This is a genomic window from Mycobacterium sp., assembly GCF_019247635.1.
Taxonomy (GTDB): Bacteria; Actinomycetota; Actinomycetes; order Mycobacteriales; family Mycobacteriaceae; genus Mycobacterium.
This window is the reverse complement of sequence record NZ_JAFBAR010000104.1, coordinates 1-114,192: the sequence shown is the minus strand read 5'-3', so window position 1 is coordinate 114,192 and position 114,192 is coordinate 1. Positions and strand designations below refer to the sequence as shown.

111 protein-coding genes and 3 pseudogenes are annotated in these 114,192 nt (G+C 67.4%); 40 read left to right on the top strand and 74 right to left on the bottom strand.

Features of this window, described 5'->3' with window-relative positions; genetic code table 11:
* Positions 1–28: 28 nt before the first annotated feature.
* Complete coding sequence (locus JO236_RS17405) at positions 29–604, top strand: DUF3558 domain-containing protein (RefSeq protein ID WP_293333030.1); 576 nt, start codon at positions 29–31, stop codon at positions 602–604.
* Positions 605–621: 17 nt separating this feature from the next.
* Positions 622–2,277: a CocE/NonD family hydrolase gene (locus JO236_RS17400; protein ID WP_293333027.1), complete on the top strand. Its 1,656-nt coding sequence runs from the start codon at positions 622–624 to the stop codon at positions 2,275–2,277.
* Here JO236_RS17400 and JO236_RS17395 read toward each other — a convergent pair.
* Together JO236_RS17395 and JO236_RS17390 are read right to left on the bottom strand one after the other, a co-directional pair.
* Positions 2,274–2,822, bottom strand: coding sequence for a DUF1802 family protein (locus tag JO236_RS17395; RefSeq protein ID WP_293333024.1), 549 nt, complete (start codon positions 2,820–2,822; stop codon positions 2,274–2,276). The two genes, JO236_RS17400 and JO236_RS17395, sit on opposite strands and share 4 nt — an antisense overlap.
* Positions 2,819–3,094, bottom strand: coding sequence for a DUF2277 domain-containing protein (locus JO236_RS17390; protein ID WP_293333021.1), 276 nt, complete (start codon positions 3,092–3,094; stop codon positions 2,819–2,821). Before JO236_RS17390 ends, JO236_RS17395 begins: the two co-directional genes overlap by 4 nt.
* 124 nt (positions 3,095–3,218) lie before the next feature.
* Between JO236_RS17390 and JO236_RS17385 the strand changes: the two genes are divergently transcribed.
* Together JO236_RS17385 and JO236_RS17380 are read left to right on the top strand one after the other, a co-directional pair.
* Positions 3,219–3,968 (top strand): enoyl-CoA hydratase, encoded by a 750-nt coding sequence (locus tag JO236_RS17385; protein ID WP_293333018.1) that lies wholly within the window; start codon positions 3,219–3,221, stop codon positions 3,966–3,968.
* Between the two features lie 94 nt (positions 3,969–4,062).
* A complete protein-coding gene (locus JO236_RS17380) occupies positions 4,063–4,392 on the top strand; it encodes a hypothetical protein (protein ID WP_293333016.1) in 330 nt (109 codons plus the stop codon).
* A gap of 65 nt (positions 4,393–4,457) precedes the next feature.
* On the opposite strand, the gene JO236_RS17375 is transcribed toward JO236_RS17380, so the two are convergent.
* The 10 genes from JO236_RS17375 to rimP form a co-directional block, all read right to left on the bottom strand.
* Entirely contained in the window at positions 4,458–5,546 is a 1,089-nt protein-coding gene (locus JO236_RS17375) for an ABC transporter ATP-binding protein (RefSeq protein WP_293333013.1), read from the bottom strand.
* A gap of 4 nt (positions 5,547–5,550) precedes the next feature.
* Positions 5,551–6,852: an ABC transporter substrate-binding protein gene (locus JO236_RS17370; protein ID WP_293333010.1), complete on the bottom strand. Its 1,302-nt coding sequence runs from the start codon at positions 6,850–6,852 to the stop codon at positions 5,551–5,553.
* Between the two features lie 6 nt (positions 6,853–6,858).
* Complete coding sequence (locus JO236_RS17365) at positions 6,859–7,644, bottom strand: carbohydrate ABC transporter permease (protein WP_293333215.1); 786 nt, start codon at positions 7,642–7,644, stop codon at positions 6,859–6,861.
* Between the two features lie 47 nt (positions 7,645–7,691).
* On the bottom strand, positions 7,692–8,588 hold the full coding sequence (locus JO236_RS17360; RefSeq protein ID WP_293333007.1) for a carbohydrate ABC transporter permease: 897 nt from the start codon (positions 8,586–8,588) through the stop codon (positions 7,692–7,694).
* A gap of 141 nt (positions 8,589–8,729) precedes the next feature.
* Positions 8,730–9,755 carry a DHH family phosphoesterase gene (locus tag JO236_RS17355; protein WP_293333004.1) on the bottom strand — a complete coding sequence of 342 codons (1,026 nt, stop codon included), beginning with the start codon at positions 9,753–9,755 and terminating at the stop codon, positions 8,730–8,732.
* Positions 9,730–10,218, bottom strand: a complete 489-nt coding sequence (gene rbfA, locus JO236_RS17350; RefSeq protein ID WP_293333001.1) for a 30S ribosome-binding factor RbfA — start codon at positions 10,216–10,218, stop codon at positions 9,730–9,732. The genes JO236_RS17355 and rbfA overlap by 26 nt, the downstream gene beginning before the upstream one ends.
* Positions 10,211–13,039, bottom strand: coding sequence for a translation initiation factor IF-2 (gene infB, locus JO236_RS17345; RefSeq protein ID WP_293332998.1), 2,829 nt, complete (start codon positions 13,037–13,039; stop codon positions 10,211–10,213). The genes rbfA and infB overlap by 8 nt, the downstream gene beginning before the upstream one ends.
* 72 nt (positions 13,040–13,111) lie before the next feature.
* Positions 13,112–13,375 (bottom strand): YlxR family protein, encoded by a 264-nt coding sequence (locus JO236_RS17340; protein ID WP_323802171.1) that lies wholly within the window; start codon positions 13,373–13,375, stop codon positions 13,112–13,114.
* 212 nt (positions 13,376–13,587) lie between these two features.
* Positions 13,588–14,631, bottom strand: a complete 1,044-nt coding sequence (nusA, locus tag JO236_RS17335; RefSeq protein WP_293332992.1) for a transcription termination factor NusA — start codon at positions 14,629–14,631, stop codon at positions 13,588–13,590.
* Complete coding sequence (gene rimP / locus JO236_RS17330; RefSeq protein ID WP_293332989.1) at positions 14,628–15,179, bottom strand: ribosome maturation factor RimP; 552 nt, start codon at positions 15,177–15,179, stop codon at positions 14,628–14,630. Before rimP ends, nusA begins: the two co-directional genes overlap by 4 nt.
* Before the next feature lie 187 nt (positions 15,180–15,366).
* Between rimP and JO236_RS17325 the strand changes: the two genes are divergently transcribed.
* The gene (locus JO236_RS17325; protein WP_293332986.1) at positions 15,367–15,918 is read left to right on the top strand and encodes a hypothetical protein; all 552 of its coding nucleotides are present in this window, start codon (positions 15,367–15,369) and stop codon (positions 15,916–15,918) included.
* A complete protein-coding gene (locus tag JO236_RS17320) occupies positions 15,915–16,406 on the top strand; it encodes a ferritin-like domain-containing protein (RefSeq protein ID WP_293332983.1) in 492 nt (163 codons plus the stop codon). The genes JO236_RS17325 and JO236_RS17320 overlap by 4 nt, the downstream gene beginning before the upstream one ends.
* 21 nt (positions 16,407–16,427) lie before the next feature.
* Here JO236_RS17320 and JO236_RS17315 read toward each other — a convergent pair whose 3' ends face one another.
* The 8 genes and pseudogenes from JO236_RS17315 to mqo all read right to left on the bottom strand — a co-directional run bounded on the left by JO236_RS17315 (position 16,428) and on the right by mqo (position 26,997).
* Positions 16,428–18,176 carry a proline--tRNA ligase gene (locus tag JO236_RS17315; protein WP_293332980.1) on the bottom strand — a complete coding sequence of 583 codons (1,749 nt, stop codon included), beginning with the start codon at positions 18,174–18,176 and terminating at the stop codon, positions 16,428–16,430.
* A gap of 39 nt (positions 18,177–18,215) precedes the next feature.
* Complete coding sequence (locus JO236_RS17310) at positions 18,216–19,811, bottom strand: MFS transporter (protein WP_293332977.1); 1,596 nt, start codon at positions 19,809–19,811, stop codon at positions 18,216–18,218.
* Positions 19,812–19,871: 60 nt separating this feature from the next.
* Positions 19,872–21,065: a uroporphyrinogen-III C-methyltransferase gene (gene cobA / locus JO236_RS17305; RefSeq protein ID WP_293332974.1), complete on the bottom strand. Its 1,194-nt coding sequence runs from the start codon at positions 21,063–21,065 to the stop codon at positions 19,872–19,874.
* Positions 21,062–22,447, bottom strand: coding sequence for a cobyrinate a,c-diamide synthase (locus JO236_RS17300; protein ID WP_293333212.1), 1,386 nt, complete (start codon positions 22,445–22,447; stop codon positions 21,062–21,064). Before JO236_RS17300 ends, cobA begins: the two co-directional genes overlap by 4 nt.
* Before the next feature lie 112 nt (positions 22,448–22,559).
* Complete coding sequence (gene cobO / locus JO236_RS17295; protein WP_293332970.1) at positions 22,560–23,183, bottom strand: cob(I)yrinic acid a,c-diamide adenosyltransferase; 624 nt, start codon at positions 23,181–23,183, stop codon at positions 22,560–22,562.
* Positions 23,184–23,204: 21 nt separating this feature from the next.
* Positions 23,205–25,049 (bottom strand): annotated as a pseudogene (locus JO236_RS17290) (VWA domain-containing protein).
* Positions 25,046–25,516, bottom strand: a complete 471-nt coding sequence (locus JO236_RS17285; RefSeq protein ID WP_293332967.1) for a GNAT family N-acetyltransferase — start codon at positions 25,514–25,516, stop codon at positions 25,046–25,048. Before JO236_RS17285 ends, JO236_RS17290 begins: the two are co-directional and overlap by 4 nt.
* Positions 25,513–26,997 carry a malate dehydrogenase (quinone) gene (mqo, locus tag JO236_RS17280; protein WP_293332964.1) on the bottom strand — a complete coding sequence of 495 codons (1,485 nt, stop codon included), beginning with the start codon at positions 26,995–26,997 and terminating at the stop codon, positions 25,513–25,515. The genes JO236_RS17285 and mqo overlap by 4 nt, the downstream gene beginning before the upstream one ends.
* 180 nt (positions 26,998–27,177) lie before the next feature.
* Here mqo and JO236_RS17275 point away from each other — a divergent pair, with 180 nt between their 5' ends.
* The gene (locus tag JO236_RS17275; protein ID WP_293333209.1) at positions 27,178–28,200 is read left to right on the top strand and encodes an alpha/beta hydrolase; all 1,023 of its coding nucleotides are present in this window, start codon (positions 27,178–27,180) and stop codon (positions 28,198–28,200) included.
* Between the two features lie 4 nt (positions 28,201–28,204).
* Positions 28,205–29,584, top strand: coding sequence for a mycothione reductase (gene mtr, locus JO236_RS17270; RefSeq protein WP_293332961.1), 1,380 nt, complete (start codon positions 28,205–28,207; stop codon positions 29,582–29,584).
* Here mtr and JO236_RS17265 read toward each other — a convergent pair.
* Positions 29,581–30,072: a Fur family transcriptional regulator gene (locus tag JO236_RS17265; RefSeq protein ID WP_293332958.1), complete on the bottom strand. Its 492-nt coding sequence runs from the start codon at positions 30,070–30,072 to the stop codon at positions 29,581–29,583. The genes mtr and JO236_RS17265 overlap by 4 nt on opposite strands.
* Before the next feature lie 142 nt (positions 30,073–30,214).
* Between JO236_RS17265 and JO236_RS17260 the strand changes: the two genes are divergently transcribed.
* The 20 genes from JO236_RS17260 to JO236_RS17170 all read left to right on the top strand — a co-directional run bounded on the left by JO236_RS17260 (position 30,215) and on the right by JO236_RS17170 (position 48,582).
* Entirely contained in the window at positions 30,215–31,327 is a 1,113-nt protein-coding gene (locus JO236_RS17260; protein ID WP_293332955.1) for a HoxN/HupN/NixA family nickel/cobalt transporter, read from the top strand.
* A 55-nt stretch (positions 31,328–31,382) separates the two neighbouring features.
* Positions 31,383–31,718: a hydrogenase maturation nickel metallochaperone HypA gene (locus JO236_RS17255; RefSeq protein WP_293332952.1), complete on the top strand. Its 336-nt coding sequence runs from the start codon at positions 31,383–31,385 to the stop codon at positions 31,716–31,718.
* 65 nt (positions 31,719–31,783) lie between these two features.
* The gene (gene hypB, locus JO236_RS17250) at positions 31,784–32,575 is read left to right on the top strand and encodes a hydrogenase nickel incorporation protein HypB (protein ID WP_293332949.1); all 792 of its coding nucleotides are present in this window, start codon (positions 31,784–31,786) and stop codon (positions 32,573–32,575) included.
* 312 nt (positions 32,576–32,887) lie between these two features.
* Positions 32,888–33,943 carry a hydrogenase expression protein HypE gene (locus tag JO236_RS17245; RefSeq protein ID WP_293332946.1) on the top strand — a complete coding sequence of 352 codons (1,056 nt, stop codon included), beginning with the start codon at positions 32,888–32,890 and terminating at the stop codon, positions 33,941–33,943.
* 64 nt (positions 33,944–34,007) lie between these two features.
* Positions 34,008–35,807, top strand: a complete 1,800-nt coding sequence (locus JO236_RS17240; RefSeq protein WP_293332943.1) for a nickel-dependent hydrogenase large subunit — start codon at positions 34,008–34,010, stop codon at positions 35,805–35,807.
* 3 nt (positions 35,808–35,810) lie between these two features.
* On the top strand, positions 35,811–36,737 hold the full coding sequence (locus tag JO236_RS17235) for a NifU family protein (protein WP_293332940.1): 927 nt from the start codon (positions 35,811–35,813) through the stop codon (positions 36,735–36,737).
* Complete coding sequence (locus JO236_RS17230) at positions 36,734–37,360, top strand: DUF5947 family protein (RefSeq protein WP_293332937.1); 627 nt, start codon at positions 36,734–36,736, stop codon at positions 37,358–37,360. The genes JO236_RS17235 and JO236_RS17230 overlap by 4 nt, the downstream gene beginning before the upstream one ends.
* The gene (locus tag JO236_RS17225; protein WP_293332934.1) at positions 37,357–38,016 is read left to right on the top strand and encodes a DUF6084 family protein; all 660 of its coding nucleotides are present in this window, start codon (positions 37,357–37,359) and stop codon (positions 38,014–38,016) included. Before JO236_RS17230 ends, JO236_RS17225 begins: the two co-directional genes overlap by 4 nt.
* The gene (locus JO236_RS17220) at positions 38,013–39,350 is read left to right on the top strand and encodes a hypothetical protein (RefSeq protein ID WP_293332931.1); all 1,338 of its coding nucleotides are present in this window, start codon (positions 38,013–38,015) and stop codon (positions 39,348–39,350) included. Before JO236_RS17225 ends, JO236_RS17220 begins: the two co-directional genes overlap by 4 nt.
* The gene (locus JO236_RS22545) at positions 39,338–39,457 is read left to right on the top strand and encodes a DUF6893 family small protein (protein WP_416362273.1); all 120 of its coding nucleotides are present in this window, start codon (positions 39,338–39,340) and stop codon (positions 39,455–39,457) included. Before JO236_RS17220 ends, JO236_RS22545 begins: the two co-directional genes overlap by 13 nt.
* A gap of 16 nt (positions 39,458–39,473) precedes the next feature.
* Positions 39,474–39,959, top strand: a complete 486-nt coding sequence (locus tag JO236_RS17215) for a hydrogenase maturation protease (protein ID WP_293332928.1) — start codon at positions 39,474–39,476, stop codon at positions 39,957–39,959.
* A 3-nt stretch (positions 39,960–39,962) separates the two neighbouring features.
* Positions 39,963–40,217, top strand: coding sequence for a HypC/HybG/HupF family hydrogenase formation chaperone (locus JO236_RS17210; protein WP_293332925.1), 255 nt, complete (start codon positions 39,963–39,965; stop codon positions 40,215–40,217).
* A gap of 1 nt (position 40,218) precedes the next feature.
* Positions 40,219–42,708, top strand: a complete 2,490-nt coding sequence (locus JO236_RS17205; protein ID WP_293332922.1) for a carbamoyltransferase HypF — start codon at positions 40,219–40,221, stop codon at positions 42,706–42,708.
* Positions 42,705–43,481 carry a hydrogenase assembly protein HupF gene (locus JO236_RS17200; protein ID WP_293332919.1) on the top strand — a complete coding sequence of 259 codons (777 nt, stop codon included), beginning with the start codon at positions 42,705–42,707 and terminating at the stop codon, positions 43,479–43,481. The genes JO236_RS17205 and JO236_RS17200 overlap by 4 nt, the downstream gene beginning before the upstream one ends.
* On the top strand, positions 43,478–44,146 hold the full coding sequence (locus JO236_RS17195) for a D-sedoheptulose-7-phosphate isomerase (RefSeq protein ID WP_293332916.1): 669 nt from the start codon (positions 43,478–43,480) through the stop codon (positions 44,144–44,146). Before JO236_RS17200 ends, JO236_RS17195 begins: the two co-directional genes overlap by 4 nt.
* Positions 44,143–45,255, top strand: a complete 1,113-nt coding sequence (gene hypE, locus JO236_RS17190; RefSeq protein ID WP_293332913.1) for a hydrogenase expression/formation protein HypE — start codon at positions 44,143–44,145, stop codon at positions 45,253–45,255. The genes JO236_RS17195 and hypE overlap by 4 nt, the downstream gene beginning before the upstream one ends.
* A gap of 13 nt (positions 45,256–45,268) precedes the next feature.
* Positions 45,269–45,541, top strand: coding sequence for a HypC/HybG/HupF family hydrogenase formation chaperone (locus tag JO236_RS17185; RefSeq protein ID WP_293332910.1), 273 nt, complete (start codon positions 45,269–45,271; stop codon positions 45,539–45,541).
* Positions 45,542–45,550: 9 nt separating this feature from the next.
* Positions 45,551–46,687: a hydrogenase formation protein HypD gene (gene hypD, locus JO236_RS17180; protein ID WP_293332907.1), complete on the top strand. Its 1,137-nt coding sequence runs from the start codon at positions 45,551–45,553 to the stop codon at positions 46,685–46,687.
* Between the two features lie 40 nt (positions 46,688–46,727).
* Positions 46,728–47,456 (top strand): DUF6390 family protein, encoded by a 729-nt coding sequence (locus JO236_RS17175; RefSeq protein ID WP_293333206.1) that lies wholly within the window; start codon positions 46,728–46,730, stop codon positions 47,454–47,456.
* A 4-nt stretch (positions 47,457–47,460) separates the two neighbouring features.
* Positions 47,461–48,582, top strand: a complete 1,122-nt coding sequence (locus tag JO236_RS17170) for an alkaline phosphatase family protein (RefSeq protein WP_293332904.1) — start codon at positions 47,461–47,463, stop codon at positions 48,580–48,582.
* 56 nt (positions 48,583–48,638) lie between these two features.
* Here JO236_RS17170 and JO236_RS17165 read toward each other — a convergent pair whose 3' ends face one another.
* From JO236_RS17165 to dxr, 13 genes are all read right to left on the bottom strand, one after another.
* Entirely contained in the window at positions 48,639–49,412 is a 774-nt protein-coding gene (locus JO236_RS17165; protein WP_293332902.1) for a 3-oxoacyl-ACP reductase, read from the bottom strand.
* Positions 49,412–50,776 carry an aldehyde dehydrogenase family protein gene (locus JO236_RS17160; RefSeq protein ID WP_293332900.1) on the bottom strand — a complete coding sequence of 455 codons (1,365 nt, stop codon included), beginning with the start codon at positions 50,774–50,776 and terminating at the stop codon, positions 49,412–49,414. The genes JO236_RS17165 and JO236_RS17160 overlap by 1 nt, the downstream gene beginning before the upstream one ends.
* Positions 50,773–51,519 carry a gamma-glutamyl-gamma-aminobutyrate hydrolase family protein gene (locus JO236_RS17155; protein ID WP_293332897.1) on the bottom strand — a complete coding sequence of 249 codons (747 nt, stop codon included), beginning with the start codon at positions 51,517–51,519 and terminating at the stop codon, positions 50,773–50,775. Before JO236_RS17155 ends, JO236_RS17160 begins: the two co-directional genes overlap by 4 nt.
* Positions 51,506–52,879, bottom strand: coding sequence for a glutamine synthetase family protein (locus JO236_RS17150; protein WP_293333203.1), 1,374 nt, complete (start codon positions 52,877–52,879; stop codon positions 51,506–51,508). Before JO236_RS17150 ends, JO236_RS17155 begins: the two co-directional genes overlap by 14 nt.
* Positions 52,880–52,920: 41 nt before the next feature.
* On the bottom strand, positions 52,921–53,472 hold the full coding sequence (locus JO236_RS17145; protein ID WP_293333200.1) for an alpha/beta hydrolase: 552 nt from the start codon (positions 53,470–53,472) through the stop codon (positions 52,921–52,923).
* Positions 53,473–53,563: 91 nt separating this feature from the next.
* A complete protein-coding gene (locus JO236_RS17140; RefSeq protein WP_293332895.1) occupies positions 53,564–55,075 on the bottom strand; it encodes a cobyric acid synthase in 1,512 nt (503 codons plus the stop codon).
* 142 nt (positions 55,076–55,217) lie between these two features.
* Complete coding sequence (gene map, locus JO236_RS17135) at positions 55,218–56,075, bottom strand: type I methionyl aminopeptidase (RefSeq protein WP_293332893.1); 858 nt, start codon at positions 56,073–56,075, stop codon at positions 55,218–55,220.
* A gap of 103 nt (positions 56,076–56,178) precedes the next feature.
* On the bottom strand, positions 56,179–56,781 hold the full coding sequence (locus JO236_RS17130; RefSeq protein ID WP_293332891.1) for a DUF1707 SHOCT-like domain-containing protein: 603 nt from the start codon (positions 56,779–56,781) through the stop codon (positions 56,179–56,181).
* A 57-nt stretch (positions 56,782–56,838) separates the two neighbouring features.
* Positions 56,839–58,662 carry a penicillin-binding transpeptidase domain-containing protein gene (locus tag JO236_RS17125; protein WP_293332889.1) on the bottom strand — a complete coding sequence of 608 codons (1,824 nt, stop codon included), beginning with the start codon at positions 58,660–58,662 and terminating at the stop codon, positions 56,839–56,841.
* 85 nt (positions 58,663–58,747) lie between these two features.
* Positions 58,748–59,602, bottom strand: a complete 855-nt coding sequence (locus JO236_RS17120) for a GNAT family N-acetyltransferase (RefSeq protein ID WP_293332887.1) — start codon at positions 59,600–59,602, stop codon at positions 58,748–58,750.
* A gap of 58 nt (positions 59,603–59,660) precedes the next feature.
* On the bottom strand, positions 59,661–60,830 hold the full coding sequence (gene ispG, locus JO236_RS17115; protein ID WP_293332885.1) for a flavodoxin-dependent (E)-4-hydroxy-3-methylbut-2-enyl-diphosphate synthase: 1,170 nt from the start codon (positions 60,828–60,830) through the stop codon (positions 59,661–59,663).
* A 22-nt stretch (positions 60,831–60,852) separates the two neighbouring features.
* The gene (locus JO236_RS17110; protein WP_293333197.1) at positions 60,853–62,067 is read right to left on the bottom strand and encodes a M50 family metallopeptidase; all 1,215 of its coding nucleotides are present in this window, start codon (positions 62,065–62,067) and stop codon (positions 60,853–60,855) included.
* A gap of 7 nt (positions 62,068–62,074) precedes the next feature.
* Positions 62,075–63,244, bottom strand: a complete 1,170-nt coding sequence (gene dxr / locus JO236_RS17105) for a 1-deoxy-D-xylulose-5-phosphate reductoisomerase (RefSeq protein ID WP_293332883.1) — start codon at positions 63,242–63,244, stop codon at positions 62,075–62,077.
* Positions 63,245–63,317: 73 nt separating this feature from the next.
* Here dxr and JO236_RS17100 point away from each other — a divergent pair, with 73 nt between their 5' ends.
* Positions 63,318–63,572, top strand: a complete 255-nt coding sequence (locus JO236_RS17100) for a DUF2631 domain-containing protein (RefSeq protein ID WP_293332881.1) — start codon at positions 63,318–63,320, stop codon at positions 63,570–63,572.
* Here JO236_RS17100 and JO236_RS17095 read toward each other — a convergent pair.
* From JO236_RS17095 to pyrH, 8 genes are all read right to left on the bottom strand, one after another.
* Positions 63,565–64,371, bottom strand: coding sequence for a DUF4097 family beta strand repeat-containing protein (locus tag JO236_RS17095; protein WP_293332879.1), 807 nt, complete (start codon positions 64,369–64,371; stop codon positions 63,565–63,567). The two genes, JO236_RS17100 and JO236_RS17095, sit on opposite strands and share 8 nt — an antisense overlap.
* 17 nt (positions 64,372–64,388) lie before the next feature.
* Positions 64,389–64,880, bottom strand: coding sequence for a histidine kinase (locus tag JO236_RS17090; RefSeq protein ID WP_293332877.1), 492 nt, complete (start codon positions 64,878–64,880; stop codon positions 64,389–64,391).
* A 48-nt stretch (positions 64,881–64,928) separates the two neighbouring features.
* On the bottom strand, positions 64,929–65,780 hold the full coding sequence (locus tag JO236_RS17085) for a cytochrome c biogenesis CcdA family protein (RefSeq protein ID WP_293332875.1): 852 nt from the start codon (positions 65,778–65,780) through the stop codon (positions 64,929–64,931).
* Positions 65,777–66,262 (bottom strand): protein disulfide oxidoreductase, encoded by a 486-nt coding sequence (locus JO236_RS17080; RefSeq protein WP_416362271.1) that lies wholly within the window; start codon positions 66,260–66,262, stop codon positions 65,777–65,779. Before JO236_RS17080 ends, JO236_RS17085 begins: the two co-directional genes overlap by 4 nt.
* Before the next feature lie 105 nt (positions 66,263–66,367).
* Positions 66,368–67,456, bottom strand: a complete 1,089-nt coding sequence (gene rlmN / locus JO236_RS17075; protein WP_293332871.1) for a 23S rRNA (adenine(2503)-C(2))-methyltransferase RlmN — start codon at positions 67,454–67,456, stop codon at positions 66,368–66,370.
* 13 nt (positions 67,457–67,469) lie between these two features.
* Positions 67,470–68,378 carry a phosphatidate cytidylyltransferase gene (locus tag JO236_RS17070; RefSeq protein ID WP_293332868.1) on the bottom strand — a complete coding sequence of 303 codons (909 nt, stop codon included), beginning with the start codon at positions 68,376–68,378 and terminating at the stop codon, positions 67,470–67,472.
* 31 nt (positions 68,379–68,409) lie between these two features.
* Complete coding sequence (gene frr, locus JO236_RS17065) at positions 68,410–68,967, bottom strand: ribosome recycling factor (RefSeq protein WP_293332865.1); 558 nt, start codon at positions 68,965–68,967, stop codon at positions 68,410–68,412.
* 131 nt (positions 68,968–69,098) lie between these two features.
* Positions 69,099–69,857, bottom strand: coding sequence for a UMP kinase (pyrH, locus tag JO236_RS17060; protein WP_293332862.1), 759 nt, complete (start codon positions 69,855–69,857; stop codon positions 69,099–69,101).
* Positions 69,858–70,181: 324 nt separating this feature from the next.
* On the opposite strand from pyrH, the gene JO236_RS17055 reads away from it, so the two are divergent.
* Positions 70,182–70,421, top strand: a complete 240-nt coding sequence (locus tag JO236_RS17055; protein WP_293332859.1) for a CsbD family protein — start codon at positions 70,182–70,184, stop codon at positions 70,419–70,421.
* Positions 70,422–70,669: 248 nt separating this feature from the next.
* Positions 70,670–71,413 carry a winged helix-turn-helix domain-containing protein gene (locus JO236_RS17050; protein WP_293332856.1) on the top strand — a complete coding sequence of 248 codons (744 nt, stop codon included), beginning with the start codon at positions 70,670–70,672 and terminating at the stop codon, positions 71,411–71,413.
* 1 nt (position 71,414) lies between these two features.
* On the opposite strand, the gene JO236_RS17045 is transcribed toward JO236_RS17050, so the two are convergent.
* Together JO236_RS17045 and JO236_RS17040 are read right to left on the bottom strand one after the other, a co-directional pair.
* Positions 71,415–72,350: a lysophospholipid acyltransferase family protein gene (locus JO236_RS17045; RefSeq protein WP_293332853.1), complete on the bottom strand. Its 936-nt coding sequence runs from the start codon at positions 72,348–72,350 to the stop codon at positions 71,415–71,417.
* 88 nt (positions 72,351–72,438) lie between these two features.
* On the bottom strand, positions 72,439–72,990 hold the full coding sequence (locus tag JO236_RS17040) for an MPT63 family protein (protein ID WP_293332850.1): 552 nt from the start codon (positions 72,988–72,990) through the stop codon (positions 72,439–72,441).
* A gap of 307 nt (positions 72,991–73,297) precedes the next feature.
* On the opposite strand from JO236_RS17040, the gene JO236_RS17035 reads away from it, so the two are divergent.
* Positions 73,298–73,717: a MarR family winged helix-turn-helix transcriptional regulator gene (locus JO236_RS17035; RefSeq protein ID WP_293332847.1), complete on the top strand. Its 420-nt coding sequence runs from the start codon at positions 73,298–73,300 to the stop codon at positions 73,715–73,717.
* A 38-nt stretch (positions 73,718–73,755) separates the two neighbouring features.
* Here JO236_RS17035 and tsf read toward each other — a convergent pair whose 3' ends face one another.
* Together tsf and rpsB are read right to left on the bottom strand one after the other, a co-directional pair.
* On the bottom strand, positions 73,756–74,583 hold the full coding sequence (gene tsf, locus JO236_RS17030; RefSeq protein ID WP_293332844.1) for a translation elongation factor Ts: 828 nt from the start codon (positions 74,581–74,583) through the stop codon (positions 73,756–73,758).
* 13 nt (positions 74,584–74,596) lie between these two features.
* A complete protein-coding gene (gene rpsB / locus JO236_RS17025; protein WP_293332841.1) occupies positions 74,597–75,436 on the bottom strand; it encodes a 30S ribosomal protein S2 in 840 nt (279 codons plus the stop codon).
* A 256-nt stretch (positions 75,437–75,692) separates the two neighbouring features.
* Here rpsB and JO236_RS17020 point away from each other — a divergent pair.
* Positions 75,693–76,192 (top strand): annotated as a pseudogene (locus JO236_RS17020) (M23 family metallopeptidase); the annotation flags it as partial.
* A gap of 83 nt (positions 76,193–76,275) precedes the next feature.
* Here the strand turns inward: JO236_RS17020 and JO236_RS17015 are convergent.
* The 6 genes from JO236_RS17015 to JO236_RS16990 are packed head-to-tail and all read right to left on the bottom strand — an operon-like array spanning position 76,276 to position 82,344.
* A complete protein-coding gene (locus tag JO236_RS17015) occupies positions 76,276–77,196 on the bottom strand; it encodes a tyrosine recombinase XerC (protein ID WP_293332838.1) in 921 nt (306 codons plus the stop codon).
* 33 nt (positions 77,197–77,229) lie between these two features.
* Positions 77,230–78,390 carry a lactate 2-monooxygenase gene (locus tag JO236_RS17010; protein WP_293332835.1) on the bottom strand — a complete coding sequence of 387 codons (1,161 nt, stop codon included), beginning with the start codon at positions 78,388–78,390 and terminating at the stop codon, positions 77,230–77,232.
* Positions 78,391–78,402: 12 nt separating this feature from the next.
* Positions 78,403–79,251, bottom strand: coding sequence for a siderophore-interacting protein (locus JO236_RS17005; protein ID WP_293332832.1), 849 nt, complete (start codon positions 79,249–79,251; stop codon positions 78,403–78,405).
* Positions 79,252–79,283: 32 nt separating this feature from the next.
* Entirely contained in the window at positions 79,284–80,459 is a 1,176-nt protein-coding gene (dprA, locus tag JO236_RS17000) for a DNA-processing protein DprA (protein ID WP_293332829.1), read from the bottom strand.
* Positions 80,456–81,967 (bottom strand): YifB family Mg chelatase-like AAA ATPase, encoded by a 1,512-nt coding sequence (locus tag JO236_RS16995; protein WP_293332826.1) that lies wholly within the window; start codon positions 81,965–81,967, stop codon positions 80,456–80,458. The genes dprA and JO236_RS16995 overlap by 4 nt, the downstream gene beginning before the upstream one ends.
* Positions 81,967–82,344: a YraN family protein gene (locus tag JO236_RS16990; RefSeq protein WP_293332823.1), complete on the bottom strand. Its 378-nt coding sequence runs from the start codon at positions 82,342–82,344 to the stop codon at positions 81,967–81,969. Before JO236_RS16990 ends, JO236_RS16995 begins: the two co-directional genes overlap by 1 nt.
* A 173-nt stretch (positions 82,345–82,517) precedes the next feature.
* Between JO236_RS16990 and JO236_RS16985 the strand changes: the two genes are divergently transcribed.
* Entirely contained in the window at positions 82,518–82,844 is a 327-nt protein-coding gene (locus JO236_RS16985) for a hypothetical protein (protein ID WP_293332820.1), read from the top strand.
* A 26-nt stretch (positions 82,845–82,870) separates the two neighbouring features.
* Here JO236_RS16985 and fdhD read toward each other — a convergent pair whose 3' ends face one another.
* Positions 82,871–83,692: a formate dehydrogenase accessory sulfurtransferase FdhD gene (gene fdhD / locus JO236_RS16980; RefSeq protein WP_293332817.1), complete on the bottom strand. Its 822-nt coding sequence runs from the start codon at positions 83,690–83,692 to the stop codon at positions 82,871–82,873.
* Positions 83,693–84,028: 336 nt separating this feature from the next.
* Between fdhD and JO236_RS16975 the strand changes: the two genes are divergently transcribed.
* Entirely contained in the window at positions 84,029–84,778 is a 750-nt protein-coding gene (locus tag JO236_RS16975; RefSeq protein ID WP_293333194.1) for a GAF and ANTAR domain-containing protein, read from the top strand.
* Here the strand turns inward: JO236_RS16975 and JO236_RS16970 are convergent, their stop codons facing one another.
* The 4 genes from JO236_RS16970 to rplS all read right to left on the bottom strand — a co-directional run bounded on the left by JO236_RS16970 (position 84,779) and on the right by rplS (position 87,210).
* The gene (locus JO236_RS16970) at positions 84,779–85,084 is read right to left on the bottom strand and encodes a DUF2469 domain-containing protein (RefSeq protein ID WP_012393608.1); all 306 of its coding nucleotides are present in this window, start codon (positions 85,082–85,084) and stop codon (positions 84,779–84,781) included.
* 61 nt (positions 85,085–85,145) lie between these two features.
* Positions 85,146–85,865 (bottom strand): ribonuclease HII, encoded by a 720-nt coding sequence (locus tag JO236_RS16965; protein ID WP_293332733.1) that lies wholly within the window; start codon positions 85,863–85,865, stop codon positions 85,146–85,148.
* A gap of 13 nt (positions 85,866–85,878) precedes the next feature.
* Positions 85,879–86,802, bottom strand: a complete 924-nt coding sequence (gene lepB, locus JO236_RS16960; RefSeq protein WP_293332730.1) for a signal peptidase I — start codon at positions 86,800–86,802, stop codon at positions 85,879–85,881.
* Positions 86,803–86,868: 66 nt separating this feature from the next.
* Positions 86,869–87,210 (bottom strand): 50S ribosomal protein L19, encoded by a 342-nt coding sequence (gene rplS / locus JO236_RS16955; protein WP_012393605.1) that lies wholly within the window; start codon positions 87,208–87,210, stop codon positions 86,869–86,871.
* 339 nt (positions 87,211–87,549) lie between these two features.
* Here rplS and JO236_RS16950 point away from each other — a divergent pair, with 339 nt between their 5' ends.
* Positions 87,550–88,533 carry a hypothetical protein gene (locus JO236_RS16950; protein WP_293332710.1) on the top strand — a complete coding sequence of 328 codons (984 nt, stop codon included), beginning with the start codon at positions 87,550–87,552 and terminating at the stop codon, positions 88,531–88,533.
* Here the strand turns inward: JO236_RS16950 and trmD are convergent.
* The 5 genes from trmD to JO236_RS16925 all read right to left on the bottom strand — a co-directional run bounded on the left by trmD (position 88,530) and on the right by JO236_RS16925 (position 91,208).
* Complete coding sequence (gene trmD, locus JO236_RS16945; protein WP_293332707.1) at positions 88,530–89,228, bottom strand: tRNA (guanosine(37)-N1)-methyltransferase TrmD; 699 nt, start codon at positions 89,226–89,228, stop codon at positions 88,530–88,532. The genes JO236_RS16950 and trmD overlap by 4 nt on opposite strands.
* Before the next feature lie 2 nt (positions 89,229–89,230).
* Positions 89,231–89,752 (bottom strand): ribosome maturation factor RimM, encoded by a 522-nt coding sequence (rimM, locus tag JO236_RS16940; protein WP_293332704.1) that lies wholly within the window; start codon positions 89,750–89,752, stop codon positions 89,231–89,233.
* Between the two features lie 15 nt (positions 89,753–89,767).
* Positions 89,768–90,010, bottom strand: coding sequence for an RNA-binding protein (locus JO236_RS16935; protein WP_003878715.1), 243 nt, complete (start codon positions 90,008–90,010; stop codon positions 89,768–89,770).
* Entirely contained in the window at positions 90,010–90,549 is a 540-nt protein-coding gene (gene rpsP, locus JO236_RS16930; RefSeq protein WP_293332701.1) for a 30S ribosomal protein S16, read from the bottom strand. The genes JO236_RS16935 and rpsP overlap by 1 nt, the downstream gene beginning before the upstream one ends.
* Positions 90,550–90,788: 239 nt before the next feature.
* The gene (locus tag JO236_RS16925; RefSeq protein ID WP_293333191.1) at positions 90,789–91,208 is read right to left on the bottom strand and encodes a nuclear transport factor 2 family protein; all 420 of its coding nucleotides are present in this window, start codon (positions 91,206–91,208) and stop codon (positions 90,789–90,791) included.
* Between the two features lie 73 nt (positions 91,209–91,281).
* Between JO236_RS16925 and JO236_RS16920 the strand changes: the two genes are divergently transcribed.
* Positions 91,282–92,166, top strand: a complete 885-nt coding sequence (locus JO236_RS16920; protein ID WP_293332698.1) for a D-alanyl-D-alanine carboxypeptidase family protein — start codon at positions 91,282–91,284, stop codon at positions 92,164–92,166.
* A gap of 12 nt (positions 92,167–92,178) precedes the next feature.
* Here the strand turns inward: JO236_RS16920 and JO236_RS16915 are convergent, their stop codons facing one another.
* The 5 genes and pseudogenes from JO236_RS16915 to ffh all read right to left on the bottom strand — a co-directional run bounded on the left by JO236_RS16915 (position 92,179) and on the right by ffh (position 99,130).
* Positions 92,179–92,772, bottom strand: coding sequence for a TetR/AcrR family transcriptional regulator (locus JO236_RS16915; protein WP_293332695.1), 594 nt, complete (start codon positions 92,770–92,772; stop codon positions 92,179–92,181).
* 1 nt (position 92,773) lies between these two features.
* Positions 92,774–94,601: pseudogene (locus tag JO236_RS16910) on the bottom strand (N-acyl-D-amino-acid deacylase family protein).
* 63 nt (positions 94,602–94,664) lie between these two features.
* On the bottom strand, positions 94,665–96,419 hold the full coding sequence (locus JO236_RS16905) for a serine/threonine-protein kinase (RefSeq protein ID WP_293332692.1): 1,755 nt from the start codon (positions 96,417–96,419) through the stop codon (positions 94,665–94,667).
* 55 nt (positions 96,420–96,474) lie between these two features.
* Positions 96,475–97,545, bottom strand: a complete 1,071-nt coding sequence (locus JO236_RS16900; protein ID WP_293333188.1) for a metal-dependent hydrolase family protein — start codon at positions 97,543–97,545, stop codon at positions 96,475–96,477.
* A 13-nt stretch (positions 97,546–97,558) separates the two neighbouring features.
* Complete coding sequence (gene ffh / locus JO236_RS16895) at positions 97,559–99,130, bottom strand: signal recognition particle protein (protein ID WP_293332690.1); 1,572 nt, start codon at positions 99,128–99,130, stop codon at positions 97,559–97,561.
* A gap of 233 nt (positions 99,131–99,363) precedes the next feature.
* On the opposite strand from ffh, the gene htpG reads away from it, so the two are divergent.
* Together htpG and JO236_RS16885 are read left to right on the top strand one after the other, a co-directional pair.
* Positions 99,364–101,322: a molecular chaperone HtpG gene (gene htpG, locus JO236_RS16890; RefSeq protein WP_293332688.1), complete on the top strand. Its 1,959-nt coding sequence runs from the start codon at positions 99,364–99,366 to the stop codon at positions 101,320–101,322.
* Positions 101,323–101,429: 107 nt separating this feature from the next.
* On the top strand, positions 101,430–103,127 hold the full coding sequence (locus JO236_RS16885; protein ID WP_293332685.1) for a DEAD/DEAH box helicase: 1,698 nt from the start codon (positions 101,430–101,432) through the stop codon (positions 103,125–103,127).
* 81 nt (positions 103,128–103,208) lie between these two features.
* Here JO236_RS16885 and JO236_RS16880 read toward each other — a convergent pair whose 3' ends face one another.
* The 7 genes from JO236_RS16880 to JO236_RS16850 all read right to left on the bottom strand — a co-directional run bounded on the left by JO236_RS16880 (position 103,209) and on the right by JO236_RS16850 (position 113,529).
* Complete coding sequence (locus JO236_RS16880) at positions 103,209–105,698, bottom strand: [protein-PII] uridylyltransferase (protein ID WP_293332682.1); 2,490 nt, start codon at positions 105,696–105,698, stop codon at positions 103,209–103,211.
* Positions 105,699–105,755: 57 nt separating this feature from the next.
* The gene (glnB, locus tag JO236_RS16875) at positions 105,756–106,094 is read right to left on the bottom strand and encodes a nitrogen regulatory protein P-II (protein WP_293332679.1); all 339 of its coding nucleotides are present in this window, start codon (positions 106,092–106,094) and stop codon (positions 105,756–105,758) included.
* Positions 106,091–107,494: an ammonium transporter gene (locus JO236_RS16870; protein WP_293333185.1), complete on the bottom strand. Its 1,404-nt coding sequence runs from the start codon at positions 107,492–107,494 to the stop codon at positions 106,091–106,093. Before JO236_RS16870 ends, glnB begins: the two co-directional genes overlap by 4 nt.
* A 156-nt stretch (positions 107,495–107,650) precedes the next feature.
* Positions 107,651–108,958: a signal recognition particle-docking protein FtsY gene (gene ftsY / locus JO236_RS16865; protein WP_293332676.1), complete on the bottom strand. Its 1,308-nt coding sequence runs from the start codon at positions 108,956–108,958 to the stop codon at positions 107,651–107,653.
* Between the two features lie 120 nt (positions 108,959–109,078).
* Positions 109,079–112,678: a chromosome segregation protein SMC gene (smc, locus tag JO236_RS16860; protein WP_293332673.1), complete on the bottom strand. Its 3,600-nt coding sequence runs from the start codon at positions 112,676–112,678 to the stop codon at positions 109,079–109,081.
* Positions 112,679–112,847: 169 nt separating this feature from the next.
* Positions 112,848–113,129 carry an acylphosphatase gene (locus JO236_RS16855; protein WP_293332670.1) on the bottom strand — a complete coding sequence of 94 codons (282 nt, stop codon included), beginning with the start codon at positions 113,127–113,129 and terminating at the stop codon, positions 112,848–112,850.
* On the bottom strand, positions 113,116–113,529 hold the full coding sequence (locus JO236_RS16850) for an OsmC family protein (RefSeq protein ID WP_293332667.1): 414 nt from the start codon (positions 113,527–113,529) through the stop codon (positions 113,116–113,118). The genes JO236_RS16855 and JO236_RS16850 overlap by 14 nt, the downstream gene beginning before the upstream one ends.
* Before the next feature lie 53 nt (positions 113,530–113,582).
* On the opposite strand from JO236_RS16850, the gene JO236_RS16845 reads away from it, so the two are divergent.
* On the top strand, positions 113,583–114,192 hold a 610-nt coding region (locus tag JO236_RS16845; RefSeq protein ID WP_293332664.1), incomplete at its 3' end, for a PIG-L deacetylase family protein.

The following is a 114,192-nucleotide window of genomic DNA, read 5'->3' as shown; positions in this document are numbered from 1 at the left end:
CAAAGGACCGCCGAGGCCAGGGGGTGGCATGTTCACCAAGGTGCGCCTGATCGGAGCGCTCGGTGCGCTGATCACGGCGATTGTGGTTGGCTGGCAGAGTGCCCCGCCGGCGCCCGTGCCGGGCAAGGCCGTCGAGCTGCGATCGACGGCGCAGCCGATGGAAACGACGATGAAGAGCCCGATCGTGGCCACCACAGACCCGAGCCCCTTCGACCCCTGCCAGGACATGCCGCTGGACGCGCTGCAACAGCTGGGACTGGCGTTCACCCCGCCGGACCACGAGGACGGGCTGCGCTGCCACCTCGACGCCGGTAACTATCAGATGGCCATCGAGCCCATCATCTGGCGCACGTACGCCCAGAGCCTGCCCGCCGACGCCGTCGAAACCACGATCGCCGGTCACCGCGCCGCGCAGTTCTGGGTGCTGAAGCCCACCTACCACAACAGCTACTGGTATTACTCCTGCATGGTCACGTTCAAGACCAGCTACGGCGTAATCCAGCAGTCGCTGTTCTTCTCGACGATCTACTCCAACCCCGAAGTCGACTGCATGCCCACCAACCTGCAGCGGGCCAACGACCTGGTCCCGTACTACAAGTTCTAGCTACTCAACCTGGGCTCGTGGGCACCGTCGGCACGACTTCCACGCGTGCGGGCCGGCCCCGGCTGCGCAACGTGACCAGGGTGGGCGGCAACGTTGTCGGCGCGGCGTTGGGCTTGCCGCCGGCCACCACCCGCTACACCGTGAGCCACGTGCGGGTGCCGATGCGCGACGGCGTCGGCTTGGTAGCCGACCACTACGCGCCGATCACCTCAGAGCCGCGCGGAACTTTGCTGGTCCGTGGACCCTACGGACGCGCGTTTCCGTTTTCGCTGGTGTTCGGCAGGATCTATGCTGCCCGCGGCTACCACGTGGTGTTGCAGAGCGTTCGCGGCACTTTCGGGTCCGGCGGCCAATTCGAGCCGATGGTCAACGAGGCCGCGGACGGCGCCGACACGGTGGTGTGGCTGCGCGAGCAGCCCTGGTTCACCGGCCGGTTCGGCACGGTGGGGCTGTCCTACCTGGGGTTCACCCAGTGGGCGTTGCTGGCCGACCCGCCGCCGGAGCTGGCCGCGGCCGTCATCGCCGTGGGGCCGCACGACTTCCGCGACTCCGTGTGGGGCACCGGAACGTTCGCAGTCAACGACTTCCTGGGCTGGAGCCATATGGTGGCCCACCAGGAAGATCCCGGACGCCTCCTGACCGGCATTCGCCAACTGACGGGCCCGCGCAAGGTGGCGCGCGCGCTCGCCAAGGTACCGCTGGGCGAGTCGGCCCGGGCTCTGCTCGGCGCAGGCGCGCCATGGTTCGAGTCGTGGGTGGAAAACGTCGACGACGACGCCGCGTTCTGGGACCGGCTGCGATTTCCCGCCGCGCTGGATCGCGTGCAGGTTCCGGTGCTGTTGCTGGGCGGCTGGCAGGACATCTTCGTGGGCCAGACGCTGCGGCAATACCAGCATCTGCACGACCGGGGCGTGAACGTCGCGCTGACGGTCGGTCCGTGGACCCACACCCAGATGCTCACCAAGGGCCTGTCCACCGTCGCCCAGGAATCACTGGACTGGCTGGATGCGCACCTGGGCGGCGCGCCGGCGCTCAACCGGCCGAGCACGGTCCGCGTGTTCGTCAATAACCAGGGTTGGCGCAACCTGCCCGACTGGCCGCCCGCCACGACCGACCACCCGTTGTATCTGCATCCGCGCGGCCATCTGGGCGAGACCGCTCCCGCCGCCGCGCCACCCGCGAGCTTTCGCTACGACCCGGCACACCCGACGCCGATGGTCGGCGGCCCGCTGCTCGCCCCCAGCGGGGGATACCGCGATGACAGCAAGCTCGCATCGCGCGACGACGTGCTCGCCTTCACCGGCGCCACCCTCGCCCACGATCTGTCCGTTTACGGAAACCCGGTCATCGAGCTGCAGCACACCTCGGACAATCCCAACGTCGACTTGTTCGTCCGGGTGAGCGAGGTCGACGTCAAGGGCCGCTCCCACAATGTCAGCGACGGCTACCGCCGGTTGGGCCCGGCTGCCGAGACCGTCGAGATCGAACTCGACGCCACCGCCCACCGGTTCAAGGCCGGCTCCCGCATCCGCGTCCTGATCACCGGCAGCTGGTTCCCCCGCTATGCGCGCAACCTCGGCACCGACGAACCGGCGCTGACGGGTCGTCAGCTGAAAGCGGCCACGCACTCGGTGCACTTCGGGCGCTCCCGGCTGGTGCTGCCGGTCGGTTAGCCGACGGCCTCGCGGACCCGGGCGGCAACCTCGGTCAACGCCGAGTTATCGTGTACCGGCGTCCCCAGGGCCGGCCGCACGGGCAGCTGCACCCAACTGGTGCAGCCCGCGTACTCCGGGGTTCGGGTCAACCGAACCGGCTCCGCCAGCGGCATGGCCTGGACCACCAACACGGCCAGTTTGTGTTTGGGCCGGAAGTCGAGCCGGTCGCAGCGCACCGAGTCGGCGGTCCAAATGTGCAGTTCTTCGATCTCTTCGAGCGCTTCTGGCCGGTTAACGGGCAGTGCCGCAACAACTTTCGCAGCGGCGCGCACCAGCACGTGCTCGTCGGTGCTATCGCCGGCCGCCGCCGTCAGCAGGTCGCGGTGTTCGGGTCGGACCCGCTCGGCGTGGCTGTGCGCGACCGTCGGGAACAACAGGAACTCGTGAGCGGCCACCTCGAAGCGTTTTTCTCCGATGCCGCCCTTGCGCAGCAATACGGTTTGGCGACCGTCCAGCAGGCCGTGCACGGCCGCGCCCCACTCCTTGAGCGCGGGTTGCGTCATTGCGAACCTGCCGAGCCCAGCCGGGCGAGCACTTCCGGCCGGCGCAGCGGCGGGATGCTCTTCGGCGGCTGTCGGCGTGGTGGCAAAGCCTCCAACAGCCGCCTGGTCGTGGCAGTGACCTCCGCGACCGCGGCTTCGAACGCCTCGGCATTGGCGGCTGACGGGTGGACGACGCCGCTGACCTTGCGCACATACTGGCGCGACGCCGCCGCGATCTCCTCAGCCGTGGCCGGCGGCTCCAACCCGCGCAGTTCGGTGATGTTGCGACACATGCCGTCAACGATAACCGCGGCGTCGCCTCCCGCGCCCGGCGCGAGCAGACGCAAACACCCCTCGTGACCGGCGTGTCGCGGGGCATTTGCGTCTGCTCGCGCGGCCGTAACTACGGTGAAACCCATGACCGACGACGTCCTGCTGATCGACACCACCGAGCGGGTCCGCACCCTGACTCTCAACCGGCCGCAGTCACGCAACGCGCTGTCCGCGGCGCTGCGGGATCAGTTCTTCGGTGCGCTGGCCGACGCCGAGACCGACTCCAGCGTCGACGTCGTCATCGTCACCGGCACCGATCCCGTGTTCTGTGCGGGACTGGACCTCAAGGAGTTGGGCGGGCAGACCGCGCTGCCGGACATCTCGCCCCGTTGGCCGGCGATGACCAAACCGGTGATCGGCGCGGTCAACGGCGCGGCGGTCACCGGTGGGCTGGAGCTGGTCCTGTACTGCGACATCGTGATCGCCTCCGAGCAGGCGCGGTTCGCCGACACCCACGCCCGCGTGGGCCTGCTGCCCACCTGGGGGCTCAGCGTGCGGCTGCCGCAGAAGGTCGGCGTGGGCCTGGCCCGGCGGATGAGCATGACCGGGGACTACCTGTCCGCTGCCGACGCGCTACGCGGGGGCCTCGTCACCGAGGTGGTGCCGCACGATCAGCTGCTCACTACGGCGCGCGGCGTGGCGGCGTCCATCGTCGGCAACAACCAGAGCGCGGTGCGGGCACTGCTGGCGTCCTACCACCGGATCGACGACACGCAGACCAGCGCGGGACTGTGGTTAGAAGCCATGGCGGCCAGGCAATTTGGCACCAGCGGCGACGACATCGCCGCCAACCGCGAGGCCGTGCTGCAGCGCGGACGGTCCCAGGTGCGCTGACCAGGTGTACCCGCACCACCCCGCTTCCTGGCAACCCGGCCCCTGGCAGCCGCAACCACCACCAGCGCGGAATAGAAAAGATGTCAGGGCTACTGTGGCGCTGTTCGTCGCCCAGTTGGTGATGAGCGCGGCGGCGGTCGTGTTCGCGGCGGTGATGGTGGTGCGGGCGGGCCTGAACTGCACCGAGGCCGCAGACTGCGACACTGAAAGGGTTCACCGGTTCGACCACCAGACCCATACCGAGGTCGCCATTCTGGGGGGCGGCATCGTCGTCGCTCTGCTAGTGGCCGGTATCGGGACCCTCGTGGCGGCTAAGCGGCGGTCATCGCGGTGGATATGGCCGGCGCTGGGCCTGGGAGTTGTCATCGTGACTTATGGCATATCAGCAAGCATGTGGTTGGACACCCTATCGAGCGGGCGGTGATCAGTCGCTGCGCAGGGAGGGGGTCTGCGTAATCGACGAGACCGCAGCGTGAACGCTCAGGTGTGTTAAACGATCCTCGCCTCGCTGCGGCTGTCGAAGAAACACACCTCGCGCCAGTGCGGCACGATCGCCAACGATTCGCCCATACGCACCGCGGTGCGGCGATCCGTCCGGAATACGAGGCGTTGTGCGCGCGAGGACCAACCCTGATGCTCGACGGGGCTTGCGTAGACAAAGGATTCGAAGCCGAGCTCCTCCACCAATTCGACCCGCACCCTCAAGGCTCCCGGGGTGCCCGCCGAGGCGACGTCCCACGACTCCGGCCGGACGCCGACGACTATCCGGTTGTGGTCGACGGCGGCACGCGGAACCGGTATCGCGAGATCGGGCGATTTCACCACCCCGTTGGCGACAGTGGCATCGATGAGGTTCATCGCCGGCGCCCCGATGAAGGTCGCCACAAACGTGTTCACCGGGTCGTCATAAAGCACTCTTGGCGTGTCAACCTGTTGCAGCACACCATCTTTGAGCACAGCGACTCGGTCACCCATTGTCATCGCCTCGACCTGGTCGTGGGTCACGTAGACGGTGGTGGTGCCCAGTTGACGCTGTAGTCCAGAGATCTGCGACCGGGTGCTCACCCGCAGCTTGGCGTCCAGATTCGACAGCGGCTCGTCCATGCAGAACACCTGGGGCCGGCGCACGATCGCACGTCCCATCGCCACGCGCTGCCGCTGGCCACCGGACAGCTTCGAAGGCCTACGATCAAGCAGCTCAGTCAGTTCCAGCATGTCGGCGACCTCGAGCACGCGTTGCCTGGTGTCCGCGCGTGGCATGCCGGCGTTGCGCAACGCAAACCCCATGTTCTGCGCCACAGTCATATTCGGGTAGAGCGCATAGTTCTGGAACACCATCGCGACGTCGCGCGCCCGTGGCGGCAGCCTGGTCACATCCACGTCATCTATCGTGATATGGCCGCTGGCAACGGATTCCAGTCCGGCCAGCATGCGTAGCGTGGTGGACTTGCCACAACCGGACGGCCCGACGAGCACCAGGAATTCGCCGTCGTCGATGTCGAGGTCCAAGTTGTGCACGGACGGCGTCTCAGCGCCAGGATAGCGGTGGGTGACCGTGGAATAACGCACTGTGGCCATGGCGTTAACTCGGCAGCTTCCGCTTGATTTGCCGGTCGAGGATGACCCGCAGCTGATCGTTGATATCGGTAAACGTTGCGCTCACGTCGGATCCCTTCAGTCCGATGGATTCCAGGCCCGCGGAAATGATGCGGTCACCGCCGGGCAAGAAGGCGCGCGCGTAATCCTGCGGTCGGGTGTGCGGAAGTTGGTCGAGGGCCACTCGGGCGCGCGGATTGTCGGCGAGGTACAGCTGTTCGCTCGGATCGTCGACGGCCGACTTTCGCACCGCCAGATAGCCGGTGCGCTGGCTGAAATACGCCGTGTTGGCCGGGTTGGTGACGAAGCTGATGAACTTGAGCGCGTTGAGCTTTCGCTCTTCTGAGAGATTGGCGGGAATCGCCAGGCCAGCCCCACCGGTCGGGCAGCCGGGGACTCCGTCCGCGCCCATGGGCAGCGGTGCGGCCCCGAAGTCGAATCTGGCGGTCGCGGTGATGCCAACCAGGGCGCCGGTGGATGCGACCGTGGACGCCAAGATGCCGGTGGCGAACTCGTTGGCGACATCGTGCGCAACCGCGGCATACCGCTGGCGATGGATGGAATCCCGCAGAAAGTTGCCGGCCGTGACGGTGGCCGGGTCGGTGAACTTCAACGTCCATTTGTCGGAGTAGGCGCCGCCGAATGCCCAGTTCGGTCCCTCGAACGTCCAGGAGATCAGTTCGGCATTGCCCCAGCCGTGTGCCCATCTCCCACTGCCGACGACGCGCTGCAGCGCAGGTCCCCATTCGTCGAACTCCTGCCACGACTTCGGTCCGCGGTCCGGCAGGCCGGCCCGCGCCCACGCCTCTTTGTTGTAGTAGAACAGCGGCGTGGAGCGGGCGTAGGGCAGCGCGAAATGCCGGCCGTTGAACTCATAGTCGGCCAGCAGCGAGTCAACGTAATCCGTTGTGTCCACCCCGACTTCGGCGAAGAGGTCATCCAGCGGCGCGATGACACCCGACAGGGCGAAGTGGAACCACCAAATGTCGTCCAGCACAACGACGTCGGGCACATCGGCTCCGATCAGCGCCGCATTGAACTTCTGCGCCACCTCGTCGTAGTCCTTGCCGGCGTCGATCAGCTTGACCGGCAAATCGGGAAACTGGCTCTGGAATCGAGCGATGAGGTCCTTTTCCACCGAACTGGATTGGCCGGGATGATTGGACCAAAACGCGATCGGCCCGGATCCCGACTTCACCGGGACACTGCCGCCCATCCCCGCGCAGCCGGCGCTCACCCCGGCGGTTGCGGCCAGGGCCAGGAACTCTCTCCGGGTCACGGCGTTCATGGCGGGCTAACCCTTGACCGCACCGGAGGTGAGACCCTTGATCATCTGTCGTTGCAAGACAATGAAGATGAGCAGAATCGGCAGCATCGCGAGCAGCGTCACGGCCATAACCGGGCCCCAGTTCGTCACGCCCTCGGCTTGTTGCAGGAAGGTCAGTCCCACCGGTAACGGCGCCACCGATTCGTCGTCGGACATCAGGAACGGCCAGAGGTACTCGTTCCATTCGTTGACCACCGTGATGATGCCGAAGGCCACCATGGTGGGACCCGACATCGGCAACACCACCCGCACCAACAACTGCCACCACCGCGCGCCGTCCATCTCGGCGGCTTCGATGACCTCGGCGGGCAGCGACAGAAAGTGGTTGCGCATCAAGAACGTTCCGAACGCGACACCAGCTAGGGGCAGGATGATGCCCGGAAATGTATTGCGCAGGCCCACTTGCGAAATCAGCGCGTAGTTGGAGATCACGGTGATCTGGTTGGGCACCATCAGCGCGGCGATGATCAGTAGGAACACCGCGTTCTTACCCGGAAACTCCAAGAAAACCAAGCCGAACGCACTGAGCACACCGAGGATGAACTTCACGGATGCCAGCAGCGACGTGATGATCACCGAGTTGCGCAAGAACGTCCAGAACGGAATCTGCTCGGTGGCCGTTCGGTAGTTCTGCGGGTGCCAGCGTGGCGGCCACCAGGTGGTCGGCTGCGAATAGATGTCGGGCTGAGCCTTGAAGGACGTGAAGAAGACGAATATCAGCGGCCCGGCGATCAGCGCGACGACCAACGCCATCGCCGCATAGCCGAGCAGCCGGGCGGTCTTGCGCCGCAGATCCGCGGTCACTCGTGCTGCCCTCGATCCATCACCCGGACCTGGTAGTACGTGACGGCGAGCAGGACCAGGAACATGACCGTGGCAACGGTGGCGCCGTAGCCGGCCCGAAAATTCCTGAAGGTCTCCAGATAAACCTGGTACACCATGGTGGTGGTGCCGGTGCCCAGCGGGCCGCCCCGGGTCATCACGTTGATGACGTCGAACACCTGCAACGAGTTGATCAGCACCGTGATGGACAGGAAGAAGGTGGTCGGACGCAGCTGGGGGAACAGCACACGACGGAACGTGACCCAGCGGCCGGCACCGTCGATTTCGGCCGCCTCCAACAGATCTCGCCGGACACCTTGCAGCGCGGCCAGGTAGATAACGAAGGTGTAGCCGAGGTTTTTCCAGATGTAGGTGACGGTCACCATGAACATCGCCCAGTGCGGGTCCTGGTAGAAGTCAGGCACGCCAACTCCAATGCGCCCCAACACGTCATGCACCAGACCGAAATGGGGGTCGAAGACGAACTGGGCGGCCAGCCCCACGGCGGCGCCGGAGACGACAAATGGCGCGAACACGGTCGAGCGCACCAGGTTCCGGCCGCGCAGCGGCTGATCGAGCAGCAAAGCCAGAATCAACCCCAACACCATCGAGCCGATTACCGCCGCCGCGGTGAACACCACCGTGTTGAGCACGATCTGGCGAGTGTCCGAACGGGTCAACCACTCTGCGTAGTTGGACAATCCGACGAATTGGGCCGTGCGGTCGGAGATATTCCAGTCGAAGAACGACAGGCGTATGTTGTCGGCCAGCGGGCGGTAGATGAACACCAGCAGCAGCGCCGCGTTGGGTCCCACTAGGACGACGAACAGCGCGCGGTCCCGCCACGAGCGATGCCGCGTGCGCTGCGTCGTCATCGGCGAAGTGTAACGGCGCTACCTCGGCGGCACCCGGTGCGCCGGGTCACACCGCTGCGGGACCGCCCAGCAACGCGGCGAGCACCGACCGATCCGAGGTGAACAACTTCGGCAGCACCGGCGTCCCCGATCTGCCCGGCGTCAGCCAAGCGCGGCGCGCAAAGAGGAAACGGCATCCTCGATCGTGCCGGTGGTCGAATAGCCGGCGGCCAGCAGGTGGCCGCCGCCGCCGAAGGTTGCTGCGACCACCGCCAGATCCACTTCGGACTTGGCCCGCATCGAAACCGACCACCGTTGCGGCTCAACCTCTTTGAACACCGCCGCCACCTCAGCCTGCTGGGTGGTGCGCACGATGTCGACGATGCTCTCGACTTCTTCCGGCCGGGAACGCACGTAGTTCTGGTGGTCGACGACCGCATAGACCAGACCGCGCCCGCCGGCGGCGTCGGGCACCAATTGCGCAGAGCCCAGCACGCGCGAGAGCATCGGCAACCACACGAACGGATGGGTATCCATCAGCGCTCTGCTGACCGCGGCGTTGTCCACACCCGCCTCAACCAGCCGGGCGGCCAACCGAAAGGCGTCCGCGCTGGCCCACCGGAAGGAGCCGGTGTCCGTCGTCAACCCCGCATAAATGCAGTGCGCGACGTCGCTGTCGATGGGTTTGCCCCACGCGTCCAGAATTTGGGCGACCATCATCGTGGTGGAATCGGCCGATGAGTCGATGAAGTTGGCGGTGCCGAACGCATCGTTGGAGGCGTGGTGGTCGATGACCAGCAACCGTTGGCTGCCGTCGGCCAGTGCGCTCAGCGCACCCAGTCGGTTGATGCTTGGAACGTCAACGGTCACAACCAAATCCACGTCACGGCTGATAGCGCCGGGATCGACCAGCAGATGACAGCCGGGCAGCGAGCGCAGTGATTCGGGCAGTGTCGCCGGCGTGGCGAAGCTGACCTCGACCTGTTTGTCGCACTTTTCTAACACCAGGGCCAGCGCGAGTCCCGCCCCGATGGTGTCGGCGTCGGGGTGCACGTGACAGATCACCGCGACCGTGGCTGCGGCCGAGAGCAACTCAGCGGCTCCCGCGGCGTCGACTAGCTCCCCCGCCGCCAGGGGGTCACGCCGACGCACACCGGCCAGCTCAGTCTTCGGATCGATCGCCGTCACCGAAACCCTCGGGTTCAGCTGATGATTGTCCCGCGACCGCAAGCCGGTACGGGTCGGCCTCGCCTGCCGGCGTTGCTCCCTGGCGGACCCGCGCCACGTCCGCATCGGCGGCACGCGCGCGCGCCAGCAACTCGTCCATCCGGTGCACGCTGTCCGACGTGGTGTCCCGGGCGAAAGTCAACGTCGGAGTGAAACGCACGCCCGTGCCCGCGCCAACCTTGGTGCGCAACACGCCTTTTGCCCGATCCAGCGCGGCGGCGGCGCCCTCGAGATCGGGCTCGTCTTCCAGCGTCGGTCCCATCACCGTGTAATACACCGTCGCGTCGTGTAAGTCGGCGGTGACCTTCGCATCAACGATGGTCACCCCGGCCAGCCCCGGGTCCTTGATCTCGCGTTCGATCGCCGAGGCGACGATCGCCGAGATCCGCTTCTCCAACCGACGTGCCCTGGCCTGATCAACCACGCTGCTTCTCGACCAGCTCGTAGGACTCGATGACGTCGCCCTCCTTGATGTCCGAGTAGCCCAGCGTGAGACCGCATTCGTAGCCGTCGCGCACCTCGGTCACGTCGTCCTTCTCCCGTCGCAGCGACGCGATGCTGAGGTTCTCGGTGACCACGATGTTGTCGCGGAGCAGCCGGGCCTTGGCGTTGCGGCGGATCACGCCGGAAGTGACCAGGCACCCGGCGATCAGGCCGACCTTCGAGGAGCGGAACAACGCCCGGATCTCGGCGCGGCCCAGCTGGTTCTCCTCGTAAATCGGCTTGAGCATGCCGCGCAGGGCCTTCTCGATCTCGTCGATCGCCTGGTAGATGACCGAGTAGTAGCGGATCTCGACACCTTCACGGTTGGCCAGCTCGGTGGCCTTGCCCTCGGCGCGCACGTTGAAGCCGATGATGATCGCGTCCGAGGCCGACGCGAGGTTGACGTTGGTCTCGGTGATGCCGCCGACGCCGCGGTCGATGACGCGCAGCGCCACCTCGTCGTCGACCTGAATGCCCATCAGGGCCTCTTCCAGGGCCTCGACGGTACCGGCGTTGTCGCCCTTGAGGATCAGGTTGAGCTGGCTGGTTTCCTTCAGCGCCGAGTCCAGGTCCTCGAGGCTGATCCGCTTGCGGGAGCGCGCGGCCAGGGCGTTGCGCTTGCGTGCGCTGCGCCGGTCCGCGATCTGACGGGCGATGCGGTCCTCGTCGACGACGAGGAAGTTGTCACCGGCGCCGGGCACCGACGTGAACCCGATGACCTGCACCGGACGCGACGGCAGCGCCTCCTCGATGTCCTCGCCGTGTTCGTCGACCATGCGCCGGACGCGGCCGTACGCGTCACCGGCGACCACCGAGTCGCCGACCCGTAGCGTGCCGCGCTGCACCAGCACGGTGGCCACCGGACCGCGACCGCGGTCCAGGTGCGCCTCGATCGCCACCCCCTGGGCCTCCATGTCGGGGTTGGCCCGCAGGTCCAGGGCGGCGTCGGCGGTCAGCAGCACCGCCTCTTCCAGCGCTTCGATATTGGTGCCCACCTTCGCCGAGATGTCGACGAACATCGTGTCACCACCGAAATCCTCTGCCACCAAACCGTATTCGGTGAGCTGGCCGCGGATTTTGGCTGGGTCGGCGCCTTCCTTGTCGATCTTGTTGACCGCCACCACGATCGGCACATCGGCGGCCTGCGCGTGGTTGATCGCCTCAACGGTCTGCGGCATCACGCCGTCGTCGGCCGCCACCACCAGGATGGCGATGTCGGTGGCCTTGGCACCGCGGGCACGCATGGCGGTGAACGCCTCGTGACCGGGGGTGTCGATGAAGGTGATCAACCGCTCGTTGCCGTCGAGGGCGACCCCGACCTGGTAGGCACCGATGTGCTGGGTGATGCCGCCGGCCTCGGCCTCGCGGACGTTGGCCTGGCGGATGGTGTCGAGGAGGCGGGTCTTACCGTGGTCGACGTGGCCCATCACGGTCACGACCGGCGGACGGGTCTGCAGATCGGCCTCGTCGCCTTCGTCTTCGCCGTAGGTCAGGTCAAAGGACTCCAGCAGCTCGCGGTCTTCGTCCTCGGGGCTGACGACCTGGACGTTGTAGTTCATCTCGCTGCCCAGCAGTTCGAGCGTCTCGTCGCCGACCGACTGGGTGGCCGTAACCATCTCACCGAGATTGAACAACGCCTGAACCAGCGCCGCGGGGTTGGCATCGATCTTCTCGGCGAAGTCGCTCAACGACGCGCCGCGCGCCAGCCGGATGGTTTCGCCGTTGCCATGCGGCAACCGCACGCCACCGACGACTGGAGCCTGCATCGAGTCGTATTCCTGGCGCTTCTGCCGCTTGGACTTGCGGCCGCGCCGCGGGGCGCCACCGGGACGTCCGAACGCGCCGGCCGCGCCGCCACGTTGACCGGGACGGCCACCACCGCCGCCACCGGGGCCACCGCCGCCGGGACGGCCGCGGAAACCTCCGGAAGTGCCGGGCGCGGCACCGACGCCGCCACCGCCACCGCCACCGCCGCGGTAATTACCGCCGCCGCCGTCGGGGCGACCACCACCGGGTCCACCGGGACGGGCGCCGCCGGGTCGGGGCGCGCCGGTGCGCGGCGGGCGGGGCCCACCCGCCCCGCCCGGGCGGGGCGGCATGCTGCCCGGCGAAGCACCGCCGGGTCGCGGGGCCCCTGGCCGGGGCGCGCCAGGGCGCGGCGCCGGCGGGCGCGGGATGGGGCGGTCGATCGGCTGAGCCGAGGAGAACGGGTTGTTGCCGACGCGGGGTGTGCGAACACCCGGCTTCGGCGCCGGGCCCGGGCGCGGTCCGGGCGCCATGCCAGGCTGGGGCACCGGATGGCCAGGTGGCTGTCCGTGGGTCGGCGCTGGTGCGGGGGCCTGTCCGGGCGGCGGGGTGGCCGGGCCGGGCACCCGGCCCGGCGCGGGGCCCGGTCGCGCCGGTGCGTCACCGGCGGCCAGCTCCGCGGCCCGGGAAGCAGCGGTCACGCCGGTGTCCGCGGGCTTGGCGGGCGCCCCCGCGCCGTTGCCCGTCGCCTTGTCGAGCGCTTTGTCGAGGGCTCTATCCAGGGACTTGTCCAAGCCGCCCGGGCCCGCGGCAGGGGCCTTCGCCGGGCCCCGCTCGGCGGCCTTGGCGGGCTTGCCGCCGCCGAACGACTCGCGCAGCCGGCGAGCGACGGGCGCCTCCACCGTCGACGATGCGGATTTTACGAATTCGCCCTGTTCATTCAGCCGGGCGAGGACTTCCTTGCTGGTGACACCGAGTTCCTTAGCCAACTCGTGTACGCGGGCCTTACCTGCCACTACATCTCCTGTCTATGAGGCGACAGTCGTGGGCCGCGCCTCGGGTTTAGCTGTAACGCATGGCGATGGGGGTCATCGGGACTTCACGGTGTGCTCATGTTCTTCGCTACCTGTTCTGTTGCCTGGGCGATCGGGCGCACCGAGGAACTCGATGTGCTCGACCACCGCGGAGGTGTCCGGTAAACCGGCGATGCGCAGCGCTTTGGTGAAAGCCCGCCGCCGAATCGCTTGTTGCGCACACTGCGACGCGGGATGCAGCCACGCACCCCGCCCCGGCAGGCTACCGGCTGTGTCAACGATTACGGCGTATGTGCCGTTCCCGGTCGACGCGGCCACCACTCGAAGCAGCTCGACGGCCAACTCTCGCTTCCGGCACCCGACACATGTCCGCACCGGTCCACGGGGGTAATCCGGGTGACGATGCGCCGACGCCGAAGGCTCGCGCTGGATCACGGCTCAGTCTAGCGCCACCGACCCGATGGTCCGAACCGCCCGTGATGTCGGCACGCGGCGCCGCGCGCAGCTCGTCGGGCCCGCCCTCCTGCCGGCTAGCCCTTGTGGGCGATCCCGTGGCTGGCGCCGTGCGCGGGCTGGTCCGCCGAAGTTTCCGGCGAATCACCGCGGATGTCGATGCGCCACCCGGTGAGCCGTGCCGCCAATCGGGCGTTTTGGCCCTCCTTGCCGATGGCCAGTGACAACTGGAAGTCGGGGACGACCACACGCGCGGCGCGGGCGGCCTGGTCGATCACGGACACCGAGACCACCTTCGCGGGCGACAACGCGTTGGCGACGAACCGGGCCGGGTCCTCGTCGTAATCGATGATGTCGATCTTCTCCTGGGAAAGCTCACTCATCACGTTGCGCACCCGTTGCCCCATGGGCCCGATGCACGCGCCCTTGGCGTTCAGGCCGGGCACGTGCGACGTCACCGCGATCTTGGAGCGGTGGCCTGCCTCGCGGGCAACCGCGACGATCTCCACGGACCCGTCGGCGATCTCCGGCACTTCCAGCGAGAACAGCTTGCGCACCAAGTTGGGGTGGGTCCGCGACAGCGTGATCATCGGCTCGCGGGACCCGCGCGTCACCCCGACCACGTAGCAGCGCAGCCGGTTGCCGTGCTCGTAGCTCTCGCCGGGAACCTGTTCGGCCGCCGGGATCACCCCTTCGGAGGCCTTGGTCTCACTGCCCATCCGGACAACCACCAGGCCGCGGGCGTTGGCCCGGCTGTCGCGCTGGATGACCCCGGCGACGATTTCGCCCTCCCGCGTGGAGAACTCGCCGTAGGTACGCTCGTTCTCGGCGTCGCGAAAGCGCTGCAGCATCACCTGTCGGGCGGTGGTGGCGGCGATACGGCCGAAGTCGTCGGGAGTGTCATCCCATTCACTGATCACTCGGCCGTCTTCGTCCACTTCGGTGGCCACCACACGGGCCACGCCCGTTTTGCGGTCAATCTCGATACGCGCGTCGTTCTGGTGTCCGCGGGTGTGGCGGTACGCAGTAAGCAGCGCCGCCTTAACATCCTCGAGCAAATCGTCCACGGAGATGCCCCGATCCACGACGATCGCGTGCAGCGCGGCCATGTCGATGTTCATGTTCCGGCCTCCGTCCCTGTGACTCGGCCCGCCTCGGAAAATCCCGACAATTCCATCTCGGCTCGGGCTGGTGGCGAAAACTCAACCTGGACAACACCTTTGACGATGTCGTTGATCGGGATCCCGCGGACAGCCCAGCCCCGGCCAGCCCGGATCACCAGCGCCACCGTCTCGCCGCGCGTCTCGCCAACGCGGCCGGTGAGCGCGGATCCGTCCGACAGCACCAGGTCTACCTTGCGGCCGCGGGCCCGACGGAAGTGTTTCTCGCTGGTCAGCGGCCGCTCCACACCGGGCGAACTGACCTCAAGGACGTACTGGTCCCGCATGCCGTCAAGCACGTCCGAGCCATCCAGCAAAGCCGAGGCCGAACGCGAGAGGTGGGCGATGGTGTCCAGGTCCAGCGCGGTGTCGCCGTCGACGACGACAGCAATCCGCGGGGGCCGGGCCCGGCTGTCGATGACCACGTCTTCGATCTCGTAGCCGGCGCGCGCGAATTCTGCACCGAGCAGCTCGATCACCTGCGTCTGGGAAGGTAGCCCGGTGGTCACGGCGAGCTCCTCATCTTGAGTTGTCCGGTCGTCTGCGGGATGGTGCTCCGCGAGCATCCGAAAGATCTAGCTACCAACGATACGCCAGGAAACACGCCTTACGGCGTGATCGCGTAGTCAAGGTCGGGCGATCGCGCCCCCTCGTGCCTACCGCTCCCCGGTGTCGTTGCAATGGCAGGATGTTGCTGTGCCCAGCCCAGAACCCGTCGTCAGCAGGCGGGGTGTACTCGCAGGTGGTGCGACCCTTGGCGTGCTGGGGGCGCTCGCGGGCGCTGTGGGCTTGGTGTCGGCCTGCGGCGAACGGACCCCGGCGTCCAAGCAGTCCACCGTCGAAGAGCTGCGCGGGCCGTTCGATCAGGCCAGGAGCGACAGCGCCCTCGCCACCGCGGCCGCGGGGGCCGTCGGCCTCGCTCCGCAGATCGCCGCTGCGCTGACCGTGGTCGCCACCCAGCGCGCCGCGCACGCCACCACGCTGGCCGCGGAGATCTTCCGGGTGGCCGGCAGGGGCACGTCGACCAGCGAGTCGAGCAGTGCGAGTGCCGCCGCGACTTCCACCGAGCCGGCGCCACCACCGCCGGCCGTGTCCGATGTGATCAACGCCCTGCGCACCTCCGCGGACAGCGCCACACGCCTGGTTGCCACGACGTCGGGCTACCGCGCGGGGCTGCTCGGTTCGATCGCCGCCTCCTGTATGGCGTCCTACACGGTGGCGCTGGTGCCCGGCGGGCCGTCGATATGACGTCGTTCGAACCGACTCCGGTCGCCACCCCCAAGCTGGCTCCCGCCGGCGGCAAGGACGCCGACAACAGCGCGCTGTCCGACGCGTTGGCCGTCGAACACGCGACCATCTACGGCTATGGCATCGTGTCCGCGCTGTCGCCGCCCAGCGTCAACGGGATGGTCGCCGAGGCGCTGGAGCAACACCGGCAACGCCGCGACGACGTCATCACGATGCTGACCGCACGCTCCGTTACCGCCCCGGTCGCCGCCGCCGGCTACCAGTTGCCGATGCAAGTGGCCAGCCCGGCCGATGCGGTACGCCTGGCCGTGCGGATGGAAAACGACGGTGCGACGGCGTGGCGGGCCGTGATCGAGCACGCGGACACCGCGGATGACCGGGCGTTCGCCGCGACGGCCCTGACCCAGAGCGCGGTGCTGGCGGCGCGCTGGAACCACGTACTGGGCGCGTGGCCGATCACCACGTCCTTCCCGGGCGGGAACGAATAGCCCGCGAATAGCTCGGAGTAGCTAGGCCGTGACCAGGGCCGCGATATCGGCGGCCAGCGACGCGCCGACAGCCAGTTCGCGGGTCTGGCCACCAAACCGGTCGCGCAGTTCGACCACGCCGTCCGCCCAGCCCCGCCCCACCACGACGATCCAGGGCACGCCCAGTAGCTCAGCGTCCTTGAACTTGACGCCGGGCGAGGCCTGGCGGTCGTCGAGCAGCACCTCGAACCCCAACCGGTCCAGGTCTCCCGCCAGCTCGGTGGCGCCCGCGCGGGCCGCGGCGTCCTTGTTGGCGATCACCAGGTGCAGGGTGAACGGCGCGATCGCCGAGGGCCAGCGCAGGCCCAGCTCGTCGTGGTGTTGTTCTGCGACGACAGCCACCAGCCGCGACACCCCTATGCCGTAGGACCCCATGATCAACCGCACCGGCTTGCCGTCCTCGCCGAGCACGTCGGCGGCGAAGGCGTCGGTGTATTTGCGGCCGAGCTGGAAGATGTGCCCGATCTCGATGCCGCGCGCCATGACCAGCGGCCCGGCGCCGTCCGGGGAGGGATCGCCCGCGCGCACCTCGGCGGCCTCGATGGTGCCGTCGGCGGTGAAATCGCGACCGGCCACCAGGCCCACGACATGGCGGCCGGGCTCGTCCGCGCCGGTGATCCAGCTGGTGCCGTCGACCACGCGTGGGTCGACGAGATAGCGAACCTCGTTGTCCCGCAAAGCTTTCGGCCCGATGTAACCTTTGACCAGGAACGGGTACTTGGCGAAGTCGGTGTCATCGAGTAGGGCATATTCGGCCGGTTCCAGCGCCGCGGCCAGCCGCTTGTCGTCGACCTCTCGGTCGCCCGGCACTCCGATGGCCAGCAGTTCCCAGTCACCACCGGGCTGGCGGACCTTGACCAGCACGTTCTTCAGGGTGTCCGCGGGGGTGACGCTGCGGCCCAGGCCGGCCTCGTTGGCCCAGGCCACCAGCCTGGCGATGGACGGGGTGTCGCCGGTGTCGTGCACCACCGCCTCGGGCAGCCCGTCGTACGGCAGTGTCTCCGGTCGCGCGGTGACGACCGCCTCGACGTTGGCCGCATACCCGGACTCGAGGCAGCGCACAAAGGTGTCCTCGCCGATCGGGCTCTCGGCCAGAAACTCTTCCGAGGCGCTCCCGCCCATCGCGCCCGACATCGCCGAGACGATGACGTAGCGGACTTGGAGGCGTTCGAAGATGCGTTGGTAAGCCTCCCGGTGCGCGTGGTAGGCGGCTTTGAGTCCGGCGGAGTCGACGTCGAAGGAGTAGGAGTCCTTCATGACGAATTCTCTGGCCCGCAGGATGCCGGCGCGGGGCCGCGCCTCGTCGCGGTACTTGCTCTGGATTTGGTAGAGGACCAGCGGGAAGTCCTTGTAGGAGCTGTACTCGCCCTTGACGGTCAGGGTGAACAGCTCTTCATGCGTGGGACCCAGCAGGTAGTCGTTGGCGCGACGATCCTTGAGCCGGAACACCCCGTCGCCGTACTCCGTCCACCGGTTGGTCGTCTCGTACGGCCCGCGCGGCAGCAGGGCCGGAAACAGGATCTCCTGCCCGCCGATGGCGTTCATCTCGTCGCGGACCACGCGTTCGATGTTGCGCAGCACCCGCAGCCCCAGCGGCAACCAGCTGTACAGGCCCGGCGCGACGGGTCGGACGTATCCGGCGCGAACGAGCAATTTGTGGCTGGCCACTTCGGCCTCGGCGGGATCGTCGCGCAAAGTGCGCAGGAACAGCTCGGACATCCGGGTGATCACAGGCGGCAAGCCTAGCTGGGGATGCGGAGGAAACGTGGCCTACAGCTCGCCGACGTCGATCGCTTCCTTGACTTCCTGCGCGTGCGCGACCTGCTCAGGCGTGTAGCCGATGAACAGCGCCGCGCAGCCGACGATGACGGCCGCTCCGGCGACCCACAGCAACCCGTAGGTGTAGCCGTGGTCGAGCGCGTGTAGCTGACCGTCGGTCATGAACTTCACCGGGCCGGTGGTGCCGCCCAGGTACAGGGTCCGCGAGGTGATCACTGCCTGGATGACGGCCAGCACCAGGGGCCCGCCCAGGCTCTGCAGCATCAGGGTGAGCGCGGACACCGGGCCGATCTGGTCGAATCCGACGCCCGCGATCGCCGAGAGCGTCAGCGGGACCACCACCATGCCGATGCCGATGCCGCCGACGACGATCGGCATGACCAGGTTCGGGAAGTAGGGGGCACCGCGGTGCATGCACACCGATCCGTACACCATCGCCCCCAGCAGCAGCCAGCCACCGCCGATCGTCAGCACCCGCGGCGAAAATCGCGACACCAGCTGCGACGACAGACCCAGCCCGATGCCCATGGCGATGACGAACGGGATGAAGCCGACGCCGGCGCGCAGCGCGCTGTATCCCAGGATGTCCTGCACGTACAGGCCGATGCACACGGTCAGGCTGAACATGACGCCACCGGCCAGGAAGATTGCGCAGAACGTGACCAGCCTGTTGCGGTCGCGGAACAGGTCGAATGGGATGACGGGGTTTTCGGCGGTGCGTTCCACGACGGCGAAGGCGATGGCTGCGGCCAAGGCAATCAGGCCCGAGCCGATGGTGGTGACCGAGATCCAGCCCTTTTCCGGCCCCATCGAGAAGGCGAAAACGGCGGCGGTGCAGGCGAGCGTGGCCAGCACGGCGCCGGTGGCGTCGAGCTTCATCCGCTCGCGGTTGGTTTCCCGCAGTGCGGTCCGGGCCAGGTAGATCATCACCAGCCCGATGGGGACGTTCACCAGGAACGCCAACCGCCAGGACACCTCGGTGAGCGCTCCGCCGACCACCAGGCCCATCACCGAACCGATGGCAGTCATCGCGGCGAACACCGCGGTGGCGGCATTGCGGGCCGGTCCCTTCGAGAACGTGGTGGCCACCAGTGCGAGACCGGTGGGCGAGGCGATGGCCGAACCGATGCCCTGCGAGAGCCGGGCGATGACCAGCGTCACCTCGTCCCAGGCCACCGCGCACAACACCGACGAGATGGTGAACAGCGCGACGCCGACGATGAACGTCCGCTTGCGCCCGATGGTGTCGCCGAGGCGCCCGCCGAGCAGCATCAGTCCGCCGAAGGTCAGCACGTAGGCGGTGATCACCCAGCTACGACCGGCGTCGGACAGGCTCAGCTCGTTCTGGATCTTAGGAAGCGCGACGATGGCGACGGTGCTGTCCATGGTGGCCAGCAGCTGCATGCCACCGATCGCGATGACTGCTGCGATGAAGCGTCGAGAGGGCAGCCACGTGGGGTAGTACCTGCTCATACGATCTGAAGCGGCCTCCGCCGGGCGCTCCTGGCGCATCGGGGCTGGACGATCGGGGCGGGCAGCAGAGGTCCAATTCTGGGCTGCTCGCTCTGTGTCGTTGAGAGCCGTCATAGCGGGTTACCTTACAGTAATCTTAAGAATTGTTTAAACGGCGAACGCCACTCGTCCCGTTTACAGGCCCGCTACCGGCCCGATGACGACGATCGCCGGAGGTCGGATCCCCTCCGCACGGACCTTCCCCGGCGTGTCGGCAAGAGTCGCCCGCAACGTCTGCTGAGCTGCGGTAGTTCCGTGTTGGACCACGAGCACCGGCGTATCCGCAGGTCGGCCCCCCTTTAGCAGAACTTCGACAAAAAGTTCGATGCGTTCCACTGCCATCAGCAAAACAATCGTGCCGCTCAGGGCGGCCAGCGCATTCCAATTCACTAACGATTCGGGATGATCCGGTGCCAGATGTCCGCTGACCACCACGAACTCGTGATTTGTCGCCCTATGTGTGACCGGAACGCCGGCCATCGCCGGCACGGCTATGGCGCTTGTCACACCTGGCACCACGGTGACCGGGACGCCGGCCTCAGCGCACGCCAGCACTTCCTCATAGCCCCGCGCGAACACGAAGGGATCACCCCCCTTGAGGCGGACCACAAACTTGCCGGACCGGGCGCGCTCGATCATGGCCTCGTTGATCGCGTCCTGCGCCATGGCCCGGCCGTACGGGATCTTGGCGGCGTCGATGACTTCGACGTGCGGCGGCAGTTCGGCGAGCAGTTCGGGTGGGGCCAGTCGATCGGCGACCACGACGTCGGCCTGAGCCAACAGGCGACGGCCACGGACGGTGATCAGCTCGGGATCGCCAGGGCCACCGCCCACCAGCGCTACGCCGCCCCGCGCGGCGTCTTCGGCGCTCTCGGCGGTTATCAGGCCGTGCTGCAATGCCTCGCGGATCGCCGATCGGATCGCCGCGGACCGTCGGTGCTCGCCGCCGGCCAGCACGCCCACGGACAACCCTGCGTACGCGAACGACGCCGGAGTAACAGCACTCCCCTCGACCGCGATGTCGGCGCGGACGCAATAGATTCGGCGACGATCGGCCTCGGTGACGACGGCCGCGTTCACTTTCGGGTCGTCGGTGGCCGCGATCGCATACCAGGCTCCGTCGAGGTCGCCGTCGCGGTATTCGCGAACCGACAGCGTGATGCCGTCCATCGCCTCGACCGCGCGGGTGGCGCTGCGGGAGATGACGTGCACGTCCGCGCCGCTGGCGATGAGCAGCGGGAGCCGGCGCTGGGCGACCGTGCCCCCGCCGACCACGACCACCTTCTTGCCCGCCAGCCGCAATCCGACCAGATAGGGGCTCTCGGTCACCGGGCAAGCTTAGTGCGAGGGTGAGCCGCGGCGTTTGCGACGAAGCGGGCCACCGCCTCGGGGGTCGCGGCGGGGTGGGTGTGCAGGTACGCCGCGTGCACGCCGGCGTGCACCGCCCCTTCTAGCAAGCCGTCGCGAACGGAATCCACGTCGTGTCCCCGATAAACCCACGCTGGCTGGTAGCTCTCGGTGAATGTGACTGCGGTGCGGTGGAATTCGTGTCCCACGACCCGCTGCCCCACCGAGTACAGCGCCGAGTCCGCGACCGCGACGGCGTCGCGGTACCCCAACCTCAGGTGCGGGGTGAACCGCGCCGTCCCGCCCAGCACACCGCACATCGGATAGCCGTCGAGTTCGGAGACCAAATAAATGAGCCCGGCGCATTCGGCGTGCACCGGCGCGCCGTTGGCCGCCAGCTCGTTGATCTGTCGGCGCACCGCGTCGTTGCCGGACAGCTCCGCGGCGAACTGCTCGGGGAAACCGCCCGGCAACAGCACCGCGCTCGTCCCGTCGGGCAGTGTTTCGCTCAGCGGGTCGAACTCGACGACTTCGGCACCGGCGGCCCGCAACAGCTCGGCGTGCTCGGCGTAGCCGAAGCTGAATGCCTTTCCCGCCGCCAGCGCGACGGTGGGTCGCCGGCCCGGCACCTCGGCTACCGCGGGATCCCACGACGGGCCAACCGAGCGGGCACCGGCGGCCCTGATGACCGCGCCGAGGTCGACGTGGCGGGCCACCAGCGCCGTCATCGCCTCGACCGCCAGTTGCGCATGACGGCCGTACTCCGCTGCGGTCACCAGACCCAGATACCTTGTCGGAAGCTGCAATTCGTCGGTGCGGGGAATGGCACCCAGCACCGGCACTCCGGTCTGCTCGCACGCCTGTCGCAGCACTTGCTCATGCCGTTGCGACCCGACCCGGTTGAGGATCACCCCGGCTATCCGGATGGTGTTGTCGAACGTGGCAAAGCCCTGCAGCAGTGCGGCGATGCTGTGGCTCTGGCCGCGCGCATCGACCACCAGCAGCACCGGCGCGCCCAGCAGGCCCGCGACGTGCGCGGTGGAGCCTGTCGCCGGGATGGTCGCGGACGGATCGATGCGCCCGTCGAACAGGCCCATCGCGCCCTCGATCACGGCGACGTCCGCGTCGCGGGTGCCGTGCGCGTAGAGCGGGCCGATGAGCCCGTCCCCGACCAATACGGGGTCGAGGTTGCGGCCGGGCCGCCCGGCGGCCAGGGCGTGGTAGCCGGGGTCGATGAAGTCCGGGCCGACCTTGAACGGCGCGACCGCGTGGCCCGCCTGACGCAGCGCGCCGATCAAACCCGTTGCGATCGTGGTCTTTCCGCTGCCCGACGCGGGTGCGGCAATCACCACCGCGGGTGTCACGTCACGACCCGCGAGCGTGCGCCCAATGCCACGCGACACGGCGTGTCGTCGCACCGACACGCTCCCTCGCAAGCGGGAGGTGCCCCCAGCTCGCCAGGAGGCGAGACCGCGCTCACCACTCGATGCCCTTCTGCCCCTTGCGGCCGGCGTCCATCGGGTGCTTGACCTTGGTCATGTCGGTGACCAGGTCGGCGGCCTCCACAAGCCGCGGTGGGGCGTCGCGCCCGGTGATCACCACATGCTGGTGGCCGGGCCTTGCCAGCAGGACGTCCACCACGTCGTCGACGTCGATCCAGCCCCACTTCAGCGGGTAGGTGAATTCGTCGAGCACATAGAAGTCGTGGCGTTGCGCGGCCAGCCGGCGCGCGATCTCCGCCCAGCCGTCGGCAGCCACGGCGGCGTGGTCGGCGTCGCCGCCGGCCGTGTGCGGCTTACGCGTCCAGGACCAGCCCGCACCCATCTTGTGCCATTCCACCGCGCCGCCGACCCCGTTCTGGTCGTGCAGCTGGCCGAGTTGGCGAAACGCCGCCTCCTCACCCACCTTCCACTTGGCGCTCTTGACGAACTGAAAGACCGCGATGTCCAATCCGATGTTCCACGCCCGCAACGCCATCCCGAACGCCGCGGTCGACTTGCCCTTGCCCGCACCGGTGTGCACCGCCAGGATCGGCGCGTTGCGCCGAGCCCGGGTGGTCAAGCCGTCGTCGGGCACCTGGAGCGGATTTCCCTGGGGCATGGACGGTTATCTCTCGCTTGCTCAGGCCACGCTGCGCACGGCCCGCGTGAGATGGTCGGCGTGCAACTGCCCGAGCCGCACGGTCGGCGCGCCAAGCTGGCGGGCCAGCTGCCCGGCCAGCCCCAGCCGCACATGCGACGTCTCACAGTCCACCACCACCGCGGCCACGCCCTAGGCGACCAGTCGGGCCGCCGCGATTCGGCTGCGGCCCAACGGATCCGGCCCCGCGGTGGCTCGGCCATCGGTGAGCACCACCACCAGCGGGCGCCGGGCCTTGTCGCGCACCCTTTCCCGGACGATCAGTGCGCGCGCGGCCAGCAGGCCCTCGGCGAGGGGCGTTCTGCCGCCAGTGTCGAACCGCGCCAGTCGCCGGCCGGCGATGTGCGCCGACGACGTCGGCGGAAGCAACAGCCGCGCCTCGCGCTGGCGGAAGGTGATCACCGCCACCTTGTCCCGCCGCTGGTAGGCGTCGCGCAACAGCGACAGCGTGGCACCGCCGACGGCGGCCATCCGATCCCGCGCTGCCATCGAGCCGGACGCGTCGACGACGAAGATCACCAGGTTGCCCTCGCGTCCCTCGCGGACTGCTCGGCGCACGTCGCCCCGATGGGGACGCAGCGGCCCGGCACCCGCCGCGCGCTCGGCGGCGGCGAGCAGCGTGGCGAATAGGTGCAGCCCGTGTGCGTTTGGGTCGCTGGCGTCGGCGGCCGCCACCACGCTCCCGGAGTTGTTGCGGGCCCGCGACCGCCGCCCCGGCGCGCCCTCACCCACCCCCGGCACGGTCAGTGCGCGGGTGCGGAAGGTCTTCGACGGCGGTGCGCTGGGACGCGGGGCGCTAGGAGGCTGCGAGGTGGGATGCGAATTCGATTGCGGCGCTGATTCATTGGCGGACTGGCCACCGCCGCCCGGCGGGTCGGGTTCGGGCTCGGGGTCACCCTGGGATTCGCCGGCCCGCGCCAGCGCCTCATCCAACTCGTCGCGGTTGATGCCGTGGTCGTCGAACGGGTCGCGGCGCCGTCGGTGCGGCAAGGCCAGCTCGGCGGCCACCCGGATGTCCTGCTCCTCGACGGTGTCGGCAGCCCGCCATGCGGCGTGCGCGGCCGCGGTGCGTGCCACCACCAGATCGGCCCGCATGCCGTCGACGTCAAACGCCGCGCACAGCGTCGCGATGCGGCGTAACTCGTTGTCCGGCAACACCACATCGTCGACAAGTGCCCGCGCGGCGGCGATCCGGCGGGCCAGCTCGGCGTCGGCGTCGGCGTAGCGGTCGGCGAACCCGTCCGGGTCGGCCTCGTAGGCCATCCGCTGCCGGATGACCTGCACCCGCACGTCGACGTCGCGGGAGGCGTGCACGTCGACAGTAAGACCAAACCGGTCCAGCAGCTGTGGGCGCAGTTCGCCCTCCTCCGGATTCATCGTGCCGATCAGCACGAACCGGGACTCGTGTGAATGGGAGATGCCGTCACGCTCGATGTGCACCCGACCCATCGCGGCGGCGTCGAGCAGCACGTCGACGAGATGGTCGTGCAGCAGGTTGACCTCGTCGACATAGAGCACGCGGCCGTGAGCACGGGCCAGCAGCCCGGGCGAAAACGCGTGCTCCCCGTCGCGCAGCACCCGCTGCAGATCCAACGATCCGATCACCCGGTCCTCGGTGGCACCCAGGGGCATCTCGACCAGGCCGCTGTCCGGGCCACCGGTCGCCGCGGCCAGCAACGCGGCGAGCCCGCGCACGGCCGTCGATTTCGCAGTGCCCTTTTCGCCGCGGACCAGGGCCCCGCCGATCTCAGGACGCACGGCACACAGCAGCAGCGCCAACCGCAGCTGGTCGTGCCCGACGATCGCGCTAAACGGATACGGCTTCACGGCTTCGCCAACCGACGGCTGCCCGGCCGCAGCATCGGCACGTGCGGGACTCCGTCGTCGAGAAAATCCTCCCCGTCACGGACGAAACCGTGCTGTGCGTACATCTCCGCCAGATAGGTCTGCGCGTTGATCCGGCATGGGTAGTCGCCCACCTCGGCCAGGGCGGCGCGCAGCAGCCGCGTGGTGTGCCCTTTGCCGCGCGCCTCGCGTTTGGTGCACAGCCGGCCGATCCGGAACACCTTCTCGCCTCCCGCGTGCTCCTCCATCAGCCGCAGGGTGCAAATGACCTCGCCCTCTGCCGTTTCCAGCCAGAAGTGCCGAGTCTCGGCGAGTAGGTCGCGTCCGTCTAGCTCCGGGTAGGGGATGGCCTGTTCGACCACGAAGACCTCCACCCTGAGCTTGAGCAGCTCGTAAAGGGTTGGGACGTCGAGGTCTTTGGCCCAGACGCGGCGCAGCGATTCGGTCATAACGTGCCTAGCTCCAACACCTTGGCGCTCCAAGTGCGCACCTCCTCATATAGGGCCGGCTCGTGAGACAGCTTGGCTCCCAATGACGGAACCATGTCTCTGAGCGTGGGCAGCCAGGCCTGATACCGGTCGGCAAAGCAGCCGTGCAGCACGTCGAGCATGATCGGCACCGCGGTCGAGGCGCCCGGCGAGCCGCCGAGCAGCCCGGCGATGCTGCCGTCGGCCGATCCCACCACGGTAGTGCTGAAGTCGAGCACACCGCCGCGGCGTTTGTCGCGGCGGATCACCTGCACGCGCTGACCGGCCACCGTCGGCTCCCAGTCCGAATCGGTTGCGCCGGGCGCGAATTCGCGCAACACGTCGACCCGATCGGCTTGGGAAAGCCGCAATTGGCCGATCAGATAGTTGAGCAGCGCCAACTCGGTGACGCCCACGCCGAGCATCGACCGCAGGTTGGCGGACCTGACCGACCTGGGCAGATCGGTGCGGTGGCCATGCTTCAAGAACTTCGGTGACCAGCCCGCAAACGGACCGAACACCAGCCACTCCTTACCGTCGACGAAACGCAGATCCAGGTGCAGCGCCCCCAGCGGCGGGGCTCCCGGCGACGGCGAGCCGTACACCTTGGCCCGGTGCGCGGCGGTGAATGTGGGGTTGCGGGTGCGGAGGAACCGGCCGCCGATCGGGAAGCCCGCGAAACCCCTGATTTCCCCGATGTCGGACTTCTGCAGCAACGGCAGCGCGGCACCCCCGGCACCGACGAACACGAATTTTGCGTTCAGGTCGCACCTTTCGCCGGTACGACGATTGGCGACGGCCAACGTCCAGCGGCCGTCGGGCCGGCGCGACAAGTTACGCACCTCGTGCCCGAAGAGCGCGGTCGCGCCGTCGCGCACACAGAACGCGACGAGCTGTCGGGCCAGCGCGCCGAAGTCGACGTCGGTGCCGTCGGCGGCCCAGTTGAGGGCGGCCGGCTCGCGGAAGTCACGCTTGGCGGCCATGAACGGCAGCCGACGGGCAAACTCGTCCGGATCGTCGATGAACTCGGTGCCGGCAAACAGCGGATTGTGCGCCAGCGCACGTTGTCGGCGCCGCAGATAGTCGACCCGCTGCGCCCCATGCACGAAACTGACGTGCGGGACGGGGCGCAGGAAGCCGCGCACGTCGGTCAGGATGCCGTTCTCGACGGCGTAGGCCCAGAACTGCCGCGTCACCTGGAACTGCTCGTTGATCTGCACCGCTTTGCTGATGTCGATCGAACCGTCCGGAAGCTGCGGGGTGTAGTTCATCTCGCACAGCCCGGCGTGCCCGGTTCCGGCGTTGTTCCAGGCATTGCTGCTTTCGGCACCGACCGCGTCCAGTCGCTCGATCAGGGTGATCGACCAGTCCGGCTCCAGCCGTCGCAGCAACGCTCCCAGCGTGGCGCTCATGATGCCCGCGCCGACCAGCACGACGTCAGCGGTCCTGGCTCGCTGTGTCACCGGATTTTGCACCCTTCCTTTGCTGTGCCGATGTCAGGTTATCCCGGCCGAGGTGGGCCCTCGTGTCGACCGCAGCCCCGGGGCTTCGCCGACCTGGCCGGCGCGCCCGGCTGACCGGGCGCGCCCGAACACACTAGGCAGAGCCGGCCCACCCTTTAAGCTGGCCCCGTGACCGCTGGGGTGACTGGCTGGGTGCCCGACGTCCTGCCTGGCTACTGGCAGTGCACCATCCCGCTGGGACCCGATCCCGCCGGCGAGGGCGACGTCGCCGCAACCCTGATCCGACGCGACCCCATCGCCGGGGGCGATCACGCGGTCCTCGCGGTGCACGGCTACACCGACTACTTCTTCAACACCGCGCTGGCCGATCACTTCGCCGCCCGCGGCTTCACCTTCTATGCACTGGACCTGCAGAAGTGCGGCCGGTCGCGGCGCGAGGGGCAAACCCCGCACTTCATCACCGACCTGTCGCACTACGACGCGGAACTCGAACGCGCGCTGGAGGTGATCGGCGAGCAAACTCGTCCGGGCCGTCCCGTCACGGTCCTGGTGTACGGCCACTCCGCCGGTGGACTGATCGTGTCGTTATGGCTGGACCGGTTGCGCCGGCGGCGCCCCAGCGCACCCGCCGGCGTGCGCGGCCTGGTTCTCAACAGCCCGTTCCTGGATCTCCATGGCCCGGCGATCCTGCGCCTGCCGGTGACCTCGGCGATGATTGCCGGCCTGTCGCGGGTGCGCTCCAAGGGCGTGGTCCGGCCGCCCTCCGAAGGCGGTTACGGCACCACCCTGCACCGCGACTACGGCGGTGAATTCGACTACAACCTGCAGTGGAAACCGTTGGGCGGCTTCCCGATCACCCTGGGCTGGCTGCATGCCGTGCGGCGCGGCCAGATGCGGCTGCATCGCGGGCTTGACGTCGGTGTGCCCAATCTAATCCTGCGGTCGGACCACAGCGTGCGGGAAACCACCGACCCGACGGCCATGCAAAGCGGTGACGCGGTTCTCGACGTCACCCAGATCGCCAGATGGGCGGGCTGTATTGGCAACCGCTCCACCATCATTCCGGTAACCGATGCAAAACACGACGTGTTCCTGTCACTGCCCGAGCCACGCCGGATGGCCTATCGGGTACTGGACCTCTGGCTGGACGGCTACCTCAACACCGATAACACCGACGCGCCCGCGTCGTCTGGGAAGGGGTGACAGCGTGGAGACCTACGACATCGCGATCATCGGAACCGGTTCGGGCAACAGCATTCTCAACGAGCGCTATGCCGGCAAGAGGGTCGCCATCTGCGAGCAGGGCACATTCGGTGGCACCTGCCTCAACGTCGGATGCATCCCGACGAAGATGTTTGTCTACGCCGCCGAGGTCGCCACAACCATCCGCGAGGCGTCGCGCTACGGCGTCGACGCGCGCATCGACCGGGTGCGCTGGAGCGACATCGTCTCGCGGGTCTTCGGGCGGATCGACCCAATCGCCATGGCCGGGGAGGATTATCGCCGCTCCACGCCGAATGTCGACGTGTACGGGCAGCACACCGACTTCGGGCCGGTTCAGCCCGACGGTCGCTATCTGTTGCGCACCGATGCCGGTGAAGAGTTCACCGCCGACCAGGTTGTCATCGCGGCGGGCACGCGCGCCGTCATCCCACCGGCCATCCGCGCCTCCGGCGTCGCCTACCACACCAGCGACACCGTCATGCGGATCGCGGAGTTGCCCGAACACCTGGTGATCATCGGGAGTGGTTACATAGCAGCCGAATTCGCGCACATCTTCTCCGCGCTGGGAACGCGGGTGACCTTGGTGATCCGGGGCGGAACGATGCTGCGGCACTCTGATGACACCATCTGCGAGCGGTTCACCCGCATCGCCTCGAGCAAGTGGGAGCTGCGCACCCACCGCACTGTCGTCGGCGCCACCGATCGCGGTTCCGGCCTGGCGCTGGAGCTCGACGACGGTTCCACGCTGGATGCCGACCTGTTGCTGGTGGCCACCGGCCGGATGTCCAACGCCGATCTGCTGAATGCCGAGCAGGCCGGCGTGCAGCTCGCGGACGGCCGCATTGTGGTCGATGAATACCAAAGGACCTCGGCACGTGGGGTTTTCGCGCTGGGCGACGTCTCTTCGCCGTATCAGCTCAAGCACGTCGCCAACCACGAGGCCCGCGTCGTGCAGCACAATCTGTTCTGCGACTGGGACGACACCGAGTCGATGGCGGCCACCGACCACCGATTCGTGCCCTCGGCCGTGTTCACCGATCCCCAGATCGCCAGCGTGGGACTGACCGAAAATCAGGCCATTGCAAGGGGTTTCGACGTGTCTGTCACGATACAAGACTATTCCGACGTGGCATACGGCTGGGCGATGGAAGACACCATCGGGATCGTGAAGCTCGTCGCCGAACGCAACAGCGGATGCCTGCTGGGTGCGCATATCATGGGCCACCAGGCATCCTCGATCATCCAGCCGCTGATCCAAGCGATGAGCTTTGGGCTCACTGCCCCGGAAATGGCCCGCGGCCAGTACTGGATCCACCCGGCACTGCCCGAGGTGGTGGAAAACGCCTTGCTGGGGCTGCGCTAGCCGCTACGCGGCCGCGGATCGTTGCCCAGGTCCTGGCACTGCGGACACAGGCCGTGCAGCGTCAGGCCGGCCCGTTCCGACAGCGCGAACGAACTACCCGCCATGGCGTGCTCCAGTGCCGAGCTGAGCCGGCCCGCCGGCACCTCGATGATCGAGCCGCAGCGGGTGCACACCGCATGGTGGTGCGGGGCGGTCGCCAACCCGTAGGTGGTCACACCGCCGTCCAGGGTCAACGCGTGCAGCACCCCCTGCTCGACCAGAGTGGTCACCGTCCGGTAAATGGTCGCCAGGTCCGGGAGCTGGGCGCCGGGTGGCAGCTCCGCGCGCAGCCGCTGATGGATTTCCGCCACGGGCAGATGGCCGTTGACCGGCTCGAGAACAGCTAACACCTGGATCCGCGAGGCCATCCGCCGCAGCCCACGGGCGCGCAGCAGATCACCGATGCGTTCGGTGACGGCCGGGTCCAGAGCCGACGGCTTCGACGTCACCCGTTCAGTGTCGCGCCGGACACCCGCGATTGCCAGTCTGGCTTTCGGCCTCGCAGCCCGTCTTGCGAGCTACTTGCATCCAGCGTCGCAACGAACCTACAGTCGGCACTGTTGTGTTCTCTCCGATGTTGGAAGGACCGACATGACCAGCAGTGAGCTAGCCCGCCCGTCGTCGCGGTGGTCGCAATTGCGCGATGCCTTGTCGCCGGCGGAGTGGTGGCGGCTCGCATCGATGGCGGCGGTCATTGTCGCGCTCCACCTGATCGGCTGGATCATCCTGGTCTGCGTCGTCGAACCCGAACGGCTCAGCCTGGGCGGCAAAGCGTTTGGCGTGGGCGTGGGCCTCACCGCCTACACCTTGGGCATGCGGCACGCGTTCGACGCCGATCATATCGCGGCCATCGACAACACCACCCGCAAGCTGATGAGCGACGGACAACGCCCGCTGGCCGTCGGGTTCTTCTTCTCACTCGGCCACTCCACGGTGGTCTTCGGGCTCGCGCTGTTGCTGGCGATCGGGGTCAAGGCCATCGTCGGCCCGGTCGAGGATGACTCCTCCACGCTGCATCACTACACCGGGTTGATCGGCACTTCGGTGTCCGGGGTGTTCCTCTATCTGATTGCCATCCTTAACATCGTCGTCCTGGTCGGTATCCTGCGCGTATTCGCGCGACTGCGCCGGGGGGAGTACGTCGAGGCCGAACTCGAACAGCAACTCAACAGTCGCGGGTTGATCAACCGGTTTCTGGGCCGGGTCACCAAGTCGATTACCAAGTCCTGGCACATGTACCCGGTCGGCTTGCTGTTCGGGCTGGGCTTCGACACGGCCACCGAGATCGCGCTGCTGGTGCTGGCGGGGACGAGCGCGGCGGCGGGGCTGCCTTGGTACGCCATCCTGTGCCTGCCGGTGCTGTTCACCGCCGGCATGTGCCTGCTGGACACCATCGACGGCTCGTTCATGAACTTCGCCTACGGGTGGGCCTTCGCCAACCCTGTGCGCAAGATCTACTACAACATCACCATCACCGCTCTGTCGGTGGCCGTCGCCCTGCTCATCGGCAGCGTCGAACTGTTGGGCCTGTTCGCGGGCCAGCTGGGGTGGCGGGGACCGTTCTGGGACTGGCTTGCCGGTCTCGACCTCAACACCGTCGGTTTCGTGGTCGTCGGCATGTTCGTCTTCACCTGGGCCCTCGCGCTGCTCGTCTGGCACTGGGGCCGGATCGAGGACAGGTGGATGTCGCGAGCTTCTGGGTAGCGCCGATTCGGGTCTAGAAACGGGTGTAGAAACGTTTTCATGGCGGTGACCGGCAGTGCATGAACTCTCGCTGTGCGAAGCCATCGCCGACGTCGTCAAAACGCACGCCGACGGCCGCCATGTCGACGTGGTCCGGGTCCGGATCGGCGCTCTTCGTCAGGTGGTTCCCGAATCGCTGTCGTTCTGCTGGACCCTGGTCCGGGATTCCGAGGACATGCCCGATGCCGAGTTGGAGCTCGAGTGCATCACCGCCGAGGTGCGCTGTCGCGCCTGCGGCCGGCAGTCGGCGATCACGTCGGCCTGGTCGATCTGGTGCCCGCAGTGCGACAGCACCGACGTCGAGGTGCTGCACGGCAACGAGTTCTTGGTGACGTCACTGGACGTCTCATGATAGAGGATCCCTCCAGGTGCACGGGGTGTCCGCGTCCTGACAAGCTCCCGTGAAAGGTGTTCAGAATGGGTCGATTTCATCGCCACGACGACGGCACCGCGCACGAACACGAACACCATGACCACGGCCCTCATGGGGATCACGGGGACTTTGGGGCCTACCGCACCGGGACACAGCGCGTCGAGGTGTTGGAGGCCATCTTCGCCGAGAACGACGTTCTGGCGAACGCGAACCGGGCGGCGTTCGAGAGCAACGGCATCCGCACCCTGAACCTGATGAGCTCGCCCGGATCGGGCAAGACGACCGTGCTGCAGGCGACGCTCGAGGCGCTGGCCGCCGAGTTCTCGATCGGGGTGATCGAGGGCGACATCGCTACGGATCTGGACGCCGCCAAGCTCAGCGGCCGCGGGGCCCAGGTGTCACTCCTCAACACCAGCAACGGGTTCGGCGGTGAGTGTCACCTGGACGCGCCCATGGTCAGCCGCGCACTGCCCGCTTTGGACCTGCCGAACCTGGACCTGGTGATTATCGAAAACGTCGGCAACCTGGTCTGCCTGGCGGAATTCGACGTTGGCGAGCATGCGAAGGCCATGGTCTACTCCATCACCGAGGGTGAGGACAAGCCGCTGAAATACCCGGTGATGTTTCGATCCGTAGAAGTGGTGCTACTCAACAAGATTGACCTGGTCCCCTACCTCGACACTGACGTCGACGCCTATGTCGCGGGGGTGCGCGAGGTCAACGCGACGGCAACAATCCTGCCCATCAGCGCCCGCACGGGAGCCGGCATGGCGGCGTGGTTCGGTTGGCTGCGACGGTTCATGGCAGACCTGCCCGCGGGCCACGCCACGGCCTGACCGACACACAGTTGCAAGTGGTTTGCAGAACCCTGCTCCTGCAAATCGCTTGCAGTACAACAAATCATCATTGCGGACAGCCCGATCCGACCTCGGCGCAGACACAGCTGCTGATGATCTAAATGCTCTGCGGGACAACGTCATTAGGCCGAGGGCAACCCACTGTGCAACACCTGTCTACTAGACCGCCGGCGGCGAACCGTTGACAACTCCAAATGGCGGGAGTAGGCCTGAAAACAGCGCCGCGCAAGCGGGCCGACGATCGACTCCGGCGGTGTAGGGGTCATCAGCCCGTCCCCGGAAAGCTGCAGCATGCCAACAGAAGCAGCAGTCAAAGCAGAAGAAACATTGATCCATGTGCTGTGGATCAACGCGGGTCTTAGTTGTGACGGCGATTCGGTGGCGTTGACTGCCGCCACCCAGCCCACCGTCGAGGAGATCGCGCTGGGCGCGCTGCCCGGACTCCCGAAGGTCGCCGTCCACTGGCCCCTGATCGACTTCGAGTGCGGCCCCAACGGTGGGGCGGACGACTTCCTCTCTTGGTTCTTCAAAGCCGATCGCGGCGAATTGGAACCGTTCGTGCTCGTCGTCGAGGGTTCGATTCCCAACGAGAAGCTCAAGGACGAGGGCTACTGGTGCGGGTTCGGCAACGACCCCGCGACCGGCCAGCCGATGACCACCAGCGAATGGCTGGACCGGCTGGCCCCCAAGGCCACCGCGATCGTTGCGGTAGGGACGTGCGCCACCTACGGCGGCATCCACGCGATGGCCGGCAATCCGACCGGCGCGATGGGGGTGCCCGACTACCTTGGCTGGGGTTGGAAGAGCAAGGCCGGCATCCCCATCGTCTGCGTTCCCGGCTGCCCGATCCATCCGGACAACCTGTCCGAGACCCTGACCTACCTCCTGTACATGGCCACCGGCCAGGCGCCGATGATCCCCCTCGACGACGCGTTGCGTCCCAAGTGGTTGTTCGGCAACACCGTGCACGAGGGGTGCGACCGAGCCGGCTACTACGAGCAGGGCGACTTCGCCACCGAATACGGGTCACCGAAATGCATTGTCAAACTTGGCTGTTGGGGCCCGGTGGTGAAGTGCAACGTACCCAAACGCGGCTGGATCAACGGCATCGGGGGCTGCCCGAACGTCGGCGGCATCTGCATCGGGTGCACGATGCCGGGCTTCCCGGACAAGTTCATGCCGTTCATGGACGAGCCGCCCGGCGGCAAGTTGTCGAGCACCGCGTCGGGTCTTTACGGGTCCATGATCCGCGGCCTGCGCGGCATCACCGAGCGCACGGTCGACAAGGAACCGCGTTGGCGCCACAAAGGCACCGAACTCACCACCGGAGCCCGCCGCACCTGGTAGGTCACCTGCTGGCCAACGCGCGTTTCCACCTACGAAGCCATCCGGCGAAGAGAGCAGAATTGCGATGACAACCATCATTCCCGAGCCGACAACATCAAAGCGGGAGCCCGGCCAACTCGTCGAAATGGCGTGGGACCCCATCACCAGGATCGTCGGCAGCCTCGGCATCTACACCAAGATCGACTTCGAGAACCGCGAGGTCGTCGAGTGCCACAGCACGTCGTCGATTTTCCGCGGTTACTCGATCTTCATGAAGGGCAAGGATCCGCGCGACGCGCACTTCATCACCAGCCGCATCTGCGGCATCTGCGGCGACAACCACGCGACCTGTTCCTGCTACGCGCAGAACATGGCCTACGGTGTCAAGCCGCCACACCTCGGCGAGTGGATCGTCAACCTGGGCGAAGCGGCGGAATACATGTTCGACCACAACATCTTCCAGGAGAACCTGGTTGGCGTTGACTTCTGCGAGAAGATGGTCGCCGAGACCAACCCGGGCGCGCTGGCCAAGGCAGAGAAAACCGAGGCACCGCACGCCGACGCGCACGGCTACAAGACGATCGCGGACATCATGCGCTCGCTCAACCCCTTCAGCGGCGAGTTCTACCGGGAGGCGCTGGCGGTCAGCCGGTGGACGCGAGAGATGTTCTGCCTCATGGAGGGCCGCCACGTGCACCCCTCCACGCTGTACCCCGGCGGGGTCGGCACGGTCGCGACCATCCAACTGATGACCGACTACATGACCCGGCTGATGCGCTATGTGGAGTTCATGAAAAAGGTCGTGCCCATGCACGACGATCTGTTCGACTTCTTCTACGACGCGCTGCCCGGCTACGAGAAGGTCGGCCTGCGCCGCACCCTGCTCGGCTGCTGGGGCTCTTTCCAGGACCCCGAGGTGTGTAACTTCGAATACAAAGACATGGAGCGCTGGGGTAACGCCATGTTCGTCACCCCGGGCGTGGTGGTCGACGGCAAGCTGCACACCCATTCGCTGGTCGATATCAACCTCGGCATCCGGATCCTTTTGGGCAGTTCGTATTACGACGACTGGACCGACCAGGAAATGTTCGTCAAGACCGACCCGCTGGGCAACTCGGTGGACCGGCGCCACCCGTGGAACCAGCACACCAACCCGCACCCGCAGAAGCGGGACATGGACGGCGGCAGGTACAGCTGGGTGATGTCGCCCCGCTGGTTCGACGGCAAGGATCACCTGGCGCTGGACACCGGCGGCGGCCCGCTGGCCCGGCTGTGGTCGACCGCACTGGCCGGCCTGGTCGACATCGGTTACGTCAAGGCGACCGGTACCAGCGTGAAGATCAACCTGCCCAAGACCGTCCTGAAACCTCCGGTGGAGTTGGAGTGGAAAATCCCTCAGCACGGCAGCAACACGATCGAGCGTGATCGGGCGCGCACCTACTTCCAGGCCTATGCGGCGGCATGCGCGCTGCACTTCGCCGAGAAGGCGTTGGCGGAGATCCGGGCCGGGCGCACCAAGACATGGGAGAAGTTCGAGGTCCCCGACGAGGGCATCGGGTGCGGCTTCACCGAAGCGGTTCGCGGCGTGCTCAGCCACCACCTGGTGATCCGGGACGGCAAGATCGCCAACTACCACCCGTATCCGCCCACCCCGTGGAACGCCAACCCCCGTGACAGCTACGGCACGCCGGGCCCCTACGAGGACGCGGTGCAGGGTCAACCGATCTTCGAAGAGAACGACCGGGAGCACTTCAAGGGCATCGACGTCATGCGCACGGTACGCAGCTTCGACCCGTGCCTGCCGTGCGGCGTGCACATGTACCTGGGGAAGGGCAAGACGCTGGAGAGACTGCACACACCAACGCAGTCGCCCGTCGGGGAGTGACTCATGGCGGATCGCCCGACCATTTCCTCGGGCCCCTCGAAAAGCCCCGAGGGTGACACGCAGTGGCGTACGGCGGGCGATCGGATCCAGACACTTCTGGACTCCTGCGCGGCGGCTGGGGCCGCGACGCATGAGCGCGCCCAGCAACTGGTGCGCGAGGTAGTCGGGCTCTACGGCGCAGGGCTGGAGAGGATCCTGGCGTTGACTGCCGACCCCGGCCTGGCCGAGCGGCTGGCCACCGACGACCTGGTGGCCAGCCTGCTCCTGGTGCACGGACTGCATCCGCACGACGTGCACCGGCGGGTGTCGGACGCGCTGGACCGGGTGCGGCCGTACCTTGGCTCACACGGCGGCGACGTCGACCTGCTCGAGATCACCGACGGACCCGAAGGCACCGGCGTGCTGCTGGCTTTTAAAGGCAGTTGCAAGAGCTGCCCCTCCTCGGCGGTGACGCTGGAACTTGCCGTGCAGGACGCGGTGCGCGCCGCGGCGCCGGAAATCACCTCGATCGACGTGGTGGCGGCTGCAGTCGATACCGCACCCAGCGCCACCGTGATTCCCGCCGAATCGCTGCTGGCGCAGCTGCATTCGAACGGACACCGCCCCGCCAACTGGCATCCGCTGCCCGAGGTGGCCGCGCTGCAGCCGGGTGAGGTCGCGGGGTTCTCGGTGGCCGGCAACGCCCTGCTGGCGTGCCGGGTCAGCGATCGGACGTTCGCCTATCGCGATCACTGTCCGGTGTGCGACGACTCGCTGGCGGGTGCGACGTTGCGCGACGCACTGCTCCAATGCCCGCGCTGTCATGGGCATTTCGACGTGGTACACGCCGGCGCCGGGCCCGACGGCGCGCACTTGGAGCCGCTGCCGCTGCTGGTCCGCGACGGAGAGCTGGCGGTGGCGCTGCCCGAAGCGATGGGAGCCCCGGCGTGACGAGTCCTTACGACGTGCTGGCCCGGATCACCAGCAACCCGCGCTCCCCGGAGCCCGCCGGGGAGCGGTGTGAGATGTGCGCGGAGGCGATCGCGGACGAGCATCAGCACGTCGTGAATGTGGCTGGCCGGCAACTGATGTGCGTGTGCCGCGCATGCTATCTCCTGTTCACCGACACCAACGCGCAGCTGCGCTACCGGGCGGTGCCCGACCGGTATCTGGCATTCCCTGACTTCGCGTTGGATCGCCGCGCCTGGGAGGCACTCCAGATCCCCGTCGGCGTGGCGTTCTTCTTCACCAACTCCGAGCTGAAGCGCACGGTCGCCTTCTACCCCGGTCCGGCGGGCGCGACCGAGTCCGAGCTGGACCTCGACGCATGGCACGCGATCGGCGGCGCCGACCCCCGCGTTGGGCTGCTGGCCGATGACGTCGAGGCGCTGCTGGTCCGAATGCCTGAAACCGGTGATCCGCAAACCTATCTGGTACCGATCGACGCCTGCTACGAGTTCGTCGGGCGGTTGCGCATGCTGTGGCGCGGCTTCGACGGTGGTCAGGAGGCGCGGCAGTTCATTGACGGCTTCTTTTCCCAACTCGCGACTCGTGCCACGGAGACACGCGGATGAGCGAGCAGCCGATGGAGGTGCGCTTCGCCGTAGTGGACGTGGCGCCCGAACCCTACGCCGTCAGCCCGGTCCTGACCGCTCGGGTACGCGTCGCCACCGACGGGGAGGACCCGGTGCACGCCATCGCGCTGCGCTGCCAGGTCCGCATCGAACCGCTGCGCCGTTCCTACACCGACGACGAGGCCATCGGCCTGGCCGACCTGTTCGGCCCGCGGGAACGGTGGGCGAGCACCCAACGCACCTTTCTGTGGCAGCACTGCACCGCGATGGTCCCGGGATTCGCCGGCAACACCACGGTCGCGTTGCCCCTCGACTGCACCTACGATTTCGAAGTCGCGGCCGCTAAGTACCTGCATGCGCTGCGCGACGGCGTGCTGCCGCTGCAATTCCTGTTCAGTGGCACGATCTTCGTGAAGTCCGAACGCGGGTTCTCCGTCCAACAGGTGTCCTGGGACTGCGAGGACCGCTACAACATGCCCGTCGCGGTCTGGCGCGACCTGATCGCCCAGCACTATCCGAACTCCGGCTGGGTGCGGCTGAGCCACGAAACCATCGCCGCGCTGGCCGATTACAAGTCGGCGCGTGGGCTGCTCGACCTCGACCATGCCGTCGGCGCGCTGCTGTCCGAAGCGTCCCAGCGGGAGCCGGCGCAATGACGTCGACCTGGGACCGTGCCCGTGCCGTCGCCGACGCGGTGTTGTACGAAGGGTACCTGCTGTACCCCTACCGCGGGACGTCGAGCAAGAACCAATCCCGTTGGCAATTCGGCGTTTTAGGGCCGCCCGGGGCAGCCGCGGCCGGCCTGGGCGAAGACGACTCCCTGGGGGCCGAGTTCTTGGTCGACGGTGCCCGGGCGCTCACCGTGGTGGTGCGGTTTCTGCAGCTGCAGCACCGCCGGGCCGAACGCGAATCATCCGGTGGCGGCTTCGAAGTCGTCGACGAACTGAAAACCCCGTCCGGCTCGTGGCTGACCTGGGACGAGGCCGTCGAATGTGAAATGTCTTTCGGTCCCCTGGCATTCGACACGCCCCACACGATGCCGGTTGCGGCGGCCACATCGACCGACATCGAACGCCTGGACGGTGGTCGTCTGGTGCGCGAACGCCAGGAGGTCCGTGGCGAGCTGAGGGTCTCCAGCGAACCGGACGGCGACCTATGGCGCGTTTCGGTGCGGCTTGCCAACGTGGGGGCCGAGGCATCCGACAAGCAGGACGCGATTGCCCGGTCCATGATCGGGGCGCATCTCATCGCTGAAGTGGTTGGGGGACAGTTCGTCTCGCTGCTCGAGCCGGGGGACGGCGCCGTCGGTGCGGCATCCCGGTGCAGCCAGCACCGCTGCTTCCCGGTGCTGGCCGGGCCGCCGGGGACCCGGGACATCCTGCTGGTGTCGCCGATCATCCTGTACGACCATCCCGAGGTGGCCGAACAGAGCAACACCGCCCTGTACGACTGCACCGAGATCGACGAGATCCTGACGCTACGTGTGATGACGATGACCGACGAAGAGAAGGCGCAGGCGCGGGCCACCGACCCCCGGGCTGCCCGAATCATCGACCGGTGCGATGCGATGTCGCCCGACGACATGGCGCGGTTGCACGGCGTGCTGCGCGATCCGCACGGCGTTGCGGGCTTGGTCCCGGAGATCCCCGAGGGGCTCGACTGGTGGGATCCGCTGGCCGACAACGCGGTTCGCCCCGAGATCGACGCGGTGCTGGTCAACGGAACCGCGGTGGCCCGCGGCAGCCGGGTCCGGCTGCGCCCGAGACGCAACGCCGATGCGCAGGACATCTTCGTCGCGGGCAAGACCGCCAAGGTCACCTCGGTTCACGAAGACGTCGAGGGCAACAAACACGTCGCGGTGGTAGTCGACGACGACCCGGCCGCGGAGTTGCACGACTGGTACGGCCGGTATCTCTACTTCTCCCCCGACGAGATCGAACCGCTGGAAACTCAACAAACACCTGGAAGGAGTTCGACATGGATATCTTAGGTTGGATATTCATCGGCATCGTCGCGTTGGTCCTCGGGGCAGCGGTGCTGATGGGAGTCGCTTCCCTGCCGGATGCGCGCCGCTACCTCAAGCTCCGACGGATGTAGTCCGCCGGGCAGGGCCATGACAGCTCGCATCTTGGTGGCCGGGATCGGCAATATCTTCCTCGGGGACGACGGATTTGGCTCCGAGGTGGTCCGGCACGCCGAGATCCCGCAGGACGATTCGAGTGTGCGCGTCACCGACTATGGCATCCGAGGCATGCACCTGGCCTACGATCTGCTCGATGGCTGGGACACGCTGGTGCTCGTCGACGCGATACCCAGTCGCGGCAGCCCGGGCGCCTTGCATGTCTTTCAAGCCGATCACGAATCAGACTCTGGCACAACCGATCTGGACGGTCACAGCATGGACCCGGCAACTGTGTTCGCCAGCCTGCGGGCGCTGGGCGGCACCCCGCCCTACACGGTCGTCGTCGGATGCGAGGCGAAAAGCGTCGAGGAGGGCATCGGTCTCACCGAACCCGTCGCCAACGCCATCCCCCGGGCCGTGCGCGCGGTCGAGGAGATCGTCACCGCGTTGCAGGCTCCGGCGCGCGAGGAGTGCTGAATCATGTGCCTGGGCATACCCGGTCAAGTGATCCGGATGCTGGAGGGTTACGAAGGGCAATTGGCTCTGGTCGAGGTCACCGGCGAGCCGCGCAGGGTCAACGTAGGCATGCTGCCGGACGAGACGTTCGAACCCGGCGACTGGGTGATCATCCACATGGGTTTCGTTGTCGAGAAGACCGACCGGGACGGGGCCGAGCAGGCGCTGGCCGGCCTGGAGCTAATGGGCCGGGGCCGCATGGATCCGGGAGACGGTTGAGATGACCGTTGAGATAACCCAGTCCAGCCCCCCGCCCGTGCGGTCCGACGACGTTCGGCAGCGTTTCACGGTGACCGGTGTCGTGCAGGGAGTTGGGTTTCGCCCGTTCATCCACCGTATGGCCAGCGAGTTGGGCTTGACCGGGTTCGTCGGGAACGATTCCGGCGCAGTCTTTCTCGAGGTCCAGGGGGACGGTGCACGCGTCGAGGAATTCGGGCATCGCCTGCGGGGCGAGGCCCCACCGCTGGCGCGGATAAGCCGCGTGCGCATCGTCGATGTCCCGACCGTGCATGAGGGTGAGTTCCGGATCGTCGCCAGTGAGGCCGTCGCCGGGGTCGCAACACCCATTCCCCCGGACATAGCGGTGTGCGACGCCTGCGTCGCCGAGTTGTTCGACCCCCACGACCGCCGTTACCGCCACCCGTTCGTGACGTGCACCAACTGTGGGCCGCGCTTCACCATCATCCGCGCGTTGCCTTACGACCGTCCCGCCACCACCATGTCCGGCTTCGCCATGTGTGAGCGGTGCGCCGCCGAATACCACGATCCGGCCGACCGCCGGTTCCACGCCCAGCCGATCGCCTGTCCGGACTGCGGACCGTCGCTGTGGTTCCGGTCGGCGGCCGGGCGGATCACCGGATCCGATCCTGCGCTGGCCGCAGCCCAACAAGCGTTGACGGCCGGGTCCGTCGTCGCGATCAAGGGGATCGGCGGGTACCACCTGGCGTGTGCCGTCGCCGACGAAGCGGCGGTTCGCGCGCTGCGGGCCCGAAAGGCGCGCGGTGCCAAGCCGTTCGCGGTGCTCGTCCGCGACCTCGATGTGGCGCGCCGCTTCGCGTATCTGGACGACACCGAGGCCGCGGTGCTGTCCGACCCGGCCCGGCCGATCGTGTTGCTGCGCCGACGCCCGGACGCGCCCGTCGCCGACGCCGTCGCGCCGGGCAGCCCGCTGCTGGGGCTCATGCTGCCCTACTCCCCCGTCCATCACCTGCTGCTGGCGCGCGTCTCCGATACGGCCGCGAGCAGACGCGAAAGCACCCGCACGCACGGCGTGTCGGGTGCTTTCGCGTCTGCTCGCGCCGTCGACGTTCCCGACGCGCTGGTGCTGACCAGCGCCAACCGGTCCGACGAGCCCATTTGCTTTACCAGCGAGGATGCGGCAGAACGCCTTTCGGCGCTGTGCGATGCGGTCCTCGATCATGACCGTCCCATCCACGTGCCCTGTGACGACTCGGTGGTACGCGTGGTCGACTTTGATTCCGCGAGCAGACGCAAAAGCACCCGCACGCACGGCGTGTCGGGTGCTTTTGCGTCTGCTCGCGCCACCGTGCCGGTCCGCGCCACCTTACCGGTCCGCCGGTCGCGCGGATATGCGCCGCTGCCGATCGAGCTCACGCGGCCGGGCCCCGCTGTGCTTGCCGTGGGCGGCGAGCTGAAGAACACCTTCTGCCTCACCGACGGCTCGCGCGCCTACACGTCGGGGCACATCGGCGACATGGGCAGCTGGGAAACGCTGCGCGCCTTCGAACAGGCCGTGCGCCAGCTCACCGAAATACGCGGCACACCAGTTCGATTGGCCGCCGACCTGCACCCGGGGTATCACATCCGCGGCTGGGCGGAGCGCCATGTCGGCGATCGCCCCCTGGATCTGGTCCAGCACCACCACGCGCATGTGGTATCGCTGCTGGCCGAGCACGGGCGCCTCTGCGAACCCATCGTCGGCGTCGCCTTCGACGGGACGGGTTACGGCTGCGACGGGACGATCTGGGGCGGCGAGGTTCTCACCCTGGGCCGCGATAGTCATCGCTTTGTCCGCGCCGGCCACCTGCTGCCGGTGCCACTGCCCGGAGGCGACACCGCGGTGCGCAATCCGTGGCGGATGGCGCTGTCGCAACTCTGGATGGCCGGCATCGACTGGTCGGCGGACCTGGCGCCGGTTGCGGCGGTGACACCCGCGGAATTGCGGCTTGTCCGTTCGCAATTGGACAGCGGTGCACGATGCGTCCCGTGCTCGAGCATGGGGCGGCTGTTCGACGCGCTGGCTTCCCTACTGGGAGTTCGGCACCGCATCGACTACGAAGGCCAGGCCGCTATTGAACTCGAGGTGCTGGCCGAATCGGCCCGCGTTGCCGAGCCATTGAGTTTCACGGTGCGCCCCGACGGGGTGATCGATCCGTCGCCCGTCGTGCGCTCGGTGGTCTCGGCGCTGCGTGCCGGGGCGCAGCCGGCGGCGCTGGCGGCGGGTTTCCATCACGCGGTCGCGCAAGCCGTGGCCGACGTGGTCAGCGAGGTGGCCGGGTCGGTGCGATTGGTGGGGCTCACCGGTGGCGTGTTCCAGAACGTGCTGCTGTTGCGAGCGTGCCGTAAGCGGTTGCAGTTGGCCGGGTTCGAGGTGTTGACCCACTGTGTGGTTCCACCCAACGACGGCGGTCTGGCGCTGGGTCAGGCTGCCATCTCCATGCTGCGGGCATGCGAAGAGGAGCATTCGTGAGCACCGCGAACGCGATCGATCGCGGATTGAGCGCCGAGCTGGTGGCCGACCTGGCCGCGGCTGCTTTCACATTGGCTCGGCGATTCGCAGCGGGCGCCACCATGTGGTCCATCGCGCCGTCGTTGGAGCCGCACGCGCTGCACATCGCGGTCGAGTTCGTGCATCCGGTGATCATGGGCAAACGGGCGCTGCCGGCGGTTGCGCTTACCGGGCCCGATCTGGTGGATCTGGCACGAGTGTCGGTGCGGCCCGGTGACATTGTCGTCGCCGTGTCCGGGGCGGACCAGCCCGAGGTGCGCTCGGTGCTGCGCCGCAGCCCGGCCTGGGGCGCCACCACGATCTGGATCGGCAGCGGCGAGCGCCCCAAAGCAGGTGCGGCAGAACACGTTCTGTGGCTCGACGACCCAGATCCGCAGGTGCCAGCAACCGGTGGCTTCGTGTTGTTCTACCACTTGTTGTGGGAGCTGACGCACGTTTGTTTCGAGCACGCGGGGTTGCTGAAACCCGAATGTGCCGAACCCGTGTGCGTCACCTGCAGCGACGAGGGCCGTCTGGGCGAGGTGATGACACCCGCGGTCGACGGGTTGGCCCCCATACGGACCGCACGGGGCATCGAGAACGTGGTGACGACGCTGATCGAGCCGGTCAAGTCCGGCGATCTGGTGCTGGTGCATGCCGGAACGGCGCTCGCACGCGTCGACGACGAAGATCCCGGCATCGCCGGGATCGCAGGAGCGGCGCCATCGAGCCGAGTTGTCGAGGAGGACGAGTGACGCAGCAAGAGCCCACCGACTTCCTGTACCCGTTCATCGACGCTCGGGAAGACGACGCTGAATCGCTGCTCGCCGACTTGGCCGCGTCCGCGCAGGCGAAGGCGGCCGAAAGCCTGGCGCTGCGCCGCTCCACCCTGGACGCCAACGCCCAACGGCTGCAGACGGCCGGCGCCGAGCTGGCGCACCGCTTCGCGGCCGGCGGACGGCTGTTCACGTTCGGAAATGGCGGCAGCAGCACCGATTCCACCACCTTGGCGGGACTGTTCGCCCGGCCACCGATTGGCAAGCCTTTACCCGCCTGGTCGCTGACGGCCGACCAGGCGATCCTCACCGCGCTGGGCAACGACGTCGGGTTCGAGCTGGTGTTCGCCCGGCAGTTGATCGCGCGCGCCAAAGAAGGGGACATTGCCATCGCGATGTCGACCAGTGGCAACTCGCCCAACCTGCTGACGGCGCTGGCCGAGGCGCGGCGACGCGGCCTCTACACGGTCGGCTTTGCCGGCTACGACGGGGGCGCGTTCGTAGACAACCCGAATGTGGACGCCTGCTTCGTCGTTCGCTCGCAAAGCGTGCATCGGATCCAGGAAGCGCAAGCCCTGGTGGGTTATCGGCTGTGGTTGGCTACGCACGAGCACCTCGGCGAGCGAGGTATGGGGGCCGCATGAGCAAGTCAGCAGACGGATACCTCTCCTCAGGGCCACGTTTCGGCGAGGGTCAGGTAATCGAGCGCATCGAGTCGTTCCGCCGGCGGCGCCCTCGGTTGCTGGACGACCATGTCACCCTCGCCCACGGAGCGGGCGGCAAGGCCTCGGCCGCGCTGGTCGATGCGGTGTTCCTGGAGGCGTTCCGCAATCCACAACTGGAGTCGCTCGGCGACGGCGCGGTGCTCACCCTGCCGGGCGGCGAACGGATCGCGATGTCCACCGACTCATTTGTGGTGCAGCCCAGGCGTTTTCCCGGGGGCTCGATCGGGGAACTCGCCGTGCACGGAACGTGCAACGACCTGGCGATGACGGGCGCGGTGCCGTCCTGGATCTCGGCGGCGTTCGTCCTCGAAGAAGGCTTCCCCATCGCCGAGCTGAAGGAGATCGTCGCCGACATGGCGACCGCGGCCGCTAAGGCCGGCGTGCAGATCGTCACGGGCGACACCAAGGTGGTGCCCAGGGGCGCGGCCGACGGATTGTTCATCACCACCACGGGCGCGGGCGTCATACCCGCGGGCCGGCGGTTGTCGGCCGAATCCGTGCGCACCGGGGACAAGGTACTGCTGTCCGGCACCATGGGCGATCACGGGATGGCCGTCATGCTCGCCCGGGGTGATCTTGCCATCGAGGCCGACATCGATTCGGACACCGCGTCGGTGAGCCCGCTGGTAGAAATCCTGATGGCGGCCGCGCCATCCACCCGTTGGCTGCGCGACGCGACCCGGGGCGGGGTGGGCACGGTCTGCAACGAACTGGCTCAGGCCTGCGGCCTCGGGGTCCTGCTCTTCGAGGATCGACTTCCGGTGCGGCCCATGGTCAACGGCGCGTGCGAGCTGCTCGGTATCGACCCGTTGTATGTGGCCAACGAGGGCAAATTCGTGGCGGTCGTCGCGCCCGAGGAAGCCGACGCGGGGCTGGCCGCGGTGCGGTCACATCCGTTGGGCGCCGACGCCGCCGAAGTTGGGGAGATCGTCACCGAGCCGGCCGAAAGCGTCGTGCTACGTACCGGATTCGGCGGGACCCGCATCGTCGACATGCTCGTCGGCGATCCGCTGCCCCGGATCTGTTAGGAAGGAGAAGCTCATGTGCCTGGGCATTCCGGGCCGGATCGTCGAGATCACGGACCCGGCAAACTATCTGGCGAAGGTCGACGTCAGCGGGGTGCGGCGGACCATCAGCGTGCGCCTACTGGAAAACGACATGCCCGAGCCCGACGACTGGGTGTTGGTCCACGTCGGCTTCGCGATGGCCAAGATCGACGAAACCGAAGCGTTGCTCACGCTGGCGGCCATCAAGAAGCTCGGTGATGCGTATGCCACCGAAATAGCAGCCTTCGACTCGTCGGCGATTGTGTGAGGAACCGCAATGAAATTCGTTGAAGAATTCCGTGATCCGGCCGCGGCGCGCAAGCTGCTCGGCGCCATCGAGCACTTGGCCGGCGAGGGTGACCATTTCAAGTTCATGGAGGTGTGCGGCGGACACACCCACACGATTTACCGCCACGGCATCGAACACCTGTTGCCGGACAACGTCGAACTCGTGCACGGCCCCGGCTGTCCGGTGTGCGTGATCCCAATGGGACGCGTCGACGACGCGATGTGGCTGGCGAGCCAACCGGGCGTGATCTTCACCTGCTTCGGCGACATGATGCGCGTGCCGGGTTCGTCCGGCAGCCTGCTGGACGCAAAGGCGCGCGGCGCCGACGTGCGGTTCGTCTACTCCCCGCTGGACGCGCTGAAGATCGCCACGGACAACCCGGATCGCCAGGTGGTGTTCTTCGCCATCGGATTCGAGACCACCGCCCCGTCGACCGCCGTGACATTGGTGCGGGCAAGGGATCTGGGGCTGCCCAACTTCAGTGTGTTCTGCAACCACGTCACGATCGTGCCGCCGATCAAGGCCATCCTCGAGTCGCCGGACCTGCGCCTGTCCGGCTTCATCGGTCCCGGGCACGTCTCGACCGTGGTGGGCAACCGGCCCTACCGCTTCGTGCCGGAGGTGTACCGAAAACCATTGGTGGTGGCGGGTTTCGAGCCGCTGGATATCCTGGCCTCGGTCGCGATGCTGCTGCGTCAGATCCGCGAAGGCCGCTGCGAGGTGGAGAACCAATACAAGCGCGTCGTACCCGAACAGGGCAACCCCGCGGCCTTGGCGCTGATGGGCAAGGTGTTCGCGTTGCGCCCGCACTTCGAATGGCGTGGACTGGGCTTCATTTCGCAGAGCGCGTTGCGTCTGCACGACGACTTCGCGGAGTTCGACGCCGAACTGCGATTCGCGCTGCCAGGGGTGCGGGTCGCCGACCCAAAGGCCTGCCAATGCGGTGAGGTGCTCAAGGGCGTGCTCAAGCCTTGGGAATGCAAGGTTTTCGGGACGGCTTGCACCCCGGAGACCCCGATCGGGACGTGCATGGTGTCGCCCGAGGGGGCGTGTGCGGCCTATTACAACTTCGGCCGCATGCACCGCGAGGCGGCCAAGCTGGTGGGGTCTTCCGGGCGGGGCTAGCAGCGTGTCCACCACCCCGTTTGGCGTCGCCGGCGCGGAGATGTTCGCCCGCTACGCCTACGCCCCCAACGCCTTGGGCTATTGCGGTCCCCCTCTGGGAGCGACGCTGCGCGACGGCTCGGTCGACGACGTGCGGAGGGCGGCGACGGGATTCTCCGGGGCATGGCCGTATTTGCGGGTGCTGTCCGCGCTGACCGGGATCGCTGACCCACTGGATTACCGTCTCGTTGAATCATATTGGCTGGGCGGTGGTGTCGGCGCCGAACTGGACCCAAAGAAGTTCTTCGACGAGCTGCTGGCCATCATCGGCCCGCAAGCCGGTCACTATTGGTCGCATCTGACCGACGAGTTGGCCTGCGAGGCGGCCGGCAACCACTGCTTCCACGTGTTCGGGGTGTATCCGTGGACCCGCTTTTTGGGGCGCGGTATGGACGAGCACCCGCTGGGCGTGCTGGACCATTGCCGAATCAGCTGGGGGACAGTGCTTTCCCGCGATGGTGACGACATCGAGGTGCTGTGTCAGCGACTTGCCTGGGACGGGGAGGCGCTGGGTTTGTCGCCGCCCGGCGCGCGCCGGCTGGACGTCTGGGCCGACGGCTACAGCGCGGTGCCCGATGTGGCGGTCGGCGACGAGGTGGCCGTGCACTGGGACCGGCTGTGCGGGCGCCTACAGCCCGAGCAGGTCGTCGCCCTGATCGACAGCACCAATCGCCAACTGCGGGTGACAACCCAGCGGCTGGCGCGAAGTGCCACGCCGACCCCAAACTGATGATGTGCCGGCTTCGATCTGCGACGTGTTACCCGCGGCGGCCGCGCTGCTTGGTGTCCCGGGTGCGCCAGACCGGCTGGCGGTGGCGGACTCGGTCGGCGACGTTGACCGCGTCGCGGTGGTGCTCGTCGACGGGATGGGTTGGCACCTGCTACCGGAGCTCACGCGTCACGCACCGCTGCTCGCCTCGGTTTTGACGGGTGACACGGGGCGCCTGAGCCAGCTCGTCTGCACGTTCCCGTCCACCACGCCGACCAGCCTGGTGTCGCTGGGGACCGGCGCGCCGCCCGGCCAGCACGGCATCTTGGGCTTCACCCTCAACATCCCCGGCACCGACCGGGTGGTCAATCACATCCGGTGGCGCGACGACCCGCCGTACCGCCAATGGCAGCCGCTGCCAACCTGGTTCGAGCGGATGGGGTGGGCCGGAATCAGCGTGCGCACCGTGCTGCCGGAATCGTTTGCCGGCAGCGGCCTCACCGACGCGGCCTATCGCGGCGCACGCTTTTGTCCGGCGCGTCCCGGCGACGACTATCCCCAGCAGTTGATCGACGAGCTACGCGCGAGTCCGGGACTGGTCTACGGCTATATCGCCGATCTGGACATCGCCGCGCACGTGTGGGGAATCGGTTCGGAGCGTTGGCATGAGGCGGCGACCCGCGTCGATGCGCTGTTGACCCGATTGGTCGATACCCTGCCCCCGGCTGTAGCGCTGCTGGTGACCGCCGATCACGGCGGCCTCAACGTTCCGCCAGACGCACGTTTCGATCTCGACCTGGACCCCCGGTTGGCCGCGGGGGTGCGCGTGATCGCCGGGGAACCGCGGGTGCGCTATCTGCACGTCGAGCCGGGCGCCGCGACGGATGTACACGCCACCTGGAGCGAGGTGCTGGACGGGCGGGCCGAGGTCTATACCCGCGAACAGGCCGTGGCCACCGGGATGTTCGGCCCGGTCAGCCCCAGACATCTGCGCCGCATCGGCGACGTCGTCGTCGTATGCACCGGCGATGCAGCGGTGCTGGCCACCGGACACGAGCCCCCGGAAACGGCTCGCCTCATAGGTTTTCACGGTGCGACCACGGCCGCCGAAATGGTGATTCCCCTGATTATCTTCAATCGCGGTTAGCGGTGTTCAATGACGCTCACCCCGGCGGGCCGACCTCAACGAACTCGTCGATGCGCTCAGAGGGGAGTGACGTAAGCAGAGCTGATGCCGCCGTCCACCAGGAACGTCGAGGCGGTGATGAACGACGCGTCGTCGCTGGCGAGAAACGCCACCGCGGCGGCGATTTCGTCGGGCTCGGCGAAGCGGCCCACCGGCACGTGCACCAATCGACGCGCGGCCCGCTCGGGGTCCTTGGCGAAGAGCTCCTGCAGCAGTGGGGTGTTGACCGGGCCGGGGCACAACGCGTTTACCCGGATGCCCTGCCGGGCGAACTGCACACCCAGCTCGCGTGACATGGCCAGCACCCCGCCTTTGGAGGCGGTGTAGGAGATCTGCGATGTCGCCGAGCCCAGCACCGCAACGAACGACGCCGTGTTGATGATCGAGCCGCTGCCGCGGGGCACCATGTGCCGCAACGCCGCCCGGCAACACAGGTACACCGATGTGAGGTTGACGTCTTGCACCCGCTGCCACGCCGCCACGCCGGTGTTCTCGATCAGATCATCCTCCGGCGGTGAGATGCCCGCGTTGTTGAACGCGATATCGACCGAGCCGCAGGTATCGGCCGCGGTGTCGAACAACGCGTTAACCGCATCCTCGTCGGAAACATCCACTGGCACAAACAATCCGGACAACTCGTCGGCGGCCGCCGCACCGGCAGTTGTGTCGACGTCGCCGACCACGATCCTCGCACCCTCCGCGTGCATCCGCCGGGCGGCGGCCAGGCCGATGCCGCCGCCGGCGCCGGTGACCACCGCGACCCGGCCGGCCAGCCGTCGGGTGAGGTCCACTAATCCTCCTTGATGGCAATGAACACGTTTTTAGTCTCGGTGAACTGCAACGGCGCGTCCGGCCCGAGCTCGCGGCCCAGACCGGATTGCTTGAAGCCACCAAACGGCGTGTTGAACCGCACCGACGAATGCGAATTCACCGACAGATTGCCGGCTTCCACCGCCCGCGACACGCGCAGCGCACGGGACAGGTCGTCGGTCCAGATCGAACCGGACAGCCCGTAGGCGGTGTCGTTGGCCAGCTCGATCGCGTCGTCCTCGTCCTCGAACGCCAACACGGTGACCACCGGTCCGAAGATCTCGTCCGTGACGGTACGCTCCGTGCGCCCCGGCGTCAGAACCGTTGGCGGAAACCAGAACCCACGCCCGGACGGCGCCGTGCCGCGAAACGCGACCGGAGCGTCGTCGGGCACGTAGGAGGCCACCTTGTCGCGATGCGCGGCCGATACCAGCGGACCCATCTCGGTGCTGCGGGACGCCGGGTCGCCGACGACGATGCGTTTGACCGCCGGCTCGAGGAGCTCCATGAATCGGTCGTATACGCTGCGCTGCACCAGGATTCGGCTGCGCGCACAGCAGTCCTGCCCGGCGTTGTCGAAAACCCCCGCCGGTGCGTTGGCCGCCGCGCGCTCCAGGTCGCAGTCGGCAAAGACGATGTTGGCACTCTTGCCACCCAGCTCCAGGGTCACCCGCTTGACCTGAGCCGCCGCGGCGGCCATCACGTTCCTGCCGACTTCGGTGGAACCCGTGAAGACGATCTTGCGCACGTCGGGGTGTCTCACGAAGCGCTCCCCGACCACCGCGCCTTTGCCCGGCAGCACCTGCAGCAGGTCTTCGTCCAGTCCGGCCTCGACCGCCAACTCACCGAGCCGGATCGTGGTCAACGGAGTCGCTTCGGCGGGCTTGACCAGCACGGCGTTGCCGGCTGCCAATGCCGGAGCGATCCCCCACGACGCGATCATCATCGGGAAATTCCACGGCGTGATCACCCCGACCACACCCATCGGTTCGTTGAACGTGACGTCGAGCCCGCCGGCGACGGGAATCTGCTTGCCGGACAATCGTTCCGGGCTGGCCGCATAGAACCGCAGCACGTCGCGGACGTGGCCGGCCTCCCATTCCGCCGAAGCGATCGGATGTCCCGAATTGGCCACTTCGAGTGCGGCCAGTTCGTCGACGTGCGCCTCGACCACCGTCGCAAAAGCTCTTAGGCCGGCGGCCCTTTCCGCCGGCGACGAACGCGCCCACCGCCGCTGGGCATCCCGCCCCCGCTGTACCGCGTCGTCGACGGCCGCGGCATCGGCGTGCTCGACCGACCCCAGGACTTCCTCGGTCGCCGGATTGATCAACTCGACCGCGGTCATTTCGCCTTGCCCGCGTACGACCGCGCGGCGTCCACCACGGCCGCGAACAACCGCAGGTCGTCCAGCGTCTCCTCCGGGTGCCATTGCACGGCGAGCACAAAGCTTTCCCCGGGCAACTCCAGCGCCTCCACCACTCCGTCGGCATCCCAGGCACTCACCACCAGGCCCGTGCCCACTTCGGCGACCGCCTGATGGTGGTAGCAGCGCACCTCGGTGGACTCCCCGATCAGCTGGGCCAGCCGAGTGCCGGCCACCGTGCGCACCGGCAGCGCGGTGAACACCGCGTTGCCGGCCCGATGCCCGTTGTGGCCCAACACATCCGGCAGATGTTGATGCAGCGTCCCGCCGAAGGCGACGTTGAGCACCTGCGCGCCGCGGCAGATGCCCAGCACGGGTAGACCGCGCTGCAGCGCACCATTCAACAGCGTCAACTCCCACGCGTCGCGCGCGGCGCCCGGCGAGTCGGTCTCCGGATGCGCCGGCTGGCCATAGACGACGGGGTCGACATCTTTGCCGCCGGTGAGCACCAAGCCGTCCAGGCTGTCGAGCACCCGCTCGGCCATCGCGGGATCCACCGGTTGCGGGGGGAGTAGGACCGCGATCCCGCCGGCCATGGTGACACCGTGAAAATACTGGGCGGGCAGAAAGCTCGCCGAGACGTCCCAGATACCGGTCTGCGCGCGGTCCAGGTAGGTGGTCAGGCCGACGACCGGCTTGCTCAGGATTGGCTCAGAGGCGTTCAAAACCCCGCATCCTTTCCCAGTCGGTGACCGCGGCGTTGTAGGCCGCCAGCTCCACGCGGGCGTTGTTCAGGTAGTGCGCGACCACCTGGTCACCGAACGCCTCACGCGCGAGCTTCGACGCCCCGAACGCCGCGGCGGCCTCGGTCAGCGTCGTTGGCAACCGCTCGACATCCGTGGCCTCATAGGCGTTGCCGGCGTGGGGGTCCGGCGGCCGCAGGCCTTGCTCGATACCGTATAGGCCGCCGGCGATCAGCGCAGCGACGGCGAGGTATTGGTTGACATCGCCGCCGGGAACCCGGCACTCGACGCGCATGCCGGGCCCGTGCCCCACCACCCGGAGTGCACACGTGCGGTTGTCGAGCCCCCATGCCAAGGCCGTGGGCGCGAAGCTGCCGTCGGCAAATCTCTTGTAGGAGTTGATGTTCGGCGCGTAGAACAATGTCAACTCGCGCAATGTGACCAACACGCCGGCGACGAAGCCGGCGAATGACTCCGACATGCCGTGTGCGCCACCGCTGTCGGCGAACACCGGTCGTCCGTCCTCACCGCGCAGCGAGAGGTGGATATGACAGCTGTTGCCCTCGCGCTCATCGTATTTCGCCATGAATGTCAGGCTCTTGCCGTGTTGGTCGGCGATCTCCTTGGCGCCGTTCTTGTAGATCGCGTGGTTGTCGCAGGTGACCAGCGCATCGCCGTACCGGAACCCGAGTTCCTGCTGGCCCCTGTTGCATTCGCCCTTGACGGCTTCGAACCGCAGACCCGCGCCCTGCATACCCCTGCGGATGTCGCGCAGCAGCGGTTCCATTCGCGACGACGCCAGGATCGCGTAGTCGATGTTGTAGTCGCTGGCGGGGGTCAGCCCGCGGTAGCCGTCGGCCCACGCCTGCCGGTAGGACTGGTCGAACACGATGAACTCCAGCTCGGTGGCGACGCAGGCGGCCAGTCCCCGCGCGCCGAGCCGATCCAGCTGGCGGCGCAGGACGGCGCGCGGCGAGACGGGGACCGCGCTGCCGTCGGCCCAGTTCAGGTCGGCCAACACCAGCGCCGTGGCCGGCAGCCAGGGAATCAGCCGCAGCGTGTCGAGGTCGGGCACCATCACCATGTCGCCGTACCCGGTGTCCCAGCTCGACATCGCGTAGCCGGACACGGTGTTCATGTCGACATCGACGGCCAGCAGGTAGCTGCAGCATTCGGCGCCGTGCGCGGCGACTTCGTCGACGAACAGGCGGCCATCCACTCGTTTGCCGACCAGCCGGCCCTGCATGTCGGTGAACGCGACGATGACGGTGTCGACTTCACCAACGCCGACCAGTTGTTCCAGCTCGGTCGTTGACAACGTCGGGGAACCCGGACCGGTCACGGCGCTTTTCTCGTGGCCCATGACCGTTAGTCAACCAGGGTCTACCAGGTACTGGTGCGCAACACGATCTCGGCGGCCAGCTGGGCGGTGGATTCCTGCGCGTTGCGTCGCCCGAGCTCGACGACGCGGTAGTCGGCGTACACGAACCGCTGGCTTTCGCGGGCCACCGCCCGTGCGGCGGCCGAGCTGGTCAAGACGGTGGTGCCGACCTCCACCGGCGGGCATTCGCTGTCGCCGATCACACCGTTGGCGTCGGGCGCGCGGGGGTGTCCGCGGTCGATCACCACCAATCCGACGAACCTGCCCACCCTGGTCGCGGCGAGCTGCCAGGCGAGTTCGCCGCCGGCGCGGTCGCCGACAACGACCGCCCAGCCGATTCCCAGGACGTCGAGGATGCCGATCACCGACTTGGGCGTCAGCCGCGGCTCGGGGGCGATAACGACGGTCCGGAGCGCGGCGGTATGCAAACGTTCGCACACCGCGTCGTAGGCGGCGGGGGCGCGGTGCTCGGCACCGAGAATGACCACGACGACGCCCTTTTCCGGACCGCTGACGCCTACTGGAACCGGAAACCCGTCGAGCGTGGTCATCATCGTGGGCACTTTCGCAAGCTACCGGCAATGGTCCTGCTTGGGGATGGTTTTCGTGCGTTCTCACGGCTCTGCCAGTTTTGCCGGCGCCGGTTCAACCCTGGCGCAAAGTGCTTACGACATACGGTCGCCGCGGCGGTCCGCCGCTCAGCAGGCCGCTGAGCGCGTCGATGTCGAGATGGGCCGCTAGCAAATCGGCGATCAGATCCAGTTGCGCGTCGCGGCGCGCCGACACGCTCACATCGTCGGCGACGACGAATCCGGTCCTGTGGGCCGCCTTCGCCGCCTCGGCGAGCCAGGCGCGGCGGAAATCGTCGTTGTCGAGCAGGCCGTGCCAATGGGTGCCGAAAACCGGGCCGCGAACTATTCCCTGCGGCCCGGCCTCAGAATCGACCTCGAACCACGCCGCATCGGCGCTGCGCGCCAGGCGGCCGTGATGGATTTCGTACCCGCTCAACGGCAGCTGCCAGCGGCGCAACACCTTGTCCGCGGCGAACACGACATCGGCGTCGAACAGCCCCAGCCCCTCGACCGTCCCGGCCCCGGACTCGACGGCGTCCTCGATGCGTTCGCAGAGCATCTGGAACCCCCCGCACAGACCCAGGACCGGCTTGCCCGCCCGCGCGTGCTCGACGATCCCATCCGCCAGCCCACGCTCGCGAAGCCAGGTCAGGTCGGCGACGGTAGACTTGCTGCCCGGGATCACGATCAGGTCGGTGTCGGCCAGATCGGCGGCTTCGGTGATCCAGCGCACCAGCACACCCGGTTCGCAGGCCAGCGCCTCGACATCGGTGGAGTTGGAGATCCGGGGCAGCCGGACCGCGGCCACGCGCAACCACTGGTCGCCGCGCGGTGGCGCCGGCGTTCCGACGACGCGGTGCGCGATCACCGACAGCGAGTCCTCGGCGTCCAGCCAGAGCTGGTCGGAGTAGGGCAGCACGCCGTACGTCGGTCGACCGGTCATGGCTTGCAGTTGCTTTAGGCCCGGTTGCAGCAGGGTGGGGTCGCCGCGGAATTTGTTCACGATGAAGCCCGCGATCAACGCTTGGTCGTCGGGTTCGAGCACCGCGACCGTCCCGAACAGGTGAGCCAGCAGGCCGCCGCGGTCGATGTCGCCGACCAGGACTACCGGCAGGTTGCCCGCCCTGGCCAGTCCCATGTTGGCCAGATCCGTCGCCCGCAAGTTGATCTCGGCCGGCGAACCAGCGCCCTCGCAGATCACCGCATCGAATTCCTTACGCAGACAAGACAATTCGGTGTTGACGATGCCCGCGAGCCGATCCCGATGCTGGTGGTAGCCGGCCGCGGTGACCGATTCGGCGACGTGCCCACGGATCACCAGCTGCGAGGTCCGGTCACTGCCCGGTTTGAGCAGGACGGGGTTGAACCGCACGCTGGGTTCCAGGCCCGCCGCCCGGGCCTGGATCGCCTGCGCTCGCCCGATCTCCCCGCCCTCGACGGTGACCATCGAATTGTTGGACATGTTCTGCGCCTTAAACGGTGCGACCCGCACACCGCGGCATGCCAGCAACCGGCACAGCCCGGCCACCACCACGGACTTCCCCGCGTCTGAGCTGGTGCCCGCGACCAGCAGCGCGCCGCTCACCCTGCTACGGCGAGCAGACGCAAAAGCCCCCATTTTCGGGCCGAAAATGGTGCTTTTGCGTCTGCTCGCGCCGGGGACCTCGCGGCCGGGGGCCTCACGGCAGCTCGCGCCGGGGACCTCGCGGCAGCTCGCGCCGGGGGCGTCACGGCAATGTCAGGATCTCGACGCCGGAATCGGTGACCAGCAGCGTGTGCTCGAACTGCGCGGTCCACTTGCGGTCTCTGGTGACCACGGTCCAGCCGTCGTCCCAGATCTCGTAGTCCAGCGAACCGAGGTTGATCATCGGTTCGATGGTGAACGTCATTCCCGGCTGCAGGACGGTCGCCACGGACGGCTGGTCGTAGTGCAGCACAACCAGGCCGTTGTGGAACGTGGTGCCGATGCCGTGGCCGGTAAAGTCGCGAACCACGTTGTATCCGAACCGGTTTGCATACGATTCGATGACGCGGCCAATAACCGACAGGGCGCGGCCCGGTTTGACGGCGTTGATTGCCCGCATCGTCGCCTCACGGGTCCGCTCGACGAGCAGCCGGTGCTCCTCGGAGACATCGCCGGCCAGATACGTCGCATTGGTGTCGCCGTGCACCCCGTCGATGTAGGCGGTGACGTCGATGTTGACGATGTCGCCGTCGGCGATCACCGTCGAGTCCGGTATGCCGTGGCAGATGACCTCGTTGAGCGACGTGCAGCACGACTTCGGGTAACCCTTGTAGCCCAGGGTCGACGGGTAGGCGCCATGGTCGACCATGTAGTGGTGCGCGATCCGGTCGAGTTCGTCGGTGGTGACGCCGGGTGCGACGGCCTTGCCCGCCTCGGCTAGCGCGCCCGCGGCGATTCGGCCGGCGACGCGCATCTTCTCAATCACCTCGGGCGTCTGCACCCACGGCTCGGTGCCCTCCTGCGCCGTTGACTTCCCGACGTATTCCGGACGCGGGATGAGGCTGGGCACCGGCAGCGTCGAAGACAGCACGCCGGGAGAAAGCGCGGTACGAACAGGCATCCCGTCAGCTTACGGGTGTGGCCGTGCGGGCGACGCGCCGTCGAGGCGTTGGTTCTGCGCTGAGGGCGGGGTCTTCTCGCACTTTTGCACCCTGGGCGCAGAGTCAACCGGCGAATCTGCCCAGCCGACGTCGAAATGCCCGGTGCGGTCCGCGGATGACCACGGAGCCGCAGGTCACCTGGCCCGTCAACACCACGTGCGGCCGGCCATCCGCCGGCGGATCTTTGCGGCGATCGCTGGCGCTGCCCACGTAGACCTCGACGTCGTCGAGCGAGGCGCTGGCGCCGTCGGGGAGTCGGAGGTCCAGTGAGCCGAACTTCATGTCGAGCTCAATGACCACCACCGGTCCGGCGAACCGGGCCTTCGTCAGGTCCAGGTCGATCGACCCCAGCCGTCGCACCAACGCAAGACGCGTGGGGACCGTCCATTCGCCGTGCCGCTTCAGCGAGCCGGCCCAGCCGCGCAACTCGACGCGATCGGTTGCGGACGTGACGATCGCGCCCGGGCCCGGCAGGTCGCCGACCAGACCGTCGAGCTCGATTCGGGTGCGCGCGTAGGAAACCCGCGACGAGCGCTGCTCGAACTCGTCGATGTCGATCAGTCCCAGCGCGACGGCGTTGTGCAGTCGCCGCATGGTCCCGTTGCGGTCGGCGTCGGAGACCCTCAGTGCCGCCGGAGCCGCGCGGTCGCCGCCGGTATCCGTCATGCTCGCAATTTACCCGCTGCTCCGCAGGCCCGGCTGCCGCCGCGCTTGCGGTCGCCACTACGCGAGATAGCCAGGCGGCAGCAACTCGAACATGGTCCTGGTCATCCGCACCGCATACTCCGAGCTGCCACCCCCGACGATCAGCGCCGCGAACGCCAGATCACCGCGATACCCGGCAAACCAGGAATGCGATCCACCCGGGAACTCGGCCTCACCGGTCTTTCCGTACACCTCGCCACAGCGAGCGATCTCCTTGGCGGTTCCGTTGGTCACCACCAGCCGCATCATGGGCCGCAGCGCGTCGATCATCTTCGGGGAAATCGGGGTGTTGTCCCCTTCGACCGTCGTCGGCCGGCCCGCGATCAGCTGCGGAACCGGGGTCTTGCCGGCGGCCACCGTGGCCGCCACCAGCGCCATGCCGAACGGGGTGGTCAGCACTTTGCCCTGGCCGAAGCCGTCCTCGGTGCGCTCGGCCAGGTCTACCGTCGGCGGGACCGACCCGGTCACGGTGCTGATGCCATCCACCTGATAGTCCAGCCCGATCCCGTACCGGCTGGCCGCCTGGGTCAGGCCGCGCGGCGGCAGTCTGCTGCTCAACTCGGCGAAGGTGGTGTTGCACGAACTCGCGAAGGCCCGCGACATCGGCACCACGCCCAGGTCGAACCCGCCGTAGTTGGGGATGGTGCGGTGGCCGATATCGATGTGGCCCGGGCAGCCCAGCATGGTGCTCGGGGTGGCCATGTCGCGGTCGATGGCCGCGCCTGCCGTGATCATCTTGAACGTCGACCCGGGTGGATACAGGCCGGTGGTGGCCAGCGGCCCGTCGGCGTCGGCCCCGGCGTTCTGTGCGATCGCCAGGATCTCCCCGGTCGACGGTTTGATCACGACGATCATGGCCTTGCCGCCCCGGGTGTCCACCGCGTGTTGCGCGGCGTTCTGCACGACCCGGTCCAGGGTGATCGACACCGACGGTGCCGGCGACGGCTCGACCTCGTGCAGCACGGCGACGTCGACGCCATTCTGGTTAACGCTGACCACCCGCCAACCGGCCTGGCCGTCGAGTTGGTCCATCACGGCCTTCTTGATCTCGGCGACGACGGCCGGGGCGAAGTGCGGATCGGTCGGCAGCACGTCGGCCTGCGGCGTGATCACCACGCCGGGCAGCTGGCCGATCACCGGAAAGACCTTGTCGTTGTCTTCGGGGTGCAGCGTGACCCCCAGGTCCACGGGTTGGGTCGAGGAGCTGGCCCGCTCGGCGAGCAGCTGCGGGTCGTTGAGCGCGTCCAGCGCGGGATTGAACGGGTGCAGGGCCTGAACCACGGCGAATGCCGTTCCGATCAACGCGGGCCCGGCTGCGGTGGCGTCCAGCGAGTAGTGGTACAGGTAGCCCGGCGCCAGCACGTCGGTACCGCCCAACTCGTTCACCGAGGCGCGCCGCGGCGGGTCGGCCCGCAGCGCGAAGGTCTGATGCTCCCCCAGCTTGGGATGCAGCCCGGTGGCGGTCCAACGCACCTGCCAGTGCCCCTCGTTGCGGGCCATCTTCAGCTGGCCGTCGTAGCTCCAGGTTCGGTTCTTGGGCAGATGCCAGGTGAAGCGATAGGCCACGGTGCCGGTGTCCTCCGCGTACTTCGTGCTGAGAACCTGCGCGTCCAGGTGGGTGGCCTGCAGTCCGGCCCAGGCGGCGTTAAGCGCTGCCCGCGCTTCGTTGGGGCTGTCGCTGGCCTGGGCAGCCGATGCGGTGTCGCCGACGGACAACGCGGCGAGGAACTTTTCGGCTGCCGGACCCGGCCCCTCAGGCCGCGGGGTACACCCCGTCAGGGCGAAAGCCACCAGCAGCAAGACGCAGGCGGCAGTTGAGGCCAGTGTTGTTCGAGTTGCCATCGGTGCTGATGTTAAGAACTGTGGCCTACACACCGGCGCAGACACACCGAGATGCAACCGTTACGAACGCGTACTTTCGCGCGCGTCAGTCCAACAGGACCGTCGCGAACGTGCCGACCTCCCTGAAGCCGACGCGGGCGTAGGCCGCCCGGGCCACCGCGTTGAAGCTGTTCACATACAGGCTGGCGATGCGGCCCGTGCCGACGATCACCGCCGCCAGCGTTGCGGTGCCGGTGGTGCCCAACCCCAGGCCGCGCCACTCCGGATGAACCCAGACCCCTTGAATCTGACCGACCGTCGGCGACTGCGATCCCACCTCGGCCTTGAAGACGACCTGCCCGTGCTCGAAGCGGGCCCACGCACGTCCGGCCGCGATCAGGCTGGCGACCCGACGACGATAGCCACGACCTCCGTCGCCGAGGCGCGGGTCGACGCCCACCTCGCCGATGAACATGTCAACGGCGGCCACCAGGTAGGCGTCCAGCTCGTCGGGCCGCACCTGACGCACGCCTGTGTCGAGCGCGCAATTCGGGTGGGCGGTCAGTGCCATCAGCGGCTGGTTGTCACGCACGTCGCGCGCCGGGCCCCAGGCCGACTCCAGCCGATGCCACATCGGCAATACCAAGTCGGCCCTACCCACCAGCGACGAACAGCGCCTCGATGCGCTCATCGCCTCGTCGGCAAAAGCGTTGAGATCGATCAGACCGCCGCGCAGCGGGATGAGATTAGCGCCGGCAAAGCACAGGGACTCCTGTGCGCCACGAAGCGTCCACAGCTCTCCGCCAATCGAATTGGCGTCGATGCCATAGTCGGCAACCCGGGCGGCGACCATGCAAGACCCGATCGGATCGTCGTCGAGTACCCGCCACACGGCTGCGGCATCACGCACCACGGACACCCGTCGCTCGCCAATCAGGCGAAAGATGGGCGCAGCCGACATCTCAGAACTCTCTGTGGTAGCGAACCGACAACCTAGAACGTGACTTGATTGGCCCCCATCAGCTTACGGTCACAACAGGCGAACCGCTCGGTGTTCCTTCTTCCGTCCCCTCGCCTTCACCCATTTCGCCGGCGAGTCGCATGGCCTCTTCGATCAGCGTCTCGACGATCTGGGCTTCGGGGACGGTCTTGATCACCTCGCCCTTGACGAAGATCTGGCCCTTGCCGTTGCCCGACGCGACGCCCAGGTCGGCCTCGCGGGCCTCACCCGGGCCATTGACGACGCAGCCCATCACGGCCACCCGCAGCGGTACGTCCAGGCCGTCCAACCCGGCGGTCACCTCGTTGGCCAGGGTGTAGACGTCGACCTGGGCGCGGCCGCAGGACGGACAGGACACGATCTCGAGCGAACGTGGCCGCAGGTTCAGCGACTCCAGGATCTGGGTGCCGACCTTGACCTCTTCGACCGGCGGCGCCGACAGCGACACCCGGATGGTGTCACCTATGCCCTTGGACAGCAGCGCGCCGAACGCGACTGCCGACTTGATCGTGCCCTGAAACGCGGGACCCGCCTCGGTGACGCCCAAGTGCAGCGGGTAGTCGCAGCGCGCGGCGAGCTGTTCGTAGGCGGCGACCATGACCACCGGATCGTTGTGCTTGACACTGATCTTGATGTCGCCGAAGCCGTGCTCCTCGAACAGCGACGCCTCCCACAGCGCCGACTCGACCAGCGCCTCGGGGGTGGCCTTGCCGTACTTCTCCATGAATCGCTTGTCCAGCGAGCCGGCGTTGACGCCGATCCGGATCGGGATGCCGGCCTCCCCGGCTGCCTTGGCGACCTCGCCGACCCGTCCGTCGAATTCCTTGATGTTGCCCGGGTTTACCCGCACCGCGGCGCAGCCGGCGTCGATGGCGGCGAAGATGTACTTCGGCTGGAAGTGGATGTCGGCGATCACCGGGATCTGGCTGTGCCGGGCGATCTCCGCCAGCGCGTCAGCGTCCTCCTGCCGCGGGCACGCAACCCGGACAATGTCACAGCCGGTTGCGGTCAGTTCGGCGATCTGCTGCAGCGTCGAGTTGACGTCATGGGTCTTGGTGGTGCACATCGACTGCACCGAGATCGGATAGTCGCTGCCGACCCCGACATCGCGCACCATGAGCTGGCGCGTGGTGCGTCGAGGGGCGAGAGTTGGCACCGGCGGCTGCGGCATGCCCAGGCCAATGGTCATTGGCGCCGCTCCTCAGCATGGCTCACTGAAACAGCCTGATCGGGTTGACCAGATCGGCGGTCACGGTCAACAGCATGTACCCGACCACAAACACCAACACCACGTAAGTCGCCGGCATGAGCTTGAGGTAGTTCACCGGCGCCGCGGCGACCATGCCGCGAGCCGAGCGGATGGCATTGCGGATCTTCTCGAACACCGCGATGGCGATGTGGCCGCCGTCGAACGGCAGCAGGGGGACCAGGTTGATGGCCCCCAGGATGAGGTTCAGCTGCGCCAGGAAGAACCAGAACGCCACCCACAGACCGTGATCCACGGTGTCACCACCGATGATGCTGGCGCCGACGACACTCATTGGCGTCTGCGGGTCACGCTGTCCGCCGCCAATGGCGTGCACCAGCGCACCGACCTTGGTCGGGATCGTGACCAGTGACTTGCCCACCTGGACGGTCAGATCGGCGGTGAATGCGAAGGTAGCGGGCACGGCGGAGAAGAGACCGTACTGCGTGGGCGCAAGCCTGGGAGCACCGACGCCGATGGCCCCCACGGTGGCGGGTTGAGGTTGGCTGCCCTGCCCGTTGGCGACCCAGCGGCGGGTCGGTTCGACCTGAACATACGTAGTAATTGTTTTGCCGTCGCGCTGCACGACGACCGGAACGGTGCCGTGCTGCTTGCGCACCGCGGCGGCCATCTCGTCGAAACTGGACACCGGGGTGTCACCGACCCTGACCACCACGTCCCCGGTTCGGATTCCGGCCTGTGCCGCCGGACCGGGACCGTCACACTTGTCCAGCTTACCTGCGGTCATTTCCGGTGCAACACAACCGGTTTCGCCAATTACCGCGTTGGTCGGAGGATGCAGGTTGGGCAGTCCCCAGATGATCGCGACGACATAGATCAACACCAGGCAGATCACAAAGTTCATGCCGGGCCCGGCGAACAAGACGGCAACGCGCTTCCACGTCGCCTGCTTGTACATCGCGCGCTCGGTCTCGTCGGGTGCCAGCTCCTCGACCGAGGTCATGCCGGCGATATCGCAGAAGCCGCCGGCCGGAACGGCCTTGACGCCGTATTCGGTTTCACCGCGCCGGGTCGACCACAGCGTGGGACCGAAGCCGACGAAATACCGACGCACCTTCATGCCGGTCACGCGTGCGGCCCACATGTGGCCGCATTCGTGCAGCGCGACCGAGATCAGGATGGCCAGCGCAAACAGCACAATGCCGAGAGCGAACATCATCTTGCCGTCAGGACCTTTCCAAAACCATTCCGGAGGCGCGCTGCGCTCGCTGGCGGGCCCAGCGCTGCGCTTCGAGTACGTCATCCACGGTAGCGGGTTCGACGGCCCATTGGTCGGCAGCGCGCAATACCTCGGCGATAGTGCCCACGATGGCGGGGAATTCGATCCGGCCCTGCAGGAATGCCGCCGCGGCTTCTTCATTGGCGGCGTTGTAGACGGCAGTCAAGCAACCGCCGGCCTTGCCGGCCTGCCGGGCTAGATCGACGGCGGGGAACACGTCGCTGTCCAGCGGCTCAAACTCCCAGGTCGAAGCGGTAGAGAAGTCGAGGGACGCGGCCGCGCCGGCGACCCGGTGCGGCCAGCCGAGCGCCAGCGCGATGGGCAGTTTCATGTCCGGCGGGCTGGCCTGGGCCAGGGTCGAACCGTCGATGAAGGTGACCATCGAATGAACAATCGACTGGGGGTGCACGACGACTTCGATGCGGTCGTAGTCCACGCCGAACAGCAGGTGAGTCTCGATGAGCTCGAGCCCCTTGTTGACCAGCGAGGCGGAGTTCAGCGTGTTCATCGGCCCCATCGACCAGGTCGGATGGGCACCGGCCTGGTCCGGCGTGACGTGCTCTAGGTCGGCGGCTGACCAACCCCGAAACGGACCGCCCGAGGCGGTCAGCACCAGCTTGGCGATCTCGTCGGGGCTGCCGCCGCGGAGGCACTGGGCCAGCGCGGAATGTTCGGAGTCGACGGGCACGATCTGGCCGGGCCGCGCCCTGCGCAGCACCAGCGGACCGCCGGCAACCAGCGATTCCTTGTTGGCCAGCGCCAATCGGGCGCCCGACTCCAGCGCGGCCAGCGTAGGCCGCAATCCCAGCGCCCCGACCAGCGCATTGAGCACGACGTCGGCCTCGGTCTCCTCGACCAACCGGGTGGCCGCGTCGGGTCCGCGGAACGGGACGTCGCCGACGATCTCGGCTGCACGATCGTCGGCGACGGCGACGTTGTTCACGCCCGTGTCGGCACGCTGGCGCAGGAGCGTCTCCGGGTTGCCGCCGCCGGCCGCCAGCCCCACCACCTCGAACCGGTGGGGGTTGGCGGCGATGACCTCCAGCGCCTGGGTGCCGATCGATCCGGTGCTGCCCAGGACCAGCACCCGTACGCGCTCGGCGGTCTGTTTGGTCACCTACACATTGTGCCCCGCTTTGCAATGCCGAGCGTGTGCCAGAATGTTGCGAACGTCTCCGAAAGGAATCGCCGTGGCCAGTACCGAGGTGGAGCCCTTCAGCGGTGTCGACGCCGCTGAGGTGCCGTCGGCAGCGTGGGGGTGGAGCAGAATCAATCACCGCACCTGGCACGGCGTGGGCGCGTTCGCGTTTCTCTTTCTGCTGGCGATGCTGCGCGGCAACCATGTCGGTCACATCGAGGACTGGTTCCTGATCGGATTCGCCGCGTTCGTGCTCGTTGTGCTCGTGCGCGACTTGTGGGGCCGACGCCGCGGCTGGCTCAGGTAGCAGCTACCTGCTCAGCACGATGGATGCTGACGTCTCCGGAGCCACTGCGCACCTGTAGGGCCAGCGTTTGGTCGCCCCGCTCTGGGCCGTCCGACGGCCGCAGGTCGTTGGTGACGACACCAGATCCGGTGACGATGTCGAGCCGGACCGCGGTGCCCTCGCTCACCCCGAGCGTGACATTACCGCTGCTGGTGTGCGCCGATACCGAACCGCAGATGGCCGTGGCAAGCGTCACCGATCCCGAGGCAGAGCGCGCTTTCACGTCGCCACACAGCCGGGCGACGGCGAGCGAGCCGCTGGCTGCCTTGAACTTCAGATCACCGTCGAGATCGCCGATAGTCACGTCACCCGATGCGGTCGCGACTGAGACGCCACCCTCGACCCGGCGGACGGTCAAAGATCCAGATGCGTTGGCGGCCTTGAGCTTTCCGGTGACGACGTCGATGTCGACGTCGCCGCTTGCCCCGGCCACCTTGACGTCGGCGAATTCCCCCTCGGCGTGCAAATCGGCCGACGCCAAGGAGGCGTGCAACCGCGACCGCGACGGCAGCGCGAGGTGAAGGTCGACGGCCCCGCCTCGGAAGAGGGGTAAGCCGCACCTCGCGGCGGTCACGTCCAGCTTGCCGTTGCGGAACTCCACGCGCGTGTGCTCCGCCGCCCAGACGTCGGAGCTACACGATTCGTCGCGCGGGCGCACCTCGACGACGGTGTCGGTGCGGTCAGTCGCGACGAGTCGGATCGAGCCACCGCCGGCTTCGATGCGCACGGCGATCGGCTCGGGAGTCGGGAAGGTCGGCATTTCTTTCTCCTTGGGAATCAGCGCACCCAACCGGTTATCCGGTGGCCGGTGCTACGGGTGGGGTGGGATGCGGGCTGGCTGGCGGCAGCGGCGGCGCGCACCAGCCAGGAGTTGAGCGAGGCGCCCTCCCTGCGGGCGGCGGCCTCGACGGACGCCCGCAGACCCTCGGGGAGGCGGAGGGTCACCCGCCAGGTGCCGCCGTCGTCGTCGTATTGAGCAATGAACACCTTGTCCGCGTCGGCGGGGTCTTCCCAGGCCGGCTCGTCGATCGGGGCGCTGACGATGAACTCCGGATCACGGCCCCGCAGGCGAACCTCGACGGATCGAGGTGCCAGTTCGCCGGTGATCTCTTCGGCGGCCGCCGACAGCGCTTCCAGCAGTGCCAGCCGGATGGCCGACTCCAGGGGGGCACTCAGCCGGTCGGCCAAGTCCTGCGCGTCCACGCCGGCGGCCGCGGCGGCCAGGTTCAGCTCGTGACGGACCGCGTCGACGTATGGTTGCAAATCCATAGTGTCATGATGACACTATATTGATGTCATCTGCAAGACCTAATGGTGTCAGTGTCGCACCCGTCGATACCACGAAGTCGCGAGCAACCCGACGATCAGCGCGAACAGTGTCAGAATCCACGGCCACCCGCCATGCTGGTGCACCCAGCCGGCCAGCGCGCCTTGCACGCGGCCGGCGGCGGTGATCACGCCGTCGTGCGGATTCGCCACCAAACCGCCGAAGAGCCGCAGTTCGTAGACGCCGTAGTAGCCAATGTAAAACCCGACCAGCACCAGCAGCACGCCACTGATCCGGTTGACGAACGGCAACACCCGGCGCAGGCGCTTGGCCAGCGCCGAGCTTGCGGTCGCGGCCGCGACGGCCAGCACCCCGACGACCAGCGTCAGGCCCGCGGTGTAGGCAAGGTAGATCGAGAGCCCCTCGGCCGGCGAGCCGGCCCGCAGGCCCGCCCCGGTAACCGCGAGAAACGGTCCGATGGTGCATGACAGCGACGCGATCGCATAGCTGACGCCGTAGCCGTACATCGACGCCACCCGTGAGGTGGGCGCCCAGCGCACGCCCAGTGGGCGAGGCGTCAGCGCAGTGATCTCTCGGCCCGAAAGTAACCAAAGACCAAGGGCGGCAAGCAATACGCCGATCAGCACCGTCACGTACGGCACGTACTTCTGCACCGTTGTGGCCGCCGCTATGGTCAGCGCCCCGAACAAGCCGAACACCGTCAGGAAGCCGAGCGCCATTCCGAGGGTGGCGGCCAGCGCGCGGCCCAGCGGCGCCAGGCCCTGAGACCGTTCGCCGCGCACCACAAGAAGCAGGTACGCCGGCAGCATGGCGAAGCCACACGGGTTCAGCGCCGCCACCAACCCGGCGGCAAAGGCCAGACCGATCAGTCCCTGGTTCACTTCAGCGCGGCCACCCGGCCGGACAGCTCCTGCTGGGACATGGCCGAGGTGGGGTTGTTCACGAACGTCGACGAACCGTCGGCGCGATAGAACACATACGCCGGTTGCCAGGGCACGTTGTAGCGGGCCCAGATTGAGCCGTCCGCGTCATTGAGGTTGGTGAAGTTGAGGCCGTACTTCGATACGAAACTCTGCATTGCGCCGACGTCCGAATGTGCGGCGATGCCGACGAAGGTGACGCCGGGATTGGCCGCCGCGACCTGGCCGACGCCGGGCGCCTCGGCGTTGCAGAAGGGACACCACGGCGTCCAGAACCACAGCACCGCAGGCCTGCCCTGCAGGCTTGCGCCGTTGAAGGGGGCGCCGCTCAGGGTGGTGCCGGCGAACTGCAGACGATCGTCGGCGCCCTGGGCTCGCGGCGCGGTGCCCAGCGCCAGGATCAGGACTAGGGCGACCAGGGCCGCCGCTGCCGCGGCAACCACTCTGCTGGTTAAGGACGTGCGAAGAATCATTGGGCTGACCTCATTTGCTAAGGGTTACGCCTTGAAGACGTATTACCCGGCACAGCGGTTCAGCCGGCGCGCTGTTTACCGGCTTTCCGCCGCCAGCTGCCCACAAGCGGCGCTGATCTCGCGGCCGCGGGTGTCGCGCACGGTGCACGACACCCCTTTGGCGCGAACCCGCCGCACGAACTCGCGCTCGGCCGGCTTTGGGCTGGCATCCCACCGGCTGCCCGGGGTCGGGTTGAGCGGGATCAGGTTGACATGAACCAGCGCGCCCAGCGCCCGGTGCAGCAGTTTGCCGAGCAAGTCGGCCCGCCAGGGTTGGTCGTTCACCTCGCGGATCAACGCGTACTCGACGGACACCCGCCGACCGGTGCAATCGGCGTAGTACCGCGCAGCGTCCAGCGCCTCGCCGATGTTCCAACGGGTGTTGACGGGAACGAGCGTGTCACGCAGTTCGTCGTCGGGTGCGTGCAGCGACAACGCCAACGTCACCCCGAGCCGTTCGTCGGCGAGTTTGCAGATCGCCGGTGCCAGTCCCACCGTCGATACCGTCACTGAGCGCGCCGATATGCCGAAGCCGGAAGGTTCGGTGATGCGTTGCACCGCCGCGACCACCCTGGCGTAATTGGCCAGCGGCTCCCCCATGCCCATGAAGACCACGTTGGACAGCCGGTCACCGTAGCCGTCGCGCAGCCCCGCCGCGCCGTGACGCACCTGTTCGAGGATTTCGGCGGTCGACAGGTTTCGGTTCAAACCGCCCTGGCCGGTGGCGCAGAAGGGGCAGGCCATGCCGCAGCCGGCCTGCGAGGAAATGCATAGCGTATTGCGTTTCGGGTAGCGCATCAGCACCGACTCGAAGGTGGTGCCATCGATAGCCCGCCACAACGTCTTTCGCGTCTCGCCGGCATCGCAGGTGATTTCCGTTGCCGGCGAGAGCAGCGTCGGGAACATCGTCTGCGCGATCTGGCCGCGGACGGCTGCCGGTAGGTCGGTCATCTCGCGCGGATCGGCGATCAGGCGGCCGTAATACTGGTGCGCAAGCTGCTTGGCCCGGAACGCCGGGAGGCCCAGTTCGACGACGGCGGCCGCGCGGCCCTCCGCGTCGAGGTCGGCCAGGTGGCGCGGCGGCTTGCCGCGCCGGGGTGCCTCGAACATCAACTCTTGGACCATGATCTGTCCAGTATCAGGGCAACAGCGTCAGCACTGTCCAGGCCGCCACCGAAGAAGGAAGGATGCCGTCGAGGCGATCCATCAGGCCGCCGTGACCGGGCAGCAGCCGGCCCATGTCCTTGATCCCGAGATCGCGCTTGACCTGCGACTCCACCAGGTCGCCCAGCGTGGTGGTGAGCACGAACAGAACACCCAGCAGCGCGCCGACCCACCACGCCTTGTGGACCAGCAACGTCGTGGTGAGGATTGTCGTCGTGATCCCGCAGATCAGGGACCCGACAAACCCCTCCCAGGACTTGTTCGGGCTGATCATCGGCACCATCGGATGTCTGCCGAATAACACCCCCACGGCGTAGCCGCCGACGTCGGACGCCACGACCGCGAGCATCATGCAAAATACCCGCGCCGAGCCGTTCGGCGGATAGATCAGCAACGCGGCGAACGACGCGAACAGCGGCACCCACGCAGCCAAAAACACGGTGGCCGACACATCGCGCAAATAGTCACTCGACGACGGCGGGCCGGTTGCCGCCCCGTCCTGCCCGCGGGCCTGCATGAGCAGCCGCCAGATCATGCAGACGACGACCATGCCGCCGAATCCCGCCAAGGCGCCGACGGCGTGGAACCACCACGTCAGCCAGACGGTCACCTGCCCGCCGATCAGCAGTGGGATGACCGGAATCAGATACCCGGCTTCCCGCAGGCGCCGCACCACCTCGTGGCTGGCGATCAGGATCGCTCCAGCGCAGAACGCCACCCAGAAGCGCGGCGCCCACACCAACGCCGCGATGAGGACGGCGCCGATGCCCGCACCGACCGCGATGGCGGCGGGCAGGTCGCGACCCGCCCGCGACTTTTTCTTGGCCGTTTCCTGCCCCGGCTCGTCGGGCGGATTGCCGGCGCCGGCATCGGTGGTAGCCACGGACTAAACGGACTTAGCTGCTGAGCGGCCGCTAGACCTCCAGCAACTCGCCTTCTTTGTGTTTGACCAACTCATCAATCTGGGTCACGTACTGATGTGTGGTCTTGTCCAGATCCTTCTCCGCGCGGCCGACGTCGTCCTCCCCCGCCTCGCCGTCCTTGCGGATGCGGTGCAGTTCCTCCATCGCTTTGCGACGGATGTTGCGCACCGAGACCTTGGCGTCCTCACCCTTATGTTTGGCCTGTTTGACCAGCTCGCGCCGGCGCTCCTCGGTGAGCTGCGGCACCGCCACCCGGATCAGGGTGCCGTCGTTGGTGGGGTTCACGCCGAGGTCGGAGTTGCGAATCGCGGTCTCGATGGCATGCAGCTGGCTGGTCTCGTACGGCTTGATGACGACGTGGCGCGCCTCGGGGACGTTGATGCTGGCAAGCTGCGTGATCGGGGTGGTGGCGCCGTAGTAGTCAATGGCGATCCGCGAGAACATACCGGGGTTCGCCCGGCCGGTCCGAATGGTCGACAGATCGTCCCGCGCCACCGACACGGCCTTCTCCATTTTCTCTTCGGCGTCGAAGAGAGCCTCATCTATCATCTGCGCCGCTCCTCCTCATCGCTACGCTCTGCATCGTCGCCAGCGCGAATCATTGCCGCCGCTATTCCCCGCAAGCGGGAGGTGCCCCACCTCATCGCTACGCTCTGCATCGTCGCCAGCGCCGCTCCTCCTCAAGTGGTGACCAGCGTTCCGATTTTCTCACCGGCGACCGCACGGGCGATATTCCCATCGGTCAGCAGATTGAACACCAGAATCGGCATGCCATTGTCCATACACAGGCTGAATGCGGTCGCGTCGGCCACTCGCAGGCCGCGATCGATCACCTCACGGTGACTGATCGCGGTGAGCAGTTCGGCCTCCGGGTTTTCCCGCGGATCCTCGGCGAACACCCCGTCGACCGCCTTTGCCATCAGGACCACGTCCGCGCCGATCTCCAGGGCCCGCTGCGCGGCCGTCGTGTCAGTCGAGAAGTAGGGCAGCCCCATGCCGGCGCCGAAAATCACCACCCGACCTTTCTCCAGGTGACGAACGGCCCGCAACGGAATATATGGTTCGGCGACCTGGCCCATGGTGATCGCGGTCTGAACTCGGGTGGCGATGCCTTCCTTCTCCAGGAAGTCTTGCAGCGCAAGGCTATTCATCACAGTACCGAGCATGCCCATGTAGTCCGACCGGGTGCGCTCCATGCCGCGCTGCTGCAGTTGCGCGCCGCGGAAGAAGTTGCCGCCGCCGATCACGACCGCGACCTGCACGCCACCGCGGACCACTTCGGCGATCTGACGGGCGACCTGCGCTACGACATCGGGGTCAAGCCCGACCTGGCCGCCACCGAACATCTCGCCACCGAGCTTGAGCAGTACTCGCGAATATCTGGACGGTGAAGACGCCTGCACGCCGTTGGTGCTGCGCCCGACATCAGACTCCGTCATCAGACTCCTCGCATGAGAGTGCCATCTCGGCGACCACCCCCAGGACGGCCCTTCACATCCTGCCTCATTGTCGCGCTGCGCCGTGGGCGGGGTGCAGTGTCTGCGCAGTTGGAGTAGGCGCCAGCGAGATCACCAGTGGGATGTTTGAGGCTCCGGCGGGGCGGGAATCCGCTCCCACGCGGCGCACCGCGATCTGTGAGTTTTCACGCGATCCACGGTTTTGAGAAACAAGGACCGGGACGCACCGCGCACCGGCCGATAGCTAAGATCGGCCCTGAGCGCGAGGCGCTCAGCCATCAGAGGCTATCGACGGAAAGGAATTTCATGGCGGACGACAACAAATCGGGACCTGCCGAGGCCGTGAAGGGCGTCGTTGAGGACGTCAAGGGCCGGGTCAAGGAGGCCGTTGGCGCGGTGACAGGTCAAGATGACCTCACCCGCGAGGGCCAGGCCCAGCAGGACAAGGCCGAGGCACAGCGGGATGCGGCAAAGAAGGAAGCCGAAGCAGAGGCGGCGCGCGGCAGCGCCAAGGTCGCGGAGGAACGCCAGAAGTCCAACCAATAGCTCGTCGGAAATGGTGGGCCCGGTCTGGAAACGGACCGGGTCCATCGATTTGTAGGCTCATCTTGAGCAAATCTGCGTGCGGGAGCTCCCGGCGCAGTGGGGCTTGTCGACAAATGCCAACTAGACACAGTTGGAATAGTTCCGCGTTCAAAGGGGTACAACAGCGCAGTACTGCAGGCACCTCCGCGGAGGTGACCTACGCCTAAGGGGGGCAGCGGGCGAGCCCGCGAGGGTTGGGAGATGTCGACTTGGACGCTCTATTACTTACGGATGAAGCCGATTTCGAGGCGGTGTTGCCGACGCTGCGGTCGTTCGCGGAGTCGGTCCGCCGTGAATCCCTGGCCGACGACCAAGACCGGCCGGACGGTCATCTGCAAAGCGTGGATGTCGCGATCATCGATGCACGCAGCGATCTCACGGCGGCGCGCCGCGCATGCCGTCAGCTGGCCGCGACCGCTCCGGCCATCGCCGTGGTGGCCGTCGTAGCGCCCGAGGACTTTGTAGCCGTCGACGTCGACTGGAACTTCGACGACGTGTTGCTGGCCGCCGCCTGCGCCGCCGAGTTGCAGACTCGGCTACGGCTGGCGATCGCCCGTCGGCGCAACGCGCAAGAGGGCTCGCTGCAGTTCGGTGACCTAGTCCTTCACCCGGCGAGCTATGGTGCGACGCTCGCGGGCAGCGATCTCAACCTCACACTCACCGAGTTCAAATTGCTGAATTTCCTTGTGCAGCATGCCGGTCGGGCGTTCACTCGAACCCGGTTGATGCACGAGGTCTGGGGCTACGACTCCAGTGGTCAGGTCCGTACGGTCGACGTTCACGTGCGCCGCCTGCGCGGCAAGCTCGGCAGCGGGCACGAATCGATCGTGGAGACCGTGCGCGGCGTCGGCTACATGGCGGTGACCCCGCCCCAGCCCCGGTGGATCGCCGGTGATCCGGTCCTGAGTCCTGCCTGGGCATCGGCACCGGCGCCAGACTCCGTCGCGCAGTGACTCATCCGAAAACGGGCAGCGCCCTTCTGCGTGCCAGCGCGTCCATTCCGCACTGAATGCTGTCCTGGACCTCGCGGTACTTGCCGTCGATGTATTCGTCGTCATCGGCGCGTGCAGCATCGTTATCCACCTCTATGGCGGGCATGAAGCGGGTCCTGATCTTTGCCGGCAACGGGAGCTGCGGCAGGGCGGCCGGGGCAATCCCCCACGGCAACGAGATAGCCAGCGGGAACACCTTGAGCCGGAACAGGCGATCGAGTCGCAGAACCCGCGACAGCCAATCACCGCGGATAAGCACCGGCATCGCGTCGGCACCACCGACGGTCGCGATCGGCACGATCGGCACGCCGGCGCGAATCGCCATCTTCACGAAGCCTTTTCGACCCGCGAGGTTGGCCCGGTCGCGCTCGGTCCACGGACGCAGTGAGTCCACCTCCCCGCCGGGCCACAACGCCACGTCCCGCCCCTCCGCCAGCGCTGTGGCAATCGCGTCGGGCGCGGCGGGAAGCACCCCCATCGATCGGAAGTACCGCCCGATGCCAGGAATCGCCATCAACGAATCGTGAGCCGTGCCGTGCAACGGGCGCGCCGGACCGAATCGCCGCCACCATTGCAGACCCACGGTCCACGCGTCCCAGACAAATGGAGCGCCGGAATGAATGCCGATCAACAACGCCGGCGGGTCGGGAATATTGTCCCAGCCGTCTATCTCCATCCGGAACCAGTAGTCGACGAGCAGATTCCAGAAGAACTTCTGCCGCTGAAGCGTTTTCTCGTCCTGGCCGTCGAGGTCCCATTCGCCCGCGCGCTTGGCGACCCAGCCGGCGAGCCCACCTTCCTGTTCATCACGTCGGTCGCGCATCGTCGCCCGCGCCTGTTCGGCGTGCTGCTCGGCCTGCGCGCGCACAGCGGCTGTCCTGTGATCGGCGTCACTCATGGCCGTTGCATACCCCGCTACGGTCGTCCCCAAGCGTGCACCTCCCCGCGCCACGGGCCGTGGCGCGGGGAGGTATGTCAAACCGGGTTTAGGTGTGTGCCGGGCTAGGCAGCGCACCCGGTGCCGGGCTTGAGGTCGGCGCACTGGGCGCCACGGACCCCGGCACGTTCGACGTCCACATCAGGATGTCCTGCAGTCCGTCGTTGTAGACGATCCCATTCGGCGGCGCGCCGGTCACGTCGAAGTACAGCGTGCCGGTCGACTCGTTGCCTTGCGCGATCGGGGCCGGGTTCAGGCCATTCGGAACCTCGACCTTGTCGATCAGACGGTACGTCTGGCCGTTAGGCCCGCGAGCACTGAAGTCTCGCACCATAGGGGTAACGGTTCCGCCGTCCGACCTGACCGTGATGTCTGCCTGGTAGAGCGTCCCCTTCGGCGTGTAACCGGGAATAGCAATGGTGCTCTGCTGCAGGTTGCTCACCGTGTAGGCGGTAACCAATGGCCCGTCGACTAGCGATTCGCTGGCCCCGAATCCTTGGATGTTCGGTGCAGCCGAGGCTGTTCCGGCGGCGAAAACGCTTACCGCCGCTATACCCGCGGCACCAAGAGCCGTCTTAGCGGCAGTAGTGGTGAACTTCACGGTAACTCCTTTTCTTCTCGTGTTGTTAGCAGTCGCCCACTTTGGCAGGGCGATAAACCGCACCCGTTCGGCATAACCAAACCATCGCTGGCTCAAACACTGATGTCGATGAATTGTTAACGGCGGCCGCATTACCTGCGATAACCGCTGGATTTAGTTTGGGCCACAGCACGATTCGCACCATTGTTAACATCGGTATCATTGCCCCCATTAGACCGCTGTAATCACGGACAACTGGTGATTAGTCCAGTGGCTAAAAGCGTTTCCTCGCGCCACACGGCCCACCTCGTATGTCAATATCATTGACATGGGTCACAACGACGACGCTCCGTTGGGTTACTTGCTCTATCGCGTGGCAGCTGTTCTGCGGCCGGAGGTTTCCGCGATGTTGCGGCCGCTCGGCCTCACTCTTCCCGAATTCGTTTGCCTGCGTATGCTTTCGCTGAGTCCGGGGCTGTCCAGCGCGGAATTAGCAAGGCACACAAGCGTCACGCCGCAGGCGATGAACACCGTGCTGCGCAAGCTGGAAGACAACGGCGTGGTGGAACGGCCCGAGTCGGTGTCTTCGGGACGCGCGCTACCCGCCACACTGACCAGTCAGGGACGCGCCCTGCTGAGGCGCGCCGAGGCCGCGGTCCGCGTCGCAGACGCCCACATCCTGTCCAAGTTGACCGATGCGCAGCAACGCGAATTCAAAAGAATGCTCGGCCGGCTTGGATCCGGCTAGCCGGACGGCGTCGGCGTGCACGCATCGCATGCGAGCGCCTAAGCCTGGCCCACCTCGAAGCGCACAAAGCGCGTCACCGTCACGCCGGCCTCGTCGAGCAACGCCTTCACGGTCTTCTTGCTGTCCGACACCGACGGCTGCTCGAGCAACACCGCGTCCTTGAAGAACCCGTTCAGGCGGCCATCGACGATCTTGGGCAGCGCCTGTTCCGGCTTGCCCTCGGCCTTCGCGGTCTCCTCGGCGATGCGGCGCTCGCTGGCCACCACGTCCTCGGGCACGTCATCGCGGGACAGGTAGCGGGCCTTGAGCGCGGCGATCTGCAGAGCCACGGCGTGCGCGGCCTCTGCGTCGGAGCCCTGGTATTCGACCAACACGCCCACCGCGGGCGGCAGGTCGGCCGCGCGCTTGTGCAGGTAGGTCTCGACGGTTCCGTCGAAGAACGCGACGCGGCGCAGTTCGAGCTTCTCGCCGATCTTCGCCGATAGGTCGGCGATGGCCTGCTCGACGGTAGCTGTCGTCTGGCTGGCGGAAATCGAAGCTCCCTTGAGTGCGTCGACGTCGGCGGCCTTGGCCTCGGCAGCCGCCGCGACCACCGCGTCGGCCAGCTTCTGGAACTCCGCGTTCTTGGCGACGAAGTCGGTCTCGCTGTTGAGCTCGATTAGCGCGCCACCCCTTGCGGCGACCAGGCCCTCGGCCGTGGCGCGCTCGGCACGCTTGCCGACGTCCTTGGCACCCTTGATCCGTAGTGCCTCGACGGCCTTGTCGAAGTCACCGTCGGTTGCTGCCAGCGCGTTCTTGCAGTCGAGCATTCCGGCACCGGTCAGTTCCCGAAGTCGCTTGACGTCGGCAGCGGTAAAGTTCGCCAATGCTCAGCCTTTCCTAGGATGCATCTGTGGTTGATTCAGCTGCGACAGCGGCGGCTTGTTCGGCCGGGGCCGCAGATGCCGTAGCCGAGGCCAGCAGCTCCTGCTCCCATTCGGCGAGCGGCTCGGCGGATTCGGCTTCTGGCTTACCGTCCCCGCGACCCAGGCCGGCGCGGGCCTGAAGGCCCTCGGCGACGGCGGAGGCGATCACTTTGGTTAGCAGGGCGGCCGAGCGAATCGCGTCGTCGTTGCCCGGGATGGGGTAGTCGACCTCGTCGGGGTCGCAGTTGGTGTCCAGGATCGCGATGACCGGGATGCCCAGCTTGCGGGCCTCGCCGACGGCGATGTGCTCCTTGTTGGTGTCCACGACCCAGATCGCCGACGGCACCTTGGCCATGTCACGGATACCGCCCAGGCTGCGCTCCAGCTTGTTCTTCTCGCGGGTCAAGCCCAGAATCTCTTTCTTGGTGCGGCCCTCGAAGCCGCCGGTCTGCTCCATGGCCTCGAGCTCCTTGAGGCGCTGCAGCCGCTTGTGCACCGTGGAGAAATTGGTCAGCATGCCGCCCAGCCAGCGCTGGTTCACGTAGGGCATGCCGACGCGGATCGCTTCGGCCGCAACCGACTCCTGGGCCTGCTTCTTGGTTCCGACGAACAGCACGCTGCCACCGTGGGCGACCGTCTCTTTGACGAACTCGTACGCCTTGTCGATGAAGGTCAGCGTCTGCTGCAGGTCGATGATGTAGATGCCATTGCGGTCGGTGAAGATAAACCGCTTCATTTTGGGATTCCAGCGACGGGTCTGATGCCCGAAGTGGGTGCCGCTGTCAAGCAGCTGCTTCATGGTTACTACGGCCATGCGGGTGCCTTACTTTTATCGGTTGTTCGCCGGCATCGGGTGAAGCCGGGCCCTGGCGTCTGCTGGGATGCCGAACCCGCTTGTCAAGGCGGGACCGCTCGGCAGCTGGTTGCGGATCCCTAAAATGCGGGGCCGCGGTGCAGGCGCGCGAAGTCAACTCGCAAATACGAGCTGCGACGAAAAGCTTACACGCCATCGTCCACAGAACACGTCTTGGTGACTGGCCCGGCCGTCGACGTGACGCTCAACTGAACGGATGCGACGGGTGGCTTGGGTCCTCGGGGTTCTCGGGGGTCTCTGCGGGGCGTGTCTTGTGTCGGCGCCGGCGTCGCCGAGGACGCGCGCCTGGACTGGCCGTTGCGGCCGCGCCCTGCCGTCGTGCGGGGATTCGACGCGCCGGCGCCGAATTGGAACCCGGGCCACCGCGGCGTGGACCTGGCCGGCGCCGCAGGTCAGCCCGTGTACGCCGCGGGCGATGCGACCGTGGTGTTCGCCGGGCTGCTGGCCGGACGTCCGGTCGTTTCGCTGGCCCATCCGGGCGGCCTGCACACCAGCTATGAGCCGGTCCGGGCGGGCGTCCGGGTCGGCCAACTGGTGAGGGCACAGAGCGTGATCGGCGAGTTGGTGGCCGGACATCCCGGCTGCGCGGCCGCGGCGTGTCTGCATTGGGGAGCGATGTGGGGTCCGGCGTCGCGCGCCGAGTACGTCAATCCGCTGGGCCTGCTGAAGTCCACGCCGATCCGGCTCAAGCCTCTGTACGGCTGATTTCGCCTCGCGAGCAGACGCAAAAGCACTTATTTCGGCAGGAAATGGGTGCTTTTGCGGCTGCTCGCGGGTAACTAGGCCCGCGGATGGGCCTGATCGTGCACCGCCCGCAGGCGGGAGACCGCGACGTGGGTGTACAGCTGGGTGGTGGCCAGGCTGGCGTGGCCGAGCAGTTCCTGCACGACCCGCAGGTCGGCACCACCTTCGAGTAGATGGGTGGCCGCGCTGTGCCGCAACCCGTGCGGCCCCATGTCGGGCGCGCCGTCGACCGCGGCGACGGTCTGATGCACCACCGTGCGCGCCTGGCGCACGTCGAGGCGCCGGCCGCGGGTGCCCAGCAGCAGCGCCGGCCCGGACTCCGGGGTGACCAGCGCAGGGCGGCCGTCGGTCAACCAGGCGTGCAGCGCCTCGGCCGCGGGCCGACCGTACGGCGCGGTGCGTTGCTTGTTGCCCTTCCCGAGCACTCGCAATAGCCGATGCCCGGCGTCGATATCGTCGACGTCCAGCCCGCACAGCTCGCTGACCCGAATCCCGGTGGCGTACAACAACTCGACGATCAGCCGGTCGCGTAGGGCCAGCGGATCACCTTGCTGCGCACCGGATTTCGCGGCCGCCATGGCGTCCAGCGCTTGATCCTGGCGCAGCACAGCCGGCAACCTGCGATGCGCCTTGGGTACCTGCAGCCGATCGGCGGGGTCGGTGGCCAGCACGCCGCACCGCACCGCCCACGCGGTGAATGCCTTGACCGCGGAAGTGCGGCGCGCCAGCGTGGTGCGGGCGGCCCCCGCACCGGCGGCCGCGGCCAGCCAAGACCGCAGGACGGGCAGGCTCAGCGAGCCCAGCCCCTGTCCACGTTCGGCGAGGAACGCGAACAGCGAGCGCAGATCACCCAGGTATGCGCGCCGGGTGTGCGCCGAGCGACCGCATTGCAGCGCCAGGAAGTCGTCAAATTCCTCGAGGATCGCCTCGCCGTCGCCTGGTCTGTCGGCCGCCATTTCCCCACGGTCGCAGGTGCGGCGGGATGTCGATCAGCCGACGCGCCGAAGCGTGTCCGGGGTGAGATCTTTGAGCGTGGGGTAGCCGTCGACCGCCATGATCAGGTCCGCCTCAGCGAGGATCATCCGCAGCACATGCACGAGGCCGTCGACGCCGCCCAGCGCCAGTCCGTAGGCATAGGGGCGGCCGACACCGACGGCGGTCGCCCCGAGCGCGAGCGCCTTGATGACGTCGGCGCCGCTGCGGATCCCCGAGTCGAACAGCACCGGCATGCCGTCGGCGGCCTCGACCACTCCGGGCAGGCAGTCCAGCGCGGGCAGCCCGCCGTTGGCCTGCCGCCCACCGTGGTTGGAACAGTAGATACCGTCCACGCCGCCGTCCTTGGCACGGCGGACGTCGTCGGGATGGCAGATGCCCTTGATGAGCAGCGGCAGCGTGGTCAGCGACCGTAGCCAGCCGAGGTCATCCCAGGTCAGGGGGTTTCCGAAGACCTGTACCCAGCGCAATGTGGCGCCCTGAGGGTCCTCCTCCGGCGGGCGCGGCAGGCTGTCGCGAAACACCGGATCGCTGAAGTAGTTGGCCAGGCAGTGCCCACGCAGCTGCGGGAAGTTCGCCGTGCTCAGGTCTCGCGGCCGCCAGCCGGTGACCCAGGTGTCCAGGGTCACGACGATTCCCTTGTAACCGGCCGTCTCCGCGCGGTGCACCAGGCTGGCGGCCAGCTCACGGTCGGTCGGCGTGTACAGCTGGAAAAAGCCCGGGGTGTCGCCGAACTCGCCGGCCAGGTCTTCGAGCGGGTCGACCGTCAGCGTCGACGTCACCATCGGCACACCGGTGCGGGCCGCCGCGCGGGCAGTGGCCAGGTCACCGTGGCCGTCCTGCGCACACAGGCCGATGACGCCGATCGGTGCCATGAACAGCGGGGACGGCAGTCTCAGACCGAACAATTCGACGGTCGGGTCGCGCTGCAGGGCGCCGACGAACATGCGCGGCATCAGGCCCCACCGGTCGAAGGCCTCGCGGTTGGCCCGCTGGGTGCGCTCGTCGCCGGCTCCCCCGGCGACGTAGGACCACACCGACGGCGGCAGGACCTGCGCGGCCCGGGCCTCCAACTCCGCGAAGGTCATCGGCCACGACGGGACTACCCCCGCCAATCCCTGCAGGTAGATCTCGTTCTGGTAATCGCCGAATGCCACGTCACACCCCTACTACGTTGCGGCCTCAGCCTCTGCAAGTTCTCTTTTCCACTGGCGGAACGTCTCTTCGGTGCGCCCACGCCGCCAGTAACCAGAGATCGATGACGCCCATTTCGCGTCCACATTGCGCTCTTTGCGGATGTAGGGCCGCAGGTTGTGCATCACGGTTTGCGCCTCACCATGGATGAACGCGTGCACCTGCCCCGGCAGCCACTGCGCGGTGGTGACCGCCTCGATCAGCGGCGCGAAATCACCGGCTCGGTCCTCCGGAACCAGGTCGGCGCGGCCGCCGCGATACACCCAGTTCACCTCGACCGATTCAGGTGCGGTCAGCGCAATCTCGTCGTCCGGGCCGGCGATTTCGATGAAAACCTTGCCAATTGCGTTGGCGGGCAATGCCTCCAGCGCGACGGCGATGGCCGGGAGCGCGGATTCGTCGCCCGCCAGCAGATGCCAGTCCGCGGCGGGGTCAGGGTTATACGCTCCGCTTGGGCCCATCAAATAGGTCGGTTGGCCCGGTTGGGCCGCGGCGGCCCACTGACCGGCCACCCCGTGGTCACCGTGCGTGACGATGTCCAGGTGGATCTCTCGGGCGTCGGTGTCGACGCGGCGAACGGTGATGGTCCGCACCGACGGCCGCTGCCCCGGCGGTAGCTCGGCAAAGCTGTCGATCGTCAGCGGCCGCGGCAGTGCGGCCACGTCGACGTCGTCGTCGACGAATACCAACTTCACATAGGAGTCGGTGAACTCACAGGGGACGAACGTGTCGAAGCCGCTGCCGCCGAGCCGCACCCGGACCATGTGTGGCGCGATCTGTCGGGTACCGACGACTTCAAAGGTTTGTAGTGGTCGACCCGCCACTTGTCCTCCTGTCCAGCATCGAACCCAGTCGACTATACGAGCCGGCTCGTTGTTTTGGCCTGGTCGGGACCGGCACGCACGATGCGCCAACGGCCGTCATGCCGCTCTGTCAATCCGGCCACCTCGAGCATCGCCAACGGTCCCAGCACCTGTTCTGACACCAACCCGGACGCGATGGCAACCTCGTCGACCGTAACGGCACCGCGGCCCGGCAGTGCCTCGTACACCTGACGCTCGGCAGCACTCAGCCCGTCCAATGCGGTGCTGGGCGTGGGCTCCTGGGCTGCCAATTCGCCTACGCGGCCGACCAACTCGACGATCTCGTCGGCGCGGGTGACCAACTCCGCGCCGCTGCGCAACAGGGTGTGACAACCAGCCGACGCCGACGACGTCACGGGTCCGGGTACCGCGGCCACCACCCGGCCCAGCGCCCGCGCCCAAGCGGCGGTATTCGCCGCGCCGCTGCGCAGGCCGGCCTCGACCACCACCGCTGCCCCCGCGACGGCGGCCACCAGACGGTTTCGGGTCAGGAAGCGGTAGCGGGCGGGACGCACACCCGGTGGGTATTCGGTGAACAACAATCCGTGTTGGCCGATACGATGCAGCAGCGCGGAATGCCCGGCGGGATAAAGGATGTCAAGGCCGCCCGCAAGAACGGCCACGGTGATCCCGTCGGCGGCCAGCGCGGCGCGATGAGCCGCGCCGTCGATGCCATAGGCGCCACCCGAGACCACCGCGACATCACGCTCGGCCAGTCCAGCCGCGAGATCGGCCGCCATATGTTCGCCATATGTGGTCGCCGCCCGCGTTCCGACCACTGCGGCCGCGCGCCGCGACACCTCGTCGACACGGGCGGGCCCCATGGCCCACAACACCATTGGCGCGACCATCGGCGCAGAGCCGCGTGTCCGGGCCCCGGCACCGCCAAATGCGGTGAAGGCCAACGCCGGCCACTCGTCGTCGTCACGCGTGATCAAACGTCCACCGCGGCGCGCGACCAAGTCGAGATCCGTTGCGGCCCGGTCTATTTCTCGCCTGGCCTCGGTGTGGCGCACCAGCTCCGCGTCGACCATCCCGCGCCGGACCCGCTCGGCCGCCTCGAGCGGACCCACACAGTCCACCAGTGCAGCCAGTTCCGCGCAGGGCGGCTCGGCGACCCATGACAGGTAGGCCCAAGCCCGCAATGTCTGATCGTCGCCCGCGCTCATCGGCGGGCCCCCGGTTGCCGGAAGCTTAGCGCGGTGGCCACTTCGTCCAGCCCGGGCGAGACGCGGCCGGCCAGATCGGCCAAGCTCCATGCGACGCGCAGGGTGCGGTCCACGCCACGGATGCTGAGCAGGCCGCGGTCCAGGGCGGTACGCAACGGTTTCATCGCCGCGTTACTGGGACGGAATTTTCGCCGCAGCAGCGACCCGCTGACCTCGGCGTTGGTATGGAATCCGTGGGATCGCCAACGTTGGGCGGCCGCGTCCCGCGCCATCGTCACCCGATGGCGCACCTGTGCTGTCGACTCGCCGTCCGCGGTCGAGAACGCTCCCGCTCGCACCTGATGCATCTGCACCCGCAGATCGACCCGATCCATCAGCGGTCCCGACAGCTTCCCGAGATAGCGTCGCTTGACGACCGCCGCGCAGATGCAGTCCTGCGGATCGGCGGGCGCACACGGGCACAGGTTGGCCGCCAACACCAGCTGGAACCGAGCCGGGTAGCATGCCACGCCGTCGCGGCGGGCCAGCCGAATTTCCCCGTCCTCCAACGGTGTTCGCAACGCCTCCAGCGCACTGACACTGATCTCCGCACACTCGTCGAGAAACAGAACTCCACGGTGCGCCCGGCTGACGGCACCCGGACGGGCCATGCCCGAACCCCCGCCGACGAGCGCGGCGACGCTCGAACTGTGATGGGGGGCAACGAAGGGCGGCCTGGTGATCAAGGGCATGTCTCCCGAGAGCAGGCCGGCCACCGAGTGGATCGCGGTGACCTCCAGCGACTCACGGTCCGTCAGCGACGGCAGCAGTCCCGGAAGCCGTTGTGCCAACATCGTTTTGCCCACGCCCGGCGGGCCGGTCAACATCAGGTGGTGCGAACCGGCGGCAGCCACCTCGACAGCAAAACGCGCTTGCGACTGCCCCACCACGTCGGCCAGATCCGCCAAGGCCTCATCGCTAGTGGGGACCGCGGCGATCCTGTCGTCCAGGCCGGCCGATCCATTCAGCCAACTCTGCAGCTGCCCCAAGGTGCGAACACCCCACACGTCGATGCCGTCGACCAGGCTGGCCTCGGCCAAGTTGTCCGCGGGCACAACGACCGCCGGCCAACCGTCGCGCTTGGCGGCCAGCACGGCGGGCAGCACGCCGCGCACCGGCCTGACCCGGCCGTCCAGCGACAGCTCGCCCAACAACACCGTCTTTTCCAGCCGGTGCCACGGGCTCTTCCGCTGCGCGGACAGCACCGCGGCGGCCAACGCGATGTCGTAGACCGATCCCATCTTCGGCAACGTCGCCGGTGACAGCGCGAGCGTCAGCCGCGCCATCGGCCAGCTGTTGCCGCAGTTGGAGACCGCCGCCCGCACCCGATCGCGGGATTCCTGCAGGGCGGCGTCGGGCAGACCCACCAGGTGCACGCCGGGCAGCCCGGAGGTGATGTCGGCCTCGATTTCCACGATCGTGCCGTCCAATCCGCGCACCGCGACCGAAAACGCCCGTCCCAGCGCCATCAGCCGACGCCCTGCAGGTGGATGATCTCTGGGGTACGACGGCGCCCGATCCGCACCCCGATGACGTCGATTCGCAGCGCGGCCCAATGTTCGTCCTGGCCGGCCAGCCAGAGCCCGGCCAGGCGGCGCAACCGGCGCACCTTACGCGCATTGACCGCCTGTGCCAGGCCGCCGTAGCCGTCGCCGGTGCGGGTCTTAACCTCCACGAATACCACCGTGCGGGTGGCCTCGTCGGAGGCGATCACATCGAGTTCGCCGTAGCGGCAACGCCAGTTGCGGCTCAAGATCCGCAACCCCATCCGGGTCAGGTGATCCACGGCGAGTGCCTCGCCCATTGCTCCCAGCTGGACCCGAGTCAGTGTCTGTGTGGTCGTCATGCGGTCACTCTGCAGGGCGTCCCCGACAGGACCAGGTGCAGCGGACGGCGCACCGCCTCCCCGATGCCTAGTTATCCACAGTCGACCGGCTATCCACAGCCTGATGGTTGCAGAGACATCGATTTGTCCGTTTCCGCTCCATCCTGGCGGCCGTCGGGTGGAGACTGGTCGCCATGACCGCAACAGGGCCACGGAAAAACGTCGGTGTGCTAGTGCTGGGCGGTGTTTTGTTGCTTGTCGGTCTTGGCATCATCGGCGCCTCGGTGCAGAGCCTGGTCGCCGGCCCGAATTCGGCCGTCAAATGCCACAACGAAGTCATGAGTCCCGGTGACTACTGCCAGATCACGAGCAACGGGTCAACTACCAGCAAGTCCTACACCGAGATGAAAAACGAGAAGAAGGGGATCGGTGCTCCGGTAGCGGGGATGGTCCTGGGAGGCATTGTGGGCGCGCTGGGCGCTTACGTTCTGTGGGGCGCCTACCGCACTCGCCGTGAGTAGCCCCCCGCCGTTTCTGGCGCGCTCGGCTACGTGATGCGGTCCGGCCTGCTGTAGACGTTCATCGAGTCTCCCCGCAGGAACGCCACGAGGGTTATCCCAGATTCTTCTGCCAGCGACACTGCCAGCGACGACGGCGCGGACACGGCGGCCAGCACCGGTATGCCGGCCAGCAGAGCCTTCTGGGTCAGCTCGAACGACGCCCGCCCGCTGACCAGCAGCACCGTCCCGCCGAGCGGTATCCGGTGATGCTCATACGCCCAGCCGATGACCTTGTCCACCGCGTTGTGCCGGCCGATGTCTTCACGCACCGCCAGCATCGTTCCGCCGCGGTCGAACAGCGCCGCAGCGTGCAGCCCACCAGTGCTCGCGAAAACCTTTTGCGCACTGCGAAGTTGGCGGGGCATCGCCTTGAGCGCGGCGGCAGCGACGGTGACGGGATCGTCGCCGGGTGAGAACCGGCTGATCAGCCGCACCGCATCCAACGATGCCTTGCCGCAGATCCCGCACGACGAGGTGGTGTAGAAGTTACGCGTCACGTCCAGCTCGGGCGCCATGACGCCGGGTGCCAGGGTCACGTCGAGAACGTTGTAGGTGTTGACGCCGTCAGGGTCGCGCCCGCCGCAGTAGCGCACGGCTTGAACGTCGCCATGATCGGTGATCACCCCTTCGGTGAGCAGAAAGCCTTGCGCGAGTTCGAAATCCGAGCCAGGAGTGCGCATGGTCACCGTGACGGCGGTCCCGTTTACGCGAATCTCGAGCGGTTCCTCGACGGCCAGTGTCTCCGGCCGGGTGACCGCTTGCTCGGCGGTCAGATGACGCACCCGCCGACGTGCCGTTACGCGACCCACTCGGTCCTTATCGCCGTTGAATGCTGAGCCACCACAGGCCCCATCGCTCGTTCACCCCCAGACTTTACACACCAGCCGCGCTGCGCTAACCCCGAAACGGAGGGATCGCTAATCCCGCCGGTCCCCCTGGCTATCTGTCGGGAACCCATCATCTGCACGAACGTCAGCACCTATGGTGGACATGCCGATGGCACTCCAGAACCGGGTCGCCGCGGCACAGCCGCAGCAAGACGTGGACGGTCGACGCGCGGTTGCCGGCCGCAGGCCAGCCATGGTGGCGTGGGCGTGCGGTATATCTTTGGACTTCTGTTGAATGTGGGTCGAGTGAGGGATCAAGTGGACGAGGTGAACGCCGGTTCCGGTGCAGCGTCACCGCAGCCGGTGACCGTTGACCCCGCGACCGTATTCGCCGCTCTCGCGGAGATCATCTACCAGGGCTCCGACCCCTCGGAGGTGTACGCCGCCATCTGCGTCGCGGCGACCCTGGTGGTTTCGGGCTGTGATCACGCCAGCCTGCTGGTGCGCCGCGACGGCCGCTACATCACCGTCGGCGCCAGTGACCGGATCGCCCAACACATCGACGACATGGAACGCGCCGCCGGCGACGGGCCCTGCATCGACGCCATCGAGGACGAAACCCCGCAGATCGACGCCGACCTGACCACGCCCTCACTCTGGCCCAAACTGGCGTCCCGCCTGGTAGAGGAGACGCCGGTGCGGGGAGCCATGGGATTCCGGTTGATGGTCGATCGCCAGGTCACCGGGGCGCTCGACCTGTTCAGCGACACTCCCAAAGCTTTCAACGCCGAGTCCGCGGGCCAGGCGACCGTGCTGGCGTCGTTCGCGAGCGTGGCGATTAACGCGATCGGGCAGGGCGAGGACGCCGCCACCCTGCGGCGGGGCCTATTGAGCAACCGCGAAATCGGTAAGGCCGTGGGCATGTTGATGCTGCTCAATGACATTTCCGAGGAAGAAGCATTCGACGTGCTGCGGCGATACTCGCAGGATCTGAACATCAAGCTCTCCGACGTGGCGCGCAAGGTGATCACGCAACGCGGACAGCTCACGTTCGACGGCGAGGATTAATCACTCCGGCAGGCGTAGCTCCGGCTTTTCGACCTCTTCGATGTTGACGTCCTTGAAGGTGACCACCCGCACCTGCTTGACGAACCGGGCCGGCCGGTACATATCCCAAACCCAGGCATCAGCGAGCCGCAACTCGAAGTACACCTCGCCATCAGCGTTGCGCGGCACCATCTCGACACTGTTTGCCAGATAAAAGCGCCGCTCGGTTTCTACCACGTAGCTGAACTGGCCGACGATGTCCTTGTATTCGCGGTACAGCGAGAGCTCCATCTCGGTTTCGTACTTTTCGAGATCTTCCGCACTCATCTGCTCAGACGTCCTTCTCGCTGCGAATCCTGCCTTGAATCCAGCCCCGCCCCATCTTCCCTCACAAGATTTCGGCCCGCTCGCCCGGATAGCCGGGTTTGAACTCGGCCACCACCCGCGTGCCGGACCCGCTAGCGACCCGACGCACGTTGATGAACGAATACCGGTGCTGGGGGCAGGGTCCCAGCCGGGCCAATGCCTTGCTATGCGCGGCCGTGCAGTAGCCCTTGTGCTCGGCGAAACCGTAGCCCGGGTGCTCGGCGTCCATTGCGACCATCAACCGGTCGCGGCTGACTTTGGCCAGCACACTGGCCGCGGCAATGCAGGCGGCCGCCGCGTCGCCGCTGATCACCGGCAGCGACGGCATCGGCAGGCCCGGCACGCGAAAGCCGTCGCTCAACACGTACCCGGGCCGTACCGGGAGGCCGGCGACCGCGCGCCGCATGCCTTCGATGTTGGCGATGTGCACACCGCGCCGGTCGACCTCGACCGACGGTATGAACACCACGTGGTAGGCCAGCGCGTAGCGCCGGATCAACGGGAACAGCCGCTCTCGTGCCTTCTCGGTGAGCTTTTTCGAATCATCAAGGGCAGCAAGACTTTCCAGCCGATTCGGGCCCAGCACGCAGGCGGCTACCACCAGCGGACCCGCGCACGCGCCACGGCCCACCTCGTCCACCCCGGCCACCGGCCCCAGACCGTTGCGCTGCAGCGCTGACTCCAGGGTGCGCAATCCGGAGGACTTGCGGATCACCGTTCGCGGGGGCCAGGTCCGGGTCATATCCGAGCCACGGCTACTGACCCTGCTGGGGGTTCACCGAACCCACGCCACCCCATCGCGACGGCGGCCACACGATGAACCTGGCCTTGCCGATGACATTGGACACCGGAATGGTCCCCGCCGTGGGATCGCCGGTGCACAGCAGGCCCTTCAGCGCGTCGGCGGGGGTGCTCGTGCAGTGGGCGCGCGAGTCCGCCGAGTGGGTTCGGTTGTCGCCCATCACCCACAGGCGTCCGGGCGGGACGGTGATCGGCCCGAACTCGCTGCCCAGACATGGGTAGACGGCAGGGTCGGCCATCATGGTGGCGGGATTCAGAAAAGGCTCCTTGAGCGGCTTGCCGTTGACAGTCAAGCCGGTGTCGGCCCGGCACTGCACCGTCTGTCCTCCCACCGCGATGACGCGCTTGACCAGATCGTTCTCGTCGGGAGGCACGAATCCGACGAACGAGAGCGCGTTCTGCACCCACCGCACGGCGGGATTGGGCGAGCGGATCGACTTGTATCCGGTGTTCCAGTTCGGCGGCCCCTTGAAGACGATCACGTCGCCGGGTTGGGGTGAGCCGAACCGGTAGGTGAGTTTGTCCACCATGATGCGGTCGCCGACGCAGCCGGTGCATCCGTGCAGCGTGGGTTCCATGGATTCCGACGGGATCAGGTACGGGCGAGCCACGAAGGTCAACATCAGGTAGTAGAGGACTATCGCGATCGCCGCCAGGATCGCCAGTTCCCGCAGCGCCGAGCGCTTCGCGGGCTCGGCGTCGTCACTCTCGGCGGCTTCGGCCGTCTCGTCGTCACCGTCGGCCCGGGCGTTCTCGGGGAGCGCGTCGGGCGCGTCAGGGTTGCGAGTAGAGACCTGGGGCTCCGCCTGGCCGGCGTCGGGCAGGGCCCCAGGTTCAGGCTGCGCCGGCCGGGGCGAGGAGTCGGGGGTTTCGGTCACAGGATCAGCGTAGCCAGCGCGGTCGGCGCGTCCGCGACGCGAGCGCTGCCGCGAAGGCGTGCCCGCTCAGCGCTTTTCCTTGATCTTGGCTTTCTTGCCTCGAAGCTCACGCAGGTAGTAAAGCTTGGCGCGACGGACATCGCCACGGGTCACCACCTCGATATGGTCGATGTTGGGCGAATGCACCGGGAAGGTTCGTTCGACACCCACGCCGTAGCTCTCCTTGCGCACCGTGAACGTCTCGCGGATCCCGCCGCCCTGCCTGCGGATCACCACGCCCTTGAACACCTGGATGCGCTCTTTGGCGCCCTCGATGACCTTGACGTGCACGTTGATAGTGTCACCCGGGCTGAAGGCCGGGATGTCGTCGCGCAGCGACGCCTGGTCGACGAAGTCCAGCCTGTTCATTGGAGAGCACTTCCTTGCGGGTCGTGGTCGGCGGCAGCAGCCGACACGCGGACGCGCGGCAGTCACCGAGCCGATGGTTCGGGCTTTGCGGGTGCATCTCGCAGCTGGCGGGAACTAACCCGGCCCTTGGGTGGAGCAGAGACCGCCGTGGCCAGCCTGTGGAGACAACTGGTCAATTGTGCCAGACACCCCTCTTGCAGTGAAAATCACAGGAAATCGGGGTGGTTCGCGGCGCGCCAAATCCGCTGGTGAATGGTACATATGAACGGGGTCAATTTGCGCCGGTTGCAGTCGTCCCCCGACACGTTCGTGATGTCGAGGAAGTATCGGAGGACAGGCATGCGGGCACGGCCGCTGACGCTGCTCACCGCAACGGTGGCGGTGACGTTGGTGGTCGTTGCGGGCGGCGAGACAAACCTGGCCGCAAAGGTTTCGGCGAAGGCAGCAACGACGGCACATAACTACAGCTGGTACCAACCCCCAATCCAAGCGCAGGCCCAAACCCAAACCCAAGCGCAACCTCAGCCCGTTGAACTGCTGCTGCGGGCCATCTCGCCAACCGGTGCGCCCGCGGCGATGCCGAACCCGGGGCTCACCGGGGTCCAGGACCGGATCCAGCGGGCCACCGACGAGGCCGCCGCCAGCGGTGCCACGCTCTCGGTAGCCGTTCTCGACCGTGCCACCCACCAGCTGGTCTCCAACGGCAACACCCAGATCATCGGCACGGCCTCTGTGGCCAAACTCTTTATCGCCGACGATCTGCTGCTACACGAATCCGAGGGCAAGTTCACGCTGTCCGCCGAGGATCGCGGAGCGCTGGACATCATGTTGCAGTCGTCCGACGACGGCGCCGCCGAGAGATTCTGGGATCAGGGCGGCGGCGACGCCATTATTACCCAGGTCGCGAGCCGCTACGGATTGGCGGCCACCACGCCACCCAACGACGGGCGCTGGTGGAACACCTTGAGCTCGGTGCCCGACCTGATCCGCTATTACGACATGCTGCTCAACGGGTCGGGCGGTCTCCCGCCGGAGCGGGCCGGGATCATCTTCGACGACCTGGCCCAATCCACGCCAAACGGGGACGACGGCTATCCGCAGCGGTTCGGCATCCCCGACGGGCTGTACGCCGAGCCGGTCGCGGTCAAGCAAGGCTGGATGTGCTGTGTTGGCAGCGCCTGGATGCATCTGTCCACCGGCGTGATCGGCTCGGACCACCGCTACATCATGGTGGTCCAATCGCTGCAGACGGCCGACGACGCCAGCGCCCGACAGACGATCACTCAGGCCGTCAAGACGATATTTCCCGAGGGCCGCATCTAGCCCGGCGCGTCGGGGGCCAGATCGGGCCGGCGATCCCGCGTGCGCTGTAGCGAAACCTCGCGACGCCAGGCGGCAATCCGCGCGTGGTCACCGGAGAGCAGCACCTCCGGGACGTCCAGGCCACGCCAGCTCGGCGGACGGGTGTAGCTGGGGCCCTCCAGCAGCCGGTGCAGGGCCGGCGAATGCGAATCATCCTGATGCGACGCGGGATTGCCCAAAACTCCGTCCAGCAGCCGCAGCATGGCCTCGATCATCACCACGGCCGCCGACTCTCCGCCCGGCAGTACGTAGTCGCCGATCGAGACCTCTTGCACGCGCATCCGCCGGGCAGCGTCCTCGACGACGCGTTGGTCGATGCCCTCGTAGCGACCGCAGGCGAAGGCCAGGTGGCTCTCGGTGGTCCAGCGCTGCGCTGTCGCCTGGGTGAACAGCGCACCGGCCGGGGTCGGAACGATCAAAAGTGTTTCATCCGAACAGATTTCGTCCAGCGCCTCACCCCACACCGGGGCTTTCATCACCATCCCCGGCCCACCGCCGTAGGGCGCATCGTCCACCGAACGGTGCACGTCGTGGGTCCACCGTCGCAGATCGTGCACCCGCAGATCCACCAGACCCGAGGCAATCGCCTTGCCCGGCAGCGATTGTCGCAATGGCTCGAGGTAGCCCGGGAAGATCGTGATGACGTCGATAAGCACGACTAACTCAGATCCAGCAGGCCGTCGGGCGGATCGATCTCGATCATGCCGTCGTCCAGCGACACCGACGTGACGATCGCGCCGACGAACGGCACCAGCAACTCGCCGGAATCGCGCTTGACCGATAACAATTCACCCGCCGCGGTGTGCAGCACCTCGGCGACGACGCCGAGGTCCCGGCCGGCCGCCGTGCGAACCCGAAGACCCTCCAACTGGTGGTCGTAGTATGTGTCGGGCTCGTCGATCGGCGGCAGGTCGTCGGAGTCAATGACGAACAGGCTGCCGCGCAACACATCCGCGGCCTCGCGGTCGGCCACTCCTGCCAACCGGACCAGCAGTCGGCCGCCATGTTCGCGCACATCCTCGATGACATAACGGCCATCCCTGCCCCTACCGCGAGAGGCCTTGGCGCACAGCGTAGTACCCGGCGCAAACCGGCCCGCGGGATCGTCGGTGCGGATCTCGACGACAACCTCGCCGTTGATGCCGTGCGCTCGTACGACACGCCCGACTGTCAGCTCCATCAGAGCTCCACGCACTTACTGGTCGGTGTCCACCACGTCGACGCGGATCCCGCGGCCACCGATACCGGCAACCAGCGTGCGCAACGCGGTCGCGGTGCGTCCGCCGCGACCGATCACCTTGCCCAGATCGTCGGGATGGACATGCACTTCGACGGTCCGGCCACGCCGGCTGGTCACCATGTCCACGCGCACGTCGTCGGGGTTGTCGACGATCCCCCGGACCAAGTGCTCGACGGCGTCGACGACGACGGTACTCATCAGCTCTCCTGGGCGGGCTCAGCGGACTCGGCCGGCTCGGCGGCCGCGGCGGGCGCGGCGGCCGGCGGTTCGGCCTCGGCGCTGGCGGCGGGAGCCTCGTCAGCGGGCTCGGCGGCCTTGGCGGGTTCGGCGGCTTTGGCGGCCTTCTTGGCCGGCGCCTTCTTCTTCGGCTTGGCGGCTTCGGTGGTGGGTCCGCCGTCGGCCTCGGCCAGCGCGGCGTTAAACAGCTCGAGCTTGCTGGGCTTGGCGGGCTTGACCTTCAGGGTGCCCTCGGCGCCGGGCAAGCCCTTGAACTTCTGCCAGTCGCCGGTGACCTTCAGCAGCTTGAGCACGGGCTCGGTGGGCTGAGCTCCCACGGAGAGCCAATACTGCGCGCGCTCCGAGTTGATCTCTATGAGGCTGGGCTCTTCCTTCGGATGGTAACGACCGATGATCTCGATGGAGCGGCCGTCGCGGCGGGTGCGCGAGTCGGCGACGGCGATTCGGTACTGGGGATTGCGGATCTTGCCAAGCCGGGTGAGCTTGATCTTCACAGCCATGGTTAAGCGTTCTCCTGTGTGTCACGCTGCAATTCAGCGAGCCAGGCGGAATGCCCGGGTCCGGTTTTGCCTCGCGTGTAGTGACCACCGAGCCCCAAAAAAACCGTGGCCGCGCGGCGGACAGCCGCCCATTGTGCCAGAACATGGCGTTGCCGCGGAAATTCGTGGTGATCGCGAGCGCGGCGCAGCCGGGCGAAGCGGGTCACCACCATCAGGCCCCGTGGTGATCGCGAGCGCGCCTACATCACCTTCTGGAAGGTCTTGGTTTCGACGCGGCGGGTCATCCGCCAACCCTGCGGGGTGCGGACGAACTCGTCGTCGTACCACAGCCCGCAGAACAGCACCTGGTTTTTTTCGCCACCGAGCACCATCGGGTTGAAACAGATCACCCGCGACGAGGCGGTGTCCCCATCGATGCGCACCGAGAAATTGCCCAGCATGTGCGCGTACACCGGAAAGTTCGGCAACACCTCCGACAGCCATTTCTTGACCTCCGGGTACTGGCCGTCGATGCCGCCCATCGCGCGGTAGTCGATGTACGCGTCCGGGGTGAACACATTGTCGAGGTCGTCAAATCGGCGCTGGTCAATGGCGGTCGAGTAGTCCACCAGCAGCTGCTGGATTTCCAACCGGTCGGAAACTTCGGCGAGGCTCAACATGCTTCGATTCAACACCGCGGTCGCACAACCACGAATAGGCGTCCGGGTGCCCTGGAAGTTAAACTCTGCGCCCATGCGAAAGCTCATCGTCGCAATCGCTGCTCTTCTCTGTTTGATCGGTGCGGGGACCGGTCTCGGGACGTCCGCCACTTCCTGGGCCGACAGCATGCAACCGGCCGGCTCGGTGCCCATCCCCGACGGTCCGGCGCAAACCTGGATCGTCGCCGACCTCGACAGCGGCCAGGTGTTGGCGGGCCGTGACCAGAACGTGGTTCACCCGCCCGCGAGCACAATTAAGGTGTTGCTGGCGCTGGTGGTGCTCGACGAGCTGAACCTGGACTCGACCGTCGTCGCCGACGTCGCCGACACCCAGGTCGAGTGCAACTGCGCCGGCGTCAAGCCGGGTCACACGTACACCGCGCGCCAACTGCTCACCGCCCTGCTGCTGGTGTCGGGCAATGACGCCGCCAACACGCTGGCGCACCTGCTGGGCGGCCAGGATGCCGCGGTGGACAAGATGAACGCCAAGGCCGCGTCGCTGGGCGCGGTGAGCACGCACGCGGCAACCCCGTCGGGGCTGGACGGGCCGGGCGGTTCCGGGGCTTCGACGGCGCACGATCTGGCGGTCATCTTCCGCGCCGCGATGGCCAACCCGGTGTTCGCCCAGATCACCGTGACGCCGTCGGCGATGTTCCCGACCGATAGCGGTGATCAACCGATCGTTAACCAGGACGAGTTGTTGCAGCGCTATCCCGGCGCGATCGGCGGCAAGACCGGGTTCACCGATGCCGCCCGCAAGACGTTCGTGGGCGCCGCGGCCCGCGGCGGCCGCCGGTTGGTCATCGCGATGATGTACGGGCTGGTGAAGGCGGGCGGGCCCACGTATTGGGACCAGGCCGGCAGTTTGTTCGACTGGGGTTTCGCGCTCAATCCGCAGTCCAGCATCGGCATGCTCTGAGAGCGCCGCAGCTCAGTTCGGCAGCGCCGCGGTGAGCAGCGCCGTCAGCACCGGGATGCGCTTGTCCGCGATGTCGGGCTGTGGCAGCACCTCTTCCACGATCGCGGCCCCGTCAAACACGTTGGTCAACAGCGTCACCAGGACCGGAAATGTCTCCGCGGGAAAGCTTTCGGCCCCGGGCAGCGCCCGCGCGGTGTCGTGGATCTTCGCGGCGTACTGGCCGAGTTCGTGCTGCAACGTGGCCTTGAGCTTCTCGTCGGTGCGTGCGGCGATCATCAACTCGTAGAGCACGGCGTTGGTCGGGGCGCTGGTGATGTCCCGCACGATTGCCAGTGCCGCTTCCAGCGCCCGCTGGTCGGCCGGTATCTCGGCGACCTGCTCGGTTAACGTCTCCAGTTGACGACGCAGCACCTCCGACGCCGTCGCGGCCATAAAATCGCCCATCGTTTCGAAGTGCCGGAACAGGGCGCCCACCGACACCCCCGCCCGCTTGGCGATCACGGCGGCGGATGCCCGCGCGTATCCGATCTCGACGATCGTGGCGATGCTCGCGTCGAGCAGCCGCCCGATGGTTTCCTCGCGGCGTTGCTGCTGGGTCCTGGCCATCTCAGGCCGACAGACTTAACTGGGCCGGCTGGCGCTCGCCCGCCCGCAGATACCGGCCCGACTTCACCGTCTGCCCATAACCGTCGCGGAAGTGCCCGGCACGGAAGACCACGGCGCCGCCCACGCCCGTCGCGACCACCGTCTGGTCGTTGCGATTGACCATTCGCCGCAGGCCGCCGTAGAAGGGCACCTCTGCCTCGTGGTAGCCGTCCACCGATTCGTCCAGGTGGGACGGGTCGATAACGACGAAGTCCGCACGGTCGCCTTCGCGCAGCGTGCCCGCGTTAATACCGAACCACTCGGCGAGTTCGCCGGTGAGGCGGTGGACAGCTCGCTGGATGGACAGGAAGGGTGTCCCGGCCCGGTCGGCGTCCCGCGTGCGCTTGAGCAGGCGCAACGGGAAGTTGTAAAAGGCCATGTTGCGCAGATGCGCACCGGCGTCGGAGAAGCCCATGTGGACGCTCGGCTCGGCGGCCAGCTTGTTGAGCTGCTTGGGCCGGTGGTTGGCGACGATCGTCGTCCATCGCACGTTGCGCTCGCCGTTCTCCACGAGCACGTCGAGGAAAGCATCGAGCGGGTGCAGGCCCCGCTCCTTGGCGATAGTGCCGAAGCTCTTGCCGATCAACGACCGGTCCGGGCAGTCGACAATCATTGCGTCGTGAAAGTCCTTGTGCCACAACGACGGTCCGAGCTTGATGCGATCGAACTCGCGGCGGAACCGGCGCCGGTAGGACTTATCGGCCAGCAGATCGTTGCGTTCGATTTGTTCACGCAGATGCAGCGCCGCCGTTCCGGCGCCGAACTCCTCGAAAACCGGCAGGTCGATTCCGTCGGAGTACAACTCGAACGGGACCGGCAGGTGCTGGAAGCGCACGCTGGAGCCCAGCAGCTTGTTGAGGATCCGGGTGCCGAGCCCGAAGACGTGCACCGCCTGCGGCATCGACTTAGCGTCGGCGGACACCAGCATGCTCATCCGAACTGCCTTGCGGCGTCCGAACATTCGGCTACTGCTCAGGAAGAACAGCAGGGCGGAGGCCGCGTTCTCGACGTCGGGCGCGCTCTGCAGGATCCGGCCGCGCTTGCGCAACACCTTGATGAGTCGACGCCGCTCGCGCCATGTCGCAAAGGTGGACGGCAGCGCGCGCGACCGGAAGCGGTCGCCGTCGAGTTTGTCGATCGCGGCATCCATCCCCGACATGCCGAGCACCCCGGCGTCGAGCGCCTCGTCGAGCAGCTTCGCCATCTTCTCCAGTTCGGCCTCGGTGGGTCTGACACTGTCGTCGGTGGCACGGTCCAGTCCCAGCACCGCGGTTCGCAGATCCGAATGTCCAAGCAGCGAACCAACATTCGGCCCGAGCGGCAGCGCATCCATCGCCGCGACGTATTCCGCGGCCGTCGACCATGTCCTGTTTCCCTGCAGAGCACCGAGGACGTACTGTCGCGGCACCGCCTCGACCCGGCTGAACAGGTCGGCGGCGTCCTCGGAGTCGGCGTAGACCGTAGACAGCGAGCAGTTGCCCAGCAGCACGGTGGTGACGCCGTGGCGCACCGATTCGCGCAAACCGGGATCCAGCAGTATCTCCGCGTCGTAATGGGTGTGCACGTCGATGAACCCGGGCACGACCCACTTGCCCGCCGCGTCGATCACCTCTGGGCAGTCGGTCTCGTCCAGCGCCGTCGCAGATACCGCGGCGACCACGCCGTCGCGAATGCCCAGGGTTCGGATCTGCGGAGCGCTGCCGGCACCGTCGAACCACAAGCCGTCGCGGATGATCACGTCGTACTGCACTGTTTGCCTCCCGGTCGTCGTGTTGCGACCAGGCTAACATAGATAGTAAGTACTCGCAATCTTTCTTGAAACGGGCATCTCTGCCGGGCCGGTCAAAAGCAGGTCAGCGACCGGGCGTCGTCGGTCCCCCGGTCGGCGGGGTGGGCGCGTCGGTGACCGTGGCGGGGTCGGGCACCGTGACCGCAGTGGGGACTTCGCCGCTCTTGGACGCGACGGCGGGGATGCGGAGCGTGGATCCACGCTGGCTGCACTCGTTGGTCTGGACGATGACGTCCATTTCACCGATTAGATCGCCCTCCGACTGGGGCCGTAGCGACAACACCTGAGTGGTTGTCTGGGTCTGCGCGATCCCGTTCGGGCCGACGCACGGGAACTGCACGGTGTCCGGCTGGGACTGCCAGTGACCGTCGCCGAACATCATGACCAGCAGCCGGCCGCCGTCGGGGGAGTTCGTCTGGGTGTGCTCGTTGCCGTCGAGCTGTATCGCGGAGGCGGTGCACGACGTCGGCGTGCACGCCGACCGGAACGCCCACCAGGTGTCCACGTTCGGCGGTTGCGGGTCCGGCGTGTAGTCGAACGTCTGCCGTGCGCGTTGGACCTCGATGCGATAGGTGCCCTCGAGAGGGGCGGGTGGGGCGCTCGGCGCACTGGCCGACGGTGGCGCCGCCGCTGCCGACGGGCTCGGCGTCGGGGTAGTGACCTGAGTGGCCTGGTTGGACGCCTGTTCGGTCTTGCGCCCGATGACGATGCCGACGGCGAGCAGACCACCGAGCAGCAGCACTGCCGCGATTGCCAACAGGCTATTGCGCGCCGCGCGCTTCTTCCGCCCGGTTGCACCGGACTGCGCGACCGGCGGTCGGGCCGCGTTCAAATACCCGTCCGGCCGCGGCGCCGACGCCCCGCGCCGGGGCGGCCGTCTAGAGCGCCGCTCCGGCGCGGCAGCGTTGGCAACGAACTTGGCCCACGGGGTTTCCGCGGCTTCGATGCCCCCGATCTCGGGCCACTCATAGGCCGGGTACTCGATCGTGTTGATCGGATCGACGGCGAAGACGGCCTCGGGACTGCGGTCGCCGGTCGATACACCGGCATGTTCGTAGACGGCGTCCGCGAATTCGCGGCAACTCCCGAACCGAGCAGCGGGTTCAACCGCCAGCGCCCTGGCGAACACACCGTCGAGACGGGCCAGCTCGGGACGTTGGTCGCCGAGTCTGGGCGGCACTCCGTCGGCATGCGTGCCTGGCGGGCCCCCGGTGAGCAGGTGAAAAGCGGTGGCCGCCAACGCGTACTGATCGGCGCGCCCGTCGATGTCGACCCCGGTCGACTGTTCGGGTGCGGCATAGACGGCCGCCTTGGCATCGACTTGGCGGCGGGCCAGCCCGAAGTCAGCCAACATGACCCGTTGCTCACCCTGCCCGGCGCTGGTCAGCAGGATGTTGGCAGGCTTGACATCGCGATGCAGGATGCCACGCTCGTGCGCATAGTCGAGGGCGCCGGCGAGGGCGGCGACGATGGCGAGCACCTCACCTACGGGTAAAACCGCCGGGAAGCGATCGGCCATGAGCTGCCTGGCGTTGCTGCCGTCGACGTAATCCGTCGCGACCCACAGCTGCCCGTGGAACTCGCCGCGGGCATGAACTTCCAGGATGTGCGGGTGGTAGAGATTCACCGCAATCGCGGTTTCCCGCTCGAATCGCCGGCGGAACTCTTCGTCGATCGACAACGCCAGGGAAAGGACCCTCAGCGCCATCCAGCGCGACGATCTGGGGTCCTGAACAAGGTAGACCTCGCCCGTCCGTCCAGACCCCAACATCCGCGCGACGATGTACCCGGCAAAGGTCGCGCCGCTGGCCAACGCCATGAGCCCGATGGTAATCGCCGTCGAGACTCGGCGCGCGGCGGTTGCCGGGCCGGGATCAGGGCCGAAACGTCTTGCCGCGCAGGATCACCAGATCGGGGCGGTTCAGCACGTCTGGACCCTGCCGTGGGTCCTCGGCATAGCACAACAGGTCGGCCGAGGCCCCGTCATCGAGCGCAGGCCGGCCCAGCCAGCGACGGGCATCCCAGCACGCCGCGCCCAGCGCGTCGGTCGCGCTCATCCCGATGCCCTTGAGCGAGTCGACCTCGTCGGCGATGCGCCCGGGCGCGATCATCGTGCCGGCGTCAGTGCCGGCGTAGATCGGCACCCCGGCTTCTCGCGCCCCGGCGATCCGGGGATGCGCGCGGGCATGCAGCTCGCGCATGTGGGCCGCGTAGACGGGATAGCGCGCGGCCGCCTCGGCGATGCCGGGGAAGTTTTCGACGATGTTGATCATGGTCGGCACCAACGCGGTGCCGTGCTCGACCATCAGGGCGATGGTGTCGTCGGTGAGCCCGGTGCCGTGCTCGATGCAGTCGATGCCCGCCTTAATCAACCCGGGCAGCGCGTCCTCGCTGAAGACGTGCGCGGTGACCCGTGCCCCGTGCGCGTGTGCGGCATCGATCGCGGCTTTGAGCACGTCGTCGGACCACAGCGGGGAGAGATCGCCGACGTCGCGATCGATCCAGTCACCGACCAGTTTGATCCAACCGTCACCGCGGCGGGCCTCCTCGGCGACCGCCGCCGGCAGCTGCCATTCGTCGTCGAGTTCTATTGCGAAGCCGGCCTGATAGCGCTTGGGCCTGGCCAGGTGCTTGCCGGCGCGGATGATGCGCGGCAGGTCTTCGCGGTCGTCGAGGCTGCGAGTGTCGGTAGGCGAGCCGCAGTCACGCAACAGCAGCGCACCGACTTCGCGTTCGGCCTCGGCCTGCGCGATCGCCTCGTCGAGCGGGATCTCGCCGTGGCGACCGAGCCCGACGTGGCAGTGCGCGTCCACCAGTCCGGGCACGATCCACCCACCGTCGAACACGGTGTCGGACCCGGCGACCCGCTCGGTGCTGATGCGGCCGTCGACGACCCACAGTTCGAGGGGCGCCTCGTCGGGCAGACCCACCCCGCGCACGTGCATGGGCACCGCGCGGCTACCTCTTGCCCGGGTTTCCCGGGAACTTCAGCTTGGACAGGTCGAAGTCGGCCAGCGCGGGTGGTAGCTCGTTCAGACCTTCGGGCATCTGCGACAGGTCCGGGAAGCCCTCCGGCATGCCCCCGGGGCCGAACGGGCTCCTAACCTTGGGCGGCGTCGGGCCGCGAGCGCCCTTTTTGCCCTTTTTACCCTTGGCCGCCTTGCTTTTCCGTGTGGCCGACTTGCGGCCGATGCCGGGAATGCCCATGCCCCCGAGCATCGACGACATCATCTTGCGGGCCTCGAAGAAGCGGTCGACGAGCTGGTTGACCTCGGACACCGCGACGCCCGAACCGTTGGCGATGCGCAGCCGCCGCGAGGCGTTGATGATCTTCGGATCGGCGCGTTCCTGCGGGGTCATCCCGCGGATGATGGCCTGCACCCGGTCGAGTTGCTTGTCGTCGATCTCGGCCAGTGCCTCTTTCATCTGACCGGCCCCGGGCAGCATGCCCAGCAGGTTGCCGATCGGGCCCATCTTGCGGACAGCAAGCATCTGCTCGAGGAAGTCCTCCAGCGTCAGCTCGCCCGCGCCGATCTTGGCCGCGGCTTCTTCGGCCTTCTGCGCGTCGAAGACCTGCTCGGCCTGCTCGATCAGGCTCAGCACGTCGCCCATGCCCAGGATGCGGCTGGCCATCCGGTCCGGGTGGAAGACGTCGAAGTCTTCCAGTTTCTCGCCGCTGGACGCGAAAAGGATTGGCACGCCGGTCACCTCGCGGACCGACAGCGCGGCGCCGCCGCGGGCGTCGCCGTCGAGCTTGGTCAGGACCACACCGGTGAAGCCGACGCCCTGGCCGAAGGCCTCGGCGGTAGCCACGGCGTCCTGCCCGACCATGGCGTCCAGGACGAAGATCACCTCGTCGGGGCTGACCGCGTCCCGGATGGCGGCGGCCTGGGCCATCAGCTCCTGGTCGATGCCCAGGCGCCCAGCGGTGTCGACGATCACGACGTCGAAGTGCTTGGCGCGGGCCTCGGCAAGGCCCGCCGCCGCGACGGCGACGGGGTCTCCGGTAGGCCCGCCCTCCGGGCCAGCAGGTGGGCCCCCGGGATGCGGCGCGAACACCGTCACCCCGGCCCGCTCGCCGACGACCTTCAGCTGGTTCACCGCGGCGGGCCGCTGCAGGTCGCAGGCCACCAGCAGCGGCGTGTGACCCTGCCCCCGCAGCCACGCCGCCAGCTTGCCGGCCAGCGTCGTCTTACCGGAACCCTGCAGACCGGCGAGCATGATCACGGTCGGCGGCGTCTTGGCGAACGCCAGCTGGCGGGTCTGGCCACCAAGGATGCCGACGAGTTCTTCGTTGACGATCTTGACAACCTGTTGCGCCGGATTCAGGGCACCGGACACCTCGGCGCCTTTGGCGCGTTCTTTGATCCGGTGCACGAACGCCCGCACGACGGGCAGGGAGACGTCCGCTTCCAGCAGCGCCAGCCGAATTTCGCGGGTGGTGGCCTCGATATCGGCGTCGGTCAGCCGGCCCTTGCCGCGCAGTCCCGCGAGCGCACCGGTCAACCGGTCGGATAGGGATTCAAACACGACCGCCAGCCTAGCCGGGTGACGGCGAGCGCCGGCACGGCGCGAGTAAGGAACCCGGCAATCCAGACCAGCCGGGTGACGGCGAGCGCCGGCACGGCGCGAGTAAGGAACCCGGCAATCCAGACCAGCGGGTGCGTTCGCACGCTTGCTCGACACGCGCGACCTGACGGCAGTCCGAGACTGGCGCTAATCTAGGCGCGAATCGCTAGGGCTAGTCGTAGGAAGGAACCCCCATGAACGCCCGTGTCGAGCAGTTGGAGTTTCAGGCGGAAGCCCGGCAACTGCTGGATTTGATGGTCCACTCCGTCTACTCCCATAAGGATTCGTTTCTGCGGGAGTTGATCTCGAATGCGTCCGACGCGCTGGACAAGCTGCGGCTGGAAGCGTTCCGGAACAAAGATCTGGATGTCGACACATCCGATCTGCACATCGAGATCGACATAGACAAAGGCGCCCGGACTCTGACGATCCGCGACAACGGCATCGGCATGACTCGCGACGAGGTCGTGGATCTGATCGGCACCCTGGCCAAGTCGGGCACGGCCGAGCTGCGTCAGCAACTGCGCGAGGCCAAAAACCTGAAGAACGTTGCCGCCTCAGAGGAGCTGATCGGGCAGTTCGGCATCGGCTTCTATTCGTCGTTCATGGTGGCCGACAAGGTCACGCTGCTCACCCGCAAGGCCGGCGAGAGCGAGGCCACGCGGTGGGAGTCTAGCGGCGCGGGCACCTACACCATCGAGTCCGTGGACTCCTCAAGTGGCGGGGCTCCGCAGGGGACCTCGGTCACGCTGCACCTCAAGCCCGAGGACGCCGAGGACGAACTGCACGACTACGCCGCGGAGTGGACGATCCGGCATCTGGTCAAGAAGTACTCCGACTTCATTGCCTGGCCGATAAGGATGGAGGTCGAGCGGCGAGAGCCAGCCGCGGACGAAGAGGGCGGCGAAGAGACCGTCACCATCGAAACCGAGACCCTCAATTCGATGAAGGCGCTGTGGGCCAGGCCCAAAGACGAAGTCTCCGAAGAGGAATACAAGGAGTTCTACAAGCACATCGCGCACGCGTGGGACGACCCGCTCGAGGTCATCGCGATGAAGGCCGAAGGCACCTTCGAGTACCAAGCCCTGCTGTTCATCCCGTCGCACGCCCCGTTCGACATGTTCAACCGGGACGCCAACCTCGGCGTCCAGCTGTATGTCAAGCGAGTGTTCATCATGAACGACTGCGACCAGCTCATGCCCGATTACCTGCGCTTCATCAAGGGCGTCGTGGACGCACAGGATATGTCGCTCAACGTTTCTCGCGAAATCCTGCAGCAGGACAGGCAGATCAACGCGATCCGGCGCCGGCTCACCAAGAAGGTGCTGTCGACGATCAAGGACATCCAGTCCGGGCGGCCGGAGGACTACCGCACGTTCTGGGCCCAGTTCGGCAAAGTCGTCAAGGAGGGCCTGCTGTCGGACTACGACAACCGCGAGGCCCTGCTGGGCATCTCCTCGTTCGCCTCCACGCACAGCGAGGAGGAGGCCACCACGCTGGCCGCGTACGTCGAACGCATGAAGGACGGTCAGGAGCAGATCTTCTACGCGACCGGCGAGACCCGCCAGCAGATCCTGAAGTCGCCGCACCTGGAGGCGTTCAAGGCCAAGGGTTACGAGGTGCTGCTGCTGACCGACCCCGTCGACGAGGTCTGGGTGGGAGTGGTCAACGAGTTCAACGGCAAATCCCTGCAATCGGTGGCCAAGGGCGAGGTGGACCTGGGCTCCGAGGGCGAGACGTCGGCAGCCGAGCGCGAGGAACAGCAGAAGGATTTCGCCGACCTGCTGAGCTGGTTGAAGGAAACCCTGAGCGAGCACGTCAAGGAGGTGCGGCTGTCCAGCCGCCTGACCGACTCGCCCGCGTGCCTGATCACCGACGCCTTTGGGATTACCCCGGCGCTTGCCCGCATCTACCGGGCGAACGGGCAGGACGTGCCGGTGGGCAAGCGGATCCTGGAACTCAACCCGGAGCATCCGCTGATCACCGGCCTGCGTGACGCGCACAAGGACGCGTCCGACGAGACGCGGAAACGATCGGTCGGCGAGACCGCGGAGTTGCTTTACGGCACGGCGCTGCTCGCCGAAGGCGGCGCGCTCGAAGATCCGGCGCGGTTCGCCGAACTCCTCGCCGATCGACTGACCCGCACGGTATAGGAGACGCGCCGCGTCGCGGTGCGCCTCGAAAAGCGTTGCCGTGCTACATTTCACAGCCACGCCGCTGACGCTGACGTCCACGGGGGGATCAGAGGGGGACGTGTTTTATGCAGCCGGTCGGCACCCAGGTGTTGCGCGGCTGGCAGCGTCGCGCGCTGGTGAAGTACCTGGCCGGTTCGGCGCGCGACTTCCTGGCCGTGGCCACACCCGGATCCGGAAAGACGAACTTTGCGCTGCGCGTGGCCGTCGAACTGCTCAACCAGCGCGCGGTGGAGCAGATCACGGTCGTCGTGCCCACCGAGCACCTCAAGGTGCAGTGGGCCCAGGCCGCCGCGCGGCACGGCATCTCGCTGGACCCGAGGTTCTCCAACTCCAACCCCCAGACCTCGCCGGAATATCACGGCGTGATGGTCACCTACGCACAGGTCGCCACACACCCGACGCTGCACCGGGTGCGCACCGAGCAACGCAAGACGTTGGTCGTCTTCGACGAGATCCACCACGGCGGTGACGCCAAGACCTGGGGTGACGCCATCCGGGAAGCCTTCAGTGACGCCACCCGCCGACTTGCGCTGACGGGCACGCCCTTTCGCAGCGACGACAGCGCCATCCCCTTCGTCATGTACTCGCCCGACGGCGGCGGTGTGCTGCGTTCGCAAGCCGACCACACCTACGGCTATGCCGAAGCCCTCGCCGACGGGGTGGTCCGGCCGGTGGTCTTTCTCGCCTACTCCGGGCAGGCGCGCTGGCGCGACAGCGCTGGCGAGGAGCACGAGGCGCGCCTGGGTGAACCGCTGTCCGCCGAGCAGACCGCACGCGCGTGGCGCACCGCCCTTGACCCCGCCGGTGAGTGGATGCCCGCGGTGATCGCCGCCGCCGATGAGCGGCTTCGCCAGCTACGCACGCACGTGCCCGACGCCGGCGGGATGATCATCGCCTCCGATCGGACGGCCGCCCGTGCATACGCCAAACTGCTGACGACGATCACCTCCGAAGCGCCCACGGTCGTTCTCTCCGATGACCCCGGATCGTCGGCCAGGATCAGTCAATTCGCCGAGAGCACCAGCCGGTGGCTGGTAGCCGTGCGCATGGTGTCCGAGGGGGTCGACGTGCCCCGGCTCGCAGTTGGGATCTACGCCACCAGTGCCTCGACGCCGCTGTTCTTCGCGCAAGCGATCGGCCGGTTCGTGCGGTCGCGCCAAACCGGGGAAACCGCGAGCATCTTCCTGCCGTCGGTGCCTAACCTGCTGCAGCTGGCCAGCGAGCTGGAGGCCCAGCGCAACCACGTGCTGGGCCAGCCTGATCGCATATCGCTCGAGGATCCCCTGCTCGACGATCCCGCCACCCGAACGCAAACCGAGAAGGGCGACACGGACAACGGCTTCATCTCGTTGGGCGCCGACGCCGAACTGGATCAGGTCATCTTCGACGGATCCTCGTTCGGCACCGCCACCCCGGCCGGCAGTGACGAGGAGGCCGACTACCTTGGCATCCCCGGGCTGCTGGATGCCGACCAGATGCGCGCCCTGCTGCACCGCCGCCAGGACGAACAGCTGCAGAGGCGCGCAGTCACCGGACGCGCCGGGTCGTCCGGCCCGCCAACCACACACGGCCAACTACGCGAGTTGCGGCGCGAGCTCAACACGCTGGTGTCCATAGCCCACCACCGCACCGGCAGGCCCCATGGCTGGATCCACAGCGAACTGCGTCGCCGCTGCGGCGGACCGCCCATCGCCGCAGCGACCCGCGATCAGCTCAAAGCGCGCATCGAGGCCTTGCGGCAGCTCAACACCGAACTCGCCTGAGCGCAGCCTGCGCCGAGATTGCCGTGAGGGTTGTGTATCCGGCGAAATCACGACCATGACGGCAATCTCGGCGAGCCAAACCTAGTCGCCTGCGGGCTCGTCGAACACGGCGTCCCGGGACGCGCCCAAGACAGCCAATAAGTGTTCCTCGACCGCGGCCCTTGCAGCGTCCTCGGATTCCTCCGGCACGGCCACACAGAAGACATCGGCCGCCGTGGAGCCGAACGTGTTGACCTTCGCCCAGGTGATGTCGGCACCGGCACGCTCGAGCCCCCGGGTCAGCAGGGCGAGCAACCCGATCCGGTCCATGGCACGCACCTCGACGACGAGCTGACCGGGAGCGGCGGTGTCCAGCCACAGGATGTGGGGCGGGGCGGTCGACCGCGTCAGGGGCGCCCCGAGCTGGACCTCGCCGGCTCGACCCACCGCCGAACCGGCCGCGTCGGCGTAGCGCTTCTCCAGCGTGCCGAGGACGTCGACGTCGCCGTTGAGGGCGCCGACGAACTGCTGACGCAGCAGGTCGGCCGCCGGCGGCGAACCGAAAAGCGGTGACACCACGAACTCGGTGATCGCGACACCCTCGTGAATGTTGACCGTCGCCGAATGGACCCGCAACGAATTCAGGGCCAGCACGGCCGCCGCTTTGGACACCAGCGCGCGTTGATCGGGGGCGACCATCACGGCGGTATTGCGCTCGCTGTCGCTTGGCTGGATCTCCACGTGCACCCCGTGGTCGGCTGCCAGCGAAAGATAGCGTGGCGCAGTAGGTTCGGCCTGCGGCAGCGGCTCACCCGCCATCACTAATCGGCAGCGCCGGACAAGGTCGTTGACCAGAGACGCCTTCCAGTCGCTCCACACTCCCGGCCCGGTGGCCAAGGAGTCGGCCTCCGACAATGCGTGCAGCAGTTCGAGCAACTGCGGATCCCCGCCCAGCGCCTCGGACACGCCCTCGATGGTCGCGGGATCCTTCAGGTCGCTTCGGGTCGCCGTGATGGGTAGCAACAGGTGATGGCGGACCATTTGCGAGACCGTTTCGACGTCGGCGGGCGCCAGCCCCAGCCGCTCGACGATCGGTCTCACCAGGTCGGCCCCGAGCACACAGTGGTCGACGCCACGCCCTTTGCCGATGTCGTGCAGCAGCGCGCCGAGCGCAAGCAGGTCTGGCCGCGCCACCCGAGTGACCAGCGGCGCCGCATTCACAGTTGTCGCCACGACATGGCGGTCCACGGTCCACTTGTGCGACACGTCGCGCGGCGGCAGGTCGCGGATCGCGTCCCATTCCGGCAGCAACCGCCCCCACAGCCCGGTGCGGTCCAGCGCCTCGATCGTGCCCACCGTGGTGGGCCCGGCGGAGATCACCACCAGCAGATCGTCCAAGACCTCCCGCGGCCAGGGCGTCGGCAGGTCGGGGGCGGTAGCGGCCAGCCGGTTCAGCGTGGCGGAACTGATCGGCAGGCCGGTGTGGGCCGACGCCGCGGCCACGCGCAACACCAGCCCGGGATCGTGTTCGGGTTTAGCGTCGAGCGCGAGCACGATTTCGCCGCCGTACTCGACCACACCCTCGTCCAGAGGACGCCGCTTGGGCCGGCGCACCAAGGCGGTGAGGCCACGCCGGGGCAGGGCGTTCTCGGCGGTACGCAGCCCGGCCTCGGAGTGATAGCTGATAGTGCGGCCGGCGTTGGACAGCATGCGCGCCAGGGCAAACCGGTCGCCCACGCCCAGGGCGGCGCTGACCTCGTCGGCGAACTGGGCCAGCAGCTGATCACGACCCCGGCCCGAGACCCGGTGCAGCTCGGTGCGCACGTCGAGCAGGGTCTGATATGCGCTGTCCAGCGAACCCGCCGGCATGTCCGGATTACCGATGCCGTGTCGGTCGATCAGCTGGGCGAGCGCCAGCGCGTCCAGCAGCTGCACGTCGCGCAGCCCGCCGCGACCCGACTTGAGGTCGGGTTCGGCGCGGTTGAAGATCCGGCCGCACCGGCGCCAGCGCGCCTGCGTCATCTCCACAAGCTCGCCCATGCGAGACCGAATCCCGCTGCGCCATTGCCGTCGCACGCCCTCGGTGAGCTCGGCCGACAGCGGCTGGTCCCCGGCGATATGGCGTGCTTCCAACAGACCCAGGGCCGCCGTCATGTCGTTGTTGGCGGTGCTCAACGCCTCGCCGACCGTGCGCACGCTATGGTCCAAGCGCATATTGGCGTCCCACAGCGGATACCAGAGCCGATCGGCAACCTCGCCCAGTGCGTCGGTCCGCTTACCGTCATGCAACAGCACCAGGTCCAGGTCCGAGTACGGCAGCATCTCTCGGCGGCCGAGCCCGCCGTTCGCGACGAGCGCGAAGCCACTGTCTTCGGTGATCCCGATCTCGGCGGCCTTGGCCTGCAACCAGGACTCGTGCAGATCGAGACACGCCTGGCGCAGCGCGGCGGCGTCCAATTCGGTGCTCGGGACTGACAGCAGCGCGCGCCGCGCGGCAGCCAGATCGCTTGCCACGCAAGTGTTTCCCGTGTCAGGTTGGTGCGAATCCTCCGATCCGGAAACCCCGGAAGGGCCGGGTTGAGGTGTCGTCACACCTACCCGGCCCGCCTGGGGCTGGACACAGCCCGGATCAGCAATGTGCGGCTATTCTCAGATCGCGTCGGTTCCACGCTCACCGGTGCGGACCCGCACAATCGTCTCCACGGGACTCACCCACACCTTGCCGTCACCGATCTTGCCGGTGCGTGCCGCCCGGACGATGCTGTCCACTACCTTGTCGACGATCGAATCGTCCACAACGACCTCGATGCGAACCTTCGGCACGAAGTCGACTGAGTATTCCGCACCCCGGTAGACCTCGGTGTGGCCCTTCTGCCGTCCGTAGCCCTGGATTTCGCTGACCGTCATGCCCAGGACGCCGGCGTCCTCCAGGCTGGTCTTGACGTCGTCGAGGGTGAACGGCTTCACGATCGCGGTGACCAGCTTCATCTGTCTGCCTCCACTTTCTCGGCCACTGTTTCCTCGAAGCCGTTAGGGCTGTCGGCCAGGCTGGCCCGGGGAAGGACCGAACCGGTCGCGATTGCGAAATCGTAAGCGCTTTCCGCGTGCTCCGCCTCGTCGATACCTGTGGCCTCGTCCTCGTCGTTGAGCCGCAGCCCGATGGTGTGCTTCAGGATCAAAGCCAAGATAAGGGTAACGATGCCAGAGTAGAACAGAACGGCGAACGCGCCGACTGCCTGTCGTTCCAGCTGCGACCAACCGCCGCCGTAGAACAATCCCTTTGATACCCCGGCCACGCCGCTGATCGCGGTGGATTCGGGGGCGGCGAGCAGACCCACCAGCAGCGTGCCCGTCAAACCACCGATCATGTGCACGCCGACCACGTCGAGCGAGTCGTCGAAGCCGAGCTTGAACTTCAGCCCGACCGCTAGCGCGCACACCACACCGGCGATGAACCCGATGGCCAGGGCGCCGAGCACGTTGACCGACGAGCAGGACGGCGTGATCGCGACCAGCCCGGCGACGATGCCCGACGCGCCTCCCAGCGTGGTGGCATGTCCGTCACGGATCCGCTCGGTGAGCAGCCAGGAGAGCATGGCCGTGGCGGTGGCGATCGTCGTGGTCATGAACGTCGAGCCGGCAGAACCGTTGGAGCTGGTCGCGGATCCGGCGTTGAACCCGAACCAGCCGAACCACAGCAGCCCGGCGCCGAGCATCACGAACGGCAGGTTGTGCGGCCGGAACAGGGTCGTGGGCCAGCCCTTGCGCCTGCCCAGCACTATCGCCAGCGCCAGACCGGCCACACCGGAGTTGATATGGACCGCGGTCCCGCCCGCGAAGTCGATCGCGTGCAGCTTGTTGTTGATCCAGCCACCGTGTTCGGATGCGAATCCATCGGCCGCGAAGACCCAGTGCGCGACCGGGAAGTAGACCACCGTCGCCCACAGTCCGGCAAACACCAACCAGGCCGAGAACTTCAGCCGGTCGGCCACGGCGCCGGAGATCAGCGCGACGGTGATGATCGCGAACATCAGCTGGAAGGCGACGAACACCGTGGCGGGCATGGTGCCGGCCAGCGGGATGTCGGTGGCGGCGGTTCCGCCACTCGCCTTCACGGCATTGCCGCCGATCAGCCCCTTCAGACCCCAGTAATCGCCCGGCCTGCCGACCACGCCCCATTTGTCGTTGCCGAAGGACATCGAGTAGCCGTAGAGCACCCACAGTACGGTCACCACACCCATGGCACTGATGCTCATCATGATCATGTTGAGCACGCTTCTGGTGCGCACCATGCCGCCGTAGAAGAACGCCAGCCCCGGCGTCATCAACAGCACCAGCGCGGAACTCGCCAACATCCAGGCGGTGTCGCCGGTATCGGGTTGGCCCATTTGCGGGAAACTCACTCGCTCACCTCCGGTCGGCCCTCAACTGGCCGTCAGACACGTGCCTGATGACCTGATCCAGAACCATGCGCAATGGTTGTTTCGGCAATGGAGCCGCCATGTTTCGGCGGGATTAACGTCACACGCCGCGTGTAAGCGTTGTCAGCCGAGCAGGGCGTCCACAAATGCCGCCGGCTCAAACGGCGCCAGATCGTCGGGACCTTCACCGAGCCCGACGAGCTTGACCGGCACCCCGAGTTCCTGCTGAACGCGGAAGACGATGCCGCCCTTGGCCGTTCCGTCAAGCTTGGTCAGCACCGCGCCGGTGATGTCGACGACGTCGGCGAATACCCGGGCCTGCGCCAGCCCGTTCTGACCGATTGTGGCGTCGAGGACCAAGAGCACCTCGTCGACGGCCGCGCGCCGTGTTACGACACGTTTCACCTTGCCCAGTTCGTCCATCAGCCCGACCTTGGTGTGCAGCCGGCCCGCGGTGTCGATAACGACGACGTCGGCGCCGGCTTCGATGCCCTTGTCGACCGCGTCGAACGCCACCGAGGCCGGGTCGGCGCCTTCTGCTCCGCGGACCACGTCCGCGCCCACCCTGGACGCCCAGGTCTGCAGCTGATCGGCCGCCGCGGCGCGGAAGGTGTCGGCCGCACCCAGCACGACGCGCCGGCCGTCGGCCACCAGCACCCGCGCGAGCTTGCCGACCGTGGTGGTCTTTCCCGTGCCGTTGACGCCGACGACCAGCAGCACCGACGGATGGTCGGTGTGCGGCAGGGCACGGATGGAACGGTCCATATCGGGCTGCAGCTCCGTGATCAGCACGTCGCGCAGCACGGCCCGGGCATCGGCCTCGGTGCGGACGTTGCCGCTGGCCAGCCGGCCGCGCAGGTGGGTGACCACCGATTCGGTGACGACCGGGCCCAGATCGGCGATCAGCAGTGTGTCCTCGACCTCTTGCCAGGAGTCCTCGTCCAGGTCGCCGCCGCCGATCAGCCCCAGCACGCCACGCCCCAGTGCGTTCTGCGACCTGGCGAGCCGTCCGCGCAGCCGCTCCAGCCGGCCTTCCGGAGGTGCGATGGCCTCTATTTCGGCCGCTTCGGCCGCTTCGGCCGTCGGGGACGCGGGCTCCGGCGGCAGCGGTTGGGGACTTGGCGGCGTTATGGTTTCTGGCTCGGGCAGCTGAACGTCGGAGATGGTGCGCTTCGGGGCATCGCGGGGAATGGTCGCGTCGTCGCCCACCGCTGGCAGCCCGGCGGTGTCGATCCGGTCCACGGTCGGGGTCTGGCTGAACGTGATGCCCGACGACGGGGCGTAGCCGCCCGAACGGTCGATTATCCCGGGCTCGGCAGGAGCCGACAGACTGATCCGCCGCCGCCGGTGCCGCACCAGGCCCAGGACCAGCGCTGCGATGACGACGAGAACGGCCACGACCGCGACGGCGATCCACAGACCCTGCGACACGCTGCCATCCTTCCAGCCTTGGGACATCCGACAGGGGGCAGGGGCTCGATAGCGCGAGCAGACGCAGAAGCACCCGTTTCGTACCGAAATGGGTGCTTCTGCGTCTGCTCGCCGTGGGAGCTAGACCGAGTTCGAAACGAGCTCGTCCACCTGCTGACCGCGCATCCGCTGGGAGATCACCGCGGTGATGCCGTCGTCCTGCATGGTGACGCCGTAGAGCGCGTCGGCGACTTCCATCGTCGGCTTCTGGTGCGTGATGATGATCAGCTGCGACCGGTCCCGCAGCTGTGCGAACAGCCCGATCAGACGTTGCAGGTTGGTGTCATCGAGGGCGGCCTCCACCTCGTCCATGATGTAGAACGGCGACGGCCGCGCGCGGAAGATGGCGACCAGCATCGCGACGGCCGTCAGAGCTTTCTCGCCGCCGGACAGCAAAGACAGCCGGGTGATCTTCTTGCCGGGCGGACGGGCCTCCACCTCGATGCCGGTGGTGAGCATGTCGTCGGGCTCGGTCAGCCGCAACCGGCCTTCTCCGCCGGGGAACAACGCGGCAAAAACGCCCCGAAATTCGCGTTCCACGTCCACGAACGCCTCGCTGAACACCTGCAGAATGCGGGCGTCCACGTCGGCGACGACGTCGAGCAGGTCCTTGCGCGCCGCCTTGACGTCCTCGAGCTGAGTGGACAGGAAGTTGTAGCGCTCCTCCAGTGCGGCAAATTCCTCCAGGGCCAGTGGATTGACCCTGCCCAGCTCGGCCAACTCGCGTTCGGCGCGTCTGGCACGACGCTCCTGGGTGGGGCGGTCGAAGCGCATCGGCGCGGGCGCGATCACCGGCTCGCCGCGCTCCCGGGCCTGCTCGAATTCGGCCATCTCGAGCTCGGTGGGCGGCAGCTCGACCTGCGGGCCGTACTCGGCCACCAAGTCGGCCGGCGCCATGCCGAACTGGTCGAGCACCATCTGCTCGAGTTGCTCGATACGCAGCGCCGCCTGCGCGTTGGCCACCTCGTCGCGGTGCAGCGAATCGGTGAGCTGGGCCACCCGCGCGCTGAGCGTGTTCGCCTCCTCGCGGACCGCGGTCATCGTCACCGACCGTTGCTGGCGTTCGGCGACCAGGGCATCGCGGTGCCGCGCCGCCGCCGCGACCACCCGGTTCAACCGGTCGGCCACCAGGCGCCCGGAATCGGCCACCGCCGCGGCCACCGCGGCCGCGCGCAGGCGTGCGGCGTGCGCCTGCTGGGCCCGCAGCCGCGCGTCGCGCTCGGCGGCGGCTGCCCGGCGCAACGAATCGGCACGCCCCCGCACCGCGTTGGCGCGTTCTTCGGCGGTCCGCACCGCAAGTCGAGCCTCCACCTCCACGCCGCGAGCGGTTTCGGCGGCGGCCGCAATCTGTTGTCGGTCAACAGGTTCGGCGGCCTGCACCTGCCGGGTCTGCTGGGCGTTGCGCAGCCTGGTCTCGAGTTCGACGACCTCCTCGAGGGTCGTTGCGCGCCCGGCTTCCAGCTCCTCGCGCTGCGCCAGCAACCTGTGCCACTCCTCCTCGGCCGCGCGCGCCTCCTGCCCGAGGCGGCCCAGCTGTTCATACATCGCCGAGATTGCGGTGTCCGACTCGTTGAGTGCGGCCAGGGCCTGCTCGGCGGCGTCCTGGCGGGCGGTCTGCTCGGTCAGCGCCCCCGCCAGGGCGGCGCTCAGCTGAGCCACCTGCGCCTCGGCCGTGGCCAGTTCGCTGTTGGCCTTGTCGATCTCCGAGGTGACCTCCAGCGTGGAGAGCTTGCGCTCGGAGCCGCCGCTCATCCAGCCGGCGCCCACCAGGTCACCGTCAACCGTGACCGCCCGCAGTTGGGGCCGGCTGGCGACCAACCCCAACGCTTCGCCCAAGTCGTTCACGACCGCGACGCCGGTCAACATGGCGACCATCGCGCCGCGCAGCCGGGCCGGCACCTCGACCACGTCGAGCGCCCACAATGCACCTCCGGGAAGCGGTGCGGGAGCGGGATCCGTCGGCGCCGGCCAGTCGCCCAGTACCAGGGCCGCGCGGCCGGCGTCGGCACTCTTGAGCGCGGCGACGGCGTTGCGGGCGGCGCCCAGGTTGTCGGCGGCCAAGGCGTCGGCCGCGGGCCCCAGCACGGCGGCCAGCGCGGCTTCGTAGCCCGGGCGCACTTTCACCAACTTGGCGACTGACCCGAAAAGCCCTGTGCCACTGTGGTTTTGCGCTAACCACGCCGCGCCGTCCTTGCGCTCGAGTCCCACTGCGAGCGCGTCGATACGCGCCCGCAGCGAGGCCACCTGACGCTCGGCGCCGCGCTCAGCGGCCAGCAATTCGGCGACGCGTTCGTCGGCCAGCCGCAACGCGGCCACCGTACGGTCATGGTGTTCGTCCAGGCCGACCTCACCCTGGTCCAGTTCGCGCACGCGGCCCTGCACGGTCTCGAACGCCGCTTTCGTGTGCTGGGCGCGCGCGGCGCCCTCCTCGATGCGCTCGGACAACCGCGCGACGCTGTCGTCGATCGACTCGACGCGCGCCCGCATGGTCTCTACCTGCCCGGTCAGCCGGGCCAGACCCTCGCGCCGGTCCGCCTCCGCCCGCACGGCCGCAAGGTGGGCGCGGTCGGCCTCCGCGGCCTCGCGCTCACGGTCGGCCAACGCGGCCCGCGCAGTGTCCAACCGGCCGCTCGCGGCGGCCAGCTCCGCCAACAGGCGCTGCTCGGCGATCGCCACCTGATCGGCCTCCGCTTCCAGTGCGTCAGGGTCGGCGTCACTGCTGGTCACCGGCTCCACGTCGAGGTGTTGCGCGCGTTCGCTGGCGATGCGCACGGTGGCGCCCACCCGCTCGGCCAGCGCGGACAGCCCAAACCAGGTGTTCTGCACCGATTCGGCCCGGATCGAGAGCTCGGCCAGCGCGGTCTCGTGCGCGACCAGCTCCGCGGAGGCCACCGCCAGCCGGGCGGCGGCCTCGTCGTGCTCGCGGCGCATCGCGGTCTCGGCCTCGAGGATGGCGTCGCGCTCCGTCTGCCGGTTCACCAGGTCGTCGGCCGCCAGCCGCAGCCGGGCGTCGCGCAGATCGGCCTGGATGCTCTGGGCGCGCCGGGCCACCTCGGCTTGGCGACCCAACGGTTTGAGTTGACGCCGCAGTTCGGTGGTGAGGTCGGTGAGCCGGGCCAGGTTCGCCGACATCGCATCAAGCTTGCGCAGCGCCTTCTCCTTGCGCTTGCGGTGCTTGAGGACCCCAGCGGCTTCTTCGATGAACGCCCGACGGTCCTCGGGCCGGGACTGCAGGATCTCGTCGAGCTTGCCCTGCCCGACGATCACGTGCATCTCGCGGCCGATGCCCGAATCGCTCAATAGCTCCTGGACATCCATCAAACGGCAACTGGCGCCGTTGATTTCGTATTCGCTGGCGCCGTCGCGGAACATCCGCCGGGTGAGCGACACCTCGGCGTACTCGATCGGCAGCACGTTGTCGGAGTTGTCGATGGTGACGGTGACTTCGGCGCGACCCAGCGGGGCGCGCGACGAGGTGCCGGCGAAGATGACGTCCTCCATCTTGCCGCCGCGCAGTGTCTTTGCGCCCTGCTCCCCCATCACCCACGCCAGGGCGTCGACCACGTTCGATTTGCCGGAGCCGTTGGGACCGACCACGGCGGTGATGCCCGGCTCGAAACGCAGAGTCGTCGGCGAAGCGAAGGACTTAAAGCCCTTCAGCGTCAGACTCTTGAGGTACACGGCGTGCCAGACTACCGCCCAAATTGAGCGACCCACGCTCCTCCGGGGGTGTCACGCGGCCCGAAATCCGGAGGTCAGGGCGAGTCCGACACACTGGCCACAGACGCCACATCAGTAACTGCTTCGGTGTTGCCGCGTTGACTCGCCAGCGTCACGATCAATGGCCGCCCTAGCGCTCCACGAACCCGCTGAACTGTTCGGCCGGTTGCGACCAGTCGGCGATAACCTTGTCGACGTGCCCGGGCGCGGCGCCGCCCTGTAGCAGCTGCAGCAGTTTCTCGCCCGCCGCACGCGGCCCCTGCGCGACCACCCGCACGCGCCCGTCGGCCTGGTTGGCCGCATAACCGGTGAGTCCCAGCTCCAATGCGCGGCAGCGGGTCCACCACCGGAATCCGACTCCCTGCACCCGCCCGTGCACCCACGCGGTCAGCCGCACGTCAGGATCCGACATCGGCGACCTCGAAGTTGACGCGGGTCCCCGACTTCAGGGTCCGACCAACCGTGCATACCGCGTCGATGGCCCGGTATACGACGGTGAGCAGCCGCTCCTTGTCGTCCTCGGTCAAGCCCGACAGGTCGAGCTCGAGGGTTTCCTCGAGCACCGGATACCACTCCCGCTCGCGGTCGGCCGCCCCGGACACCCGGACCACGGCTTGGTAATCATCGCCGAGGCGACGGGCCAGCGGCTGGTCACTGGAAATACCGCTACAGGCGGCCAGCGCGATCTTCATCAGCTCGCCCGGCGTGAACACCCCCTCGACGTCCTCGGAGCCGACGAGTACCTGCGCGCCGCGCGAGCTGTGCCCGGTGTAGCGGCGGGTGCCGGTGCGTTCAACCCACAGTTCGGTCATGGCTCTTTTCTACCCGGCGGTTCTCGCGGGCGTCGGCGGGCATACTGCGATCCATGGCCACCGTCGTCGCATTCCATGCCCACCCGGACGACGAGGTAATCCTTACCGGCGGCACCCTCGCGCGGGCGGCCGCCACCGGGCATCGTGTGGTCGTCGTAACCGCAACCGACGGGCGCGTCTGGAATGAAGATCGGTCCAGGCTGGGTGAATTACATTCCAGCGCACGGATTTTGGGAATACACAGGGTTGAGTGCCTCGGCTACGCCGATAGCGGATACGGCCCCGAGTTCTACCGGGATCCACCGGGGCGCATCAGGTTCGCACGGGCGGATCCGGGTGAAGTGGCGCAGCGGCTCTCCCAGATACTTCGCGATGAGGACGCGCATCTGCTGCTGAGCTACCAGCGCAACGGCGGCTACGGCCACCGTGATCATGTCCAGGTGCATTACGTCGGCAAGCGTGCCGCCGAACTTGCGAGGACACCGCGAGTGCTCGAGGTCACGATGCCGCGCGAATTGCTGTTGTGGACGGGCCGTCTCGCGCGTCTGCTGCGATTGCCGGCACCATACGACCCCGACGTCGCGCGCACCGCGTACGCGCCGCGGGCGACGATCACACACCGGGTTGGCGTATTCCGTTTTGCGGGACAGAAGCGAGATGCGT

Excerpts from the sequence above, each read along its gene's own strand:
- JO236_RS17390 (WP_293333021.1), bottom strand. The coding sequence starts at position 3,094 with ATGTGTCGCAACATCACCGAACTGCGCGGGTTGGAGCCGCCGGCCACG.
- JO236_RS17110 (WP_293333197.1), bottom strand. The coding sequence starts at position 62,067 with ATGATGTTCGCTCTCGGCATTGTGCTGTTTGCGCTGGCCATCCTGATC.
- JO236_RS17365 (WP_293333215.1), bottom strand. The coding sequence starts at position 7,644 with ATGGCGTTGGTCGTCGCGCTGATCGCCGGGCCGCTGATATTCGTCTTC.
- rlmN (WP_293332871.1), bottom strand. The coding sequence starts at position 67,456 with ATGGTCCAAGAGTTGATGTTCGAGGCACCCCGGCGCGGCAAGCCGCCG.
- JO236_RS17285 (WP_293332967.1), bottom strand. The coding sequence starts at position 25,516 with ATGACCGAATCGCTGCGCCGCGTCTGGGCCAAAGACCTCGACGTCCCA.
- JO236_RS17210 (WP_293332925.1), top strand. The coding sequence starts at position 39,963 with ATGTGCCTGGGCATACCCGGTCAAGTGATCCGGATGCTGGAGGGTTAC.
- JO236_RS17185 (WP_293332910.1), top strand. The coding sequence starts at position 45,269 with ATGTGCCTGGGCATTCCGGGCCGGATCGTCGAGATCACGGACCCGGCA.
- JO236_RS16855 (WP_293332670.1), bottom strand. The coding sequence starts at position 113,129 with ATGTCGGATCCTGACGTGCGGCTGACCGCGTGGGTGCACGGGCGGGTG.
- JO236_RS17385 (WP_293333018.1), top strand. The coding sequence starts at position 3,219 with ATGACCGACGACGTCCTGCTGATCGACACCACCGAGCGGGTCCGCACC.
- JO236_RS17370 (WP_293333010.1), bottom strand. The coding sequence starts at position 6,852 with ATGAACGCCGTGACCCGGAGAGAGTTCCTGGCCCTGGCCGCAACCGCC.
- ispG (WP_293332885.1), bottom strand. The coding sequence starts at position 60,830 with ATGACCATTGGCCTGGGCATGCCGCAGCCGCCGGTGCCAACTCTCGCC.
- rpsP (WP_293332701.1), bottom strand. The coding sequence starts at position 90,549 with ATGGCTGTGAAGATCAAGCTCACCCGGCTTGGCAAGATCCGCAATCCC.
- nusA (WP_293332992.1), bottom strand. The coding sequence starts at position 14,631 with ATGAACATCGACATGGCCGCGCTGCACGCGATCGTCGTGGATCGGGGC.
- JO236_RS17145 (WP_293333200.1), bottom strand. The coding sequence starts at position 53,472 with ATGATGACCACGCTCGACGGGTTTCCGGTTCCAGTAGGCGTCAGCGGT.
- JO236_RS17055 (WP_293332859.1), top strand. The coding sequence starts at position 70,182 with ATGGCGGACGACAACAAATCGGGACCTGCCGAGGCCGTGAAGGGCGTC.
- JO236_RS22545 (WP_416362273.1), top strand. The coding sequence starts at position 39,338 with ATGGATATCTTAGGTTGGATATTCATCGGCATCGTCGCGTTGGTCCTC.
- JO236_RS17175 (WP_293333206.1), top strand. The coding sequence starts at position 46,728 with ATGTTCGCCCGCTACGCCTACGCCCCCAACGCCTTGGGCTATTGCGGT.
- map (WP_293332893.1), bottom strand. The coding sequence starts at position 56,075 with ATGCCTGTTCGTACCGCGCTTTCTCCCGGCGTGCTGTCTTCGACGCTG.
- JO236_RS17205 (WP_293332922.1), top strand. The coding sequence starts at position 40,219 with ATGACCGTTGAGATAACCCAGTCCAGCCCCCCGCCCGTGCGGTCCGAC.
- JO236_RS17215 (WP_293332928.1), top strand. The coding sequence starts at position 39,474 with ATGACAGCTCGCATCTTGGTGGCCGGGATCGGCAATATCTTCCTCGGG.
- JO236_RS17375 (WP_293333013.1), bottom strand. The coding sequence starts at position 5,546 with ATGGCCACAGTGCGTTATTCCACGGTCACCCACCGCTATCCTGGCGCT.
- JO236_RS17120 (WP_293332887.1), bottom strand. The coding sequence starts at position 59,602 with ATGTCGGCTGCGCCCATCTTTCGCCTGATTGGCGAGCGACGGGTGTCC.
- JO236_RS17160 (WP_293332900.1), bottom strand. The coding sequence starts at position 50,776 with ATGACCGCGGTCGAGTTGATCAATCCGGCGACCGAGGAAGTCCTGGGG.
- JO236_RS16920 (WP_293332698.1), top strand. The coding sequence starts at position 91,282 with ATGCGAAAGCTCATCGTCGCAATCGCTGCTCTTCTCTGTTTGATCGGT.
- rpsB (WP_293332841.1), bottom strand. The coding sequence starts at position 75,436 with ATGGCCGTAGTAACCATGAAGCAGCTGCTTGACAGCGGCACCCACTTC.
- JO236_RS16970 (WP_012393608.1), bottom strand. The coding sequence starts at position 85,084 with ATGAGTGCGGAAGATCTCGAAAAGTACGAAACCGAGATGGAGCTCTCG.
- JO236_RS17310 (WP_293332977.1), bottom strand. The coding sequence starts at position 19,811 with ATGACGGCTCTCAACGACACAGAGCGAGCAGCCCAGAATTGGACCTCT.
- JO236_RS17395 (WP_293333024.1), bottom strand. The coding sequence starts at position 2,822 with ATGACGCAACCCGCGCTCAAGGAGTGGGGCGCGGCCGTGCACGGCCTG.
- JO236_RS17035 (WP_293332847.1), top strand. The coding sequence starts at position 73,298 with ATGGGTCACAACGACGACGCTCCGTTGGGTTACTTGCTCTATCGCGTG.
- JO236_RS16915 (WP_293332695.1), bottom strand. The coding sequence starts at position 92,772 with ATGGCCAGGACCCAGCAGCAACGCCGCGAGGAAACCATCGGGCGGCTG.
- JO236_RS16950 (WP_293332710.1), top strand. The coding sequence starts at position 87,550 with ATGCGGGCACGGCCGCTGACGCTGCTCACCGCAACGGTGGCGGTGACG.
- JO236_RS17095 (WP_293332879.1), bottom strand. The coding sequence starts at position 64,371 with ATGCCGACCTTCCCGACTCCCGAGCCGATCGCCGTGCGCATCGAAGCC.
- cobO (WP_293332970.1), bottom strand. The coding sequence starts at position 23,183 with ATGCCCCAGGGAAATCCGCTCCAGGTGCCCGACGACGGCTTGACCACC.
- JO236_RS16935 (WP_003878715.1), bottom strand. The coding sequence starts at position 90,010 with ATGAGTACCGTCGTCGTCGACGCCGTCGAGCACTTGGTCCGGGGGATC.
- JO236_RS17220 (WP_293332931.1), top strand. The coding sequence starts at position 38,013 with ATGACGTCGACCTGGGACCGTGCCCGTGCCGTCGCCGACGCGGTGTTG.
- JO236_RS17130 (WP_293332891.1), bottom strand. The coding sequence starts at position 56,781 with ATGACGGATACCGGCGGCGACCGCGCGGCTCCGGCGGCACTGAGGGTC.
- hypD (WP_293332907.1), top strand. The coding sequence starts at position 45,551 with ATGAAATTCGTTGAAGAATTCCGTGATCCGGCCGCGGCGCGCAAGCTG.
- JO236_RS16990 (WP_293332823.1), bottom strand. The coding sequence starts at position 82,344 with ATGACGACCACACAGACACTGACTCGGGTCCAGCTGGGAGCAATGGGC.
- pyrH (WP_293332862.1), bottom strand. The coding sequence starts at position 69,857 with ATGACGGAGTCTGATGTCGGGCGCAGCACCAACGGCGTGCAGGCGTCT.
- hypB (WP_293332949.1), top strand. The coding sequence starts at position 31,784 with ATGGGTCGATTTCATCGCCACGACGACGGCACCGCGCACGAACACGAA.
- JO236_RS17320 (WP_293332983.1), top strand. The coding sequence starts at position 15,915 with ATGACGTCGTTCGAACCGACTCCGGTCGCCACCCCCAAGCTGGCTCCC.
- JO236_RS17225 (WP_293332934.1), top strand. The coding sequence starts at position 37,357 with ATGAGCGAGCAGCCGATGGAGGTGCGCTTCGCCGTAGTGGACGTGGCG.
- JO236_RS17240 (WP_293332943.1), top strand. The coding sequence starts at position 34,008 with ATGACAACCATCATTCCCGAGCCGACAACATCAAAGCGGGAGCCCGGC.
- JO236_RS16985 (WP_293332820.1), top strand. The coding sequence starts at position 82,518 with ATGACCGCAACAGGGCCACGGAAAAACGTCGGTGTGCTAGTGCTGGGC.
- JO236_RS17245 (WP_293332946.1), top strand. The coding sequence starts at position 32,888 with ATGCCAACAGAAGCAGCAGTCAAAGCAGAAGAAACATTGATCCATGTG.
- JO236_RS16900 (WP_293333188.1), bottom strand. The coding sequence starts at position 97,545 with ATGCACGTGCGCGGGGTGGGTCTGCCCGACGAGGCGCCCCTCGAACTG.
- JO236_RS17045 (WP_293332853.1), bottom strand. The coding sequence starts at position 72,350 with ATGAGTGACGCCGATCACAGGACAGCCGCTGTGCGCGCGCAGGCCGAG.
- JO236_RS16850 (WP_293332667.1), bottom strand. The coding sequence starts at position 113,529 with ATGACCGAACTGTGGGTTGAACGCACCGGCACCCGCCGCTACACCGGG.
- JO236_RS17090 (WP_293332877.1), bottom strand. The coding sequence starts at position 64,880 with ATGGATTTGCAACCATACGTCGACGCGGTCCGTCACGAGCTGAACCTG.
- JO236_RS17235 (WP_293332940.1), top strand. The coding sequence starts at position 35,811 with ATGGCGGATCGCCCGACCATTTCCTCGGGCCCCTCGAAAAGCCCCGAG.
- rplS (WP_012393605.1), bottom strand. The coding sequence starts at position 87,210 with ATGAACAGGCTGGACTTCGTCGACCAGGCGTCGCTGCGCGACGACATC.
- rimM (WP_293332704.1), bottom strand. The coding sequence starts at position 89,752 with ATGGAGCTGACAGTCGGGCGTGTCGTACGAGCGCACGGCATCAACGGC.
- JO236_RS16925 (WP_293333191.1), bottom strand. The coding sequence starts at position 91,208 with ATGTTGAGCCTCGCCGAAGTTTCCGACCGGTTGGAAATCCAGCAGCTG.
- JO236_RS17360 (WP_293333007.1), bottom strand. The coding sequence starts at position 8,588 with ATGACGACGCAGCGCACGCGGCATCGCTCGTGGCGGGACCGCGCGCTG.
- JO236_RS16905 (WP_293332692.1), bottom strand. The coding sequence starts at position 96,419 with ATGGCGTTGGCCAGCGGCGCGACCTTTGCCGGGTACATCGTCGCGCGG.
- frr (WP_293332865.1), bottom strand. The coding sequence starts at position 68,967 with ATGATAGATGAGGCTCTCTTCGACGCCGAAGAGAAAATGGAGAAGGCC.
- htpG (WP_293332688.1), top strand. The coding sequence starts at position 99,364 with ATGAACGCCCGTGTCGAGCAGTTGGAGTTTCAGGCGGAAGCCCGGCAA.
- hypE (WP_293332913.1), top strand. The coding sequence starts at position 44,143 with ATGAGCAAGTCAGCAGACGGATACCTCTCCTCAGGGCCACGTTTCGGC.
- glnB (WP_293332679.1), bottom strand. The coding sequence starts at position 106,094 with ATGAAGCTGGTCACCGCGATCGTGAAGCCGTTCACCCTCGACGACGTC.
- JO236_RS16885 (WP_293332685.1), top strand. The coding sequence starts at position 101,430 with ATGCAGCCGGTCGGCACCCAGGTGTTGCGCGGCTGGCAGCGTCGCGCG.
- JO236_RS17260 (WP_293332955.1), top strand. The coding sequence starts at position 30,215 with ATGACCAGCAGTGAGCTAGCCCGCCCGTCGTCGCGGTGGTCGCAATTG.
- JO236_RS17405 (WP_293333030.1), top strand. The coding sequence starts at position 29 with ATGTTCACCAAGGTGCGCCTGATCGGAGCGCTCGGTGCGCTGATCACG.
- JO236_RS17125 (WP_293332889.1), bottom strand. The coding sequence starts at position 58,662 with ATGGCAACTCGAACAACACTGGCCTCAACTGCCGCCTGCGTCTTGCTG.
- dprA (WP_293332829.1), bottom strand. The coding sequence starts at position 80,459 with ATGAGCGCGGGCGACGATCAGACATTGCGGGCTTGGGCCTACCTGTCA.
- JO236_RS16965 (WP_293332733.1), bottom strand. The coding sequence starts at position 85,865 with ATGACCCGGACCTGGCCCCCGCGAACGGTGATCCGCAAGTCCTCCGGA.
- JO236_RS16995 (WP_293332826.1), bottom strand. The coding sequence starts at position 81,967 with ATGGCGCTGGGACGGGCGTTTTCGGTCGCGGTGCGCGGATTGGACGGC.
- JO236_RS17015 (WP_293332838.1), bottom strand. The coding sequence starts at position 77,196 with ATGGCGGCCGACAGACCAGGCGACGGCGAGGCGATCCTCGAGGAATTT.
- JO236_RS16870 (WP_293333185.1), bottom strand. The coding sequence starts at position 107,494 with ATGGGCCAACCCGATACCGGCGACACCGCCTGGATGTTGGCGAGTTCC.